Consider the following 114,021-nt stretch of genomic DNA (forward strand, 5'->3'; position numbering starts at 1 on the left):
TGCCGGTGGAGTTCGGCCTGGCGTATGCGTCGCTGTTCCACTGCGGCCCGAAGGCGCCGCACGGGCTGGAGTTCCCCGGCGATGAGGACGCCCCCGACTACCTGGATTTCTTCTACTTTGCAGCAACGGTCGCCGCGACCTCGCAGACCTCGGACGTCGTCGTCAGTGCGCGACCGATCCGGCGGCTGGTGCTGGTGCAGGCGATTCAAGCCTTCGTATTCAACACCGTGGTGCTGGCGCTGACGATCAACTTCCTCGCCGGCATGCTGGGGTGAGCGTCAGCTGAACATCTGCGGCTCGCCGCCGCGATGGTGGACGCGGGCGCCCTCGGTCGAGAGCTGCCCTTCAACGAACCAGCGCACGGCGGTGGGGTACATGCGGTGCTCCAGCTTGAGGATACGCGCCGCGAGGGAAGCCTCGTCATCGCCGTCCAGCACCGGCACGACGGCCTGCGCGACGATCGGCCCGTGGTCCAGTTCCGCCGTCACGAAGTGCACCGTGGCGCCCGCCACACGACAGCCTGCCTCGATCGCGCGCTGGTGCGTGTGCAGTCCCGTGAAGGCCGGCAACAGCGACGGATGGACGTTGAGCATGCGACCCGCATAGTGGCCGGTGAACGCCGGCGTCAGGATGCGCATGAACCCGGCCAGCACCACCAGATCGGGCGCGAAGCCGTCGACGACGCGCTGCAGTTCCGCGTCGAAGGCGGTGCGCGCGGCATCGCCCTTGCCGAAGGCCTTGTGGTCGACGACGGCGGTGGCGACGCCTTGCGCCCGCGCAAATTCAAGCCCTGCGGCGTCCGGCCGGTTGCTGATCACCGCGGCGATGCGGGCCGGCCATCCGCCGGCGGCGCAGGCCTGGACGATGGCCTCCATGTTGGAGCCTCGCCCGGAGATCAGGATCACGATGTTCTTCATGGGCCGGCAGTGTAGCCAAGGGCATGGCCATGACCGCCGTCGACCGGGCCGCGGCTCCCTACAATCGCCCTCCCGCCATCGCACGGCCGACCTCGTCCCGAGACCGCCGCGCGCCGGCGCGGCCACCGCCTCCAGCCCTCCGCCATGACCGACCATCCCACCCTCACCCCGCGCCAGCGCGTGCTGTCCGGCATGCGCCCGACCGGCGCGCTGCACCTCGGCCACTATCACGGCGCGCTGAAGAACTGGGTGCGGCTGCAGGAAGCCTACGACTGCTTCTTCTTCGTCGCCGACTGGCACGCGCTGACGACGCATTACCAGCACCGCGAGGGCCTGGAGCAGAGCGTCTACGACATGGTCGTCGACTGGCTGGCGGCCGGCATCGACCCGGAGCAGGCGACGCTGTTCATCCAGAGCCGCATGCCGGAGCACGCCGAGCTGTTCACGCTGCTGGCCATGAGCACGCCGTCGAGCTGGCTGGAGCGGATGCCGAGCTACAAGGACCTCGTCGCCGAAAACCGCGAGCTGGCGACCTACGGCTTCCTCGGCTACCCGCTGCTGCAGGCGGCCGACATCCTGATCTACAAGGCGGCCTTCGTGCCGGTCGGCGAGGACCAGGCGCCTCACGTCGAAGTGACGCGCGAGGTCGCGCGCCGCTTCAACCACCTCTACCGGCAGCCGTCGACGCCGCTGTTCCCGGAACCGCAGGCGCTGATGACCGAGACCTCGCGCTTGCCCGGCCTGGACGGCCGCAAGATGAGTAAGACCTACGGCAACGCCATCGGCATGCGCGATGCGCCGGAAGTGGTCGCCGACAAGGTGCGCAAGATGCAGACCGACCCGCAGCGTGTGCGCCGCGGCGATCCGGGCGAGCCGGAGCGCTGCCCGGTCTGGGCGCTGCACAAGGTCTACGCCGACAGCGACACGCGCGCCTGGGTCGAATCCGGCTGCCGCAGCGCGGGCATCGGCTGCCTGGACTGCAAGGAGCCGCTGATCGAGGCGATCCACGATGAACAGGCCCCGTGGCGCGCCCGCGCCGACGAGCTGCTCGCCGATCCGAAGAAGGTCCACTGGATCGTCGAGGTCGGCACCGAACGTGCCCGCGCGGTGGCCCGCAAGACCTTGCGCGAGGTGCGTGGCGCGATGGGCATCGACTACTGAGATGGACGAGATGGCAGGCATCCACATCACCGACATCGAATCCGCCATCAACTGGTGGCGCCAGCGCTCACCGGGCGACGGCGTGACGCTGGGCCCGGAGTTGCGCGCGCTGGCGGAGGTGTACGCGCTGATGGTCTTCCATCGCGAGACCGAGTGCGACGAGGACTCGATGCCGCCGCGCGCGCTCGAGGCCTGGATGCGCTGGTATGACACGACGCCGGACGCGCCCTGCATCGCGATCTGCTCGACCAGCCAGGGCGACGAACTCTGCAAGGGCTGCGGACGCAGCTTCGACGAGGTGCAGAACTGGCCGGTGCTCACGCCCGGAGAGAAACGCGCGACCTGGCGGCGCATCACGATCGAAGGCACGGCGTGGCGTTTCAACCGTTATTCGGAACGGGCGATCGAGCTGCGCAACGCCGCCGGCAACAGCGCCCAGGAGCCGGCCGACAAGGACTCCGCTTGAGCGCTGCGCTCCACGGCCGGCTCGCGAGCCTGCGGCAGATCCTGCCGCTCGCGTGGCCCGTGTTCATCGGGCAACTCGCGGTGCTGGCGTACTCGACGATCGACACCCTCCTCGTCGCCCGTCACTCCGCGATCGACCTCGCCGCGCTGGCGGTGGGCTCCGCGGTCTACACCTCGGTGTTCGTCGGCCTGATGGGCGTGGTGCTGGCGATCTCGCCGGTGGCCGGGCAGCTCTTCGGCGCCAGACGCATGGCCGAAGCCGGCGACAGCCTGCATCAGGCCGCGTGGCTGGCGCTGGCGCTCACGGTCGTCGGCGAACTGATCCTGTGGTTCCCGCAGCCCTTCCTCGCCATCTCCCAGGTCAGTCCCGAGATCGCCGCCAAGATCCGCGACTACCTGCGCATGCTGGGCATCGCGCTGCCGGCGGCCTTGCTGTTCACCGCCTACCGCGGCTTCAACACGGCGGTGTCACGACCGAAGGCGGTGATGGCGCTGCAGATCGGCGGCCTGCTCTTGAAATTCCCGGCCAGCGCGCTGCTGATCGGCGGATTCACGCTGGGGCCCTTGCACGTGCCGCCGCTGGGCGCCGTCGGCTGCGCGATCGCGACGGCGCTCGTCATGTGGAGCCAACTGCTGATCGCGCTGGCCGTGCTGCGGCGCGATCCGTTCTACGCCGCGTTCGGCTTCGCCCGCAGCGGCCTGCATCGCCCGCGCAAGGAGACCTTGCTGCGGCTGCTGAAGCTCGGCGTGCCGATGGGCGCGTCCGTGCTGATCGAGGTGACCGGCTTCACCTTCATGGCGATCTTCATCGCGCGGCTGGGCACGACGCCGGTGGCGGGACACCAGCTCTGCGCCAACCTCGTCGCCATGATGTTCATGCTGCCGCTGTCGCAGGCGAATGCCTGCAGCACGCTCGTGGCGCAGGCGATGGGCGCGCGCGACTACGCGGCGGCGCGCCGGCTGGGCTGGCATGGGTTGGAGATCGCGCTGGCGATCGCGTTCGTGCTCGGCGGCGTGGTCTTCTCGTTGCGCGAGCAAGTGCTCGGGCTCTACACGAGCAACGCCGCCGTCATCGCCGCCGCCCTGCCCCTGCTGGGCTGGCTGTGGCTCTTCCACGTGTCCGACGCCGGCCAGACCGTGGCCGCCTTCGTGCTGCGCGCCCATCACATCGCGACCGTGCCGATGCTGATCTACGCGTTCGCGATCTGGGGACTCGGCCTCGGTGGTGGGTACTGGCTGGCCTTCGGCGATCACGCCGTCGCGCTGCCCGCGATCATGCAGGGCGCGATGGGCTTCTGGAGCGCCGCGTCGGTGGGGCTCGCGGCGGCAGCGATCGGGCTCAGCATCCTGCTGGCCCTCGTGCATCGCCGCGAGATTGGCCGTTGAAGTACCGGGCGTGGAATGCCGGCCGCTGAATTTCAGCCCGCTGCGTTCAGCGGCAGAGTGATGACGAAGCAGCTGCCGCCGCCTTCGCGCGCGTCGCAGCGCACCGTGCCCTGGTGGGCCGTCGCGATCTGCTTCACGAGGCTCAGACCCAGCCCGACACCGCCCGACACCTCGGCATGGCCGGGCAGTCGGAAAAAGGCTTCGAAGATCCGCTCCCGCATCGGCTCCGGCACGCCGGGGCCGCGATCGCAGACCTGCAGTTCGATGCGGGTCTCCCCCGCGCGGCGCAGCTTCAACTCGACCACCGGACCGCCATAGCGGCGCGCGTTCTCGAGCAGGTTGCGCAGCGCCCGGCGCAGCAGACGTTCGTCGCCATCGAGCGTCAGCCGCTCGATGCCCTCCTCGATCTCCAGTTCGGCGTCTCCCTGCGCGGCCGCTTCGGCTGCGAGCGCCAGCAGATCGACCGGCTCCAGCCGCAAGGACTTGGCGCCGCCTTCGAGCCGGCTGGCCAGCAGCACTTCCTCGACGAGCGCGTCCAGCTCCACGATGTTGGTGTTGATCTCCTGCCCCAGCCGCGCGCGTTGCGCCGGCGACGCGTCGTCCAGCATCGAGAACGCCATCTTCAGCCGGGCCAGCGGCGAGCGCAGTTCGTGGCTCGCGTTGGCCAGCAGGCTCTTCTGCGATCTCAGCAGGGCCTCGATCTGCTCGGCGGCGCGGTTGAAACTGGTCGCCAGCGCGGCGACCTCGTCCTTGCCGTTGTCCTGCACGCGGAAGCTCAGGTCGCCGGAGCCGAACTGCTCGACACCGGACTTCAGGGATTCGAGCCGGCGCGTCAGCCGGCGCACCACCGGATAGGCCCCGACGGCCACCGCCACGAACAGCACCGCCAGCAGCACGGCCAGCGCTTCGCCGCTAGGTCTCGGGATCCAGCCCGGCAGCCAGGACCCGTTGGCCGCGTCCTCGCGACGTTGCTGCTCCAGGCGATCCAGCATGCGCTGGCGCATCTGCTCGACCTCGGGCCGCGGCTCGCGGCGAATGGGATCGCGCGCGTCACTCGGCGGCGCGCCGTCGCCGAAGGGATCGCGGCGCTCGCGCGGTATCCGATGCGGACCACTGGCGGCGCGGGCATCGGCTTCGAGCTTGTCCTGACCCATCGGTCCCGACGCGCCAGGCGGACGGGCCAGACGCAGGAACAGGAGATGCCGGCCGTCGTCCAGCGGCACGCGCTGTACGCGCGAACCGGGGAGGTCCTCGCGGCGCTCGAACAGCGGCGAGGCGCCGATGCGGCGTCCGCGCGAATCCTCCAGCGCCAGCGCCATGCGCAGGCGCTGACCCCAGTCCTCGACGGCATCGGCCTGCTCGTCCGTCGACGCCGTGACCGGCGGCAACGCGCGCTGCACCAGCACCGCGAGCGCCACCAGGCGCTCCGACGCGGCCTGCTCGAAGGTGCCGCGCTCCTGCTCGATGCGCCCCTGGAAGAGCCACGCCGAGCCGAGCGCAAACGCCAGCAACACCACCACGACGGTGATGTAGATGCGCAGGTACAGCGCCTTCACCGCGTCGCAGCCTTCATTCGAGGCCTTCGGCGTCCTGCTTGCGTGCGAACACGTACCCCGCGCCGCGCACCGTCAGCACGCGTCTCGGGTTCTTGGCGTCGTCCTCGATGACCGAGCGGATGCGCGAGATGTGCACGTCGATCGAACGGTCGAAGGCTTCGAGCGGATGGCCCTTCAACGCGTCCATGATCTGGTCGCGGGAGAGCACCCGGCCCGGGCTCTGCGCCAGGACGACCAGCAGGTCGAACTGGTGGCTCGTCAGGTCGCAGGCATTGCCGTCCAGGCGCACCTGGCGCGCGGCCAGATCGATCTCCAGGCGGCCGAAGCGCAGCACCTCGTCGCCCATGGCCTGCGGCTCGGTGCGGCGCAGCAGCGCCTTCACGCGGGCCTGCAGCTCACGGGGTTCGAAGGGCTTGGGCAGGTAGTCGTCCGCGCCCAGTTCCAGGCCGAGGATGCGATCCATCGGCTCGCCGCGCGCCGACAGCATCAGCACCGGCAGGCGGCGCCAGCGCTTGTCGCTGCGCAGCTGGCGGCAGAACTCGAGGCCGTCGCCGTCGGGCAGCATCAGGTCCAGGACCAGCAGTTCGAACTGGCCGGCCTCGAGCTCGGTGCGGCCCTGCGCCAGCGAACCGGCGAAGCTGACGTCGAAGCCGGCGCTGCTGAGGTAGTCGCCCAGCATGGCGGTGAGCCGGGCGTCGTCGTCGATCAGGAGCAGTCGTGGGTTCATCGGGCGTTGCGGTGCAGCCACCGACCGGGCCGGATCGGCCAGGCCGCGCGCCGCGGACTCATCGAAAGACTGAAGCATAGCCGGCCTCGTACGTTCAGCGGTCAGTGAAAGGCTTCGGGACAGGGTTGTCCTGATTGGCCGCGCGACGCTCCTTCGACCGTTCGGCACGGTCCTTCATGCGTTCCTTCATCTTGTCGCGCTGCTGGTTCTTCAGCTGGGCGATCTTGGCGCGCTGCTCGGGGGACAGGACCCGCGATGCGTCGATCATCGCCAGCGTGATGCGCTTGGACTCGACATCGTGCGCGGCGTGCATCTGCTGGCGCACCTGTTCGACGGCGTTGGCATCAACGGTGGGCGCGGTGAACAGCGCCTGCATGCGCTCGTGCAACTGGCGCTCGGTGTCGCGCTGGGGCTTCAGGTCCGTGCGCGCGGCTTCGAAGATCTGCTTGATCTGCGCCTGCTGCGCGTCGGTGACGCCGGCGTCCTTCAGCAGCTTGCCGTGCATCGGGCCCATGGCGCCAAAACCACCGGGACCGCCGGGGCCGCCGAAGTCCGGCCCACCGCGGCGCATGCCATGCGGCGGGGGCGGCGGTGCGTCGCCGGGGGCGGGCTGGGCGTGCGCCGCCAGGGCGGCCACGCTCATCGTCGCGGCCAGGGCCAGCATCTTGAGGGGGCGGGAGAAGCTCTTGACCATCTCGGAATCTCCAAATCGTTCTGGGGTGAGGAAATGGTCGGCGGCGCGCGTCAATTGGCCGTGGGCGGGCCGTAAAGATTCGTGAAATGAATCGGTGCCAATGAAAAACGCCCGCGGCGCCTCTTGAAATCGAGACATCGCGGGCGCCTGGCAAGACCTGCCCCAGAGGAGCGGTCCCGTGGGCTGGGAGCCGTGGGAATTAAGCGATCGGCTTGAAACGGACGCGCTTCGGGCGCGCGCCTTCTTCGCCGAGGCGGCGCTTCTTGTCAGCTTCGTACTCGTGGAAGTTGCCGTCGAAGAAGAACCACTGCGAGTCACCTTCGCAGGCCAGGATGTGCGTGCAGATGCGGTCCAGGAACCAGCGGTCATGGGAGATCACCATGGCCGAGCCGGCGAACTCCAGCAGCGCCTCTTCCAGCGCGCGCAGGGTTTCGACGTCCAGGTCGTTCGACGGTTCGTCGAGCATCAGCACGTTGCCGCCCTGGGCCAGGGTCTTGGCCAGGTGCAGACGGCCGCGCTCACCGCCGGACAGCTGACCGACCATCTTCTGCTGATCGTTGCCCTTGAAGTTGAAGCGGCCGATGTAGGCGCGCGACGGCATCACGAACTTGCCGACGATGATGTTGTCCAGACCGCCCGAGACGTCTTCCCACACGGTCTTGTTGGCGTCCAGGCTCTGGCGGCTCTGGTCGACGAAGGCCAGCTTGGCCGTCTTGCCGATCTTCACCGTGCCGCTGTCCGGCGTCTCGACGCCCTGGATCATGCGGAACAGCGTCGACTTGCCGGCGCCGTTCGGGCCGATGATGCCGACGATCGCACCGGGCGGGACCTTGAACGACAGGTTGTCGATCAGCACGCGGTCGCCGAAGGACTTGGTCACGCCTTCGAACTCGATGACTTCATTGCCCAGGCGCTCGGCCACGGGGATGAAGATCTCGTTGGTCTCGTTGCGCTTCTGGTATTCGACGTCGCTCAGTTCCTCGAAGCGGGCCAGACGCGCCTTGCTCTTGGCCTGGCGGCCCTTGGCGTTCGAGCGCACCCACTTCAGTTCTTCCTTCATCGCCTTGGCGCGGGCGTCCTCGGACTTCTGCTCCTGCTCCAGGCGGCGCTCCTTCTGGTCCAGCCAGTCGGAGTAGTTGCCCTTCCAGGGGATGCCGTGGCCGCGGTCCAGTTCCAGGATCCACTCGGCGGCGTTGTCCAGGAAGTAGCGATCATGGGTGATGGCCACCACGGTGCCGGGGAAGCGCGACAGGAACTGCTCCAGCCACTCGACAGATTCGGCGTCCAAGTGGTTGGTCGGTTCGTCCAGCAGCAGCATGTCGGGCTTGGACAGCAGCAGGCGGCACAGCGCGACGCGGCGCTTCTCGCCGCCGGACAGCACGCCGATGTTGGCGTCCCACGGCGGCAGGTTGAGCGCGTCGGCGGCCAGTTCCAGCTGCAGGTCGGTGTTCTCGGAGCCGGCCGCGGCGATGATCGCCTCCAGCTCGCCCTGCTCGGCGGCCAGCGCGTCGAAGTCGGCGCCGTCCTCGGCGTACGCGGCGTAGACCTCGTCCAGGCGCTTCTTGGCGGCCAGCACACCGCCAATGCCTTCCTCGACCGCTTCACGCACGGTCTGGTCCGGATTCAGGTGGGGCTCCTGCTCCAGGTAGCCGATCTTGATGCCGGGCATCGGGATGGCTTCACCCTCGATCTCCTTGTCGACGCCGGCCATGATCTTCAGCAGCGTGGACTTGCCCGAGCCGTTCAGGCCGAGCACGCCGATCTTGGCGCCGGGGAAGAAGGACAGCGAGACGTTCTTGAGGATGTGGCGCTTCGGAGGAACCGTCTTGTTGACGCGGTTCATCGAAAAGACGTATTGAGCCATGGCGATGGGTCTTCAGCGTTTCGTGGGTTGACCTGGGGCTCGGACCGCCCGTCGCAGCGGATGCGGCGACGGGTTTGACAGGGGGCCGGAGCCTGCATGGGCGGCGAGGCGCCCGGGCAATAGTCGTGCATTGTCGCAGCTTCCGCCGGTGCCCATAAACTCGACGGCCCTTCCCGCCCCTTCCGGTTTCTTCAGAGATGACCACCATGCTGTTCCGTTCCATCTCGCGCACCGTTTCGGTTCGTTCGCGCACAGTCGGCGCCTTGGCCGCGCTCCCGCTCACGATGGCCCTCATCGTGGGCAGCGCGCAGGCGCAGACGCTGCGCTGGGCCAGCCAGGGCGACATGCAGACGGCCGACCCGCATTCGCAGAACGAGATCGTCACCAACGCGATGAACGGCCAAGTCTATGAGCGCCTGGTGTCGCGCGACCGCGACCTCAACCTGGTGCCGGGTCTTGCCACCGAGTGGACGCAGCTCAAGCCGACGCTGTGGCGGCTGAAGCTGCGTCAGGGCGTGAAGTTCCAGGACGGCACGCCGTTCACGGCGGACGACGTCGTGTTCTCGATCAACCGGGCGAAGGATCCGTACTCGCAGATCAGCGTCTACGCGCAGGCGGTCGGCACGCCCAAGAAGATCGACGACTTCACGGTCGAGTTCCAGCTCGACAAGGTCAATCCGATCTTCCTGCAGCACCTGGACACGCTGTTCATCATGAGCCGCAAGTGGTGCGAGCAGCACAACGTCGCCAAGCCGCAGAACTTCAAGGACAAGCAGGAGACCTACGCCGCCACGCATTCGAACGGCACCGGTCCGTACGCGATGGTGGCCCGCGAGCCCGGCATCCGCACCACCTTCAAGCGCAACCCGACCTGGTGGGGCAAATTCGACGGCAACGTGCAGGACGCCGTCTACACGCCGATCGCCAATGACGCGACCCGGCTGGCCGCGCTGGTGTCGGGCGAGATCGATTTCGTGCTCGACCCGTCGCCGCGCGACATCCCCAAGCTGAAACAGACGGCGCAGGTCAAGGTCCAGGAAGGCCCCGAGAACCGCATCGTCTTCATCGGCATGGACCAGTCGCGCGACAAGCTGCTGTACGGGAAGGTGGCCGGCGACAAGAACCCGTTCAAGGACCTGCGGGTGCGCCAGGCGCTGTACCAGGCGATCGACATCAACACGATGCGCGCCAAGCTGATGAACGGCCTGAGCCTGCCCACCGGCGGACTGACGCCCTCGCCGCTGGGCGCTTTCAGCGACCCGCAGTTGGAGACGCGTCTGCCCTTCGACCTGGCCGCGGCGCGCAAGCTGATGGCCGACGCCGGCTACGCCAACGGCTTCGAGGTGACGCTGGACTGCACCAACAACCGCTACATCAACGACGAGCGCATCTGCCTGGCGCTGGCGTCGATGTGGGCGCAGCTCAAGGTGAAGGTCAGCGTCAACGCGCAGCCGCGCGTGCTGATGTTCCCCAAGCTGGAGAAGCTCGACACCAGCCTCTACCTGTACGGCTGGGGCGGCAGCATCACCGATGCGGAAGTCGCGATGACGCCGCTGATGCGCAACCGCGGCGAGAAGTCGGTCGGCCAGTACAACTTCGGCAACTGGCGCGACGACAAGTTCGACCAGCTCGCCGCCGCGTCCAGCGAGGAAGCCGATCCGAAGAAGCGCGAGGAGCTGATCAAGGCCGCGCTGCGCGAGTTCCGCGCGCAGACGCACCTGATCCCGCTGCACCGCCAGATGATCCCGTGGGCGACGCGCGCCAACGTGACGGTGATCCACCGCCCCGACAACTGGTTCGAACTGCGCTGGGCCTCCGTCGCCCCGAAGTAAGCCACTCGGAACTCCCTCTCCCGCTTGCTGTATGGACCGAGGACATGGGTGACAGGTGTGCCAGGACATGGGTAACAGGTCAGGTCCAGGTTAGTCAGCCTGGCACAGGTCAATCATGCGTACTTTTTGATGGCAGAAGAAGACATCGAAGCTGCCATCAAGATCCAGGTGAGGTCGTAGGGCTACAGGCTGGCCGATGAGGCCTCTGCCGACGCGGTAGGTGTTGCCTTTGAAGGCGATCCGTCCACCGTATCCGACCCGGCGCACGATGGCGCCATCGCCATATTCGACGGGCCGCAAAGAGCTTGGCATCGAGCGCGGGCTGGCCGCGTAGCGGCTGGCTGGCGTGTCCATGCCCAGCGCTTGATGCGGGCGCTTGGCGTTGTACAGATGCCGCCACTGGATGAAGTGGTGCTGGGCATCGTCCAGGTCCTTGAAGTGCCGACTGGCCAGCAACTCGGCTTTCAGGGTGCGATGGAATCGCTCGTCCTTGCCGTTGGTCTGAGGATGCATCGGTCGGCTGTGGCTCAACCGCACTCCCAAGCGAATCAGCCAGACGCCCAGCTCGGTGAGTGCTCCGCGCGTCGGCGAGCCCCAGGGCGGACCGTTGTCGGCGTTGATGCGCTCAGGCAGCCCATAGCGCTCAAAGGCGCGCTGCAGCACCGGCTGCACGGACTCTAGCCGCTCGTTACTCAGCGCTTGCAGCACGATGTTGAAGCGCGAGTGATCGTCCAGCACGGTCAGCGGATGGCAGCGCTCAGTGTCGGTGGCGAAGTGGCCCTTGAAGTCCATCTGCCACAGTGCATTGGGCGTCTCGTGCTCGAAGCGCTGCCATGCCGTCGCGGCCTGGCTTGCTGCCGGGTCGATCAGGCCGTTTCGGCGCAGCACCCAGTTGGCTGTGCTGGCTGCTACGTGCACACCATGATCGCGCGCCAGCACCTTCGCGATCTTGCGACCGCCCCAAGCAGAACATTCGGCCCGCACTGCAAGCACCTGCGCCTGCAGCTGTTCGGGCGTACGAGTCGGCGAGGTGTGTGGTCGCCGAGATCGATCCTCGAGATCGTCTCGGCTGAGCCACTTGTAGCCTGTCTTGCGGCTGATCCCGCTGCGTCGACATAGCTCGCTGATATTGGCGCCAGGCTGTCGGGCCAGTCGAACAAATTCCTCTCGTTGATCCTTCACGGTGTCTTGGCTCCAGGGCAACTTCGTCCTCCCGCTGACTAGGCGGGAAAAGTGTCACCCATGTCCTGGCACGCCTGTTACCTATGTCCTCGGTCCATACAGCKWGCGGGAGAGGGMCGGGGGTSAGGGCCAKCGGCCGTCTCAGTGCATCAGCGSRMTGGYGGATCGRWCAGRYASCSRAKGCYTGMGCACMGTGCGGATCARCGGCGWGCKCGGAWYGTCKTSCASCWKCKSCCKSASCCGYGRSAGCSACTGCRGGTSCRYCKWCYGCWGCCAGCGCSRTSASCCCKTCGCCGCRMGCYMGSWGCAGCAGSTCSWAGGCSTTGCAGCACGMTGTSCKTGSCGCTSACRRGMAMGCGSRTCWGCAKCKTGYRTTCGGTCGTCTCGACGACMTGSACSMCGCAGAACCCGSCCGKCCCAATGRGCGGAGCYKKYGCRTCATSGTGSTCGMGCTTGWMGCGGCMGWWCRTYAGCACCKGCMGCSTGMAGTCGMCCTCACRGGGCMKCAACMGYGCCTTGATGCGMKSCTGSARCTSSYGCGKSTCCMCGTYCTKGRMGRGSWYCKCGATSMRCCMYTGCAGCKSSAKSRCCAGCACGTCGTTCGAGCGTGCTGTCGTGCTGCAGCAGCACGATCACCGGCATCCGCGAGCGCTGTCTCAACCGGGTGAGCGCGCTCCAGCCCGCCTCGCGGGCATCGCTGGGATCGATGAGGGCGAGGTCCACCGGCAGCAGCGGCACGCGATCCAGCAGGGCGGCCTCGGCGCTGTCGGTGACGCGGAAGCCCCAGGCCCTCAACAGGCCGGCGAATCGCAGGCGCGCATGCGGGTCGGGGTCCAGCAGCAGCAGATGGGTGCCGGCGGCAGGATCGGGAAACAGGGCGCTCATGACGATGGGACAAGTGGACACATTGGCGCAAGACTATGCCGCTGCAATCGCGTCTGAACCCCGATCAGCACGGGCCTCACCGCCCTTTTTACCCACGGTTTACCGCACTGAAACACGGCTGCGGAGACCGACACGATTGCCTGAGCGAGGCCTGTCACCCAGCTTGCTGGAAGCTGTCCGGAACACCCCTTTGGGCGCCCTCCGACGCATCCGTTCGCTCAAGGCGATGGCCGGCTTCTCCTCGCCCGTCGTAGGACGCGCCGAACCAATCGCTCACAAGGGTGACAGACCCCGTCAGCTACAATGACCCCATCGCCGCGGCTCAGTCTTGCCGCGGCTTTATCTTTTGAGCTCACGCTCTCCCACGGCAGCCGAAGACTGGCGCCAGCTCTCACCGGGCCGGCGTGCTGCACACAAAGCCCGTTCGGGCACCAAAAAAGCAGCTTATGAGTTTTGACGCATTGGGGCTCTCCCAGCCCCTGCTCCGCGCGATCGCCGATGCCGGCTACTCGACCCCCACCCCCATCCAGAGCCAGGCGATCCCCGCCGTGCTGACCGGCGGCGACCTGCTGGCCGGCGCTCAGACCGGTACCGGCAAGACCGCCGGTTTCACCCTTCCCCTGCTGGAGCGCCTCTCGGCCGGCAAGCCCGTGCGTGACGCCAAGGGCCGTCCCGCGATCCGCGCGCTGGTGCTGACGCCGACCCGCGAACTCGCCGCCCAGGTCGAGGAAAGCGTGCGCACCTACGGCAAGTACCTGCCGCTGACCAGCATGGTGATGTTCGGCGGCGTCGGCATGAATCCGCAGATCAGCCAGCTGCGCAAGGGCGTGGACATCCTGGTGGCGACGCCGGGCCGTCTGCTGGACCACGCGCAGCAAGGCACGCTGGACCTGTCCAAGGTCGAGATCCTGGTGCTGGACGAAGCCGACCGCATGCTCGACATGGGCTTCATCCACGACATCAAGAAGGTGCTTGCGCTGCTGCCGGCCAAGAAGCAGAGCCTGCTGTTCTCCGCGACCTTCAGCGACGAGATCAAGGCGCTGGCCGACCGCCTGCTGGACAAGCCGGGCCTGATCGAGGTCGCGCGCCGCAACGCGACGGCCGACACGATCGCGCAGCGCATCCACCCGGTCGACCGCGACAAGAAGAAGGAACTGCTGGCCCATCTGATCACGAAGAACGACTGGCACCAGGTGCTGGTGTTCACGCGGATGAAGCACGGCGCGAACCGCCTGGCCGAGTACCTGGACAAGTCGGGCATCACCGCGATGGCGATCCACGGCAACAAGAGCCAGGGCGCGCGCACCAAGGCGCTGGCCGAGTTCAAGAGCGGCGACCTGAAGGTTCTGGTCGCGACCGACATCGCCGCGCGCGGCATCGACATCGACCAGCTGCCGCACGTCATCAACTACGAGCTGCCCAACGTCGCTGAAGACTACGTGCACCGCATCGGCCGTACCGGCCGCGCGGGCGCGCAGGGCGAGGCGCTGTCGCTGGTGTGCGTTGACGAGGAAGGTTTCCTGCGCGAGATCCAGAAGCTGATCAAGCGCGAGATCCCGCGCGAGGTCGTGCCAGGCTTCGAACCGGATCCGAACGCCAAGGCCGAACCCATCGTGCTGGGCCGGATGGTCCTGAACGGCGGCCTGGGCAAGTCCTCGGGCTCGCCGCGTCCGGCGGGCGGCGGTGGCGGTGGTGGCCGTCGCGGTGGGGGTGGCGGTGGCGGCGGTGGCGGTGGCCGTTCGCAAGGCCAGGGCGGTCGTCCGCAGGGCGGCGGCCAGGGCCAGGGTCAAGGTCGTCCGGCGCAGGGTGCGCAAGGCGGCGGCCAGAGAGCCGGCGGTCAACCGCAAGGTCAGCGCCAAGGACAAGGCCAGGGCGGACAAGGTCAAGGCCAGCGTCAGGCGCAAGGCCAGGGCCAAGGCGGGCAACGCCAGGGTCAAGGCCAAGGTCAGGGCCAAGGCAGCCGTCACGGCAGCCAGGGCAACCGTCCGGCAGGCGCGGCGCTGACGCGTCCGAAGTCGAACTCCTGATCCCGGACTTCCCGTGATGCAACGGCGCCCTCAGTGGCGCCGTTGTCGTTTCCGCGCTTCCCGCCTCTGCGCGGGCCGCATTCGGCATACTCGCAGCCACGCCCAGCCCCATGAAGACCGCGCCCATCATTCCGGCCCGCGTCGATTTCTCCGGCGCCGTCCCGAGCGCGCCCGATTTCGGCGACCTCTACCACGCTCCGTTCGGCGCGTTCGCGCAGGCTCGGCAGGTGTTCCTCGACGGCAATGGCCTGCCGGGCCGATGGGCGGGGCGGCGGCGCTTCGTCCTCCTCGAAACGGGCTTCGGACTGGGCAACAACTTCCTCGCCACCTGGGCCGCCTGGCGCGACGATCCGGCACGTTGCGAGCGGCTGGTCTTCCTCAGCATCGAGAAGCATCCGCTGACGCGGGCCAACCTGGAGCGCGCGCAGGCGAGCTCGCCGGAGCCGGCGCTGGCCCAGCAACTGGTCGAGGCCTGGCCGGCGCTCACGCCGAACCTGCACACGCTGGACTTCGACGGCGGGCGCGTCAGACTGATGTTGGCGTTCGGCGACGCGCGCGATTGGATGCCGGAGCTGGTGGCCTCGGTGGATGCCTTCTTCCTCGATGGCTTTGCGCCGGCGAAGAATCCGGACCTGTGGGACGACACCGTCCTGAAGCAGGTTGGCCGACTGGCCGCACCCGGCGCCACGGCGGCCACCTGGAGCGTCGCCCGCAGCGTGCGCGACGGATTGACCGCGGCGGGATTCGAGGTCGAGAAGCGACCCGGCTCCGGCGGCAAATGGCAGACGACGGTGGCGCGTTTTGCGCCCCGGCACCGGCCGCCGGTGCCGCCGGGCCGCCTGCCCATCGCGCCGGAGGCCAGGGACGTCCTGGTCATCGGCGCCGGCTTGGCGGGCGCGGCCTGCGCGCGGGTGCTGACGCGAGAGGGTCTGCGCGTCACGGTGCTCGAAGGCGGCGCGACGACCGCAGCCCAGGCCTCCGGAAATCCGGGGGGACTCTTCCACGGCACGCTCCACGCGGAAGACGGTCCGCACGCCCGCTTCAGTCGCGCCGCGGCGCTCGCGACCGAGCGCGAGCTACGCCGCGTCACGCCCGCCCTGCCCTGGCTGCAATGGGGCCTGCTGCGCGTCGAGCGGGATCCCGAGGGTCTTGCATCGATGCGAACGCTGCTGTCACGCAGCGGGCTGCCCGCCGACTACGTCCAGGCCCTGAGCGCCGAGGAGGCGAGCGCCAAGGCGGGTCTGACCTTGACTCAACCCGCCTGGTTCTTCGCGGGCGGCGGCGCCGTCTCGCCGCCGGCGCTCATCGCCGCATGGCTCGCCGGAGCGGCGCAAGCCGAGGGCTTCCAACTGCGTCTGAACGCGCCCGTCGCGGCCCTGAAACGCGATGCGACGAGCGGCCGGTGGTCTGCCATGAACCCGGCTGGCGAAGTCCTCGCCACGGCCGACGCAGTGGTGCTGTGCGGCGGCATCGACAGCGGCGCCCTGGCTTCCGGATGGACAGCCGGGCCTGCGTGGCCCTGGGGTTCGCAGCGCGGGCAACTGAGCGGCATGCCGCAAGACCTGACACCGCCGAGGCTGGCGATGCCTGTGGCAGGGCTGGGTTATGCGCTCAGCCTCCCCGACGGCGCGCTGTGCTTTGGCGCGAGCACCGATGCCGGCGACATGGACCCCGCCTTGCGGGCGTCGGACCATGCCCAGAACGTCGACCGGCTGCGATCGCTGCTGCCGTCGGAGACGATCCCGGAGGACATGCCGCTGGCTGGTCGCGTCGGCTGGCGCAGCCTGGTGCCGGACCGTCTCCCGATCGTGGGCGCACTGCCGGCCGAGAGGCCCGAGCGTCGCGCCGAGCAGGCCCGCTTCTGGCCTCGTCAGCCGGGGCTGATGGTGGTGGGCGCCCTCGCCTCGCGCGGGATCACCTGGGCGACACTGTGCGCCGAGCTCGTCGCCGCGCAGCTCACCGGCGCGCCCTGGCCGGTGGAGACGAGCCTCGCGGAAGCCCTCGACCCAGCCCGCTTCGCCGCCAAGGCGCACCGGGCCACGACGTAGCGCGCCTAGTCGCGCTGCGCGTCTTGCGCCTTGTCGGTCACGATCGCCAATGCCAGGGCATCCCGACCACGCGCGGAGAGTTGGAACATCGGCGCCATGGCCGTCACGACGGCCGCCACCGCGACGATCGACGTCAGCGCGATACCGACACCCCACTTCAGCGTGTTGGTGAACGCCTGATGCATTTCGGAACGGAGGCTGCCGATCTCCGCGCGCACCGTACCGATCTCGTGCTTGAGCTCTCCGCGGATGGCACCCACCTCCTGCTGCAACTGCTCCCGCGTCGCCAAGGTCGGCAACACGACATCCAGCCGCGTCTTCAACATCTGCACCTGCAGCGCCAGGTCGGCGTTTGCGCCCATCGCGCTGGCGCGCTGCCCGTCTTCATTGAACTGCATGAACTTCTCCATCGCAACGACGGGCCCTCGCCCATCCAAGGCATTGACTCTGCCACTGCGAGAGAGATCAGGAATTCAACTTTCGGGGGATCCGATGGGGGATTCGACCTCCCCTTGCGCGGCGTCAACACTCCCCCATTTTCCTGAGGGTCAGGTCTTGACGGCGTCCACCGGCTTTCCGTCGGCGCTGGTGCGCACGACGTAGCTCGTCACCTCGCGAGACACGAGCATCGGGATGATGGTGCCGAAGCCCAGGCGCTGGAAGTGCTCGGAGGCGCGGTGCTCGTCCAGGCCGCTCGCGTCGGTGTACTGCTCGAGGATCACGTAACGGTCCGCATCCTGCGGCGAGCGGTAGAACGCGTACGCCAGGTTCTTGGCCTCGCGCCGCGTGGCCTCGGTCAACTCGACCAGCAACGCCCCGACCTGGTCGCCCAGCCCCGGTTTGACGTGGTACTGCGCGATCACCTGCAGGAAGCTGCCGCCGGCGGACGTCGGGGCGGTCTGGGAGCTCGTGTCGGACATGGCGGACGCCGGCGGATGGCCGGCAGGTCGTGACGGATGGCGCATTGTCCGGCCACCTCCGACGAACCATTTAAGTTTGATCACGTACGCGTCGATAAGGTGCGAAGACGCCGTCAAGGCCGCCGCGCGCCCGCGAGGGTGCAGGTCAACGATTCCAAACGAACTCAAACGGATCCAGACGGATCCAACATTCCGGGAGACACATTCATGATTCATCTCGTGGCGGGCCGATCGATCGGCCAACGGCTCGGCGTGGTGCTGGGCCTGGTGCTGCTGATCGCCTTCGTGGGCTCGGGCCTGAGCTACCTGGCCCTGGGCCGCGTGGCCGCAGAGACCGACGTGATGCTCAACCAGGACCTGGCGGCCGAGCGCGTCGCTTCCGACTGGTACCGCAACATCACCAACGGCGTGAACCGCACCAGCGCGATCGCGGTCAGCGCGGATCCCAGCCTGGCGCAATTCTTCGCCACGACCTCGGCCGAATCGACCAAGCAATCGGGCGAACTGCAGAAGCAGCTCGACGGTTTCATGGTCACGCCCGAAGAGCGCAAGATGTTCGAGACCCTCAGCGAAGCCCGCAAGGGTTACCTGAGCACGCGCGACGCGGTGGCCGCGGCCAAGAAGGCTGGCGACGCGGACAAGTCGCGCGAGGTCTTCGACCGCGAATTCCAGCCCGCCGCCGCCAAGTTCCAGGAAGCGATCCAGGCCATCGTGCAGCACAAGCGCACGCTGCTGGACGACGCCGCCAAGCAGCTGGACACGACCAACGGCCGGGCGCGTTCAGCGCTGCTGGTGTTCTCGCTGGTCGCGCTGGGACTGGGCGTGTGGTTCGCCGTGTCGCTGACGCGCTCGATCACCGGCCCGCTGCGCGGCGCCGCCGAAGTCGCCGACGCCATCGCGCACTTCGACCTGACGCAACGCGTGCCGCAGGGCGGCCGTGACGAGACCGGGCAGTTGCTGGGCTCGCTGGGCGGCATGCAGTCGCAACTGCTGAAGCTGATCGGCGACGTGCGCGGCTCGGCAGAGAGCATCGGCACCGCCAGCGCGGAGATCGCCACCGGCAACCACGACCTGAGCGCGCGCACCGAGCAGACGGCCTCCAACCTGCAGGAAGTCGCCGCGTCGATGACGCAGCTGACGGGCACGGTGCGTCAGACGGCGGATTCGGCGATGACGGCCAACCAGTTGTCGAGTTCGGCCGCCGAGACGGCGCAGCGCGGCGGTTCCGTGATGGGCCAGGTGGTCAGCACGATGGGCCAGATCAGCGACAGCTCACGCCGCATCGCCGACATCATCGGCACCATCGACGGCATCGCGTTCCAGACCAACATCCTGGCGCTGAACGCCGCCGTCGAAGCGGCGCGCGCCGGCGAACAGGGCCGCGGCTTCGCGGTGGTCGCGAGCGAGGTGCGTTCGCTGGCACAACGCAGCGCGGAAGCGGCCAAGGAGATCAAGACGCTGATCGGCGCAAGCGTCGAGCGCGTCGAGTCGGGCTCGCGTCTGGTCGAGGACGCCGGCGGCGCGATGACCGAGATCGTGGCCAGTGTGCAGCGCGTGGCCGACATCATCGGCGAGATCAGCGCCGCCTCGCGCGAGCAGAGCGACGGCATCAACCAGGTCAACGCCGCCATCGGCCAGCTGGACCAGATGACGCAGCAGAACGCGGCGCTGGTCGAGGAATCGGCCGCCGCGGCCGAGAGCCTCAAGGAGCAGTCGCAACGGCTGGCGACCGCGATCTCGGTGTTCCGGCTGCGCTGAACGCTCGCGGAGCAGACAGTGAATCGGGGCCCTGAGGGGCCCCGATGTCATTGATCGCCTACGTCTGGCATGCATTCGCCGCTACCAGTCAGCGCGCGAGCGACGGGCAGGTATTTCTCCAGGATCGCCACCATCGTTGATGCTTCGGCCTTCGACAGTGGAGGCAGGGGCGATCGGTAGGACGTGTCGTTGCGGCGCTCGTGCGCTCGAAGAACAGCACTCATCTCCGGGCTGGAAAGCTGGAGGTCAGCGCTGACGCGCCCGATCGCCATCGCCCGGCCCGCCTCCTTGGTCCTTACTTCGTAGTGTTCGAGCACCGCCTGCACCACCTGGTGGTAGCCCTCGTAGGCGTTCGTGAAGATCTGCATGGGATGCGTTTTCACCGGTGCGCCCGCCAACAGCGCCTTCGCCAGCACCAGAAACGCTTCTGCATTCCTCAGAAAGCCGTCTACTGCGCCGGGCGTCGGACTCACCTGCTCAAGAGCCCGCCTTTGAATCAGATTCTCGTACTCCGCTGGTCGTTGCATAAGTCACCACCTGCAGCCTCGGGCCGCTGACGATCTGGCGAATGACGGGGTCGCTCTCGACCAGATCTCGCCATTCGACCGGGTCGTAGAGGACAAACTGCAATGGACGTTGGAGGCGCGACTGCAACTTGTCTGCTGCCTCGATCAGTTCCAGATGCGTGACGTCGCCGATCACCATCACGTCGATGTCGCTCTTGCCCGTGTCGAGTTCCTTCGCCACCGAACCGAAGACGAACGCCTCATCGATCCGGTCCGCGAATGGCGCCAGGGCCTCCTCGATGGGCCGGGCCAGACCGAAGGTCTTGAGTGCGATGCTGCTGAGCTCGGGAAACAGGAAGAACTCGGTATTGGCGCGGATGCTTCGCTGCCGGCCCTGTCGAGGTCCTTCGACCAGTACGCCTGCCACGAGCAAGCGTTCGATCTGCAGTTGCGTACTGCCTCGCCCGCTACCAGCCTCCCGCAGCAATTCAGCGAGCGTGAAGACCCGATCAGGGGCGGTCAGCGTGATCGCCAACACGCGTTGCATGGTCGGGGTGAAAAGGAAATCAGCGGCGCTCATGGCCTTCCCGCGAGGCGGTGAAAAGCCGGATGCTATCAAAATCCACAAATTATGGATTCATATCCATAATTTGTGGACTTACCCAACGCTCCCGCGTCAGGGTGGATCTTGTTCAGAATGTCATCGTCTTCACGCCCTGCGCCGTGCCAAGCAGGCACACGCCGGCCTTGTTGCGGGCGAAGACGCCGACCGTGACCACGCCGGGCCACTGGGTGACCTCGGCCTCGAACGCGGTCGGATCGGTGATCTTCAGACCCTTGACGTCCAGGATCTGGCAGCTGTTGTCCGTCACGCAGTCCTTGCGCAGCACCGGCTCCGCGCCCATCGCCCGGAAGCGGCGCGCGATCTGCGCGGCGGCCATCGGGATGACCTCGACAGGCAGCGGGAACCCGCCCAGGACATCGACCAGCTTGCTCTCGTCGGCGATGCAGACGAAGGTCCCGGCCAGGTCGGCGACGATCTTCTCGCGCGTCAGCGCGGCGCCGCCGCCCTTGATCATGTGCCCCTGGCGATCGATCTCGTCGGCGCCGTCGATGTAGACCTGCAGCGACTCGACCTCCGACGCGTCCAGCACTGGGATGCCCAGCGCCATCATCCGCTCCGTGCTGCGCACCGAGCTCGACACCGCGCCTGAAATGCGGATGGCGCTCGCGGCCAGCGCGTCGATGAACTTGTCCACCGTCGACCCCGTGCCCACGCCCACCACCGTGTCCGGCGTCACGTACTGCAATGCGGCCTGGCCGACCAGGGTCTTCAATTCGTCTTGGGTCATGGCGGGGGAGCGAGCCAGCGCTCGTCGTTGATGGCGGGAGAGGAAAGGCGGGATTATCTCCGCTGCCCTGCACGCTCACGTTGGCGGTCCACGGTCAGACGACCCCGATCCAGCGTCCGCAGATGATGACAACGACCCAGACCACCAATGACAGCAGGCACTGCCAGCGTCCGAGCCGGTCCTGCGCCCGGACCCCGCCGCGCCAGTGGAACCACGCCGCGTTCAGGCCCGCCAGTGCGATCAACGCGATCTTGATGCGCATCGCCGGATTGACCCAGAGCTCCTGCGGCTGGATCGCGAACATGGCCACGCCCGACACCGCGCACAACGCGAAGCCCGCCAGCGCCGTGGGAATCGCCAGTCGCGCCAGCGAGGTCGGATCGATGTCGCGCCGCGCGCCCAGCGTTCTGAGTTCGAAGACCAGCAGCCCGCCGAACAGCGCGCCGAGTCCGATCAGGTGCACGACAGAAAACACTGGATAAGCCCACGGATGGGCCACCAGCGTCGTCATCGTGCGCCACATGCAATATCAGGCCGCGCGACGCTCGCGCCGTTGACGCACCGCCGCGGCGAGCGAGCGCATCAGCGGTTCGGTCTGGCTCCAGCCCAGGCAGGCATCGGTGATCGACACGCCCGGCAGCAGATCGGCCTTGGTCTGGCCGGCCAGCAGGTCCTGGCGACCGGGCTGCAGATGGGACTCGACCATCACGCCGGTGATGCGCTCGTCGCCGCCGGCGATCTGCGCGCCGACGTCGTGGCCGACGTCGATCTGGCGTTCGAATTTCTTCGACGAATTCGCATGCGAGAAGTCGATCATCAGCTGCTCGCGCAGCCCTGCCGCCTTCAGCACCTCGGCCGCGGACTGCACCGACGCCGCGTCGTAGTTCGGCGCCTTGCCGCCGCGCAGGATCAGGTGGCAATCATCGTTGCCGCGGGTCTCGAAGATCGCGGCCAGGCCCATCTTCGTCATGCCCATGAAGGCGTGGCTCGCGCGCGCCGCCAGCACCGCGTCGGCGGCGATCTTCACCGAGCCGTCGGTGCCGTTCTTGAAGCCCACCGGGCAGGACAGGCCCGACGCCAGCTGGCGGTGGCTCTGGCTCTCGGTGGTGCGTGCGCCGATGGCGCCCCAGGCGATCAGGTCGGAGATGTACTGCGGCGACAGCAGGTCCAGGAACTCGGTGCCCGCGGGCAGGCCCAGCGCCGTCACGTCCAGCAGCAGCTGGCGCGCCAGCCGCAGGCCTTCGTTCATGTGGAAGCTGCCGTCCAGGTGCGGGTCGTTGATGTAGCCCTTCCAGCCCACCGTCGTGCGCGGCTTCTCGAAGTAGACGCGCATCACGATCAGCAGGTCCTGCTCGAGCTCGCCGCGCAGGTCCTTCAGCAGCCGGGCGTAGTCCATCGCCTGGCCGTGGTCGTGGATGGAGCACGGCCCGACGATGCACAGCAGCCGGTCGTCGCGGCCGTGCAGCACGTCGCTGATCTCGCGGCGCGCGGTCTCGACCACGTTCAGCGAGGCCTCCGGCAGCGGCAGTTCGTCGAGCAGCAGCGCCGGCGAGATCAACGGGCGGACCGCGTCGATGCGGGTGTCGTCGGTGCGGGTGTCGTCGCGGGTGGCGTCGGCGGAGCCGATCTCGCGATCGTGCTGCGGGTGGTCGAGATTCTTCATGGCGGCGGCGGTACGCCCTCTCGGGCGCAGAAACGCGAAATTGAACCGCCGATTATCCGCCCGACCGAGACATCGAGGCGAGTCCCACCGAGGTCGCCGACACGACGAAGCCCGCCAGGGCCAGCGCGCCGAAGTGCTCGCCGAGCAGACCCATGCCCATCAGCGCCGACACGCCGGGGATCAGGTAGAAGAGCTTGGCCACCGCGCCGGCCTGGCCGCGCCGGATCATCACGAACATCAGGCTGAAGGCGCCGATCGAGTTCACGAGCCCGAGCCACAGCGTCGATCCGATGAGTTCCAGGCTCCAGTCCGGCATGCCGGGCTCGCGCCAGAGCGCCAGCGCCAGCACGGCAATCGCGGAGACCGTCATCTGGATGCCGCTGCCGGTACGCAGGTCCATGCCGGCGCAGAAGCGCTTCTGGTACAGCGTGCCGGCGACCAGGCCGGTCAAGCCGAGCAGCCCCGCGCCGTAGGCCATCCACGCGCCGCCGCCCAGCGGCCGGTCGACGATCACCAGCGCCACGCCCGCCGCGCCGCCGAGCATGCCCAGCCAATGCGCGGTGCTCATGCGTTCGGCCAGCCACAGGTGGGCGCCCATCGCGGTGGCCAGCGGCATCATTCCGATCAGCAGCGCGGCCACGCCGGTGGGCAGTCCCCACGCGATCGCGCAGTAGACGCCGGAGAAATGCAGCACCTGCATCAGCAGACCGACGACGCCGAGGTGGATCCAGGCCCGCGCGGTCTTCGGCCACGGCGCGCGCGTCGCCACCGACACGGCCAGCAATACCACCGCCGCGAGCCCGAAGCGCAGCGCCAGCAGCGTGAACGGCCCCGCGTGCGGCAGCGCCAGCTTGCCGGCGACGTAGCCTGTGCTCCACAGCAGGATGAAGAGCGCAGGAAGGCTCAGCGCGACGAAGGCGCCGAGCCGGTCCGGCCGCGCGGCGCCGGGGGTGGCAGTGAGCAGGATCGAGGTCGTCATGACGGACTCCCAGGTGGACAACGATGGGATGAACTCTAGAAATGGAAGCCCTTGGACACAATCCGCTTCCGATTCGTTTTAGAGTTTCCAGATCGAGAACAATCAAAGGACCGCCATGGGACGCCTGGAAGACCTGCAAGCCTTCGCCCGCGTCGTGGACGCGCGCAGCTTCTCGGGCGCGGCCAAGCTGCTGGGGGCGACCAAGTCCGCCGTCAGCAAGCAGGTGTCGCGGCTGGAACAGCAGCTCGGCACGCGGCTGCTGCACCGCACCACCCGCAGCATCAGCCCCACGGCGGAGGGCCGCAGCGTCTACGAGCGCGCCCAGCGCCTGATCGAGGAAGCGCAGGCGCTCGACGCGGAACTGGCCGGCCAGCGCGAGCAGCCGCGTGGCGTGCTGCGGCTGAGCACCTCGACCGCCTTCGGCAATCTGCAGTTCACCGCGCTCATGGCGGAGTTCTGCGCGAGGCATCCGCAGTTGCAGGTCGTGCTCGGTTTGAACGACCGCTACGTCGACCTGGCCGAGGAAGGCTTCGACGTCGTGATGCGGCTGACGGGACGCCCGAGTCCCGGCCTCGTCGCGCGCAAGCTGGCGGACATCCGCTTCGTGCTGTGCGCCTCGCCCGACTACCTCGGGCGGCACGGCACGCCGACGGCCGTCGCGGATCTGGCCGGCCACCGCTGCCTGCGCTTCGGCTACCTGCATGCGCCGGAGCGCTGGCGCTTCCAGCATTCCGTCGAAGGCGAGGCGGAGGTCGAGATCTCCGGCGCCCTGCGCTTCGAGAGCGGCCTCACGGCCAACAGCAGCGAGTCGCTGCGCGTCGCGGCGCTGGCGGGCATGGGCCTGGCGGTGCTGCCGACCTACGCGATCGGACGCGACCTGCGCGAGGGCCGCCTCACCGCCCTGCTCCCGGGCTGGACGCCGCTGGGCGGACCGGCCGAGGCCGACGTGCTCTACGCGGTCTACCTGCCCAGCCGCTTCCCGAGTCCGAAGGTCCGGGCGCTGATCGATTTCTGTGTCGAACGGTTCGGCGACATCCCGCCCTGGGACCGTCCCGAACCCGCTTGACATCGGACTGAGCCCCGCATCGAACGGGTCCCGGAGAGGTCCCAGAGGGATGCCGGCAGAACGCCTCTTCCGGGCCCTGGCTCGTTCGGGCCACGGAGAGTCCCCCATCATCGTTCGCACGACAGGAGTAGGCGCGACGCGGGCCGCTCCAGGCGCGATGAGACAATCCGCCCCCATCATGGCTCTCATCCCCTACGGCTTCGCCCGTCCCTTCCTGTTCGGGCTGGATCCCGAACATGCGCACGAACTGACCCTGGGCAGCATCGCCCGTCTGCAGAACACGCCCGCCCAATGCGCCTGGGCACAGACGCGGGTGTCCGATCCGGTGACCGTCGCCGGACTGCGCTTCCCCAACCGCATCGGCCTGGCCGCCGGCCTCGACAAGAACGGCCGTTGCATCGACGGCCTCGGCGCGATGGGCTTCGGCTTCATCGAGGTCGGCACCGTCACGCCCAAGGCGCAGCCCGGCAACGACAAGCCGCGCATGTTCCGGCTGCCCGCGAAACAGGCGCTGATCAACCGCCTGGGCTTCAACAACGAAGGCCTGGACGCGTTCATCACCAACGTGAAGCGCTCGCACAGCTTCCGCCACCGCGGCGGGCTGCTCGGCCTGAACATCGGCAAGAACGCCGCGACGCCGATCGAGCGCGCCGTCGACGACTACCTGATCGGTCTGGAAGGCGTGTTCCCGCACGCCGACTACATCACCGTCAACATCTCCAGCCCCAACACCAAGAACCTGCGCCAGCTGCAGAGCGACGAGGCGCTCGATGCGCTGCTCGGGCCGCTGCAGGCGCGCCGCCTGGCGCTGCAGGACGCGAGCGGACGGCAGGTCCCGCTGTTCGTGAAGATCGCGCCCGACCTCGACGAGGAACAGGTCGCCGTCATCGCCGCGAGCCTGAAGCGCCACGGCATCGACGGCGTCATCGCGACGAACACGACGATCTCCCGCGAGGCCGTGCAAGGCCTGCCGCACGCGAATGAGACCGGCGGCCTGTCCGGCGCGCCGGTCTTCGAGGCCAGCAACCGCGTGATCCGCCTGCTGCGCTCGGCGCTGGGGAACGGCTATCCGATCATCGGCGTGGGCGGCGTGCTCGGCGGCGAGGACGCCCGCGCCAAGCTGCAGGCCGGCGCGGACCTGGTCCAGCTTTACACCGGGCTGATCTACAAGGGTCCGGCGCTGGTGCCCGAGTGCGCGAAGGCGATGGCACGGCTCTGAGCCTGCAGTGAGGCAGCCTCCGCTGCCGCGTTGGCACCACCCTGCCCGTTTTTCGACCGAACAAAGCGCTCCTCAGTGAGCGCTTTTTCGTTGGCGTCTCCAGCAAAGACCTGCTGGTGCGCTTTAGAACTTCGTTCGGTTGAGTCAGTGACAAGACGATAATGCCTCGCATTCCCATTTGTCGGACGCCAGCCCGCCCATGATCGATACCGCGACCCACCCCAACCGGGGCAAGAGCCCAGCGCTGCCCTTCCCGCTGCTGTCGCGCATCGGCGCGGCGATCCTCGGTGGCTATGCGTTCTGCTGGGGCTTCATCGCATTCGCGCACAGCGGGCTGTACGCGCTGGGCATGTCCTTCCACGACGCCGAGCATCTGAGCGCGATCCTCGGCCTGCTGCTCTTCCTGACGGTGTTCCTCTGGACCTTCGCGGCGCGCCGCGTGGGCGTGTGCTGGGCGGTGCTGCTGGCCAGCGGCGGCGTCATGACCGGAGCGGCCGCGCTGATCCAGCGCGCGCTGCTCGCCTGACGCGAAGGGGTTGGACCATGTTCCAGAATTTCCGGCTCTCGATGGCCTGGCTGCACACCTGGTTCGGCCTGGTGCTGGGCTTCGTGCTGATGGTGGTGTTCTTCTTCGGCGCGCTATCGGTCTTCGACCGCGAGATCGACCGCTGGGCGATCCCGTCCTCGCGCTTCGAGCCGCAGCCGATGCCGTCCTTCGACCAGATCCTGAAGCCGGCCTTCGAGAAGATGCAACCGCCCAAGGAGTCCGTCGCGCTGCTGGAAGGCCGCGTCAACGGGCCGCTGCCGGAACGCTTCGACGTCGTGAGCAGCTGGGGCGCGTACACGACGCACCGCGATCCGGTGGTGTCGGTGTTCGCCGGCTTCAAGGTCCCCAACGCGAAGGACCCGGACGAGACCGTCTTCGCCGTCCACGCGCTCGATCCGCGCAACGGCGCGGTGCTGCCGCAGGGGCAGTTGCGCATCGGCAGCGAGTTCTTCTATCCGCTGCACTACAGCCTGCACCTCACGTGGAAGGACCTGGGCTACTGGATCGTCGGCTTCTCGGCGCTGATGATGCTCGCCGCGCTGGTCAGCGGCGTGGTGATGCACCGCAAGATCTTCCGCGAGTTCTTCACCTTCCGCCGCAGCAAGAGCGTGCAGCGCAGCGCGCTGGACCTGCACAACCTGACCGGCGTGGTGGCCCTGCCCTTCCACTTCTTCTTCGCGTTCACGGGGCTGGTGATCTTCGCGGGCATCTACTTCCCGGTCGCGCACACGCAGCTGCATGACCTGCACGACCTGTCCGAACGCGTCGAGGCACAGCAGACGGGCCTGCCCCATGAGCGCGCGGGTGTCGCCGCGCCGCTCGCCTCCGTGGACGCGATGGTGGCCGAGGCGCGGCGTCGCTGGGCGGCCAAGGGCATGGCGGGCGACGTGGGCTTCGTCAACCTGCAGCACGTCGGCGATGCCAACGCCTATGTGAGCGTGTATCGCGCCGGCACCGACCGCGTCGCGCTGACCGGCGAGGGCATCCACTTCAAGGCGAGCACCGGCGAGCTGCTGCGCGAGGATCCCCCGCGCACCGCCGTCGACAGCGTCACCGAGTTCCTCACCGGGCTGCACCTGCAGCATTTCCGGCACTGGCTGCTGCGCTGGCTCTACGTGCTGGGCGGGCTGCTGGGCTGCGTGTGCATCGCGACGGGCTTCCTGTTCTTCGTCGAGAAGCGCAAGCAGCAGCACGCGAAGGCCGGCGGCCAAGGCAGCCGCATCGTCGACGCGCTGGCGGTGACGACCGTCACCGGCATGCTGGTCGCGACGATGGCGATGCTGATCGCCAACCGGCTGCTGCCGGAGTCGCTCGCCGACAAGGGCGAGTGGGAACGCAACGTCTTCTGGAGCGCCTGGGCGCTGGCGATGGTGCATGCCTTCGTGCGCGGTGGCGCGGTGGCGCAGGCGCGCATGAATCCGGCCTGGCGCGAGCAATGCTGGGCGATCGCCGGGGGCGCGATCGCAGCCGTGGTCGCCAACGCGGTGACGACGGGAGATCACCTCGGAAGGACGCTCTCGACCGGCTACTGGCCGGTGGCGGGCGTGGACCTCAGCCTGATCGCGACGGCGGCGATCGCGCTCTTCGCAGCGACCAGGCTCGCGCATCGGGCCAAGCGTTCAAGTTCCGCGGAGAACACCTCGCCGTCCGCGCTCAAGACCGTGGGAGCCCGTCATGGCTGAGCCCGTTGTTCTGCTGGGCGCCGCCGCCGTGAACGCCGTGCTGGGCTTCGGCTGGCTGGCGTTGGCCATGGATACCCACTGGGAGCAGGTCCATGGCGAAGAGGCGCCGAAGGCGGCCACCGCGCGGAACCTGCGCGCTGCCGGCGCGCTGGCGCTGGTGCTCTCGCTCGGCCTGTGCCTGAAGGCGGACCACCCGTCGATGGCTGTGCTGGTATGGCTGATGTTGCTGGCAGGCGCGGCAGCGGCCATCGCGGCCACGCTGTCGTGGCGCCCGCGATGGCTGAAGGGGCTGTGGCCGCGTTAAGCGCCTGAAACTCAGCGCCTGAAACTCAGCGCCTGAATTCAGCGCCTGAAAGCGAAACGGCCGCGTGAGCGGCCGTGCAGGCTGAGGCCGCATCGCGCGGCCGGGTCGCCAATCAGTCTTGGCGGCGACGACGCGCCACGAAACCGACGGCAGCGATGCCGGCCAGCATCAGCGCGTAGGTCGCGGGTTCGGGGACGGCAGCCGCCGCGGCGACGTTGACCGTCGTCGAGAAGACCGCGCCGCCGAAGCCGGCACCGCTGAGCGTGCCGCTGGCGAGCAGCTGATACGTGCCGGCGGCCAGGTTGGCGAAATGGAAGCCCGTGGCGCTCGCGTCCAGGTCCGTCACGCCGTTCAGGCCCGCGAAGCTGAAGTTCACCGACTGCAGCGGCACGGTGAAGCCGTTGCCGAAGCTGATGGTGGTCGCCGCCAGCACCGAGCCGGTGACGTCCGAGGCCTGCGTCAGGGTGAAGGATCCGAGGACCACGTCCGAGAAGCTGCTGCCGCTCGGGGTCACGGTCGGCGAGACGAACACCGGATCCAGGGTCGCGGCGCCAGCGGCGCCCGCGATCAGCGCGGCGCCCAGCGCCAGCACGAGAGACTTAAATTTCATGGCTGCCCATCCCGTCAGTCGAGTTGATTTCGTGACGGAGTTTGCACTGCAGCATGAGTTCGTGTCCTGGACAAACCGGCGACTTTTGTTGCAGTGCGTCACAGGGACGTCACCATCGCAAGGGACAGGGGTCGGGTTTTGTCCCCTGCCCTGTCCCACCCATGCCCGCATCGGGCACGCCAGCCGCACGCCGCGCAGATCGACGTTTCCAGCGGAACGACCGACGTCGCGACGGTCACACAGGGCCTCCCGTTTTCACCCGGCTTCCTGAATGTTCTCGTCCCTTGGTTCGCTCGCCAATTCGCTTTCCGGTCCGTTCTCCAACATGGGCAGGCTGTTGTCATCCCATCCTTCCCGACAGGTCCGCGAACTGCCCGACGGCACCGACACCGTGCGGGTCGACTTGCCCGGCAACACGCAACTGCTGTTCGTCCGCGATGCCGCCGTCATGGCCACCCTGGCCGAGCGGCGGGGCCTTGACCGAGGCAACGGCGTCAATCTCCTCCGCTCGGTCTTCGGTACGGGAACGCTGTTCCTGATGCCCCATGACACCGCTCATCATCGTCGTGCCGGCGAGTTCAACCGGCTGTTCAGCCAACGGCAGACCGACGCTTCGACGCCCGACATCGCGGCTCGCGCCTGCCGGGCGGTGGAGACGGTCGGGGCGGCCGTCGCAGCGGCCCCGGAGACCCCCGTGGACATGCAGGACGTGATCCTGCGTTATCTTTTCGATGTCGGTGCCTGGGCCATCACGGGAGTCGATGTCGATCTCGGCGCCGAGGTGGCCGTGTTCAGGCGCGGCGTGGATGCGCTGCATCGGGAGGCGACGGCCATGCTCAAGACCGCGCTCGCCGCCAACGCGCCGTGGACGGCCGACTACATGGCCCGGGAGGCGCGCGACGCCGCCCGCGAATTCCAGGAGGCCGGCCGGCGGATGCTGATCGCCGGCGCCGAACGGCATGGGCTGGCGGACACCCTGGCCTTGCGCGCGCTCAAGCGATACGGGATCGACCCGGCCAGCGTGGACGCATCGACCCGCTTCCCGCCCGGAATCCTGGTCGAGGTGTCGATGAACCTCGCCGCCTCGCTCTTCACCACGGGCAATCTGATCGAACGCACGCTCGACCATTTCGAGCGGCACCCCGACGAGTTGCGCGCTTTGCGCCTGAGCATCCGGGAGGATTTTCCGGCGGGCGTCAGGGACCTTCCGCAACTGCGCAACTGCCCGACGTTGCGGGCGCTGCTCCCGGTCATGCTGGCCCAGAGCCCGGTGGGCATCGTCTCCCGCGACGTCGTCGAGCCGACGGAGTTCGTCGACGGTGACGGCATCCATCACCAGTTGCGTCAGGGGGACGCGGTGATCTTCGACGTCGAAGGGATGCAGGCGCGCCAGGCGCTCAAACTGGACCAGGCCTTGTCCGAGGAGGGGCGTCCCACGCTCGATGTCCTCAACCAGCGCCACGACGATGTCATGCAAGTCTTCTTCCACGGTCCGAACCAGTGCCCGGGACGTTTCCTCGCCGTGGCCGACTCCGCCCTGTTCCTGATCGAGATGCTGTCGTCGTTCGACCTCCATTCCCTCGACCGGCAGCGGCCGCTGGAACGCGGCATCGTCAACCGGCTGGGCGGCAGTCCGCTGATGCGGCTGAGCCCGGTCCGACCCGCGCGGGCGGAGGCCTCGCCGGTGCCAGCGACACCGACGAGGACTTTGCCGCCTTCCGTCGGGCGCGCGATCAGCCCGCCGTGACGCGCATCGGCTTGGTCATCACGTCGCAGGCCTTGCCCTTCTTCGCGCGCTTGCCGGCGTAGGCCGCGAGCGCCGCGTTGCGCAGCGGCTCCTCCTTGGCCTTGCCGCCGCGGACCGTGCCGCTGACCATCAGCACACTCGTGAACGCGGCGATGCTGACCAGCGCGTCCTTCGCGTCCAGGTCGATCAGCGTCAGGCCGCGACCGCCCTTGGGCTGGTGCTTGAGCTCCTCGATTGCGAAGGTCAGCAGTCGGCCGGTCATCGTCAGGCAGGCGACCTGCACGGCGGCCGCGTCTCCCTTGGCAGCGGCGGCCGGCACGACCGACGGCGGCAGCGGACGTTCCTCGCCTTCCAGGCTCAGGAAGCTCTTGCCCGCCTTCTGGCGGCCCACCAGGTCGCCGACCTCGGCCACGAGACCGAAGCCGCCGGTGCCGGCCAGCAGCAGCTTCTGCGTCGCCGCGGCGGCGTAGTAGTGCGCGATCTGGGTGCCCGACTCCAGCTCGATCAGCGTGGTGATCGGCTGCCCGTCGCCGCGCCCGCCCGGCAGCGCCGAGACCGGCACCGAGTACGCCCGGCCGTTGGTGCCCAGCACCACCAGCGGATCGACGCTGCGGCACGGGAACACGCCGTACAGCGAGTCGCCCGACTTGAACGCCAGCGCCGCCGGATCCACCTCGTGGCCCTTGAGCGCGCGCACCCAGCCCTTCAGGCTGACGACCACCGTCACCGGCTCGTCGACGATGCGCACCTCGGCGACCGCGCGCTTGTCTTCCTTGATCTCGGTGCGACGGTCGTCGCCGTACTGCTTGGCGTCGGCTTCGATCTCCTTGACCACCGTGCGGCGCAGCACCGACGGGTTGGACAGGATCTCCTCGAGCTTGCCGGCTTCCTCGCGCAAGGTCTTCAGTTCCTGCTCGATCTTGATGAACTCCAGCCGCGCCAGCTGACGCAGCCGGATCTCGAGGATGTCCTCGGCCTGGCGCTCGCTGAGCTTGAAGCGCTCGATCAGCGCGGGCTTCGGTTCATCCGAATGGCGGATGAGCGCGATGACCTCGTCGATGTGCAGCAGGATCTCGTGGCGGCCTTCCAGGATGTGGATGCGGTCGCTGACCTTGTCCAGGCGATGCTGCGTCCGCCGCGTCACCGTGTTCAGGCGGAAGCCCACCCACTCAGTCAGGATCTTGCGCAGCGTCTTCTGCGTCGGGCGGCCGTCGTCGCCGACCATGGTCATGTTCAGCGGCGCCGTCGTCTCCAGGCTCGTCTGCGCCAGCAGCGTGTTGATGAAGTCCTGCTGGTCGACGGTGCGGCTCTTGGGCTCGAAGACCAGGCGCACCGGCGCGTCCTTGTTGGACTCGTCGCGGGCCTTGTCCAGCACCGCCAGCATCGCGCCCTTGAGCTGCAGCTGCTCCGGCGTCACCGTCTTCTTGCCGGTCTTGACCTTGGGGTTGGTGAGTTCCTCGATCTCCTCGAGCACCTTGGCCGTGCTGACGCCCTGCGGCAGTTCGGTCACGACCAGTTGCCACTGGCCGCGGGCGAGGTCCTCGATCTTCCAGCGCGCGCGCACCTTCAGGCTGCCGCGACCGGTGCTGTAGGCCGCGCGGATCTCGTCCGCGGAGCTGATCAACTGGCCGCCGCCCGGATAGTCGGGACCCTTGATCGCGCTGAAGAGTTCGTCGTCGCTCGCGTCGGGGCGCTTGAGCAGCAGCACCGCCGCCTCGGCGACCTCGCGCAGGTTGTGGCTGGGGATCTCGGTCGCCATGCCGACCGCGATGCCGGAGGCGCCGTTCAGCAGCACGAAGGGCAGCCGCGCCGGCAGCTCGCGCGGCTCGCTCTCGGAGCCGTCGTAGTTGGGCTGGAAGTCGACCGTGCCCTGGTCCAGTTCGTCCAGCAGCAGGCGCGAGTAGGCCGACAGCCGCGCTTCCGTGTAGCGCATCGCGGCGGCGTTGTCGCCGTCGCGGCTACCGAAGTTGCCCTGGCCGTCGACCAGCGGGTAACGCTGGCTGAAGTCCTGCGCCATGCGCACCATCGCGTCGTACGCGGCCTGGTCGCCGTGCGGGTGGTATTTGCCGAGCACCTCGCCGACCACGCGCGCGCTCTTGACCGCCTTGGCGCCGGTCGTGCCGGTGAAGCCCAGGCCGAGCCGCTCCATCGTGAACAGGATGCGGCGCTGCACCGGCTTCTGGCCGTCGCTGTAGGACGGCAGCGCGCGGCCCTTCACCACCGACAGCGCGTACTCCAGGTAGGCCTGCTGCGCGTACTGCGCCAGCGTCAGCGCGTCGCCGGACGGGGACTGTCCGCCCGGACCGCCGGCGCCGGCGCCATTCGGGTTCTCGAAATCAAAGGTCTCTTGGGTCATCTCTCTCATGCCGGCCTGCGCCGGTCGTTCGAATCTTCTTGCGAATGTCTTGAGGACTGTCCTGGCCGCGATCGCTCATTCGAGCGGCGCCGCGACCATCGTCAACTGCCTGGCCCGACTGCCGAGGCTGCGCTGCAGCAGCGCCCAGTAGAGCTCCATCACCAGATGCACATGAGCCTGCGTCTCGTCGATGTCGGGCATGTGTCCGCCGGCTCGCCGCACCGCGCCCTCGCCGGCGTTCCAGGCCGCCAGCGCCGCGTCCAGACGCCCGAAGCGCCGGGTCAGGTCCGCCAGCATCCGCGCGCCGATCAGCACGTTGGTGCGCGGGTCCTGCAGGTAGCCGGGCCGCCGCTGCTCCTCCGGCGTCGCGTAGCGCTGCGCCGTCGCCGCGGTGATCTGCATCAGGCCGGCCGCGCCGCGCGGCGAGATCGCGTCCGGCTTGAAGCCGGACTCGACCGCGATGATCGCCTTCAGCAGTTCCGCGTCGATGCCGGTCGCCGCCGCCGCCTCGCGCAGATAGGGCTGCACGGCCTTGACCTCGGGAGCGATGTCCAGCCAGGTCAGCATGCGCTGGCCGTGGTCGGTCTTGCCCGGCACGCGCCGGATGCCGCTCAGCGGCGACATCACCGGCTGGAAGCGGCTGTCCACCTGCGACGGCGCGAAATGCGCGATGCCGTCGGCGTCCACATAGCCCCAGAGCTCCGCATGCGCCGGCGACAGCTTGGCCGCGAAGGCCACGGCGATGCTCAGCGCCAGCCGCTTGCGCAGCCGGCGTCCGCCGGAGCTGGGGCGGCCGTGGCTCATGCCACCTCCAGGCCTTGCGCGGCGCGCGCTTCGTACTCGCGCTTGAGCAGCGACATCACGATCAGGTCGTCGAAGCCCGCGCTCTCGCCGAGGTCCATGTCCTTGCCGTCCTGACCGCCGTCGGCCGCGGCCAGCACCTCGGCCCGCACGCATTCGCGCAGCCGGCCTTCCTCGACGTAGCCCTCGCTGCGGTACAGCGCCTGCGCCCGCGTGTTGCGGCCCTTCACGTCCAGCCAGAAGCGGTGAGCCCCCAACTGCGTGAACGCCATCTTCTTGAGCAGCCGCACGCACACCCGACCGACGCCCTGCCCCTTCGGGCCGAGCACGATGCGTTTGAGCTCCACCGACCGGTTGGGATTGCGGCAGCCCTGCAGGATCACGAAACCGGCGCGCTCGGCGTCCAGCTCCACGATGAAATGCCGTGCGTCCGGGAACCGGACGGCGCCTTCATGCTGCGTGCGCTCCCACGGCGTGATGAAGGGCCGGTTGCCCGCGTCCTGCTCCACGCCCACGACGAAGTCCAGGTCGGACAGCATCGTGGGTCGGAGCGTGACGCGGTGGTCGAGCATGGCGTGGTCCGGGGCTCAGGCGGCTCAGACGTCGACTTCGATGGAGTCGCCGTGCAACTCCATCAGCTCGCGACGCGCCGCGGCTTCACCCTTGCCCATCAGCTTGTTGATGGCGCCCTCGGTGTCGCCGAAGTCCAGCTCGCCGTACTGCACCTGCAGCAGGCGGCGGGTCTCGGGATTCAGCGTCGTGTCCCAGAGCTGCTCGGCGTTCATCTCGCCCAGGCCCTTGAAGCGGCTGATGCTCCAGCTGCCTTCCCGCGCGCCTTCCTTGCGCAGCTTGTCGAGGATGGCGGTCTGCTCGCCCTCGTCCAGCGCGTAGAGCTTGGCCGCGGGCTTCTTGCCGCGCGCCGGCGCGTCCACGCGGAACAGCGGCGGCCGCGCCACGTACACGTGGCCGGTGGCGATCAGCTTGGGGAAGTGGCGGAAGAACAGCGTCAGCAGCAGCACCTGGATGTGGGCGCCGTCGACGTCCGCGTCCGAGAGGATGCAGATCTTCCCGTAGCGCAGGCCGGACAGGTCCGGCTCGTCGTTCTTGCCGTGCGGGTCGACGCCGATGGCCACCGAGATGTCGTGGATCTCGTTGTTGGCGAACAGCCGGTCGCGCTCGACCTCCCAGGCGTTGAGCACCTTGCCGCGCAGCGGCAGGATGGCCTGCGTCTCCTTGTCGCGGCCCAGCTTGGCGGAACCGCCGGCGGAGTCGCCCTCGACCAGGAAGAGCTCGTTGTGCAGCAGGTCGGTGCTTTCGCAGTCGGTCAGCTTGCCGGGCAGCACGGCCACGCCGGAGCTCTTGCGCTTCTCGACCTTCTGCGCCGCGCGCTGGCGCGTCTGCGCCTGCTTGATGACGAGGTCGGCCAGCTTCTTCCCGTGCTCGACGTGCTGGTTGAGCCACAGCTCCAGCGCCGGCTTCACGAAGGCCGATACCAGCCGCAGCGCGTCGCGCGAGTTCAGCCGCTCCTTGGTCTGGCCCTGGAACTGCGGGTCCAGCACCTTGGCCGACAGCACGAAGCTGGCGCGCGAGAACACGTCTTCCGCCATCAGCTTCACGCCCTTGGGCGCGAGCGCGTGCATCTCGATGAAGCCCTTGATCGCGCCGAACAGGCCGTCCTTCAACCCGGACTCGTGCGTGCCGCCGGCCACCGTCGGGATCAGGTTCACATAGCTTTCGCGCATGACCTGACCCTCTTCGGTGAAGGCCACGCACCAGCTGGCGCCCTCGCCCTCGGCGAAGTTCTCGCTTTCGGAGGCGGTCGCGAACTGCTCGCCCTCGAACAGCGGGATCAGCGGATCCGCCGGCAGCGCCTGCATCAGGTAGTCGCGCAGGCCGCCCTTGTAGGTCCAGGTCTGCGTCTCGCCGGTCTTCTCCTGCGTCAGCGTCACCGTGACGCCGGGCATCAGCACGGCCTTGGAACGCAGCAGGTGCACCAGTTCGCCCTTGGGCAGGTCGGCGCTTTCGAAATACTTGCCGTCGGGCCAGACGCGCACCGTCGTGCCCTGCTTGCGGTCGCCCGTCTTCGGCTCGGCCTTGCGCGTGGCCACCGGCTCGATGACGTCGCCGCCGGAGAAGGCCAGCGTCGCCACATGCCCCTCGCGGTAGACCGTCACCTGCAGCCGCTTGGCCAGGGCGTTGGTCACCGACACGCCCACGCCGTGCAGGCCGCCGGAGAAGCTGTAGGCGCCGCCCGAGCCCTTGTCGAACTTGCCGCCGGCGTGCAGCCGGGTGAAGACGATCTCCACGACCGGGACGCCTTCTTCAGGATGCAGGCCGTAGGGAATGCCGCGGCCGTCGTCCTCGATGGTGATCGAGCCGTCGGTGTGCTGGGTGACGGCGATGCGCTTGCCGTGACCGGCCAGCGCCTCGTCGGCCGCGTTGTCGATCACCTCCTGGATGACGTGCAGGGGGTTGTCGGTGCGGGTGTACATGCCCGGGCGCTGCTTGACGGGCTCGAGTCCCTTGAGGACGCGGATCGAGCCTTCGCCGTAGCTGCCAGGAGCGCTGCCGGTGGAAGTGACTGCTTTGGTTGCCATGGGGCGGGATTCTATGCAGCGTCGGCGACGCTTCCGGACGCTGGCCGGCACGGGTCGTTCCCATGGGGGTTTCCACCCCCTGGAGGCGGTCCTCGCGCGCATGCCGCACGGCGCACGCGCCGCGGCACGTCCGGTTACCGATCGAGCCCCAAAGGCATGGGAGCGCTGTCGTAGCATCCGCCGCTTGTCCGCACGCTCCCGAACGACCGGCCCGATGTCGCTCCTGCCCCGCTCCCCCCGCCCGCTGCTGGCGCCCCTCGTCCTGGCCCTCGCTTCCCTCCTGGGAGGGGCACCGGCGCAGGCCGACGCCTACAAGGCCAGCCCGGAGATGGCGATGGAGTTGCGCCACGCCCGCTGGTTCGACGGCGAGAAGCTCCAGAGCGGCACGCTCTACGTCGAGGACGGACGCTTCGTCGAGAAGCGCCCCCGCAAGGTCAACCGGCTGCTGGAACTGCGCGGCCAGACGCTGGTGGCGCCGCTCGCGGACGCCCACAACCACAACCTGCAGAGCGCCTGGGGCCTGGACAAGTTCGGTCAGGATTACCTGCGCGACGGCGTGTTCTACGCGGCGATGCTGTGCGCCGATCCGGCCGCGATCGAGCCGATCCGCGCGCGCATCTCGCAGCCGGAGGCGCCGGACGTGCTGTTCGCCACCGCCTGCATCACCTCGTCCGACGGCCAGCCGCTGGCGATGCTGCAGTCGGGCACGCCGCCGATGGCCCTGGACCAGATCGTCGACAAGGCGGTGCTGGTCATGGACACGCCCGAGCAGGTCGGCCAGAAATGGCCGCTGATCGCGGCCCGCCACACCGACCTGGTGAAGGTCATCATGAGCTACCACGACCGCCCGGAGCTGCGCCACGTGCCCGAGCAGCGCGGCCGGCTGGGCGTGACGCCCGAGGTCGTGGCGGAAGTGGTCCGCCGCGCGCATGCCGAGGACCGCCGCGTCGTGGTCCACATCGAGAGTGCGGCCGACTTCGCCGCCGCCGTGCGCGCCGGGGCCGACTTCATCGCCGAGCTGCCGGGCTACTTCCCGCAGCACGGCGAGGCGCCCGAGACCCACCTGATCCCGACCGACGTCGCCGCGCTGGCCGCCGAGAAGAAGATCGGCATCGTCACCGCCACGGTGGCGACGCGACTGTTCCAGCCCGAGCCGGAACTGCTCGCGCGCATCGAGGCCGTGCAGAAGCAGAACCTGGAACGGCTCAAGGCCGCCGGCGCACGGCTGCTGGTCGGCTCCGACCTCTTCACCGGCAACGCGCTGAACGAGTTGCACCACCTCGACCAGTTGGGCGTCCTCGACAAGTCCGCCCTGCTGCGCCTGGCCACGGTGGAGACGCCGAAAGCCCTGTTCCCGCAACGCAAGCTCGGCTGCTTCCAGCCCGGTTGCGAGGCCAGCTTCCTGGTGCTGATCGGCAATCCGCTCGAGGACCTGGACACTCTGGACAAGCCGATCCTGCGCATCAAGCAGGGCCGCGTGCTGACGCAGCTGGAGGACGTCGCCGCAACCGCGGGAGAAGAGAACAACGCCTTGAACTCCGCCGCCGGCGCCGAGAAGAAGGCCTCCGGCAAGAAGTCCAACGCCAAGTCCACCAGCAAGTCCACCGCCAAGAAGAAGTCATCGGGGAAACCCGCATCCAAGAGCGGCGCTCGCTGAGAGGCCCGGCCAGCCGGTACATTGATCGGATGAGCGCGCTCCCGATCCCCCCGTCCTCTCCCCGCACGCTGTCCATGCGACAGGTGCTGATCTGCGGTGCCGCGATCGTCACGCTGTCGATGGGCATCCGCCATGGCTTCGGCCTGTGGCTGACGCCGGTCACGATGGACCGGGGCTGGACCCGCGAAGCCTTCTCGCTCGCGCTGGCCGTGCAGAACATCGCCTGGGGCGCGGCCGGCCCGTTCGCCGGCATGCTGGCGGATCGCTTCGGCGCGCTGCGCGTGCTGATCGCCGGCGCGCTCCTCTACGCCGCGGGGCTGGCGCTGATGGCCGTGTCGACCTCGACGGCCGGTTTCCTCGGCAGCGCCGGGGTGCTGATCGGGCTGGCCCAGTCGGGCACCACCTACGCCGTCATCTACGGCGTGATCAGCCGCAACGTGTCCGCGGAGAAACGCTCCTGGGCGATGGGGGTGGCCGCGGCGGCGGGCTCGTTCGGGCAGTTCCTCATGGTGCCGGTCGAGAACTGGCTGATCGGCTACAACGGCTGGCAGAACGCGCTGTTCGTGCTGGCCATCGCCGCCTGCCTGATCATCCCGCTGGCCTTCGGCCTGCGCGAGCCGGCACGCGACGCCGCCCACGGCGCCCACCACCAGAGCATCGGCCAGGCGCTGCGCGAGGCCTTCGGCTACCGCAGCTTCCAGCTGCTGATGCTGGGCTACTTCGTCTGCGGCTTCCAGGTCGTGTTCATCGGCGTCCACATGCCGAGCTACCTGAAGGATCACGGCCTGACCCCGCAGGTCGCCACCAACGCGCTGGCGCTGATCGGCCTGTTCAACGTCTTCGGCACCTACGCCGCGGGCACGCTGGGCCAGAAGCTGCCCAAGCGCTATCTGCTGTCGGGCATCTACCTGCTGCGCTCGATCGCGATCATGATCTTCCTGAACGTGCCGCTGACGCCCGCCAGCGTCTACGTCTTCGCCGCGGTGATGGGCGTGCTCTGGCTGTCCACCGTGCCGCCGACCAACGCGATCGTGGCGCAGATCTTCGGCGTGCAGCACATGTCGATGCTGGGCGGCTTCGTGTTCTTCAGCCACCAGATCGGCAGCTTCCTGGGCGTGTGGCTGGGGGGCAAGCTCTATGACGCGACGGGGTCCTACGACGTGGTCTGGTACCTGGCCGTCGCGCTGGGCATCGTGGCCATGCTGGCCAACCTGCCGGTGCGGGAGACGGCGATCGCGCGTCGCGCGGTGCCGGCCGCGGCATGAGACCGCGCGGGCTCAGGCGGATCGTGGCGTGGCTCGTCGCCGCCGGCGTGCTGGCGGCGGTCTTCATGGCCTACATGCAGCCCTCGCTGATGCAGCAGCTGGGCGACGCGATCTGGGCATGCTTCTGATCTGGTTCTGGGTTCCGATCTGACGACGAGTACAACGAGCGCCACGAGCGCACTGACAACGGAGACAACATGGTCGTGATCATCACCGGCGCCTCCGACGGCATCGGCGCCGAACTGGCGCGTCAATGGGCGCGGCGCGAAGGCGCCAAGCTCTCGCTCGTGCTGGCGGCGCGCAGCGTCGACAAGCTCGAGAAGGTGGCCGCGGAATGCGAGTCGCTCGGCGCCCACACCCGCGTGCAGCGCTGCGACGTCGAGTCGCAGGAGGACTGCCAGGAACTCGTGCGCACGACGCTGGGCGCGTTCGGCGCGATCGACGTGCTGGTCAACAACGCCGGCATGTCCGCGCACGCGCTCTTCGACCAGGTCAAGGACCTGGCCTGGTACCAGCGCCTGATGCTGATCAACCTGTGGGGCTCGGCCTGGTGCACCCAGGCCGCGCTGCCGGCGCTCAAGGCCAGCAAGGGGCGCATCGTCGCGGTCTCCAGCCTGGCCGGCCTGCTCGGCATCCCGGGCCGGACCGCCTACAGCGCCAGCAAGTTCGCGATGACCGGTTTCTTCGAGGCGCTGCGCACCGAGGTCGCCGCCAGCGGCGTCAGCGTGACCATCGCGTATCCCGGCGTCGTCGACACGCAGATCCGCTACCGAGGCTTCAACGCGCAGGGGAATGCGTCGGGGCTGAGCAGCCTGGACGAACGCGGCGCGATGCCGGTGCATGAGTGCGCCAGACTGATCCTGGACGGCACCCTGGCGCGCGAGCGCGACATCGTCATGACCGCCAAGGGCAAGCTGGGCCGCTGGCTCAAGCTCCTGGCGCCGGCCATGGTCGACCGCATGGCGATGAAGGCCCTCAAGAAGGAACAACGGCCCGCATGAGCATGTCCACTTTCCCCGGCAGCGCTGCCCCCGGCACCTCCTCCCACGGCGCCCTGTTCCCCAGCGACTGGGTGCTGCGCTGGGCGCAGGCCTGGCGTGATCGCGACGGCATCACGGCGCTGGACCTGGCCTGCGGCTCGGGCCGCCATCTGAAGCTGCTGGCGGGCGAAGGCGTGGCCGTCACCGGCGTCGACCGGGACGCGGCGGCACTGGCGACGCTCGCCGGGCTCTCCGACCGGGTCGAGCTGATCGAGGCCGACATCGAGCAGGGCCCGTGGCCGCTGGCGGATCGCGCCTTCGACGTCGTGCTCGTCACCCACTACCTGTGGCGACCGCTGCTGCCGCGCGTCGTCGAGGCCGTCGCGCCCGGCGGCTGGCTGATTTACGAGACCTTTACCGATGGACAATAGACGATCGGCCGGCCGGCCAATCCGGACTTCCTGCTGAAGCCTGGCGAGCTGCTGGCCGCCGTCGACGGCCTGCGCGTGATCGCGTACGAGGACGGCTTCATCGAGGCGGAGCCCCCCATCGCCGGGGGCGGCGTGGTCAACGGCCGGTACGTCCAGCGCGTTGCTGCGGTTCGCGAGAACCGGCCCGCCGAGGCCGCGCCGCCTGGGGTCTACCCCAGATACCGGCTGCGCTGAGCGCACAGGCCCGGAAGCGCCCCGGCGCTTCAGTAGAATCCGCCGATCCAGAGGAATCCTCAATGAACGCAATTGTTGGCAGCATCGTCGCGCTGGTCACGCCGATGCATGAAGACGGCCGCATCGACTTCGATGGGCTGCGCAGCCTGATCGACTGGCACATCGACCAGGGCACGGACGTCATCGGCGTCGTCGGCACGACCGGCGAGTCCCCGACGGTCACGATGGAAGAGAACCGCGAGGTCATCCGCGTCACGGTCGAGCACGTCAAGGGCCGCAAGCCGGTCCTGGCCGGCACCGGCGCCAACGCCACCGCCGAGGCCATCGAACTGAGCCGCTTCGCCAAGCAGGTCGGCGCCGATGCCACGCTGTCGGTCGTCCCCTACTACAACCGTCCGTCGCAGGAAGGCATCTACCAGCACTTCAAGGCGATCGCGGAAGCGGTCGACATTCCGATGATGCTGTACAACGTCCCCGGCCGCACGGTCGCGGACATGTCGGTGGAAACGACGCTGCGCTGCGCCTCGCTGCCCGGCGTGTTCGGCATCAAGGACGCGACCGGCAACATCGAGCGCGCGGCCTGGCTGATCAAGCATGCGCCCCAGGGCTTCAGCATCTATTCCGGCGACGACGCCACCGCCATCGCCATGATGTTCATGGGCGGCCGCGGCTCCGTCAGCGTCACCGCCAACGTCGCCCCCAAGGCCATGCACGAGATGTGCGTGGCCGCGATCGAAGGCCGCGTGCGCGAAGCCACCGCGCTGCACTTCCAGCTGCTGCCGCTGCACAAGCAGCTGTTCTGCGAGCCCAGCCCGGCCCCGGCCAAGTGGGCCCTGAACAGGCTGGGCCGCTGCCCCAACAACCTGCGCCTGCCGCTGACGCCGCTGACGCCTGCCGGCCAGGACCTGGTCCAGGGCGCCCTGCGTGACGCCGGCCTGCTCTAATCACCCCCGGCCGGCGCGCGCCGGCCGCACCCTTTTCCTTCAGCGGCCGCGGGCCGCAGCGACCTACCTCGGAGATCTCCAGCGTGACTCGTTCCCTTTCTGAATCCGGCGCGCCCACTCCGGTGCGCGTGGCCTGCCTGATGGCGCTGGCCTCGCTGACGGCGTGCAGCACGTTCGAGAGCATCACCAGCAGCGACAAGGTCGACTACCGCACCCAGGCCAAGCAGACCACCGGCCTGGACGTGCCGCCGGACCTGACGCAGCTGCCCAAGGAGAACCGCCCCACCGGCCCGATCAGCGCCGCGCAGATGGCCGCTCAGCCGAACGCCCAGCGCCAGGCCGTCGCCACCGCGGGCGCACCGGTCGCGCTGGACAAGGCCGGCACCGTCGAATTCCATCGCCTGGGCAACGCCCGCTGGCTGCACAGCACGCTCCCGCCGGAGCAGCTCTGGCCGCAGATCAAGGGCTTCTGGCAGGACCGCGGCTTCACGATCGAGTCCGAGGACCAGAACGTCGGCCTGATGGAAACCAACTGGGCCGAGAACAAGGCCAAGCTGCCGCAGGACTTCATCCGCAAGACGCTGGGCTCGCTGCTGGACTCGCTGTACTCCACCGGTGAGCGCGACCGCTATCGCACCCGCCTGGAGCGCAACGACCAGGGCGGCACCGACATCTACGTCACGCACCGCGGCCTGATCGAGGTCTACACGAACTCGCAGCGTGACGAGACCGGCTGGCAGCCCCGCCCGTCCGATCCGGAGCTGGAAGCCGAGATGACCTCGCGCCTGATGCTCAAGCTCGGCGGCAAGGACGAAGACGCCAAGACGATGGTCGCCAACGCGCAGCAGCCGGCGCCGTCGTTCGCCGAAGCGCCGCGTGGCAACGCGCCGCGCTCGCTGGCGGACGTGCCGGACCAGTTGAAGATCAACGAGGACTTCGACCGCGCCTGGCGCCGTGTCGGCCAGTCGCTGGACCGTCATGGCTTCACGATCGAGGACCGGGACCGCAAGCAGGGCCTGTTCTTCCTGCGCTACGCCGATCCCAACCAGGCCGGCAAGGAAGAGCCCAACTTCTTCCAACGCCTGTTCGGCGCGACCAGCGCGTCGACCGCCGTGCGCTATCGCGTGTCGGTCAAGACCGAGGGCACGACCTCGACGGTCGCCATCCTGGACGACAAGGGTCAGCAGCAGACCAACGAAATGGCCAAGCGCATCCTGCAATTGCTGATGGAAGACGTGCGCTGATCTCTCTCGATGGCGGACCACCGTACGCCATCAGTTTGCGCAAAACAAAACGCCACCTCCGGGTGGCGTTTTTCATGGGTGTGTACAGGGGTCGCACAGCGGGCCGCATTCGTCGCGAGCGTCGGTTCACATTCGCTCGGGAGGCGCTCGGCAAACTCCACTCTAATACCAGCGCGGACAAAAGAAAAAGCCGCAAGGGCGAACCCTTGCGGCTTTCTCTGGACGAGTGATCGTCTTAGTTGCTGGCGGCCGAAGCGGGCGCAGCAGCGTCGGAAGCGGCAGCCGAAGCTTCCACGGCCGGGGCCGAGGCTTCAACGGCGGGAGCCGAAGCTTCCGGAGCCGGCGTCGCCACGGGAGCGACAACTTCTTCCTTCTTGCCGCAAGCGGTCAGGGCAACAACGGCCAGCAGGGAGGCCAACAGGATCGACTTTTTCATACTTGTCCTCAAGTAACTTTTAGACGAACAATCAATTACCGGTAATTAATGAAGTCGTACCAGATGACAAGTACAACTTCAGCAGACCAAGACGTGAGAAACCTCGAGCGCTTCCCTCGCCTAGCCAATGATTATAGACGCCAGTTTGTAATCTCCTTACAAGCCTAGGGTGCTGCTGGCGAACGAGTCGACAGACCGTTGCTCAATTGCGTCAAACCACTCCCCAGCCATGGCCTCTTCGCGGGCGTCATGCAGCGACAGTGAGGCCCTGGCCGGCGTCCACAGCTTCAATGTCAGCAATCCGGGTGCCAGCAGGAGGCCCCTGGGAGCGGGGGTGCTGCGCTCGGCGAGGTCGGCCGGGTCAAAGCTGCGCGCCTGGACCACATGGTCGTGGGTCTGGCGCCACTGGACGAAACGCGGATGGACGCGGCGCAGTGTCTCGTAGTGGTGGGTCGCCAGCAGACGCAGCTTGCGGTGCGGGAGCGCCCATCGATGCAGCGCATCCAGCAGGCCGGACTCAGACAACGGCCAGTTGGCGAAGTCCGGATCCAGCCAGCACAGCTCGCGTCCCCCCTGCTCCGCCGCCCGCTGCAGCGCTTGCCGCAGCATTTGCCGGACCTCCGCCGCAGACTCGACAAGGCCAGGTTGGAGATCAACTGGGGGCATGGGTTCCGGCGTCATGTCGAGGCTCCTGGTGACGATGGCGGGGGTTCGCCTGGTCAGGCGGGCAGCACCCAGCCGTCTTCCGTCCACTGATCCAGCAAATCGCGTGCGCCGTCGCTCAGCTTTGCGACCTCGCCGGCGGACAGCGCGCGGCGATCCGCCATCCGGCGCATCAGCGTCGCGTCGCGTCCGCCGGCGCGGAAGGATTGTCCATTGATGAAGACATGCGCCGCGTCATACATCATGCGGCTGCGGGCGCTCAAGCGCGCGCCCTGCCCCGGCGGCAGCGCGGCGCCGGGCTCGAAGAAGACCCGGGGCTTCGGTTCCGTCAGCGCCTCGCCCAGCGCGCGTTCCAGCGCCAGCGGTTGCGACGCGGCTCTCAACACCGCTTCGCGGGCGAAGGTCGTGAGCGCCTCGGGAATGCGACCCGGCTCGCCGGTGGCGGTCTGACGCGGATCGACATACATCCGGTCGCCGCGCGGCGCCTCCTCGTCGTCGGTCAGGCGCACCAGCAGCTCATTGGCCAGTTCGCTGCGCCACGGCGAGCGGAAGCCCACGGAGGCCGTCATGCAGTCGCCGCCGACCGCCACTCCGTCGTGCGCCCAGCCCGGCGGCAGGTACAGCATGTCGCCGGGTTCGAGCACGAACTCCTGCTCCGGCTCGAAGTCCGCCAGCACCTTCAGCGGCACGTCCTCGCGCAGCGCGCCGGTGGTCGAGACGCCCAGTCGGCCGATGCGCCAATGGCGCCGGCCGCTGACCTGGATCAGGAAGACGTCGTAGGAATCGAAATGCGGGCCGACGCCGCCGCCCTCGCTGGCATACGACAGCATCAGGTCGTCCAGACGCGCCTCCGGCACGAAGCGGAAGCGGCTGAGCAGTGCCTGCGCGGGCTCGACGTGCAGGTCCAGCCCTTGCACCAGCAGCGTCCATTGCGGCTTGCTCCAGGCGGGCAGCTTGGCGATCGGGCCCTGGCGCATCGTCCAGCGGCCGCCGTCCTGCTGCGACACGAGGCGCGATTCCACCTCGTCGCTGGCCGCCAGACGGGCCAGCCCGGCGCGATCGACAGGCGGCACCACGCCGGGCAGCGCCTGGCGCACCAGCAGGGGCTGCTTCTGCCAATGCCGCTTCATGAACTGGGCGGGGCTGAGGCCGCCGAGCAGCGGCAGCTTCGCGGCGATGTCGATGCCGGACGCGCTCTTCGCGGCCGGGGCGCGCCTCGACAGGGTGGTCGGCGTCGACGGGGCCGGGGATGTCGGGGGGGACTTGGACGTGGAGGTCATGGGCGCGCATTGTCTGAGAGAATTGCACGATGCAAATCACTGCCCCCTGCGTCGTCTCCCTGACCTGGAGACTCGAGGACGCCCAAGGCCAAGCCGTCGAGGTGCTGGACCCGCCGATGGAGTTCTTTTACGGCGGCCAGGACCTGTTCACCAAGGTTGAAGAAGCGCTGGCCGACAAGGTCGCCGGCGACGAGGTCAGCGTGGCGCTCGAGCCCGAGGACGCGTTCGGCGACTACGACAGCGCCCTGGTCTGTTTCGAGCCGCGTGAGGTCTTCCCCGAGAACGTCGATGCCGGCATGCAGTTCGAAGGACTGCCCGAAGGCGCGTCCACGCCCGACATGCCGGCGGACCGCATCTACACGGTGACCGAGGTCTATCCGGAGCACATCGTCCTGGACGGCAATCATCCCTTGGCCGGTGTCGGCTTGCGCATCCACGTGACGGTGCACGACGTGCGCGAAGCCACTGAGGAAGAGCTCGAAGCCGGTTCGCTGGGCGATTCGGGCTTCAGCGTCGCCACCGGCCTCACCACCGGCCCGGGGCCGGACGAGCCGATCCACTGACCCGCCCCGGCGGTCGATCCCGACGAAGCCCCGCGACGCGGGGCTTCTTCGTTTCCGCCCTGGTCTTCGTCTTCGTTTCTGGCGCGTCAGCCCTTGCCTGAGGGGTCGGTCGGCGACCAGGGCGCTGGCGCGGCGGGCTCTCGTGAGCACAGGCGCCGGTAGAGATCGAAGACCTTCGCCTCCAACTCCGCCGGCGTGCAGCAGACGCGCGCCCCGATCAATCGCGCCCGATAGTTGTGGATCTGCTCCCGGACCGCGTGGGACCAACTCTGGGTGCTCGGCGTCAGGTCGAAGGTGCTGCTTCGCAGCACGTGCAACCAGCCGATCAACACCGGCTCCGGCAGGCCCGCCAGGGTCTCGGTGAGGGTCGCCGGCGGTCGTGCCCGGCCGGCATGCAGGCGATGGAGCATCAGCAGCCGGATCACCAGCGCGGGGTCCGAGGCCGCGGTCATGGCCAGCGCCTCATGCGGCGCACCGTGGCGCAGCAGGCGGAACAGGCGTCCCAGCACGTCCAGATCGCAGCTCGGCAGCGACCGCGGCGACTCTTCCTGGGGCGGCATCAACAAGTCGCCCTGGAAGTAGCGGACGCCCAGCGCCTTGAGGCGCAGGTAGTCCCCGGACTCGGTCATCCGGTCGGCGATCAGCGTCGCCCCGGCCTGGCGCGCCAGTTCCTGGACCGAGGCCCAGGCGCTCACCGGCGCGAGCGACACGTCCAGCTTCACGAACGAGACCATCGGCAGCCAGACGGCACGCGGATCATCCGGCGACACCACGCCCGCCAGCGCAAAGCGGTAGCCGCGCGCATGCAATTGCGCGATGCGGCGGGTCAGCGATTCCTGGACGGGGACGCCCAGCGGCAGCTGGATGGCGCCGATCGCGCCGCACAGGACATCGGCGATCGGACTGAGCAGGGTCGCCGCGTCCATGCCGATGAACAGGCAGCCCGGGCGGCGATGCGCCACGCCACCGTCCAGCAAGGCCTGACTCAGCAGGAGGCTGGTCGCATAGGCGCTGGGCGGCGGTGCACGGCGCACGCCGGCGTTCCAGCGGAAGCACAACTCCTGTCCCATCGGCTCGACGGAGCCGTCGATGATGGATTGACGTGCAAAACGCGAGCAGGCGGGTTCAGGGGGAATCAGCAGCCGGGTCACCGTAACGCCGCTGCGGGAGGGTCGGGAAGATTGCATGCGAATGGAAATCGTCGACAGACCCGGATGCCCGGGCGGGACATCAGTATTTCCAGGAACGGCTCAACGCACGATGGCTCAGCTCAGTGGTAATGCAGCGGTTTCCGACTGGGAACAGTCGTCGACCGACTCGTTTACTGGATCCCGGGCCACCAAAGCCGTCAACGGCAGGGTCAATGAGGTGCGCGCGCCCTGCGGCGTGCGTTCGAAATGGAAGGCCGCGCCTATGCGTTCGGCGCGACGTCGCAGGCCCTGCAGGCCGGTTCCTCCGGTCAGCGGCGACTCGTCAAAGGCCGTGTCGGCGCGCGCGTCGCGCTGCGCCGCCCCGGACTGGCCGTTGTCCTCGATCAGGACCTCCAGCTGTTCGCCCTGCGGCACCGTCATGCGGATGGAGAGCCGGCTCGCCTGGGCGTACTTGATGGTGTTGGCGACCGACTCCTCGACGATGCGCATCACCTGCTTGGAGAGATCGGCCAGCAGCACGATTTCAGGGCCTTCGGAAATGTCGTACTCGATCTGGAAATCGGCCCGGGTGAGCGATTCGTCGAGGTTGCTGCAGTAGGTGAAAAGGATGTCGTGGATCGTCCGCTGCTCGTGCACCTCCGTCACCGAGATGATCTCGCGCAGGTCCTTCAACGCGTCCATCAACCCGCGCTCGAGGCGGTCATGGTCGATGTCGCGGTCGCGCACGCTGAACAGCGTCGTGACCAGCTTGGAGCCGATGCCATCGTGCAGGTCCCGGTAGATCCGGTCCCGCTCGGCCTGGGCGGCGGACTCGGTTTCCATCTCGCGCTGGCGGTTGTAGCTGATCAGCAGCTCCCGTTCGCGCTGCTGCAGCGTGTCCGTGAGGATGCGGTTGTTGTCGCGCACGCGCTTCACGTTCGCCTGGAACTTCGTCAGCAGGATCTGCGCCACGACGAACAGCAGCAGCGGCACGCTCAGGTGGCTCAGGAAGATCGGCGTGACCAGCAGGTGCGAGAGCGACCAGCCCGCGTCAGGCATCGGGAAGGACACCAGCTCCCGCACCGCGTTGTGGTCGCGCAGCGCGAAGACCTGCGCCAGCACGGACTGGAACAGCAGCGACATCGCCGTGCGCGAGCGCGTCCGCGCCACGTGCAACGCCAGGCGCGAACAGGCGTAGAGATGGAACACCAGCAGCACCGGCAACCAGTAGGCATCGAGCCACTCGCGCCCGCGCGCGTCCAGCAGCGGGTAGGTGACCGCGGCAAACGCCGCCACGCTGAACAGGGCCAGGCTGCCGCCCCGCCCCAGGGGCTCGTCGACGAAGGCGAAGATGAACAGCGTGAGCACCACCACGACGCCGCCGATGCAGGCGTACTGCGCCCAGAGCCACAGCGGCAGCAGCGCGGCCGGGACGTACGGCAGCAGCACCAGCGAGAACAGCACCGACCACAGCACCGTCGTCGCGCCCGCATGCAGGAACACGGCCCCCTCGCGGCGGTTCGCCAGCCAGGCGCCCAGCATGAACATCCCCGCCAGCAGGCAGAAGACGTTGGACGCATTGGCCAGCGAGGTCCCGACGAACAGGGTCAGTTCGCTGATGTAGGAGATGGTGTCGAGATCCCCGATGTAGATCGGCGCGATGTGGACCTGTCGATCCCAGGTCGTGAGCTCGATCGTCAGCACATTGCCTTCGGGCCGCACGAGGCTGCGCGCCAAGGGCACCTGCAAGGGGCGGTACCACTTGTAGCGCGCGTCGACGGTCGATTTCGGCAGCCCGGCGACCCAGACACCGTTCAGGTAGACGTCCATGCCGTCCAGGGCCTGGCTGATCAGCAGGCTGGTGCCGGGGATCCGCGACTCTCCCCGGAAGGGCGCCCCCATCCGGGGCTCGCAGCACGGCGCCGGGCGGGAGAGGTAGCGGTCCAGATCGATCCGGAATCTCACCCGCTTCAATCCGACCGCCAGACTGACGTCATGGAAGTACGGGAGCACGACACGCCCCTCATGGGCAAGGACCGCCCCTTCCAGCCGGGGGAACTCCGGGCCTGCATCGCGCGCCGCGGAGCTCGCTTCGACGATCTCCAGGTCCTGGGCCCCTTCGACGCGGTAGACCCGCGTCGCCAGACTGCTGGTCGCCACGACCAGCAGGGCCAGGATGAAGAAGGTCAGCCAGAAGAACACCGTCTTCAGCGAGCTCCGCCTCGGACTACTCATCGATGAGCCCGTGCAGGCGCGCGGCGTTGGCCGCCATGGCCCGCGACTTCACACCCAGCTTGCGATAGACGCTGCGCAGGTGCTGGTTGACGGTGTGATGCGAGATGCTCAGCCGGCGCCCGATCTCGACGATGGGCAAGCCATCGACGAGATGCCGCAGGACCTCCCATTCCCGCTCGCCCAGCCCCAGGTCACGCAGCACCTTCTGCCGGTCGACGTGCGGCCGCACGTTGTTCTCGAGCATGGTGATCCGCTCGACGACCAGCTGCGCGACCGCCGGGCTCAGCGGTGCCTGCCCGTTGTGCGCGCTGACGAGCTTGTCCACCATCGACGGCTGGATCTCCTCCTTGAGCAGGTAGCCGCTGGCGCCTGCCCGCAGGCTGCGCATCACATGCTTGCTGTCGCCGAAGGTGCTGACGACGACGCTGCGCGACTCGGGACACTTGTCCTGGATCAGCCGGATCAGCTCGACCCCGTCGACATCCGGCAGTCCCAGGTCGACGATGTACAGATCCGCGCGGTTGGCGAGGATCGCCGCCACCGCTTCTCCGCGATTCTTGGCGATACCCACCACCTCGCAAAAGCTACTGTTCGAAATCACGTCCACCAACCTCTTCATGACGGTGGGGTCGTCCTCGATGATCACGACGGCGATACTCATTCACTGGCTCCTTCTCACTCGTTATCCCATTGCCCAGAGGCGGGCACAGTTTCGCGAGCGAGCAGAAACGAGCAATCACCGAAGCAAGTAAACCCGAAAACGCCAGACTACTGAATTCAGTGGTGGTCCAGGACCCGGGGTGGCGGCTGGTCCCATTTCCCTTCGACGGGCCGCTCGACCCGATGCCATCGGCTTTTGATCCAGTCTTCCGCGCTGCCGCCCAGGCAGACGATCAGCAGCATCAGTCCGCCGATCGCCAGCAGATAACCAATGACAGTAAGTTCAAATAAGGGATGCCCGGGGGTGGTCGACTCGGCCCGATCAGCCAACAGGCACGCCGCGCCGGCGAGCGTGAGGCCGATAGAGATCGCATACATATTTCTCATGACACAAATCCATTTGCAAACTATTGGCGGCAGTGTCACCGACTGCGATCAGTTTGCTAATCACTCATGAATGCATTTATCGACTCAAACAGGTCAGTTCCCGGAGATTCGAATGGCGAATTAACTGATCGGCCAACGAATTCACATCATTGGCCAAGATAACGAGATGAACAGGAGTTGGCTCTGACCCATTCACGGAGCGCCGTCGCCGGATATCGGAGCCATGATCGACAGCCGTCGACTCAGTCGCGGAAAACCGCTGCGCAGCGGTCTGCCCGGCCGGCGTTTTCGTCAGGAAAAACAGAACGGGCGCCCGAAGGCGCCCGTCGCGAAGGGGGATCCCGAGTCGGGATCAGCGCAGGAAGCGCCCTCGAGGATCGATGATGGCGATGTCCGCGTAGTTCGTGCCCGTGTGATCGGTGGGCGAGTAACCCACCTCCATGCCGCCGAGGTCGTAGCGGGTCATGCTGTTCAGGACCTTCTGGATGGCGGCGCGGCTGGGATCCTTGCCGGCGCGCTTGAGCGCCTCGACCAGGACCTTGGCGGAGGCGAAGCCCTCCATCATGGCCGGCGTGACCTGACCGCTGGATTCGGCGGGATGCGCCTTCACCAGATCGCCCAGCTCGCGGACCATCGGCACGTTGGTCGAACGCTCGCTCGGGAAGACCTGCGAGACGATGATGCCGGCGGCGTTCTGGCCCAGCAGCTGGACGAACCCGTTGGAGGCGTTGTTGGACAGCGTCGCGCCCAGGATGCGCGAACCGGCCGCGCGCAACGCGTTGATCGTGTCGGCCGTGATCTGCTGCGACGCGACCATCAGCACGACCTGCGGGTCCGCGGCGATGAGCTGCTTGACCACGCCGGCGATGTCGGGCTTCTCGCGTTCATAGGTGAAGTGCGCCACCGGCTTCATCTTCCGGTCGTTGAAGCCCGCCATCGCGCCGGCGATGCCGTCGGCGCCGAAGGTGTCGTTCACCTGGACCAGGGCGATGCGCGTGTTGCCCATCTCCAGCAGCAGCTGGACGGCGCGCTCGGCCTCGCGCTGGTAGGTCGAGCGCACATTGAAGACGAAGGGATGGACCGGCTTGTGCAGCAGCATCGCGCCGGTGGACGGCGCGATCAGCGGCACCTGGGCCTTGTCGAGCAACGGCATCACGGCTTGCGTGTGCGGCGTGCCGCGCGTCAGGAACAGCGCCACGGCGCCCTTGTCGATCAGGGTCTGCGCGTTGGCGGCGGCACGCTTGGGATCGAAGCCGTCGTCCAGCGACTGCAGGTCGATCTTCTGGCCGTTGACGCCGCCGGTGGCGTTGACCTTGTCGATGTAGAGCCTGGCGCCCAGCGTCAGTTCCTTGACGCTGGCCGCGACCTGGCCGGTGAAGCCGGCCGTCTGGCCGATCAGGATGTCCGCGCGGGCGGCGGCGCTGAGGCCGAAAGCCACCAGGGCGGTGGCGATGGAAGCGGCGAACCGGCTCAGGGGCCGGCTGCGTGTTGACTTGCTCATGGTGGTCTGTCCCGCCGGCTCGCGGTGGCGGCCAGCTGTGTCTCCAGCACGCCGGCGGTCAGATCGCCGCCGGCCCCTCGGCGCCGGCACCCCCATGTTCAGGGGGGATCAGCGCCCCGCGCGCATCTTAGCCACGATGTCCTCTACTCGCCCAAGCAAGGCTTGCGTGTCGAAGGTCAGAACGTTGCGCTTGGACAGCACCTGACGGCCGCCCACCCAGACATCCGTGACATGTTCACGCCCGGCGACATAAACGAGCTGCGCGTCGGCGTGATACACGGGCTGGCACTCGATCGAGTCCAGCGCGACGGCGACCACGTCGGCCAGCTTGCCCACCTCCAGCGTGCCCAGGTCGTTCGCGCGGCCCATGGCCTTGGCGGCGCGCACGGTGGCCATCTCCAGCGCGGTGCGCGCGGTGACGGTCAGCGGATCGCCGGTCACGCCCTTGGCGAGCAGCGCCGCGGCGCGGATCTCGCTGAACATGTCCTGGCGGTTGTTGGAGGCCGCGCCGTCGGTGCCGAGGATGGTGTTGACGCCGGCCGCCTCCAGGGCCTTCACCGGCGCGACGCCCGAGGCCAGCTTCAGGTTGGAGCTCGGGTTGTGGACCAGGTGAACGCCCTGCTTCGCGACGAGGTCGATCTCGTCCGGGGTGAGGTGGACCATGTGGACGGCGATCATCTTCGCGTTCAGCAGGCCCAGCTTGTTCAGGCGCGCCAGCGGACGCTCGCCGTACTGCTTCACGCTGCCGTCGATCTCGTCCTGCGTCTCGTGGATGTGGCAGTGCATCTGCAGGTCGTACTTCTCGGCCAGCTCGCGCAGCTGGATGAAGGTCTCGTCCGAGACCGTGTACGGCGCATGCGGCGCGCTGGTCCAGTCCAGCAGCTTCTCGCCCTTGAACTGCTCGTAGGCGGCCAGGCCCTTGTCGATGTAGTCCTGGGCGTTGGCGGCGTAGCCGGTAGGGAAATCGATGACGTTGATCGACACCCCGGCGCGGATGCCGCTGTCCACCGCCGCGCGGGCCATCGCGGTCGGGAAGAAGTACATGTCGTTCAGGTAGGTCACGCCGCCGCGCAGCGCCTCGGCCGCGGACAGCAGCGAGCCCTGGTAGGTCCAGTCCTCGCTCACCCACTGGCGCTCCAGCGGCCAGATGTGGTTGTTGAGCCAGTCCATCAGCGCGAGGTCGTCCGCGACGCCGCGCAGCAGCGACATCGCCGAGTGCGTGTGCGCGTTGATCAGGCCGGGGATCAGCACGTGGTTCGGGAGCTCGACGCGCTCGGCGTCGGCGTCGGCGTAGCGCTTGAGGGCTTCCTCGCGCGGCAGGACGGCGGCGATGCGTTCGCCCTCGATGGCCAGCGCGTGCTGCTCGAGCACCGGGCTGTCCGGGGTCATGGTGATCAGCCAGCGGGGCAGCAGCAGCTTCACGGCTTGGGTCGTCATGGGAGGTTCTCCTTGCTCACGCCGTCTGGCGCGACGTGCATTGTCTTGATTCTTGAAAGCGTCACCCCATCGTCGCCTCATGGCGACGATGCGGATTCAGAAGATCTCGTCGAACAGCGCCAGCACGCGCGCCGCGTCGACCTCGACGCAGACCTGCTGCGCCGGGTGGCCGCTCCACGGCGTGCCGGTGCCGTGCTCGTTGCGCCAGTCCTGGATGGTCTGCCCGGTGGCGATGCCCTCCAGTGCCACGCGCACCGGGCCCGCACGCAGCATGAAGGCGTCCGGCACCAGCAGGATCGCCGCCGCGCTCGCATCGTGCGCGTAGATGCCGCCGATGCCGTCGCGCGCATCGTAGAACTGCTGGTAATGGCGTGTCGCCTGCCAGAGCAGGTCACCCGCGCCGGCGCCGCGGCCGCGCAGCTTCGCCAGATCGGCCTCGCGCATGATCGCTTCCTGCGTCACGTCCAGGCCGACGATGGTCACCGGCCAGACGGCGGTGAAGACCTGGTCCGCGGCTTCGGGGTCGGCCATGATGTTGGCCTCGGCCACCGGCGACACGTTGCCCCCATGGCCCTTCAGGCCGAAGGCGCCGCCCATCACGACGACGCGCTTGACCTTGCCGGCGATCGTCGGATCGTGCGCGAGCGCAAGCGCCAGATTCGTGAACGGTCCGACTGCGACCAGGGTGATCTCGCCGGGTCGCTCATTCACGAGATCGCAGATCAGTTGATGCGCGGGCCGCGGATCGAGCGGCCGCGTGGGCGCCGGCAGGCGGTCGGCGACGCCGCCGAGGCCGTCGTCGCCGTGCACGTGCGCGGCGTCCTTGCGTCGGCGCTCATGGCGCAGCGGCCCTTCGGCGCCAGCGGCGACGGGTACCTCATTGCGGTAGAGCGCCGTCAACCCCCGCGCGTTGCGCGTGGTCGTGGCCACCGGTCCGTTGCCGAAGGCCGTCGTGACGGCCACCAGCTCGAAACGCGGATGGCAGGCCAGCAGCGCGAGCGCGAGCGCGTCGTCGATGCCGGGGTCGGTGTCGAAGAGGACCGGGATGCGGTCCGGAGCAGGAATCTTGCTGTCCATGGGAGTACTGCGCTCCAGGGTCAGGAGTTGCCGTCTTGGGAGTGTGCCCCGTTCGCGACGAATGCGGTGAGCGTGGCGAGCTCGGGCAATTCCGGCAGCTCGGAACGGTGCGGCATCGCCTGCTGCACGCCGGTCCGGCTGACCGCGAGCGCGGCGGCCAGTTGTCCCAGCGCGGCCGCGCGGGCCGGCACCAGGCCTTCGGCCAGACCGACGGCGAGCCCGCCCACCAGCGTGTCGCCGGCACCGACCGTGTCCACCGCGTCGACGCGGGCGGCGCGCAAATGCAGGCCGTCGGGATGCTCGTCGCTGAGCAGCCACGCGCCGGTGCCGCCCAGCGTCACGAGGACGTGACGCGGCCCCAGCGTCCGCAGATGCGCGGCCGTCGCACGCGCTATCGTGATCCCGTCGGCGTCGCCGGCCAGCGCCACGTCGCGGGCCAGTTGCAGCGCTTCGGTCTCGTTGACGATCAGCCAGTCGCTCAATGCCAGCAGCGCCGCCGGCAGGTCCTGCGCGGGCGCGGCGTTCAGCACCGTGATCACGCCGGCCTCGCGGGCGATCTCGAAGGCGCGCTGGATCGCCGGCACCGGCACCTCCAGTTGCGCCACGACGACCTTGGCCTGGCGCAGCAGCGCCCCGCCCTGCTCCACGTCGACCGTGTCGAGATCCGCATTGCTGCCGGGCACGACGACGATGGCGTTCTCGCCGCCCTCGCTCGCGACCATGATCACCGCCACGCCGGGCCAGGCGGCGTCGTCACGGCGGATCGCCTGGACCTGCACGCGTTCGGCTTCCAGCGCCTTCAGCAGGTCGTGACCGTGCTGGCGCATGCCGACGCGGCCGATCAGCGCGACCTCGGCGCCCAGCCGCGACGCGGCCACCGCCTGGTTGCCGCCCTTGCCGCCGGGCGTGCCGGCGAAGGCCTCGCCGATCAGGGTCTCGCCCGGCGCGGGCAGACGCGCGGCGTGGGCCACGAGGTCCATGTTGACGCTGCCCACCACCACGACGGTGGCGGCAGCCTTTGCTGAAGTCATGAAAGCTCCGGAGACGACGGCGCCGCGGTGCTCTCGCGCAGCACGACCTGCGGCACGAGTTGCAGGTCCTTGAAGGGCGCCTGGGGATTCTCGATGCGCTCGATCAGCGCGCGGCCGGCCTCCCGGCCGAGGTCGCGGATCGAGCAGCCCACGCTGGTCAGCGCGGGATAGACATAGCTGCCGAGCTCGATGGCATCGAAGCCCACGACCGATAGCTGACGCGGCACGTTGAGTCCGAGTTCGGCCGCGGCGCGCAGCGCGCCCATGCCCATCAGGTCGTTGCAGGTGAAGACGGCGGTGAGCTCGGGCTGGCGCGTCATCAGCGCCTTCACGGCGTCGTAGCCGCCCGCGGTGCTGAAGTCGCTCTCCGCCAGCCACTCCGCGCGCGCCTCCAGGCCGCGCTGTTGCAGCGCGTTGCGCCAGCCGGCGACGCGCTCGGTCGTCACTTCGAATTCAGCGGGGCCGCTCACGCAGCCGATGCGGCGATGGCCCAGCTCCAGCAGATGGCGGACCACCTCGAAGGCGCCGAGCTGGTTGTTCACGCTCACGCGGTCCGCGCGCGCGCCGGGCACCAGTCGGTCCACGGTCACCACCGGCACGCTCGCATGGCGGAAGGTGCTGGCCAGCGTCTCGGCATCGCCGGCCGAGCTCAGCAGCAGCCCGTCGATGCGCTTCTCCAGCAGCGTGCGCAGATACGCCTGCTGATGCTTGGGATCGTTGTCCGAGTTGCAGAGGAACACCGAGTAGCCCGCCTGCCGGCACCACTCCTCGGCGCCGACGACCAGTTCCGCGAAGAACGGGTTGCGCACGTTGGGCACCAGCACGCCGACGATCTTGGTCTCGCTGCGGCGCAGCGACCGGGCCACCGCGCTGGGCAGGTAACCGATCTCGTCGACCGCCGCCAGCACGCGCGCCCGCGCCTCGGCGCTCACCGGTCGCGTGTTGTTCAGCACATGCGACACCGTGGTGAAGGACACCCCCGCCAGCGCGGCCACATCCTTGATGGTGCTCATCGGTCGATCCGGTCCTCTGCTCGTGCCAAACTGGCTGATTCACTCAATTGCAAACGTTTGCAGAGCATACCCCAAGGGCGATGCGCTCCTGGTCGGGGCGAACCCCGCGCATCAAATATTCAAATGCCGGTTCAGATGCAAAAAAGCCCCTGGCCGAGGCACAGGGGCTTGGTGCGGCGAGCCGGCGTCCCGGCTCCAGCGTCCGCCGATCAGCGTTCCGCGATCGGCGTGACGTTGCGCTGCGTGGCGCCGACGAACAGCTGACGCGGACGGCCGATCTTGTACTCGGGGTCGCCGATCATCTCGTTCAGCTGGGCGATCCAGCCGACCGTGCGGGCCAGGGCGAAGATCGCCGTGAACAGCGGCACCGGGATGCCGATGGCGCGCTGCACGATGCCGGAGTAGAAGTCGACGTTCGGGTACAGCTTGCGGGCGACGAAGTACTCGTCTTCCAGCGCGATCTTCTCCAGCTCCATCGCCAGCTTGAACAGCGGGTCGTCGTGCAGGCCCAGTTCGTTCAGGACTTCATGGCAGGTCTCGCGCATCAGCTTGGCGCGCGGGTCGTAGTTCTTGTAGACCCGGTGGCCGAAGCCCATCAGCTTGACGTTGCTGTTCTTGTCCTTGACCTGCTTGATGAACTCGCCGATCTTGGCCACGCCACCCATCTGCTGGATGTCGTTGAGCATGTTCAGGCAGGCCTCGTTGGCGCCGCCGTGCGCGGGGCCCCACAGGCAGGCCACGCCCGCTGCGATCGCCGCGAACGGGTTGGTGCCCGACGAGCCGCACAGACGCACGGTCGAGGTCGACGCGTTCTGCTCGTGGTCCGCATGCAGCGTGAAGATGCGGTCCATCGCGCGGACCAGCACGTCGTTGGGCTTGTACTCCTCGCACGGCGTGGCGAACATCATGCGCATGAAGTTGCCGGCGTACGAGAGGTCGTTCTTCGGATAGATGTAGGGCTGGCCGATCGTGTACTTGTAGGCCATCGCCACCAGCGTCGGCATCTTCGCGATCAGGCGGATCGCGGCGATCTCGCGGTGCTCGGGGTTATTGATGTCGGTGCTGTCGTGATAGAAGGCCGACAGCGCGCCCACCAGACCCGTCATCACGGCCATCGGATGCGCGTCGCGACGGAAGCCGCGCAGGAAGAACTGCATCTGCTCGTTGACCATCGTATGGTTGGTCACGCGGTTGACGAACTCTTCCTTCTGCGACGGGCTGGGCAGCTCGCCGTAGAGCAGCAGGTAGCAGGTCTCGAGGTAGTCGCAGTTGGTCGCCAGCTGTTCGATCGGGTAGCCGCGGTACAGCAGCTCGCCCTTGTCGCCGTCGATGTAGGTGATCGTGGAGTTGCACGACGCCGTCGACAGGAAGCCCGGGTCGTAGGTGAACTTGCCGGTCTGGGCGTAAAGCTTGCGGATGTCGATCACATCCGGACCGATGGTGCCCTTGTACAGGGGCAGATCCATTTGCGGGCTGCCATCGGAGAACGACAGGGTGGCTTTGACGTCAGACGGGGTCATGGGCATTCCTTATGACTTCGGGGGTTCTGGTTACTGAGGGGTCCGCAGCATCGCGAGCACGGCATGAACGTCGGGCCGGTCCAGCTCGTCGGCCGGTTCCTTGCGGGCCAGCATCAGATCGAGCAGGTCGTTGTCCGACAGGTCCATCAGCTGACGCAGGCCTTCCGCGTGGAATTCGGTCAACGCGCCTTCGTGCCGCCGGAAGAACCGCTCGATGAAAAGATCATTCTCCAACAGCCCGCGGCGGCAACGCCATTTGAGCTTGGAGAGATCCCTCTCATCGATGAGGGTGTTGATGTCGGCAGCGTTCATGCGTGTGCGTAGATCGGCGCGAGCGGGCTCAGACGGTGCGACGCACCATCAATTCCTTGATCTTGCCGATCGCCTTCGTCGGGTTGAGACCCTTGGGGCAGACGTCGACACAGTTCATGATGGTGTGGCAGCGGAACAGGCGGTACGGGTCCTCGAGGTTGTCGAGGCGCTCCGCGGTGGCCTGGTCGCGGCTGTCGGCGATGAAGCGGTAGGCCTGCAGCAGACCGGCGGGGCCGACGAACTTGTCGGGGTTCCACCAGAAGCTGGGGCAGCTGGTCGAGCAGCTCGCGCACAGGATGCACTCATACAGGCCGTTGAGCTCGTCGCGCTCTTCCGGGGACTGCAGGCGCTCCTTCTCGGGCGGCGCTTCCTCGTTCACCAGGAACGGACGGATCGAGTTGTACTGCTTGAAGAACTGCGTCATGTCCACGATCAGGTCGCGGACGACGGGCAGGCCCGGCAGCGGCTTGAGGATGATGACGTCCGGCAGCGAGCGCAGGTTGGTCAGGCAGGCCAGACCGTTCTTGCCGTTGATGTTCATCGCGTCGGAGCCGCACACGCCTTCGCGGCACGAGCGGCGGAACGACAGCGACGGATCCACCGCCTTGAGCTTGAGCAGGGCGTCCAGCAGCATGCGTTCGTTGCCGGCGAGCTCCAGCTCGATGGTCTGCATGTACGGCTTGGCGTCCTTGTCCGGGTCGTAGCGGTAGATCTTGAAGGTGCGCTTGATCATGTTTGAGTGCTCCTGCGGCCGGTCAGAAGGTACGGACCTTCGGGGGGACGCTATCGACGGTCAGCGGTTGCAGATTCACCGGCTTGTAGGTCAGGCTGTTGGACTTGGAGTGCCACAGGGTGTGCTTCATCCACTCCTTGTCGTTGCGGCCCAGCGGGAATTCCGCATCGTCCGCACCGCGCTCGAAGTCGTTGACCGTGTGGGCGCCGCGGCATTCCTTGCGCGCGGCGGCGGACACGATCGTGGCCTGCGCGGCCTCGATCAGGTTGTCCACCTCCAGGGCCTCGACACGCGCGGTGTTGAAGACCTTGGACTTGTCCTGCAGCGTGATGTTCTTGACCCGCTCGCGGATCGCGGCGATGGCGGTGACGCCTTCGTCGAGCAGCTTGCTGGTGCGGAACACGCCGGCATGCGACTGCATCGCGGCGCGCATGTCGTCGGCCACGCCTTGCGCGTACTCGCCGCCGGTGTTGGACTCCAGGCGATTCAGGCGCGACAGCGTCTGGTCGGCGGCGTCCTTGGGCAGCGGCTTGTGCGACTTGCCCCCGTTCTTGACGGCATCGACGATGTGGTTGCCCGCGGCGCGACCGAAGACCAGCAGGTCCAGCAGCGAGTTGGTACCGAGGCGGTTGGCGCCGTGCACCGACACGCAGGAGCATTCGCCCACCGCGTACAGGCCGTTGACGACGTCCTTGTAGTTGTCGCCCTTGGGGGCGACGACCTGGCCGTGGACGTTGGTCGGGATGCCGCCCATCTGGTAGTGGATGGTCGGCACGACGGGGATGGGTTCCTTCGTGATGTCGACGTTGGCGAAGTTGTGGCCGATCTCCAGCACCGACGGCAGTCGCTTGGCGATGGTGTCGCCGCCCAGGTGGGTCATGTCCAGGACGACGTAGTCCTTGTTGGGACCGCAGCCGCGACCTTCCTTGATCTCCTGGTCCATGCAGCGCGAGACGAAGTCGCGCGGTGCCAGGTCTTTCAGCGTCGGGGCGTAGCGCTCCATGAAGCGCTCGCCGTTGGCGTTGCGCAGGATCGCGCCCTCGCCGCGGCAGCCTTCGGTCAGCAGCACGCCCGCGCCGGCCACGCCGGTCGGGTGGAACTGCCAGAACTCCATGTCCTGCAGCGGGATGTCGGCGCGCGCCGCCATGCCCAGGCCGTCGCCGGTGTTGATGAAGGCGTTGGTCGACGCGGCGAAGATGCGGCCGGCACCGCCGGTGGCCAGCAGCACGGTCTTCGCTTCGAGGATGTGGACCTCGCCCGTCTCCATCTCCAGCGCGGTCACGCCGACGCAGTCGCCGTCGGCGTCGCGGATCAGGTCCAGCGCCATCCACTCGACGAAGAAGTTGGTGCGGGCCTTGACGTTCTGCTGGTACAGCGTGTGCAGCAGCGCGTGGCCGGTGCGGTCGGCCGCGGCGCAGGCGCGCTGGACCGGCTTCTCGCCGTAGTTGGCGGTGTGGCCGCCGAACGGACGCTGATAGATCGTGCCGTCCGGGTTGCGGTCGAACGGCATGCCGAAGTGTTCGAGCTCGTAGACGACCTTGGGCGCTTCACGGCACATGAACTCGATGGCGTCCTGGTCACCCAGCCAGTCCGAGCCCTTCACGGTGTCGTAGAAGTGGTAATGCCAGTTGTCCTCGGACATGTTCCCCAGGCTGGCGCCGATGCCGCCTTGAGCGGCCACGGTGTGCGAGCGGGTGGGGAAAACCTTGGACAGGACGGCCACGTTCAGGCCGGCCAGCGACAGTTGCAGCGACGCGCGCATGCCGGAGCCGCCGGCACCGACGATCACCACATCGAATTTGCGCTTGGGCAGCGAGGTTCCGATTTGCATTTCTTACAGCCTCCAGAGCACTTGGATCGCCCAACCCGCGCAACCCGTCAACCACACCAGCGTGAACGTGTGCAGGAACAGCCGCACGCCCACCGGTTTCACGTAATCCATCCAGATGTCGCGCACGCCGACCCAGGCGTGATACGCCAGGGACACGATCAGCGCGAAGGTCAGGAACTTCATCCATTGCTTGCTGAAGATGCCGGCCCACAGGTCGTAGCCGATCGCCTGGCTGGTGAACAGCACTTGCGCGAGCAGCACGATGGTGAACAGCGCCATGAGCAGCGCGGTGGCGCGCTGGATCATCCAGTCGCGCAGACCGTAGTGCGCACCGGTGACGATGCGCTTGGTTCCGTAGGTTGTCATTGTTGATTTGCCTCTTGGGTCAATCGTCGGAATTCAGTCCGACCGCACGGCCCGCGCCGCCCGGTCGCGGCGTGATCAGTACAGGCCGAACAGCTTGGCGCCGAGTGCCAGCGTCAGCACGACGCTCAAGGCCAGCGTCACGACGGCGCTGATGTGGCCCTGCGCCTTGCTCACGCTGTGCGTCGCGTCCATCCACAGGTGGCGCACGCCGGCGATGAAGTGGTGCAGGTAGCCCCAGATCAGGCCCAGCGTCACGAGCTTGATGAACCAGCCCGGCAGGAAGCCGATGCCGGACACGAAGGCCGCGGTGAAGGTCTCGTACGAGATCTCCGACGTGAGGCTGGTGTCGAACATCCAGATCACGAACGGGAGCAGGAAGAACATCAGCAGGCCGCTGATGCGATGCAGGATGGAGACGATGCCGGCCGGGGGCAGGCGGTACGCCACGATCTGCGTGACATGGATGTTGGTGTAGACCGGTCGATTCTTCTTGGTGGCTTGGGTGGCGTCCGTCATGTCCGACCTTGTAATCAATGTGAAACCCGAAGATTTTATGGCAACGCAACACCCCTCAAGGGTGTCCTGGGCGCATCTCGTCTTCTGGCGTTGCCATGAAAACGTCAGCGCCGCTACGCGAAAGCATCAGTTCAGGCTGTTGCGATAAAAGTGGTGGGAAGTGTTGTAGAGACCGCGGCGCAACTCCACCGGCTTGTCGCCGTAGGTGAAGGAGAGCCGCTCCACGCTCAGCAGCGGACTGCCGGGCGCTACCTGCAGCAGCGCGGCGGCGTCTTCCTCCGCCGCGACCGCACGGATCTTTTCCTGCGCCCGGATCATGGGCACGTTGAATTCGGTTTCGAGCAGGCTGTAGAACGGGCCGCGATGCTCGAGCAGCCGCTCGGTCGTCAGTCCCTTGAACAGCGCGCCGGGCAGCCAGATGTCGTCCAGCACGACCGGATGGCCGCCGCTGTGCAGCAGGCGGCGGATCTCGATCATGGGATCGCCGGCGCGCAGCTGCATCAGCTTGGCGATGAAGGCCGGCGCGCGCTGGCGCTTGCAGTCGAGCAGCTGGCGGCCGAGCGACGAGGCCTCCTCGGCATCCGGCGTCAGCCGCAGGAAGCGGTATTGCTGCTGCTGTTCCGCATGGGTGGCGACGAAGGTGCCCTTCCCCTGCTTGCGGACCAGCAGGTTGTCGGCGGCAAGTTCATCGACGGCCTTGCGCACGGTGCCCTGGCTCACTCCGAAGCGGGCCGCCAGGTCCATCTCGCTGGGGATGGTCTCCCCCGCCTTCCACTCGCCGGCCTGCAGCCCCTTCAGGATCAGTCCCTTGATCTGGCGATACAGCGGGCTGAACGAGGGCGCGGCTTCCGCGCGCGCCAGCTCATTGAGCGGCGTGACGGGGTGGACCGGGGCGGGGGGCGACATGGGGCGCGATTCGAGCACAAACCCGGAGAGAGCGTCCACCCTGAGGAGGGAGTCCGAGCGGATTAGTCTTATATAAGACAGAAGAGTGTCAGTTCCACGCAATGCTTGTGCGCTACTTTTGGGGGCATCTCCCCACTCCGGTGGGCGAAGAAGACCCTTTCGCGATCCGTGCCGGGGCCGCGCTGTCCTACACTTGCCGCCGCTGGCGCGGACTGCGCCTCACGCATCATTCACTCGCACTTCTCGGAGACCCTGATGAGCAAGAAACCCGTTCGCGTCGCCGTCACCGGCGCCGCCGGCCAGATCGGCTATGCCCTGCTGTTCCGCATCGCTTCCGGCGAGATGCTGGGCAAGGACCAGCCCGTCATCCTGCAGCTGCTGGAGATCCCCGACGAGAAGGCCCAGAACGCGCTCAAGGGCGTGATCATGGAGCTGGAAGACTGCGCCTTCCCGCTGCTGGCCGGCATCGAGGCCCACAGCGACCCGATGACCGCCTTCAAGGACACCGACTACGCGCTGCTGGTCGGCTCGCGTCCGCGCGGCCCGGGCATGGAACGCGCCGAACTGCTGTCGATCAACGGCGCCATCTTCACCACGCAGGGCAAGGCCCTGAACGCCGTGGCCTCGCGCAACGTCAAGGTGCTGGTGGTCGGCAACCCGGCCAACACCAACGCCTACATCGCGATGAAGTCGGCCCCGGACCTGCCGGCCAAGAACTTCACCGCCATGCTGCGTCTGGACCACAACCGCGCCGCCTCGCAGATCGCCGCCAAGACCGGCAAGCCGGTCGCCGGCATCGAGAAGCTGGCCGTGTGGGGCAACCACTCGCCGACGATGTACGCGGACTACCGCTTCGCCACCATCGACGGCCAGTCGGTCAAGGCGCTCATCAACGATGAAGAGTGGAACCGTACGACCTTCCTGCCGACCGTCGGCAAGCGCGGCGCCGCGATCATCGCCGCCCGCGGCCTGTCGTCGGCCGCCTCGGCCGCCAACGCCGCCATCGACCACATGCGCGACTGGGCCCTGGGCACCAACGGCAAGTGGGTCACGATGGGCATCCCGTCGGACGGCTCCTACGGCATCCCGAAGGAAGTCATGTTCGGCTACCCGGTGACGGTCGAGAACGGCGAGTACAAGATCGTCCAAGGCCTGGAGATCGACGAGTTCTCGCAAGCCGCGATCAAGAAGACGCTGGACGAACTGCTCGAAGAGCAGAACGGCGTCAAGCACTTGCTCTGAACCACCCCTACCGCCTTCGGCGGCCCCTCAAGGGGCGGCTCCGAGGCCTGGCAAAGCCAGATCCTCGTGCCCTGCTTGAACAGGACCAGGCTTCGCCGGTCCGTCGCTGAAGGCAGTATCGTTGGGCCGACCTTCGCAAGAAGGCCGGCCCTTCTTCTTTCCAGATCCCTCATCACGCTGCCTCGCATGACCACCCTCCTCACTCCCGCCCAGGCCCTGTTCGAAGAAGGTCAGGCGCCTGTCGTGCTGCCGGTCGTCGATCACTACTGCGGCGTCGAGGCGCGCATGGTCAAGAGCCTCGAGCTGCAGGTGCGGATGGGGCCAGTCTTTGACATCACGCTCGATTGCGAGGACGGCGCGCCCGTCGGCGGCGAGGCCGAGCACATGCTGCTGGTGCTGCATCTGCTGAACGGCTCGCTGAACGCACATGGCCGCGTGGGCGTGCGGGTGCATCCGTTCAAGCACCCGGCCTTCGAGGCCGACGTCGAGGCGGTGATCGCCGGCGGCGGCGAGAAGCTTGCCTTCCTGATGATCCCGAAGCCCGAAGGCATCGAGGACCTGAGCCGCGCGATCGCATTCATCGACGACAGCCTGAAGCGCCACGCGATCAGGAAGCCGCTGCCGCTGCACACGCTGATCGAAACCCACGGCGCGCTGCGCGACGTGATGGCGATCGCGGCACATCCGCGCATCGAATCGCTCTCGTTCGGCCTGATGGACTTCGTGTCAGCGCATCGCGGTGCGATCCCGCGCTCGGCGCTGACGGTCGAGGGCCAGTTCACGCACCCGCTGGTGCAGCGCGCGAAACTGGCGATCTCCGCCGCGGCACACAGCTACGCGAAAACCCCGTCGCACTGCGTCGTCACCGAATTCAAGAGCGAGCGCGCGATCCAGCACGCTGCCGAGCGCGCCGCACGCGAGTTCGGCTACACGCGGATGTGGAGCATCCACCCGAACCAGATCCAGCCGATCATCGATGCCTTCGCGCCCAGCGTCGCCGAGATCGACGAAGCCATCGACATCCTGCAGGCCGCACAGGCCGCGCAATGGGCGCCGATCCAACATCGGGACATGCTCCACGACCGCGCGAGTTACCGCCTGTTCTGGCATCTTCTGCAGCGCGCCCACGGCACCGGACAGACCCTGCCGACAGAGGTGGAGCAGGCGTGGTTTGCGCCGTATCCATCGCCCCTGTGACCGCGCCGCGACCCAGGAAAGCCCCGTGAAGACCCTAGCAACGTTCAACCGTTTGACACATTAAATCCCCGCTTCAGGGGACGCAGGCGCGGTCACAATCCCGCATCGCCGAGCCCCGGCACTTCGTTTTTCCGGTCGATGCTTCGGCCGGCGATTCAAGTTTCACAGGTCCAACTTCCACGCCCTCCCCATGCGACTGACCGCCCTCCTCCTGTCCGGCGCCGCTGCCGCCGCGCTGACGCTGACCACCGGCATCGCCGCCGCCCAGCCCGCTGCCAGCAACAGCACCGCCAAGCCTGCCGCTCCGGCCAAGCCCGCCGCCGCCAAGCCCGCGCCGGCGAAGACCGCCGCCAAGAAGCCGGCCGCCAAGACGCCCGTCCCGCCGCCTCCGCTGCCGGAAGCGAACGAGGAGCAGCTGGCCGCCGCCAAGCGCGCCTACCTCGGCCTGTACGAGTGCGAGTTCAAGCAGTCGATCACCATCGAGCCGAACGCCAAGGACCTGGGCTACATCAACGTGGCCTTCAAGAAGGACACCTTCGTGATGAAGCCTGTGCTGTCGACCACCGGCGCGCTGCGCCTGGAAGACGTCACCGGCCGCACGCTGATGGTCCAGATCGCCAACAAGTCGATGCTGCTGGACGTGAAGGCCGGCCAGCGCCTGGTCGACGAATGCGTCCACCCGGAACAGCGCGCCGCCATCGAAGCCGCGCGCGCCTCGTCGGCGCCCGCCGGCGGCGGCCTGGGCATCACGCCGAGCGCCCAGTAAAGCAACACCCTCGCCGATCAAAGCCGCCCTCGAGGCGGCTTTTTCTTGGCCGCCGCCCGCGGACTTGCCCCGTTGTTATCCCTACCGCGACGGTCGGGCTTCGTGAGGCGGCGCTGGCTTTCGAAACCCGAAAGTACGTACAATTCATGCATACTTTCTGGCTCATACCTACGGTGCGCTTGCGTACCGACGGTCATGAAAACGCCGGAGCCGTCGTCTAATCTCCCAGCACTGCCAGGAGCCCGCATGGAAGCCACCGTCGCCGAACGAGGTCAGATCACGCTGCCCAAGGCCGTCCGCGACGCGCTGGGCCTGACCAAGGGCACGACGCTCAAGGTCGAGCTCGACGGCGCGCGCATCATCCTGCGCAAGAACGTGGACGACGCCATCTCCCGCGCCCGCGGCCGCTTCAAGCTGCCCGAAGGCACCGCCACCGACGACGTGATGCGCGACCTCCGCGGCCGCGCCCCGGATGAGGCGACCGGGGAAGCCGCCGACGACGGCAAGGACGCCTGATCCGATGATCGCCGTCGACAGCTCCGTCCTCATCGACCTCCTGGGCGACGCGCCCGGCGCGGACGCGGCCGAAGCCGCCCTGCGCCTGGCGCTCTCCAGCGGTCCGGTGGTGCTGTGCGACGTCGTGCTGTCCGAGGTGACCGCCGGCCTGGGCCACGGCTCCGAGGTGATGGACGCGCTGGAGGAGATGGGCCTGAGCTTCCTGGCCATCGACCAGCGCGCGGCGATCCGCGCGGGCGAGATGCAACGCAAGTTCAAGCAACGGTTCGCGGACAAGGGCGGCGCGGCGAAGACCGACGCCGCCGCCTCGTCGCGCGCCATGCCCGACTTCCTGGTGGGTGCGCACGCGATGCTGCAGTGCGACGGCCTGATCACCCGCGACCAGGGATTCTTCCGAGACTATTTCAAGGGCCTCAAGGTCATCGTGCCCAGCGCGCCGTGACCGAGGACAGACCCGCCTTCCCCGACGTTTTCCGACCCAAGCAAAGACCACAGAGACTGGAGTTCGCATGCTGCAAGCCTACCGCCAACACGAAGCCGAACGCGCCGCGCTCGGCATCCCGCCGCTGCCACTGGACGCCAAGCAGGTGGCCGAGCTGATCGAACTGATCAAGACCCCGCCCGCCGGTGAAGGCGCCTTCCTGCTGGACCTGCTGACCCACCGCGTGCCCCCGGGCGTGGACGACGCCGCCAAGGTCAAGGCCAGCTTCCTGGCCGCCGTCGCGCACGGCGACCTGAAGGTGGAGCTGATCTCCAAGGCCAAGGCCACCGAGCTGCTGGGCACCATGGTCGGCGGCTACAACGTGCATCCGCTGATCGAGCTGCTGGACGACGCCGAAGTCGCCGGCGTCGCCGCCGCGGGTCTGAAGAAGACCCTGCTGATGTTCGACTACTTCAACGACGTCGCGAGCAAGGCCAAGGCGGGCAACGCCAAGGCCCAGGAAGTGATGAAGAGCTGGGCCGACGCCGAGTGGTTCACCTCGCGCCCTGAAGTCGAAAAGAAGATCACCGTCACCGTCTTCAAGGTCCCCGGCGAAACCAACACCGACGACCTGTCGCCGGCGCCGGACGCCTGGAGCCGCCCGGACATCCCGCTGCACTACCTGGCGATGCTGAAGAACACGCGCCCTGACGCGGCCTTCAAGCCCGAGGAAGACGGCAAGCGCGGCCCGATGCAGTTCCTCGAGGAACTGAAGAAGAAGGGCCACGTCGTGGCCTACGTCGGCGACGTCGTCGGCACGGGCTCGTCGCGCAAGTCGGCGACCAACTCCGTCATCTGGGCCACGGGCCAGGACATCCCCTTCGTCCCGAACAAGCGCTTCGGCGGCGTGACGCTGGGCGGCAAGATCGCGCCCATCTTCTTCAACACGCAGGAAGACTCGGGCTCGCTGCCGATCGAAGTGGAAGTGGGCGGCCTGGAGATGGGCGACGTCATCGACGTGCTGCCCTACGACGGCAAGCTGGTGAAGAACGGCCAGACCGTCGCCGAGTTCAAGCTCAAGAGCGACGTGCTGTTCGACGAAGTCCGCGCCGGCGGCCGGATCAACCTGATCATCGGCCGCTCGCTGACCGCCAAGGCGCGTGAGTTCCTGGGCCTGCCGGCCTCGACGCTGTTCCGCCTGCCGCAGGCGCCGGCTGAAACGAAGGCCGGCTTCACGCTGGCGCAGAAGATGGTCGGCCGCGCGGTCGGTCTGCCTGAGGGACAGGGCGTGCGCCCGGGCACCTACTGCGAACCCAAGATGACGACCGTCGGTTCGCAGGACACGACCGGCCCGATGACCCGCGACGAGCTGAAGGACCTGGCCTGCCTGGGCTTCTCGGCCGACCTGGTGATGCAGTCCTTCTGCCACACCGCCGCGTATCCGAAGCCGGTGGACGTGAAGACGCACCGCGAGCTGCCCGCCTTCATCTCCAACCGCGGCGGCGTGTCCCTGCGTCCGGGCGACGGCGTGATCCACAGCTGGCTGAACCGCCTGCTGCTGCCCGACACCGTCGGCACCGGCGGCGACTCGCACACGCGGTTCCCGATCGGCATCTCGTTCCCGGCGGGTTCGGGCCTGGTCGCCTTCGGCGCGGCCACCGGCGTGATGCCGCTGGACATGCCGGAATCGGTGCTGGTGCGCTTCAAGGGTGAGATGCAGCCGGGCGTGACGCTGCGCGACCTGGTGCATGCGATCCCGCTGTATGCGCTCAAGGCCGGTCTGCTGACGGTGGCCAAGGCCGGCAAGAAGAACATCTTCTCGGGCCGCATCCTGGAGATCGAAGGTCTGCCCGACCTGAAGGTCGAACAGGCGTTCGAGCTGTCCGACGCCTCGGCCGAGCGCTCCGCGGCCGGCTGCACGATCAAGCTGAATCCGGCGCCGATCAAGGAGTACCTGAGCTCCAACGTCGTCCTGATGAAGAACATGATCGCCGACGGCTACGCCGACGCGAAGACGCTGCAGCGCCGCATCGAGAAGGTCGAAGCCTGGCTGGCCAAGCCCGACCTGCTGGAAGCGGACAAGGACGCCGAATACGCGGCCGTGATCGAGATCGACCTGGCCGACATCACCGAGCCGATCGTCTGCTGCCCGAACGACCCGGACGACGCCAAGGTGCTGTCCGAAGTCGCCGGCACGAAGATCGACGAGGCCTTCATCGGCTCGTGCATGACCAACATCGGTCACTTCCGCGCGGCGGCCAAGCTGCTGGGCGGCCAGCGCGACATCCCGGTCAAGCTGTGGGTCGCGCCGCCGACCAAGATGGACCAGAGCGAGCTGATCAAGGAAGGCCATTACGCCGCCTTCGGAACGGCCGGTGCGCGCACCGAGATGCCGGGCTGCTCGCTGTGCATGGGCAACCAGGCGCAGGTCCGCGAGGGCGCGACGGTGATCTCCACCTCCACGCGCAACTTCCCCAACCGTCTGGGCAAGAACACCAACGTGTTCCTGGGCTCGGCGGAACTGGCCGCGATCGCCTCGCGTCTGGGCCGCCTGCCGACCAAGGAGGAGTACCTCAAGGACATGGGCGTCATCGACGCCGACAAGGCCAGCGTCTACCGCTACATGAACTTCGACCAGATCGAGGAATACGCGGAAACGGCCAAGACGGTCGCGTGATGCGACGAGCGACCTGACGGTCGCTCCATCTCGAGACCGGCGGGGGAGTTTGAGTCCCCTGCCCCTCGCCAAAGAACAAGGGCCCGGAGGTGCGAACCCCCGGGCCCTTTGCATTGCGCTCGTATCGGGAGGCCTCAGCCGCCGATGACGCCGCACGCGACGCGCGCTCCGCCACCGCCCAGCGGCGCGGGATGGTCGGAGTGGTTGTCACCGCCCATGTGGACCATCAGCGCGTGGCCCTTCACTTCGTCGATCTTCTTCAGACGCGGCGACAGCACCGGGTTCGTCGACTGGCCGTCGTGCGCGACGTACAGCGGCGGCAGATCGCCGAGGTGCCCGTCGCCCCACGGCTCGCCGTGATGCTTGCTGCCGAGCGGGTCGAAGTGTCCGCCGGCGGCGCCGGCCGGCGTCACCGTGCCGTTGGCCGTGGACGGCGCGCACGACGGGTTCTCATGCACGTGGAAGCCGTGAACGCCGTGGGGCAGTCCGGTCAACTGCGGATAGAACGCCAGGCCGTAGGGCGTCTCGACGATGCGCACCGTGCCGGCAGAGGCGCCGGGGCCGTCGGGCTGGGCCATGGACAGATTGACGGTCAGCTCGGCGGCGTGGGCGGCCGACACGGCGGCACCGGACACGAGCAGGCCCAGGCACAACGACTTCACGAGGTTCATTCAAAGCTCCTTGCGGGGGAACGGGAGAGAGGAAAAGAGGAAGCGCGGATCGGAGGCTTACCAGCCGCCCTTGGCCACGTACTTGTTGCCGTTGGCCTGGTAGCGCGCGATGGCCTCCTTGAGGTCGGTGTGCTGCTCGCAGGACGACTTGCATTCAGTGGCCAGCGACGCCAGACGGGCCTGCGCCTTCGGCAGGTCGCCCTTCATCAGGTAGAGCTCGCCCGAGTACTCCAGCGCGTTGCGGTGATGCGGGTCGATGCGCAGCGCCTCGTCGTAGTAGCGCTCCGACGCGGCCAGATCCGGATTGCCGGCCTTGCGCGACACGTAGCCCATCAGGTTGTTCCAGTCCGCGCTGCGGCGGTCGTCGACGCGCTTGAGTTCGTCGCGAGCGGCTTCCCACTGACGTGCTTCGATCAGTTGACGCGCGGTGGCCAGGCGGTTCACCGCGGGCGCGGGAGCGGCCGATTGCGGCGGCGCCATGTCGGCGGCCTGCGCGGATGGGAGGGAACCGGCCAGCGCCCAGACGGCGGCCACCAGGGACAGCAGCTTCATAGTCTTCATGTGTTGCTCCTCGAGCGTGATGCAGGACATCCTGCTTCTTGACTTACGGGACTGTGATGACGGCGGACGCACCCGATATCGAAAAATCGCTGTAACGATTCGTGGAGCGCGCGAGACCTGACCCCGCCCTCACGCGCTCACCGGAACATCACCGGGGCCTCACCACACCTTGACGCAGGCGCCTTCGAGCACGAACGCCGATGGCGTCGCCGGTGCCGGACCATCGCTCGCCTCCAGGCTGATCGCCACGCGACCCACGCTGAAGAAGAGCTTCTCGGATTCAGCAGGCAACGCGATCTGCGTCTGGCCCGATGGCGAGACCGTGCCGACCACGAACGGCGCACCGTCCTTCGGAACGGCCCACAGCGTGGCGCGACGACCTTCAGGCACGGCGATGGGACGCAACACCTTCACGGTGAGCAGCTTGCCGTGGCGCTTGGAACTCACGACGACGGACGGCGGCGAGTCCTGCGCGCTCAGCACGCCGACGTAGCTCGCGGGCAGCGCTTCCGACGCGGGCTCCAGGCCCACGGTGGTCGGCACCGTCTTGACGAGGACCACCGCGAGCAGCAGCCCGGCGAGGACACCGCCGGCCGCGCGACCGGTGAGCCAGCCCAGCACGGCGCTGAGGCCGCCGCTCGGCCTGGGCTGTTTGCTGGTCTGCTTGCTGGCCTGTTTCGATTCTTGAGCTCGCGGGAACAGGCGCTGCTCGATGCCCTGCCACGTCGTGACGGGCGGCTGGATGAGCACCGGCGTGCGTTCCATCACCGCGATGCGTTGCTCCCACTGCGCGACCGCGAGCGCGATCGGCCGGGAGTCACGCATCAGCGTGACGAAGCGACGCCGCGCGGGTCCTTGCAGCGTGCCCAGCACGTACTCGCGCGAGAGGTGTTCCAGCAGCTCGGGACGGTTGTAGTTCATGGCGTGGCCACTCCGCCGGCTTCGAGGCAGGCCTTGAGGCGATCGAGCCCCCGCCGCACCCACGCCTTGATCGTGCCGAGCGGCGCATGCAGCGCCTCGGCGATCTCGGTGTGGACCATGCCGCGGTAGTAGGCCAGCGCCAACGCCTGACGCTGCTGCGCGGACAGCGCCTGCATGCAGGCGCCGATGCGGGCGTCGGCCAGGTTCTGCTCGAGCAGCTGCAGCGGCTCGCCGGCCGCGTCCGCCGGCACGGCGAGCGCGTCCTCGTCGAGCTCGACCGAGTGCTCGTCCTCGTTCCGGCGCGAGCGCAGCTGGTCGATGGCCTTGTTGCGGACGACGTTGATCATCCAGGTCATCGGCGTGCCGGCCTCGGGCCGATAGCCCTGCGCGTGGTGCCAGATGCTCACGTAAGCCTCCTGGAGGTTCTCCTCCGCGCGCTGTTCGTTCCTCAACATACGCAAGGAGACGGAGAACAGATGCGCGCTCGTCAGCCGATAGAGGAGCTCGAAGGCCGCGCGGTCGCGCAGCGCCACGCGGGCCATCAGGTGGGGGAGGTCTTGATTCGCTGGCATCACCGGGGGACTCACTGCGAGGACCCGGGATGATCCGTCAAGACGGCGCTCACCGCGACGGGGCGACACCCCAAAAGAGGTAGTCGGCGCTGTAGCCGATGCGGACGGTGCGGCCCGTGGCCGCGGCGACGCACTCCGAGGCCGGCGGAGCGACACCGCCCACGGTGTTGATGCGCTGCACCGCGTCGACGGGATCGAGACCGCCGACGCCGCTGCGCGACTTCACCGACAGCAGCAGCCAGGGAATGGCGCCCGCCGTGGGCGCCGGGGAAGAGGCCTTGACCTGGCCGACGATGCGGGAGCCGTCCTCCAGGCGCCAGAACGGGCCGGCGCCGTGGTCGCCGACCTTGGCGCCGCTGGCGTTGAACAAGGTCGCCTCGGGCCCGCGGAACTGCCACTCCCAAGCGCTGTTCGCACCCTGCGCGCATTCGTAGATCTGGACGCCAGTGGCGTGGACCTGCAGGAGCAGGCGCGAGCCGTCCGCGGGGCGCAACGTCGCAGGGACCTCAGGGATCTTGATGGCGATGGCGTTCCCGGCCGCGGTCGGCTCATCCGGCAGACGGGACAGCTCGTCCGCGGACGGTCGGGAAGCCTGCGCGCTCGCGCAGGTCGCGATGGCGACGGCGAGCAGGGGAAAAACGGTAGCGGCGATTCGCATCATGGAAATCTCCTTGTCGGATGGCAGAAGGCGCGGCTTGAGTGCCGCACATCATCCACTTACGGCGACAGGTCCAGGACGGATGCACCTGAATCGCAAGAATCGGAGTTTCCGGATTCCCCCTCCCCGACACAGTCATGCCAAGCATGAATCGAACCGACACGCGTCACCGGACAGGGGGATGAAGACATCATGGATACGGACATTGCGGACCTTGCCGGTCCTGCGGGACAGGCACCGGAGCGGACCATCGGCGCCGCATCGGTCCTCACGCGCGGACTGCTGGAGTCGGGGAGGCTCGACGCCCTCGCCGCGGCGGACGATCCCCAGACGCGTCTCGTCACCGAGCACGAGCGCCTGGCGTCGCTGCGGGAAACGCTCGCGGTCCGGCCGCACGGCGACGTCTGGATCTTCGGCTACGGCTCGCTGGTGTGGAACCCCGCGATGGCCGCCGTGGAGCGGCGCGTCGCCCGGGTGGACGGCTGGCATCGCGCCTTCTGCCTGTCGACCACGGCGCTGCGCGCGACGGCGGACCGGCCCGGCGTGATGCTTTCGCTGGACCGCGGCGGTTCCTGCCACGGCGCGGCCTATCGGCTCGCGGATGACGTCGTCGAACGGGAGCTGCGCCTGCTGTGGCGCCGGGAGATGGTGATCGCCGGCTACGTGCCGCGATGGGTACAGCCCGTCGACGCCCATGGCGTCCCCATCGGAAACGCCATTGCCTTCACCACCGATGCCTCACATCCCCACTATGCGGGCGGACTCGGCGAGGACTGCATCGCCCACCGCCTGTCCACCGCGGCCGGTTGCCTGGGAAGCGCCGCCGATTACCTGCATCGCACCTGCGAAGGCCTGCAGGGGGCGGGGATCGCGGACCCGGTCTTGAGAAGGCTCAGTGGCCTGGTCCACGGCATCCTGGAAGATGCGTGAGGGCCTCGACGGGTCATTACCTCATCGAGCAGCAGTTCGAGCGCGATCCGATCGCCGCTCCGTACGCGGCTGATCGCATAGTCTCAAAGCCCGCGCACCATCTCCACGTGCGCGATCCCCGCCTCCTCGAACACCGGCCCGCGCCGCTGGAACCCAGCACGCGTGTAGAACCCTTCAGCGCTGAGCTGCGCGTGCAGCAGCACCTCGCGGTAGCCCTGCTCGCGGCCGGCCTGCATCAGCGCGTCCAGCACCTGGCGGCCGACGCGGCTGCCGCGCATCGGCGACAGCACCGCCATCCGCCCGATCTTGGCCACGCCCGGGACATGCTCCAGCAGCCGGCCCGTCGCCAGCGGCCGGCCCAGCCGGTTGTAGGCCACCGCGTGCGTGCAGCTCTCGTCGGCGGCGTCCCACTCCATCTCGGCGGGGATCTTCTGTTCCTCGACGAACACGGCCTGCCGGATGCGATGCGCGTCCTCGCCCACCGTCGCCCAGTTGCCCACCCGCGCCTCGGTCATCGCCTCGCCGCGCTCGAAGCCCAGCAGCAGGTCGCGCAGCGCCTGCGGCACCGCCTTGGGCACGCGCACCGCCGGGTCTGCAAAAACGTAGACGAGCTCGCCATGCACCAGGCATTCGTCGCCGCGGAACACCGCGCAGCTCACCGTCATCGAGGTCGTGCCCACGCGCTCCGTGCGCACGCCGATGTCGAGCAGCTCGTCGTAATGCGCCGAGCCCAGGTACTCGATCGTCGACTTGCGGACGAAGAGATCGCCCTCCAGCGCCTGCATCGTGGGCGCGTAGGGCAGCGCCAGCGCGCGCCAGTAGCCGCCGACCGCCGTGTCGAAGTAGGTCAGGTAGTGCCCGTTGAAGACGATCTGCTGCGCGTCGATCTCGGCCCAGCGCACGCGCAGGCGCTCGAAGAAGCGGAAGCGGTCGCGGCTCATGCCGGCGTCGGTGGCGGTGGTGCTCATGCGGAAGCCCCGGTCGGGGTCGAAGAAGTCGTCGTCTCGGGAACGGCAGCGGGAACAGGAACGGGAACGGGCGCCGGCAGGCCGAAGGCCGTCCTCAGCGCGTCCGCGCAGGCATCCAGCGCCTGATCGGCTTCCGGAATGCTACGACCCATCTTGATGAAGTCGTGTGTCACGCCGCGGTACAGCTCCAGCCGCACCTCGTTGCCCTGGGCGCGCAGCAGGTCGGCGTAGGCGATGCCCTCGTCGATCAGCGGATCGGCCTCGGCCAGGATGAAGGTGGCGGGCGCCAGGTCCTCGTGATCGTCGGCCTGCAGCGGCGCGAAGCGCCAGTCGTCACGCTGCTCCGTCGGGATGTACTGGTTGAAGAACCACGCGATCGTGTCCGCGTCCAGCAGATGGCCCTTGGCGAAGCGGCGGTGCGAATCCGTGTCCGCATGCGCGGTCGCGCCCGGCGTGATCAGCAGCTGCATCACCAGCGACAGCCCCAGGCGGTCGCGGATATCGCGCGCATGCAATGCCGTCACCGCGGCCAGCGTGCCGCCGGCGCTGTCGCCGCCCACGGCGATGCGCTCACGGTCCAGGCCGAGGTCCGGAGCCGCGGTCGCCAGCCACGCCAGCGCGGCCCAGCAGTCGTCGACGGCGGCAGGGAACGGATGATCGGGGGCCAGACGGTAATCGACCGCGATCACCGCCGCGCCGGTGCGCAGCGCCAGCTGGCGGCACAGGCTGTCGTGGGTCTCGAGGCTGCCGATGACGAAGCCGCCGCCGTGGAAGTACAGCAGCACCGGCAGGCCGCGCGCGTCCCGCGCGGTCGCCTCCTCGCGGGTGACCGGCGCGTACAGGCGCGCGGCGATGTCGCCGGCGGGGCCGGGGATGGCCAGGTTCTCGATGCGCGGCAGCGGCGCCCGCGGCAGGTCCAGGATCTCGGCCCCCATGAGGTACGCGATGCGGGCCTGCCGGGGCGTGAGGCTGTGGAACGAGGGGCGGTTGGCGCGGTGGATGCGCTCCAGCACCGCGGCCATCCGCGGTGTCAACAAGGTGCTACTCAACGGGAACTCCAGGGCGTAGGCTCGGCTGTTTGCCAAGCCGCAATCGCGGGATTTTCCCAGACAACGCGGGTCGCCGCCGAAGCGATCCGCCATCACCAGGAAGAGGACGTCGTCCATGGCCCTGATCCAGTACCTCACCCACATCCACCTGGAGGCCGGCGCGCGCCGGCTGATCGGCGCGGAATGCGTGCGCGCCGGCATCGCCAAGCCGCTGATCGTCACCGACAAGGGCGTGCGCGCGGCCGGCGTGCTGGACCTGGTCCTCGAGGCCTGGGCCGGATCGCCGATCGCCGCGTCCGCCCTGCCCGTCTACGACGGCACGCCGCCCAATCCGACCGAGGCGGCCGTGCGCGAGGCCGTGGAAGTCTTCCACGCCCACGGTTGTGACGGGCTGATCGCGATCGGCGGCGGCTCCAGCATCGATCTGGCCAAGGGCGTTGCGATCGCCGCCAGGCACGAGGGCCCGTTGACGCGCTACGCCACCATCCTCGGCGGCGCCGGCAACATCACGCCCCAGGTCGTGCCGCTGATCGCGGTGCCGACGACGGCGGGCACCGGCTCCGAGGTCGCGCGCGGCGCGATCATCATCGTGGACGACGGTCGCAAGCTCGGTTTCCACAACTGGGAGCTGATGCCCAAGTCGGCCGTCTGCGATCCGGAGCTGACGCGCAAGCTGCCCGCCACGCTGACGGCCGCGACCGGGATGGACGCGATCGCGCACTGCATGGAGACCTTCATGTCCTCGGCCTTCAACCCGCCGGCCGACGGCATCGCGCTCGAAGGCCTGCGCCGCGGCTGGCGCCAGATCGAACGCGCCACCACGCACCCCGACGACATCGACGCCCGGCTGGACATGATGGCCGCGAGCACGATGGGCGCGCTCGCCTTCCAGAAGGGACTGGGCTGCGTGCACTCGCTGAGCCATGCGCTCGGCGGGCTGATGCCGAAGTTGCACCACGGCACCTTGAACGCGGTGTTCCTGCCGGCGGTGATCCGCTTCAACGGGATGCACGACTCGATGCGGCGCGACGACAAGATCGCCCGCATGGGCCATGCGATGAACCTGCAGGAAGGCACGCCGGCCGACGAACTCGCCGGCGCCGTCAAGGCGATGAACCAGCGGCTGGGATTGCCGGCGAGCCTCGGCGCGATGGGCGTGACGGTCGACCTCTACGACCAGATCATCGAGCGCGCGCTGCACGACCACACCCACAAGACCAATCCGCGCGAGGCCTCGGCGGGCGACTACCGGAAGATGCTGGACGAGTCCCTGTGATCTACCAACTAGTAGACCACCGGTAGAATCGAGGACCATTCATCCGATGCAGGCCCCATGACCGCTGAGCTCTCCCCCAAAGCCGCCGAGATCGTCGCGCACACGCGATTGCTGCTGGTTTCGGGCGGCTACAACAGCTTCAGCTACGCCGACCTGGCCGAGCGCGTCAGCATCACCAAGGCCAGCATCCACCACCACTTCCCGAGCAAGGCGGTGCTGGTCCAGCGCGTGGTCTCGCTCTACCGCCAAGAAGCGAGGAACGGCCTCGCCGGCATGGTGCAGAAGATCAACAACCCGGTGGCGGAGCTCAACGCCTACGCGGACTACTGGGCCGGATGCATCCGCAGCGGCGAGCACCCGTTCTGCATCTGCGCGATGCTCGCCACGGAGCTGCCCACAATCCCCGAGGAGGTGGCGATCGAAGTGCGGGGCCATTTCCACGACCTGGGCGCGTGGCTCGCGTCCGTGCTCAAGCGCGGCGCGGCGGCCGGGCAGTTCCACCTGCCCGGCACGCCGGCGAACTCGGCGCGCGCCTTCATGGCGGTTGTGCACGGCGCCATGCTGGTGGCGCGCGCGCTGGACGACCCGAAATCCTTCGCCACCATCGTGCAGCCAGCGATCGTCAAGCTGACCCAGCCAGCCTGACTGCCACGGCCGCTGGCCCTCACCCCAACCCTCTCCCGCAAGCGGGAGAGGGAGTAAGCAGGGCGCCGGTCGGGCTCCCTCTCCCGCTTGCGGGAGAGGGCGGGGGTGAGGGCCAGCGGCGGTGGAAGTGCAGATGCCCTCAGCGGTCTTCCGGAGCCTTGCCTGTGGTCTTCACCGCGCGCAGGAAGTCGAAGTCCACGCCCTGATCGGCCTGCGTGACCGTTTGCAGGAACAGCTTGCGATAGCCGCGCTCCGCCGTCGGCTCGACGACCGGGTTTTCGGCGGCGCGCTTCGCCAGTTCCTCGTCGGAGACGAGCAGCGCGATCTCCCGGTTCTTCACGCTCAGGCGGATGCGATCGCCATTGCGCACGTGCGCGAGCGGCCCGCCCACCGCCGATTCCGGCGTCACGTGCAGCACGATGGTCCCGAAGGCCGTGCCGCTCATGCGGCCGTCGGACACCCGCACGATGTCCTTCACGCCGGCCCGCGCGAGCTTGCGCGGGATCGGGATGTAGCCCGCCTCGGGCATGCCGGGCGCGCCTTTCGGTCCGATGTTCTTCAGCACCAGGATGTCGTCGGCGGTGACATCCAGGTCGTCGCTGTCGATGCGCGCAGCCAGGTCCGCGCTGTTCTCGAAGACGACCGCCCTGCCCTCATGCTCCATGAGCTTGGGATCGGCCGCGGACTGCTTGATGATCGCGCCGCCCGGCGCGAGATTCCCGCGCAGCACCGCCAGCCCGCCCTGCGGATAGATCGGCCGGTCGAACGAACGCACCACGTCCTGCTTGAAGCCTTCGCCCGCGCGTTCGATCTCCTCGCCCAGCGTCCGCCCCGTGACCGTCAGCGCCTCCAGGCGCAGCAGCGGCTTGAGCTCGCGCAGCAGGGTCGCCATGCCGCCCGCATGATGGAAGTCCTCCATGTAATGCTGGCCCGAGGGCTTGAGGTCGAGCAGCACCGGCGTCTCCCGCCCCAGGCGATCGAGACCGGCGAGGTCGATGTCGATGCCCATGCGTCCCGCGATCGCGGTCAGATGCACGATGCCGTTGGTCGAGCCGCCGATGGCGAGCAGCACGCGCAGCGCGTTCTCGAACGCGGCCGGCGTCAGGATCTTGTCGATCGTGAGCCCCTTGCGCGCGAGCTCGACGGCCTGCGCGCCGGTCTGCTCGGCCACGCGGATGCGATCCGCCGTGACGGCCGGCGGCGATGCGCCACCCGGCACCGTCATGCCGAGCGCCTCCGCCACGCAGGCCATCGTGCTGGCCGTGCCCATCACCGAGCAGGTCCCCACGCTGGCGACGAGCTGGTTGTTGACGTCGGCGATCTCCTGGTCGTCGATCTCGTCCGCGCGGTACTTGCCCCAGTAGCGGCGGCAATCGGTGCAGGCGCCGACGCGCTCGCTCCGATGGCTGCCGGTCAGCATCGACCCGGTGATCAGCTGGATCGCCGGGATGCCCGCCGACGCCGCGCCCATCAGCTGCGCCGGCACCGTCTTGTCGCAGCCGCCGATCAGCACGACGGCGTCCATCGGCTGCGCGCGCACCAGTTCCTCGGTGTCCATGGACATGAGGTTGCGCAGGTACATGCTCGTGGGGGCCGAGAAGCTCTCGTGCACCGAGATCGTCGGGAAGTCCATCGGCAGGCCGCCGGCGAGCATGATCCCGCGCTTCACCGCCTCCAGCAGCTGCGGCATGTTCCCGTGGCACGGGTTGTAGCTGCTGCCGGTGTTGGTGATGCCGATGACCGGCCGGTCCAGCGCATCGTCCGTGTAGCCCGCGCCCTTGATGAAGGCCTTGCGCAGGAACAGGGAGAAGCCCTGGTCGCCGTAGTGGGTGAGGCCCTTCTTCAGGCCCTTGGGTTGATCGCTCACAGCTGCCTCACTCGTCTGCCTTGATGTTGGCCGCGGCGATCACCTTGGCCCATTTCGTCACTTCGCCCTTGAGGCGCTCCTGCGCGGCGGCCGGCGTCAGCGGCGCCTGCGCCACCACGCCCTGCTGCGCCAACTGTGCCAGCACCTCGGGCTTGCGCAGCGCCTTGTAGATCTCGGCGTTGAGGCGCGACACGACGTCGGCGGGCGTGCCCGCGGGCACCAGCACGCCGAAGGTCGAGGTCACCTCGAGGTTGGGGAACCCGGCCTCGGCCGTCGTCGGCACGTCGGGCAGATTCGGATCACGCGTGGCGGCGGCCACGGCAAGCGGCGTCAGCTTGCCGCCCTTGATGAACTGCAGCACCGCCGGCACGGTCTCGGCCATGAACTGGAGCTGTCCCGCGATGAGGTCGGTGACGGCCGGACCGCTGCCGCGGTACGGGATGTTCTCGGTGGCCAGCTTGCCCTGGAGCTTGAGCATCTCCGAGGCCATGCGCTGCGGCGCGCCCGCCCCGGACGAGCCGAAGGAGACCTTGCCCGGATTGGCCTGGATGTAGGCGACGAGCTCCTTGAGCGACTTCGCCGGCACGGCGGTGTTGGCCACGAAGACCAGCGGCACGCTGCCGACGACGGCGGCGGTCTGGAAGTCCTTGACCAGGTCGTAGCGGACCTTGCCCTTCTCCAGCGTCGCGATGGTGGAGTGCGAGGTCATCGCTCCCATCAGGATGGTGTAGCCGTCGGGCGAGGCCTTGGCGACGACCTGCGCGCCGAGGTTGCCGCCCGCGCCGGCGCGGTTCTCGACGATCACCTGCTTGCCGAGCCCCATCGTGAGCTCCGCCGCGAGGATGCGGCCGATGATGTCGGTGGCGCCGCCGGGCGAGAACGGGACGATCATCGTGATGACCTTGTCGGGCCAGGCCGCGGCAACGGCGGGGCCGCTGAGCGCCAGCGAGGACGCCGCGACGCCCGCGGCGGCGGCAAGGACCTGGCGGCGATCGACGCCGGATTTCGGATGCGATGAGTTGGGCATGCTGTCTCCTGGCCGGATGGCTGGCGTTGTGGATGGTGTTGTTATGGGTCGCCATGTTTCGTCAAACGCGACCTGAGAACAATTTGCTTCCCATTGCTTCAGAGCAAAAAATTCCTTATGTTCCGGAGCGCCGGTCCAAGCCGGTCCAGGCTGGTTCGGACCGGCGAGAGGAAGGACGACGGGATGGATCTGCGCTACGTTCAGAGCTTCGTGACGACGGTGGAGTGCGGCTCCATCGCGGAGGCCGCGCGGCGGCTCGACATGACCGCGCCGGCGGTGGCAGCGCGCCTGAAGACGCTGGAGGACGACCTCGGCACGCCGCTGATCCGGCGCTCGGGGCGTTCGGTGAAGCCGACGGCGGCGGGGCTGAACATCTTCGATCGCGCCCGCAACATGCTCCGCGAAGAGCGCGATCTGCGCGCGCTCGCCAACGAGAAGGTGCAGTTGGGCGAACTGCGGCTGGGCGCGTTCGTCTCGGCGCTGACGACGGTGCTGCCGCCGGTGCTGCGGCGCCTCTACGCGAGCCACCCTGACCTTTCGGTATCGGTGGTCTCGAACGCGTCGACGGAGCTGGTGCGGATGGTCGCGGCCGGCGATCTCGATGCGGCGGTCGTCGTCGAGCCTCAGTTCACGATCCCCAAGACCTGCGAGTGGCGCGAGCTGATGACCGAGCCGCTCGTCGTGGTCGCGCCCAAGGAACTGGCCCGACGCGACGCGCACGACCTGCTCCGCACGGAGCCCTTCATCCAGTACGACCGCTCGGTACTCGGCGGGCAACTGGCGGACCGCTACCTGCGCCAGCAAGGCCTGACCCCACGTCGGCGGCTGGAGATCAACGGCCTGATGTCCATCGCCGCGATGGTGGATCAGGGACTGGGGATCTCGCTGCTGCCGGACTGGTCCGCGCTGTGGTCGAGCGGTCTCTCGATCCAGAAGGTGCCGCTGCCCGGCACCGCACCGGTCCGCAAGAGCGGCTTCGTCTGGAGCGCCCAAAGCCCGCGCGCGCCGCTGGCGCGGATGTTCCTTGAGCAGGCGGAGGCGTTGTTCGCGCCGAAGGTGAAGCGGAAGCGGTGATGAATCAGCCATGCCGTCCCGGCATAACAGCTAGCGCCCTCCCGGCATTGGTGTGGATCGCGGCACCGACCAGAATGCGCGCGGGCGGATCCTCGCGATCCGGTCCGCAGCGCGCCGTCTCCGGCGCCGATTCCCTCACAAGGTTCCCATGAAGAGACAAGCATTCCTCTGGGCCGGCGCCGCGTTGGCGTTCGCCGCCCCGCTCGCGTTCGCGCAATCCCTCCCCGCCGGCCCGCTCAAGATCGTCGTCGGCTACTCGGCCGGCGGCGCCGTGGACGTGGTCGCGCGCGCCGTCGCGGTGCGGCTGCAGACCGAGCTCAAGCAGCCGGTCATCGTCGACAACAAGCCCGGCGGCGGCAGCAACATCGCCGCCCGTACCGTCGCGTCCTCGCCGGCCGACGGCGCCACGCTGCTGATGGCCGCCAACGCCGTCGCGGCCAACATGGCCCTCTACCAGCCGCCGCCCTACGACGTCGAGAAAGACCTGGCCCCCGTCGCGCTGATCGGCCGCGTGCCGGTCATCATCGCGGTCAACCCCGAGTCGCCCTACAAGACGCTCGCCCAGCTGATCGAGGCCGCCAAGGCCAAGCCGGAATCCGTCGGCTACGCGACGCCGGGCAACGGCTCCACGCCGCATCTGGCCGTCGAGCTGTTCGCCAGCGCCGCCAAGATCAACCTCATGCACGTGCCCTACAAGGGCGGCGCCCAGGCGCTCACCGACGTCATCGGCGGCCAGGTGCCGGTCGTGGCGCTCAACGCGCTCGAGATCCTGCCGCACTGGAAGAGCGGCAAGCTGCGCCCGCTCGCCGTGCTGAGCGCCAAACGCTCCGCGCTGTTCCCCGACGTGCCGACCATCGCCGAGTCCGGCTTCCCGGGCTTCGAGGCCTCCGTCTGGTACGGCCTGATGGCGCCGGCCGGCACGCCCAAGCCGGTGCTCGCCGCGCTGAGCGCCGCCGCCGTCAAGGCCGCCAACTCGTCCGAGGTCAAGGAACGCCTGGCCCAGGCCGGCGGCGAGAGCACGCCCGGCGACGCCGCGGCCTTCGCCAAGCACCTGCATGCCGAGCGCGAGCGCTACACGAAGCTGATCACCGCCGCGAAGATCAAGCCGGACTGAGGAACGGGCGAGGCGCGCGCGCTTCCCCGGACAACGGGCGATCTGCGCGTCCGCCGCGCCGCCCGGCCGGGTAATCACGCTCGCGATGCGCAGGGAATCGACGTCTCATCGATCCACAAGATCAGGAGACACCATGTCCACTCCCCGCTCCACACGCCTCGCCACGTCGGACCTCTTCCACCGCGCCGCGTCCCGGCGCACGATCGTCGCCGCCGCAGCTGCCACCGCAATGCTTGGCGTCTTCGCCGCCCTCCCCGCGATGGCGCAGGACTTCCCCTCCAAGCCCATCCGCTTCATCGTGCCCTACGCGGCGGGCGGGACGACCGACCTGGTCGCCCGCACGGTCGGCGCGCACATGTCGCAGACGCTGGGCCAGACCGTCGTCATCGAGAACCGCGGCGGCGCCGGCGGCAACCTCGGCATGGACGCCGTCGCCAAGGCCGCGCCCGACGGCTACACGGTCGGGATGGGCGCCATCTCCACCAACGCGCTGAACCCGCACATCTACAAGAAGATGTCCTTCGATCCGCGCAAGGACTTCAGCGCGATCGGGCTGCTCGGGAACTCGACCATCGTGCTGGAGGTCTCGCCGTCGCTGCCGGTCAAGACCGTCGCGGAGCTGCGCGCCCATGTCGCGAAGAATCCCGGCACGCCTTTCGGCACGGCGGGCGCGGGGACCTCGATGCATCTGGCCGGCGTGCTGTTCGGCCAGCTCAGCCACACCGAGTGGGTGCACGTGCCCTACAAGGGCAGCGCGCCGCTGATCACCGACCTCATCGGCGGTCAGATCCAGGTCGCCTTCGATAACCTGCCCGCCTCACTCCCGCACATCCAGGCCGGCAAGCTGCGCGCGCTGGCGGTGGCCGGCTCGCAGCGCAACCCCGCGCTGCCGGACGTGCCGACGCTGGCCGAGGCCGGCCTGCCCGGTTATGCGATCGAACCGTGGTTCGGCGTGTACGGTCCCGCCGGATTGCCCGCGCCGGTCGTGCGCCGGCTGGAGCAGGCGCTGAAGGCCGCGCTGGCCGATCCCGGCGTGAAGGACAAGCTCGTCGCCGCCGGCTTCTCGCCGAAGTCCTCGACCGCCGCGGAGCTCGCGACGCTGTCCTCGCAGGAGTACGAGCGCCTGGGCAAGGTGGCGCGCAGCGCCAGCATGACGGCGGACTGAGCGCCCGCCCCGCTTCGCGTCAGCGCGCGGGCCGCTTCACCACGGCACCGGCCCTGCAGGAGGCCGTGTCGAACTGCGTCGTGCCCGGCGCGCCACGGCCGCCGGTGGCGCCGTCCGCCGGCGTCCACTCGTTCACCAGCGGCAGGCTGCCGCCGAAGTCCGCGGCGTTCATCGCGGTGAAGCGCGTCTGCCACTGCGAGCCGTGCGGCGTGCTGAAGAGCTGCAGCTTCGTCAGCCCGCCGCGGCCCGTCGGCAGGTTCACCGCGAAGGTCGCGAAGTTGTCGCCGCTGGTCGCGTCCTTCGCGCCTCGCTTGTAGCCGCTGGCATCGTTGGGCCGGTTGAAGTCGCGATAGCCGATCGGCAGCAGATGCCGCAGCACGGTGCCGTCCGCGTAGGTCGCGACGAGCGTGTAGTCGCAGCCGTTGCCGACGCAGTAATAGCCGCTCCAGCCGCCCGGCTTGTCGCTCAGGATGCGGTCCACGTCGGCCTGCACGGTCGGGTCCATGCGCTGCGGCAGGTTGCCGGTCCAGGCCGGCGTCACCACCATCGTGCTGGCCGTCGGCGCCAGGTTGAAGTGGGACACGGTGCCGATCACCGTCTGGACCTGCTGGTCGAGCTGGAGCACGTCGACACCCGCCCGCGCGCGGTCGTCGTTCGAGACTTTCTCGAACGCGCCCGTCGTGCGGTTCCAGCGCTTGTAGCCGCCGTCGAAGCTCGCGTCCGGGAACAGCTTGTCCAGGAAGCCCTGCTGCATGATCGCCGCCTGGTAGTCGGAGAAGGCGTTCCAGCGGTAGGTCTGCGCGTTGCGGTCGTCGTCGCCGCCGGACATCGGCGTGCGCTGGTAACAGACGCCGTTGACGGTGCGCGCGCCGCAATCCTGTCCGCTGAACTCCCGCGTCGTCAGCAGTTGCTGCTTCACGCTGTCGAAGCTCCAGACCGAGCCGCTCTTCGTCCCCATCGGATACGGATCGTCGCCAGCATCCGCCGCCGCGTCCGCATGCGGCAGTCCGTAGGCATGGCCCATCTCGTGGTTGAAGATCGCCGAGTAGATTGTGTCGGGGCGGTAGTCGCCGCCCGACACGGCCACGCCGCCGCCGCCCAGTCCGCCGCCGGTCGAGGCCGCCACCTGCTTGCCGCCGTTGATCGTCTGCACGAAGCCGTAGAAGCCCGCCGCGAACGAGCCGTCGCGGTTGCCCGTCCAGCCGCGCATGTCGCCGAGGATGCGCAGCATCCGGGCGTTGGTGTCGCCGTCGATCGCGCGGTAGTCGGCCCATGAGGAGACCGTCATCGCCGGATAGCAGAACTTGTCGTCGTTGCGGCCGGGCACCGCGAGCTGGTCGATCGTCACCGCGCCCGCGACGCGCGTGTCGAGCTTCGCGACGGGCAGCTTCTCGCGGTACTCGACGTCGATGGCGTAGCCCGCGGTCGCCGCGGCGCCGAGCTTGAAATCCGCCACCACGGACTGCGCCACGCGCGCGCCGAAGAGATACATCGGCACGGTGTGATGCTTGAGCGTCGTCGCCGGCGTGACCGTCAGCGCGATGGTGCGCGGCGACGAGAAGTCGACGTTGCCGACCTCCAGCTTCGCGCCGATCTGCACCCATTCACGGGGCAGCAGCGCGCTGTACTTGACCGTCGAATAGGCGACGCCGCCGCCGTCCGCCGCGGGCAGCTTGGCCGGCACGTTCATCGTCAGCGGGCCGAGCGTGCGACCGTCGGCGAGCCTGGCGCGCACGACCAGCGTGTTCACGCCGCTGGCCGGCTCGAGCATCAGCAGCGCCGCGCGATCGGCCACCAGCTGCAGCTTGCGGCTCGTGTTGTTCTTGACCTCGTTGGGCGACTGCAGCGTGCGGCCGCCCGCCGGGATCACATGCGTCTGCGCCAGCTCGACGCCGCGCAGTTCGGGCGTCGGAGCTGGTGCAGGTGCTGCAGGGGTCGGTGCCGGCGCGGGAGCCGGTGCTGGCGCTGGAGACGGTGCGGGCGCCGGGCCAGGTGCGGGAGCCGGTGACGGCGCAGGGGCCGGGCCAGGCGCGGGACCCGGTGCAGGCGCAGGCGCAGGGGACGGTGCGGGCGCGGGGGACGGCGAAGGCCCCGCCGCCGGAGGCGATGCGGGATAGTTCGGCGGTGCAGGGGCCGGTCCAGGGACGGGCGCGGGAGCCGGCGCGGGGCCAGGCGTTGCGCTGCCGCCGCCATCGCCCGGCGTGGTCCCTTGCGTGGGCGTCGGCGTCGTCGCGGTGTCCTTGTCGCCACCACCGCCGCAAGCCGCCATGGCGGCCGCGGCGATCAAGGCGACGACGGAAGGAAAGACGTTCGGGCGAGGACGGTTCATCACGGGCGAGGAGCAATTCGGATCGGGCCGCGATGATCGTGGATCAGGCTTGAAAGCGCATTCATGCCTGACCAACTCTTACACCTGATTCAGCCCCGCCACAGGTCGCGGTGTGGTCGCGGTGTGGTCGCGGTGTGGTCGCGGTGTGGTCGCGGGGTCAGGTGTTGCGCCCACCGGCGCGGGGTCGATGGCGCTCAGCGCGCGGGGCGCTTCACGACGGCGCCGACCTTGCACGACGCGGTGTCGAACTGCGTGGTGCCGGGCGCGCCCTTGCCGCCGCTGGTGCCGTCCGCCGGCGTCCACTCGTTCACCAGCGGCAAGGTGCCGCCGAAGTCCGCGGCGTTCATCGGGGTGAAGCGCGTCTGCCACAGCGAGCCGTGCGGCGTGCTGAAGAGCTGCAGCTTCACCAGCCCGCCGCGGCCCGTCGGCAGGTTCACCGCGTAGGTGGCGAAGTTGTCCGCGCTGGTCGCGTCCTTCGCGCCGCGCTTGTAGCCGGTCGCGTCGTTGGGCTTGTTCCAGTCGCGATAGCCGATCGGCAACAGGTGACGCAGCACCGTGCCGTCCGCGTAGGTCGCCACCAGCGTGTAGTCGCAGCCGCTGGTCACGCAGTAGTAGCCGCTCCAGCCGCCGGGCTTGTCGCTCAGGAGGCGGTCGACGTCGGCCTGCACCGTCGGGTCGATGCGCTGCGGCAGGTTGCCCGTCCACGCGGGCGTCACCACCATCGTGCTGGCCGTCGGCGCGACGTTGAAGTGCGACACCGTGCCGATCACCGTCTGGACCTGCTGGTCCAGCTGCAGCACGTCGGTGCCCGCCCGGGCGCGGTCGTCGTTGGAGACCTTCTCGAAGGCGCCCGTCGTGCGGTTCCAGCGCTTGTAGCCGCCGTCGACAGTCGAGTCCGGGAAGAGCTTGTCCAGGAAGCCCTGCTGCAGGATCGCGGCCTGGTAGTCCGAGAACGCGTTCCAGCGGTAGCTCGCCGCGTTGCGGTCGTCGTCGCCGCCCGACATCGGCGTGCGCTGGTAGCAGACGCCGTCGACGGTGCGGGTGTCGCAGGACTGGCCGCTGAACTCGCGCGTCGTCAGCAACTGCTGCTTCACGCTGTCGAAGCCCCAGGCCGAGCCGCTCTTGGTGCCCAGCTTGTACGGGTCGTCGCCGGCCTCGGCCGCGGCGTCCGCATGCGGCAGCCCGTAGGCATGCCCCATCTCGTGATTGAAGATCGCCGAGTAGATCGTGTCCGGCCGGTAGTCGCCACCCGACACGGCCACGCCGTTGCCGCCCACGCCGCCGCCGGTCGAGGCCGCGACCTGCTTGCCGCCGGTCACCGTCTGGACGAAGCCGTAGAAGCCCGCCGCGAAGGACTGGTCCCGGTTGCCCGTCCAGCCGCGCATGTCGCGCAGGAGGCGCAGCATCCGGGCGTTCGTGTCGCCGTCGATGGCGCGGTAATCGGCCCACGACGACACCGTCATCGCGGGATGGCAGAACTTGTCGTCGTTGCGGCCGGGCACGGCCAGCTGGTCGATCGTCACCGCGCCCGCGAGGCGCGTGTCGAGCTTCGCGACCGGCAGCTTCTCGCGGTACTCGACGTCGATCGGGTAACCGGCCGTCGAGAACGCGCTGAGGTTGAAGTCCGGCACGACCGACTGCGCGGCGCGCGCGCCGAACAGGTAGATCGGCACCGTGTGGTGCTTGAGCGTCGTGGCCGGCGTGACGGTCAGCCCGATCGTCCGCGGCGACGAGAAGTCGGTCTGTCCGACTTCCAGCGTCACGCCGATCTGCACCCACTCCTTGGGCAGCAGCGCGCTGTACTTGACCGATGAATACGCGACGCCGCCGCCGTCCGAGGTCGGCAGCCGGGCCGGCGCGTTCATCGTCAGCGGGCCGAGCGTGCGGCCGTCGGCGAGCTTGGCGCGGACCAGCAGCGTGCCCACCGCGCCGCCCGTCGTGGACGGCTGCAACATCAGCAGCGCCGCGCGGTCGGCCACCAGCTGGAGTTTGCGGTTCTTGTTGAGCTTGGCCTCGTTGGGCGACTGCAAGGTGCGGCCGCCGGGCGGGATCACATGGGTCTGGGCGAGTTCCACACCCAGCAGTTCCGGCGTGGGCGTCGGTGCGGGCTGGACCGCGGGCGCCGCGACCGGCGCGGGTGCGGGCGCTGGGGTCGGCGCCGGCGCCGGGGCGGGCGACGGCGACGAGGCGGCAGAAGAAGGTCCCGGCAGGTAGAGCGCCATGGCGCGCACCGGCGCGGGCGCTGGTTCCACCGGCTGCGTCGAGACGCTGGAAACGGCGAAGCGCATCGGCACGGACGGGCTCGATCGCGCCGTCACGGTCGCCGGGGCAGGCGCCGGCGGGATCACCGGCGGCGGCACCGGCACCGCGCCGGTCAAGGCGAATTTCGGCTTCTTGGCGGCCGGTGCGGGAGATTGCGTTGGTCGCACGGGCCCCATGCGGGCATCGCCGTCGGTGTTGCCGGTGGCGCCCTGCGCGGTCGGGATCACGGCGCGTTCAGGCTCGCTGCTGCCCCCCGCCTTGTAGGCGGCGAACGACGCTGCGGCGATGAACGCGGCAACGGAAACGACCGCTTTGGGGAAGGGAACCGTCATGAGTGCGACATACGAATCTGCAAAAAGGCGGCGAATGATCAACGATCCTTCCTGGTTCTTTGCCTCCCCTTGACCAACTCTTACGCCTGATGCAGCCCGCTACAGGTCACTCGGGAGAGGTAGTCACGGGGCGCCGGATGCCATCGGCGGTCATCGGAGGTCACGCGGTCGTCAGGCTTGGCCGCTACGCTCCGGGGTCATGACTTGCCTCTGGACTCCTTCGCGCCGCGGCCTGCTGCAGGCCGCCCTCGCCGCCGGCTGCGCACCGGCCCTGCTCCGCCACGCCGACGCCGCCGTTGCGGCCGGCGCGCCGCTATTCGCCCTGGGCGTCGCCTCCGGCAGTCCGCGCGCGGAGCGTGTCGTGCTGTGGACGCGATTGATAGGCGACCGGCTGCCGGCCGAAGTGCCGGTGCAATGGGAACTGGCGGAAGACGAGGCCTTCAAGACCATCGTCGCGCGCGGCACCGAGCGCGCCGAGCCGGGCACCGCCCACAGCGTGCATGCCGAGCCTGCGGGCCTGCGTCCGGACCGCTGGTACTGGTATCGCTTCCGCGCGCTCGGTCAGCAGAGCCCGGTGGGTCGCACGCGCACCGCGCCGGCCGCCGGCATCGCACCGGCCTCGCTGCGTTTCGCCATCGCGTCCTGCCAGCGCTACGACCACGGCGAGTACGCCGCCTGGGGCGACATGGCGTCGCAGGAGCTGGACCTGGTGCTCTTCCTCGGCGACTACATCTACGAATCCGCCACCGCGGTCGACAGCAAGGCGCTGCGCCGGCACCTCGGCGGGCAGTGCCGCACGCTGGACGACTACCGCCAGCGCTATGCCCAGTACAAGGGCGATCCGCAGCTCCAGGCGATGCATGCCAAGGCGCCGTGGATCCTCACCTGGGACGACCACGAGACGCAGAACGACTGGGCGGGCGACGTGTCGCAAGACCTGGAACCCGACTTCCACCAGCGCCGCATCGCCGCCGCGCAGGCGTACTGGGAGCACCAGCCTTTCCCGAAGCACATGCGTCCGCGCGGCGCCGAGATGACGCTGAACCAGCGCTACGACTGGGGCAGCCTGGCGCGGCTCGTCACGATCGACGACCGCTCGTGGCGCGATCCGCAGGTGTGCCCGAAGCCGGGGCGCGGCGGGTCCAACACGGTGGATCTGAAGGACTGCCCGGCGATGCGCAATCCGCAGCGCACGCTGCTGGGCGCACCGCAGGAGCAATGGCTGCGCGACAGCTGGGATGCCACGCGGCCGTGGAACCTGCTGGCGCAGCAGACCTTGATGGCGCGCTTCAATTCGCAGGATCCGGCGAAGGGGCCGGGGCGTTACTGGACGGACGGATGGGACGGCTACCCGTTCGCGCGCGAGCGGCTGCTGCGGGATCTGGAGGCGCGGCAGGTGCCGAACGCGGTGGTGCTCGGCGGCGACGTGCATGCGAACTACGTGGCCGATCTGAAGCTCGATTGGGATGATCCGAAGGCGCCGGTGCTGGCCAGCGAGTTCTGCGGGACGTCCATCTCCAGCAACGGATCGGAGCAATCGCGACTGGACAAGGCGATGCCCTTCAATCCGCACATCAAGTACGGTCGCAGTGATCAGCGCGGCTATATGCGCTTCGAGCTGCGCGCCGAGCGTCTGGAGGCCGAGCTTCGCAGCGTGCAGACGCCGTGGGACGCGAAGAGCGCGATGTTCACCGCAGCGCGATTCGCGGTGGAAGCGGGACGGCCGGGGGCGCAATCGGTCTGAAGCGCGACGGCAGGCACGGCACCAATGCCGGTGGACTGCCGAGGCCGCTGGCCCTCACCCCTGCCCTCTCCCGCAAGCGGGAGAGGGAGTAAGAAAGGCGCTGCAGTTGCAGGTCAGCTCGGTGCATTCTCACTCCCTCTCCCGCTTGCGGGAGAGGGCGGGGGTGAGGGCCAGCAGCCGTGTCAGGACAACCCCATCTCCTGGATCGCCCGCACCAGCGCGGAGAACTCGACCGGCTTGCGGAAGTGGGCCCGGAAGCCGGCCTCGAGGGCCTGGCGCCGGTCGGTCTCGCGGGCGAAGGCCGTCAACGCGATCGCGGGGACCTCGCCGCCCTGCCCGGCCGGCAGCGCGCGGACATGCGCCAGCAGCTCGAAGCCGGTCATCTCCGGCATGCCGAGGTCGGAGATCAGCAGATTCACGTCCGAGCCCGGCAGGAGACCGAGCGCCTCCGCTCCGCTGGCCGCCGCCACGACCTGCGCGCCTTGCAGGCCGAGCGCACGCACCACCATCTCGCGCACCGACTCGTCGTCGTCGACGACCAGGATGCGCGCGCCCTTGAGCGAGACGCGCTCGGTCGCGCCGGCGCCCGCGCCGACCCCCTCGTCCGGCGCGGCGCCGTTGAGGTCGCGAGGTCCGATCACCGGCAGCGACACCGTGAAGCGCGCGCCGTGCCCTTCGCCGGCGCTGTCGGCCCGCACCGTGCCGCCATGGAGCTCGACGAGGTTCCTCACGATCGACAGGCCCAGCCCCAGGCCGCCGTGCCGTCGCGTCATCGAGCCGTCGGCCTGCCGGAAGCGCTCGAACACGTCAGGCAGGAAGGCCGGCGAGATGCCGATGCCGGTGTCCTCGACGACGAGGTCCATGGCCGTCGGCCCGCCGCGCAGCAGCACGCGCACCTCGCCGCCGCGCGGGGTGAACTTGATCGCGTTGGCGATGAGATTGGCCACGACCTGCTGCAGCCGCGCGGCATCGCCCATCACCGTCGCGCCGGGATCGGCGGACACCTCGACGCCCAGGCGCACGCCGGCGCGCTCCGCCGACGGCGCCAGCAGTTCCACCGCGGCCAGCGTGAAGCTCGCGGCGGCCACCGGCGCCACCTCCAGGCTCAGCTTGCCGGTCGTGATGCGGCTCATGTCGAGCAGGTCCTCGATCAGCTGCGCCTGCGCCTTGGCGCTGCGCTCGATCACGTCGATGCCCTTCTTCAGGTCGGGCGGCTCGTCGCCGAACTTGCGCCGCAGGATGTGGACCCAGCCCGTGATCGCGCTCAGCGGCGTGCGCAGCTCGTGCGACAGCGTCGCGAGGAACTCGTCCTTCACCAGCCCGGCCTGCTCGGCGGCCAGGCGCGCGGTGCGCTCGCTCTCCAGCAGCCGCGTGCGCTCGACCATCGCCTCGCGCGAGGCCGCGTACAGCCGCGCGTTGTCGATCGCGACGGCGGCCTGGCTCGCGATGCCCTCGGCGAGCCGCTCGCTGCGCTCGGTGAAGACGGCGACCTCCTCGTGGCCGAAGAACAGCCCGCCCAGCACCTCGCCCGAACGGCTGATCACCGGCACCGCCAGGTAGCTGCGCACCGGCAGGTGGCCGGGCGGCTTGCCGTGATGCGGCGCCCATTGCCCGTAGCGCGGATCGGTCATCACGTCGTCGACGCGGATCGAGGGCTCGCCGCGGAAGGTCGGACCGAACAGCGAGGTCGGCCGCGGATGGCCGAGCTTGTCGAAGTCCTTGCGGTCCGCGCCGGACAGCGCGTACAGCAGGTAGGCCTCGCCCTGCTCGTCGACGCCGTTGTAGAAGAACGCGCCGAAACGCGCGCCGGTGAGCTCGGTCGCCGCGTCGGTCACGCGCTGCACCAGCGCGCCGATGTCGAGCTCCGCCGCCAGCGCCGCGCCGGTGCGGTTCAGCGTCTCCAGCGTGCGGGCCTCCTCGCGCAGCGCCGCCTCGGCGCGGGTGCGCTCCAGCGCCTCCCAGCAGCGCGCGACGACGATCTTCACCAGCGCGATCTCCTCGTCGGTCCAGTGGCGCGGCTCGCGCTGGTGCACCGCCATCGCGGCCACGAAACGCCCGTCCTTGTGCAGCGGCACGCAGATCACCGACTGGATGCTGGTGCGCGCGTAGGCCGAGCGGTCGTCGCCGGCGGTGACCGGATCGCGGTCCACGTCGTGGTTGACGAAGGCCGACTCGGCGCGCATCAGCCGCAGCACCTCCTGCCCGAAGTCGCCGAAGCGGTAGGTGCCGACGATGCTGGCCACGCCGTCGTTGTAGTCGCCGATGACGTCGAAGGTGTCCTCGTCGGCGCGCACGGTCGCATAGGCGCAGCGGTTGGCGCCGAGGTGGCGTCCCAGCCGCTCCGCGGTCACGCGCATCACGTCGGCCGGATCGGTCAGCCCGCGCGTGTCCTGCGCCAGTCCGTCCAGGAAGGCCAGCCGCCTCGACAGCAGCACCTTCTCGGTCGTCTCGGCGAAGGTCACCAGCACGCCGGCGGCCCGACCGCCGTCATCGCGCACGGCGCTGTACGAGAAGTTGAAGTAGACGTCCTCGGGATAGCCGAAGCGGTCGATGGTCAGCTTGAAGTCGTCGAAGCCGACCGGCGCGCCGGCCAGGACCTGCCGCCACATCGGGCCGATCGTGGGCCAGATCTCGGCCCAGGTGTCCGGGGCGTGGCCGCCGAGCGCGGCCTCGGCCTTGGCGCCCAGCATGGGCCGGTAGGCGTCGTTGAAGAGCTGGACGAAGTCCCCGCCCCAGGCGAGGTACATCGGCAGCTGGCACTCCAGCAGGGTCGCGACCACGGCCTTGAGCGAGGCGGGCCAGCGCTCGATGGGACCCAGCGAGGTGGTCTCCCATGAGAAGGCCCGCACGCGGTCGGCCATGTCGCCGCGAATGTGGGCCATCGCGGGGATGGCGGATGAATCGTCCATGGCACTCCAACGGTCAACCGCCGACGCGGGCGCGCAGCTGCCCGGACCGGTTGCAACGCGGGAGTGTAGGCCGCGGCGTGCCCTCGCGACGCCGGGATGATCCCGTGGAGGGTGGGCGTCCAGCCGCGGACGTTCAGTCGCGGACGTTCGGCGTCTTGAACCCGCCGCCGGCCTGCGCGGCGCGGGCCCGGGCCTCGTCGAACTCCCAGTGCCAGGGCTCCTTGCTCACCGTGCGCACGAAGCCGAACGAGGTCGCGCGCCGCTTGAGCCACTCGTAGGTGGGGTTGCCGTCGCCGCCGGCGACCGAGAGGTCGAACGCGATGCCGTTCTGGTGCTTGGAGAAGCCCGGCTTCGCCGCCGTGTTGAACCCCGGCAGTCCGCGCACGAAGCCGTCGTGCAGGAGCTTCTGCTCCGGGTAGGACCGGAAGCCGCTGTTGAGCGTGATCCTGACGCCGTCGTCCTTGGCCGCGGCCACCAGCGCGGCGAACGGCGCGATGGTCTTCATCGCCAGGCGTTCGATCTCAAGCGCCGAATCCACGATCGCAACCAGGTCGAGCTGCTCGAGGAACTGTCCGTTGTCCCAGGCGGCGTTCGGGCCGAAGCGCGTCGCGCCGGGCTCGGGCGGCACGAGGCCGATCGTCTCGTTCATGAAGGTGCCGGCGAGGTTGCGCGTCGACGTCCAGCCGAGCGTCTGCGCGCCGTCCGCCGTCGCCGCGCGGCCGAAGACCAGGCGCTTCTTGCTGCCGGCCTCCTCCAGCCTGACCTCGACGATCTTCACCGACGTGCCCTTCGCGATGGTCTTGAAGCCGCCGCCCGGCGCGGCGACGAAGGCCATCAGATCGTCGTCGCGGCGGATGCGCGCATCCGGGTCGTCGACGACGAAGGTCCTGTCTCGGAAGCTTTCTTCGAGGCTCACGGCACGCTCCAGGAGTGGAGCCGTCAGCGTAAGCCGGGCCCTCCGACCGGCGCGTCATCAAAAGGGATGATGCGCGCCCGATCACGCGCCCGATCGCGCGCCCGATCGCGCGATCAGGCCGCCCGACAGCGTGATCGCCACGGCGACCACCAGCGCCAGCTCGTCGCCGTCGAAGAAGTCCTTGTCGAAGGCCTCGGAGTCCAGGATGCCGACGACGCGCCGCCCGGCGTCGAACAGCGGCAGGCAGGCCTCGGCGTTCACCTTCGGATCGCAGGTGTAGTAGCCGCCGCCCTCGGCCACGAAGGCCGCCACGTCGTTGATCAGGCGCGCGCGGCCGCTCAGGCCCACGGCGCTGTTGTTGCTGCCCGCGGCGAAGGCCTCGGTCAACGGGAACTCCGCCCGGCTCTCGGCGCCGAAGTAGGCCAGCTTCACCAGCACGGACTCCTCAGCCGACTTGCGCCGCGCCTGGTACACGCCGAACCAGTGGCTGCGGCTGCGCTCGCGGTAGTAGCGCGTGACGATCGTCGCTTCGGCCAGCAGGCGCTGGTTGTCCGCGGTCTGCCCGCCCAGGATGCCGGCGAGTTCGTAAGGCTGCTCCGCCAACTGCCCGAACAGCGAGCAGGCGCCGCCCTCGCCGAGTTCGGGCACACGGAAGCGCCAGCTCACCGGCGTGGCGTCAAGCGCTTCCGGCGTCAGCAGGGCCTGCAGCGCCGCCTGATGCTGGCGCACAGCTTGCGCGAACGAAGGGGAAGCGGCGGCCTCGGCGAGGTCGCCGCGCAGGCCGGTCCAGTCAAGGTACAGGTCGAGATTCATGGGGGTCGTCAGGCCGTCGTCTGCAGATCGAGTTCCCAAGTTTCGCCGACAAGGTCCAACCCGAATCCCTGGAAGGGCTCTGTGCCCGTCAGCCGGTAGCCCGCCTTGCGGTAGATGTGCTTGGCCGCATCGAGCTGGCTGTTGGTCCACAGCCGCACGCGCCGGTAGCCGGCCTCGCGTGCGAAGCGGTGACACTCGGCCACGAGCCGGTCGCCCAGACCGAGTCCGCGCGCGGCCGGCTCCACCAGCAGCAGCCGCAGTTGCGCCGCGCCGTCGATGGGCTCGTTCGTCGCCTCGTCGCGCGCCTGCACCAGCGCGACGCTGCCGATGTTCATGCCGTCCCGCTCCGCGATCCAGCAGGCCTCGCGCCGCGCGTCGAAGCGCTCGATGAACTCCGCGGCGATACGCGCCACGAGCGCCTCGAAGCGCACGTCGAACTGGTACTCGCGCGCATACAGCGCGCCATGCCGCGACACGATCCATCCCATGTCGCCGGGCCGGTGCGGCCGCAGGATGAAGCCCTGCTTCGCCGGCTTGTCGTCGGGCGATTCGAGCAGCCCCTGCACGCGACGGAAGGCCTGCAGCAGCTCGGTCTGCTGCGCTTCGCCGAGCTGGTCCAGCAACGCGCCGACCTGCTCCTGCGAGCGCTTCTCCAGCGGCTTGAACGCCTTGCGTCCGGCAGGGCTCAGCTGCAGCAGCGACTGGCGCGCATCGACCGCGCTGCGCGTCGCACGCACGAGGTCGCGCTCCTTCAGGTCGCGCAGCAGGCGGCTCAGATAACCGCCGTCGAGGTCGAGCAGCCGCCCCAGATCGGTGGCGGTCATGCCCTCCCCGCTCTCCAGATGGGCAAGCTCGAAAAGCACGCGTCCCTCGGTCAGGCTGAACGGGGAATCGAGCAGCCCCTCGTTGAGCACGCCGATGCGGTGGGTATAGAAACGGTTGAAGCGACGGACGGCTTCGATGCGGTCAGGATCGGACATGGCGGGATGCTCCGCCATTTACTTGCTTTTGGCAAGCAAATGCTTGCCATGGCTCATCCGGGCCTCGTCGGGGCCTTGCTTGACCGTGACAGTTCCACGACGCCATGGCGGCGCCGCCACACTCAATGCTTGATCGTGCGATTCCCGTACGCCGGACGCGAGGGCCGGATCGTCGGCGCGTTGCTCCCCGCCGCGAAATTGCCCGGTCTTGCCGCCAGCAATACCGCCAGCAGGTCGGTCACGTTCAGCGGCTTGTAGAGCAGGCGGTTGAACCCCGCCGCGCCCGCCGACTCGTCGGTGATCTCCGGACCGCCGCCGGTCAGGCACACGTACATGGTGTGACGGCCGGCCTCGGCGTCGATGAGCTTGGCCTCGGACACGACCTCCAGGCCGTTCATGTCCGGCATGTCGAAATCGACGAACACCAGCTCCGGCTTGAACAGCTTGAGCAGGCGCAGGCCCACCCGGCCGCTGTAGGCCACCGAGGTCGCGCAACCGTAGCAGCGGAACAGCTCGCTGAGGCTGCGCGCGCCTTCCGGATCGTCGTCGATCACGAGGACCCTCAACGCGTGCGGCGAGGCCTGCGCGGCGTGGGGTGGCGCGTGAGGCGATGTATCGGACATCGAAGTCTTCTCCCTGAATGCAACACGACGAAACAGCGGTCCGCGCAGCACAAAGCGCGTCCGGCATCCGCCGTCCGTCCATGCGAGGAGAACGGCAAACTGCGTGCCCGCCTCCGCCCTCCTAAACCCAGGGCCCGCCAGCGTTGTCGCACGGCTAAAGTCGATCGGTTGAGCCGCGATCAGACGGCCGTCGGGAGTCCGCAATGAGCGTCTTGGAAGAAGCAGTGGCCGTCGTCCCGGCCGAACACCTGAATGCGATGCTGATGGCGCTCCACGCGTTGCGCCGCGGCGACCCGGACGTGCGGCTGCCCTTCCACTGGACCGGCGTCCCCGGCAAGCTGGCCGACGCGTTCAACGAGGTGGTCGAGCAGAACGCCTCGATGGCGGCGGAACTCTCCCGGCTGCGCCAGGTCGTCGGCCGCGAAGGCCGGCTCAAGCAGCGCGCCACGCTGCCCGAGCTGCGCGGCTTCTGGGGCCAGCAGATCGACTGCATCAACGCGCTCATCGACGACCTCGTCCACCCCACCAGCGAAGCCGCGCGCGTGATCGGCGCCGTCGCCGAGGGCGACCTCACCAAGTCCATGGCGCTGGAGGTCGACAGCCGCCCGCTGCAGGGCGAGTTCCTCCATACCGCCAAGACCATCAACCGGATGGTGGAGCAGCTCGGCGACTTCTCCGCCGAAGTGACCCGCGTCGCGCGCGAGGTGGGCACCGAAGGCAAGCTCGGCGGCCAGGCCGAGGTCAAGGGCGTGGCCGGCACCTGGAAGGACCTGACCGACTCCGTCAACTCCATGGCCGGCAACCTGACCGACCAGGTCCGCAACATCGCCGACGTGACCACCGCCGTCGCGCAGGGCGACCTGTCCAAGAAGATCGAGGTCGACGTCAAGGGCGAGTTCCTGACGCTGAAGAACACCATCAACACGATGGTCGACCAGCTGCGGTCGTTCGCGTCGGAAGTGACCCGCGTCGCGCGCGAGGTCGGCACCGAAGGCTCGCTCGGCGGCCAGGCGCGCGTGGAAGGCGTGTCCGGCACGTGGAAGGACCTGACCGACTCCGTCAACTCGATGGCCGGCAACCTGACCTCGCAGGTGCGCAACATCGCCGACGTGACCAAGGCCGTGGCCGCGGGGGACCTCTCCAAGAAGATCACCGTCGACGTGAAGGGCGAGATCCTGGAGCTCAAGAACACCGTCAACACGATGGTGGACCAGTTGCGCTCCTTCGCCGCGGAAGTGACCCGCGTGGCGCGCGAGGTCGGCACCGAAGGCAAGCTCGGCGGCCAGGCCGACGTGCAGGGCGTGGCCGGCACGTGGAAGGACCTGACCGAGTCGGTGAACTTCATGGCCGGCAACCTGACCTCGCAGGTGCGCAACATCGCCGAGGTGACCACCGCCGTGGCCGCGGGCGACCTGTCCAAGAAGATCACCGTCGACGTGAAGGGCGAGATCCTGGAGCTCAAGAACACCGTCAACACGATGGTGGACCAGCTGCGCTCCTTCGCCGCGGAAGTGACCCGCGTCGCGCGCGAGGTGGGCACCGAAGGCAAGCTCGGCGGCCAGGCGGACGTGCAGGGCGTGGCCGGCACGTGGAAGGACCTGACCGACTCCGTCAACTCGATGGCGTCCAACCTGACCTCGCAGGTGCGCAACATCGCCGACGTGACCAAGGCTGTGGCCGCGGGCGACCTCTCCAAGAAGATCACCGTCGACGTGCTCGGCGAGATCCTGGAACTCAAGACCACCATCAACACGATGGTGGACCAGCTCTCCTCGTTCGCGGCGGAAGTGACCCGCGTCGCGCGCGAGGTGGGCACCGAGGGCCGCCTGGGCGGCCAGGCCACGGTGCGCGGCGTGTCGGGCACCTGGAAGGACCTGACCGACAACGTGAACTTCATGGCCGGCAACCTGACCGGCCAGGTGCGCGGCATCGCGAAGGTCGTGACCGCGGTGGCCAACGGCGACCTCGCGCAGAAGCTGACCGTGGAGGCCAAGGGCGAGATCGCCGCGCTGGCCGACACCATCAACTCGATGACGGACACGCTCGCGATCTTCGCGGACCAGGTGACCACCGTCGCGCGCGAAGTGGGCGTGGAAGGCAAGCTAGGCGGACAGGCCAAGGTGCCGGGCGCGTCCGGCACCTGGAAGGGCCTGACGGAGAACGTGAACGAGCTCGCCGCCAACCTGACCACGCAGGTGCGCGCGATCGCGGAGGTCGCCACCGCCGTGACGCAGGGCGACCTGACGCGCTCGATCACCGTCGAGACGCAGGGCGAGGTCGCGTCCCTCAAGGACACGATCAACGAGATGATCCGCAACCTGAAGGACACGACGCAGAAGAACACCGAGCAGGACTGGCTCAAGACCAACCTGGCCAAGTTCACGCGGATGCTGCAGGGCCAGAAGGACCTGGTGACCGTCGGGCAGCTGATCCTGAGCGAGCTCGCGCCCGTCGTCGGCGTGCAGCAGGCGGAGTTCTTCGTGCTCAACATGCGCGGCGAGATGCCCCGCCTCAAGCTGATCGCCAGCTACGCCTCCGGCGGCCTGGCCACGCACGGCAAGGAACTGGCGCTGGGCCAGGGGCTGGTCGGCCAGTGCGCGCTGGACCAGGAGAAGATCCTGCTGACCAACGTGCCGGGCACGGCCTTCCGCATCGCGTCCGGCCTCAGCGAGACCGCCGCGATGGAAGTGCTGGTGCTGCCCGTGGTCTTCGAAGGCCGCGTGCGCGGCGTGCTGGAGCTGGCCTCGCTGGAACGCTTCAGCTCCACCCACCAGGCCTTCCTCGACCAGCTGACCGAATCCATCGGCATCGTGATCAACACCATCGAGGCCAGCACGCGGACGGAAGACCTGCTGATCCAGTCGCAGTCTCTGGCCGAAGAGCTGCAGCGCCGGCAGCAGGAACTGCAGCAGACCAACGGCGAGCTGCAGGAGAAGGCGCAGCTGCTGGCCCACCAGAACCAGGAAGTCGAGCGCAAGAACACCGAGGTCGAGCAGGCCCGGCAGGCGCTGGAGGAAAAGGCCGAGCAGCTGGCGCTGACCTCGAAGTACAAGTCCGAGTTCCTCGCCAACATGTCGCACGAGCTGCGCACGCCGCTGAACTCGCTGCTCATCCTCTCGGACCAGCTCTGCAAGAACAGCGACGGCAACCTGACGCTCAAGCAGGTCGAGTTCTCCAAGACCATCCATGCGTCCGGCAACGACCTGCTGATGCTGATCAACGACATCCTGGACCTGTCCAAGATCGAGTCGGGCACGGTGGCCGTGGACGTCAGCGAGCTGCGGCTGGACGAGCTGCAGCGCTCGGTGGAACGCAGCTTCCGCCACTTCGCGGACTCCAAGCACGTCGGCTTCGCCGTGGAGATGGACCAGCCGCTGCCCAAGTCGCTGGTCACAGACGTCAAGCGGCTGCAGCAGATCATCAAGAACCTGCTGTCCAACGCCTTCAAGTTCACGCACCAGGGCCAGGTCACCTTCAGCGTCACGGCGGCCGCGGGCGGCTGGGCCGCGGACAACGAGCTGCTCAACCACGCGACCCAGGTGATCGCGTTCTCGGTGGCGGACACCGGCATCGGCATCTCCGCCGACAAGCAGCAGATCATCTTCGAGGCCTTCCAGCAGGCCGACGGCTCGACCTCGCGCAAGTACGGCGGCACGGGCCTGGGCCTGGCCATCAGCCGCGAACTCGCGCGGCTGCTGGGCGGCGAGATCCGGCTCGTCAGCGCGCCGGGCCGCGGCTCGACCTTCACGCTCTACCTGCCGCAGCACTACACGCCGGCGCGCAATGCGCGGCCGCGTCTGGCGCCGGCCTCGCCGGCCAAGCCCGGCGCACCGGCGGCCGCACCAGGCGAGGAACGCGACGACCTGCCGACCCACTCCCCGGCCGCGATCTCCGCCGCCGAACTGGCTGAAGCCGCCGTGCAGCGCGCCGCCGCGCGCCGGGCACCGTCCGCGCAGGGCCGCCCGGTGGAAGGCCGGAACGATCGCGGCGACGATCGCGGCGATGGCGGCGACGATCGTGGCAATGGCGGCGGCCATGGCGGCAGCGACAGCGGCATGACCCCGCTGGATGCGCACCGCGTCCAGATGGACACGCCGCCCGACAGCATCGTCTTCGCCAACGTCGCCAAGGACGATCGCGAGGACATCGGCAGCGGCGACCGCGTGCTGCTGATCGTCGAGAACGACCTCGCCTTCGCCGGCGTGCTGCTCGAGGCGGCGCGCCAGGCCGGCATGAAGGGCCTGGTGGCGACGACGGGCGCGGGCGCGCTCGCGATGGCGCAGGAGTTCCGTCCCAGCCTCATCACGCTGGACATCTTCCTGCCCGACATGCAGGGATGGCGCGTGCTGGACCGGCTGAAGTCCGACCCCGACATGCGGCACCTGCCGGTGTGCGTGGTCTCGACCGACGACGCGCGCGAACGCGCGCTGCAGGCCGGCGCGCTGGGCTTCCTGCCCAAGCCGCTGCAGTCGCGCGACGACGTCGACGTCGCGCTGCGTGATCTGCAGCGCTACCTGGACCGCCCGCGACGACGCCTGGCCGTGGCCATGCCCGCGGGCCCGGAGCGCCTCGCGCTGCTGGCGCCGCTGGGCGACGACATCGAGACGGTGTTCGTCGAGACCGCGACGCAGGCGCGCGAGGTGCTGCCCGGCGTCGACGCGCTGCTGGTGGACGCGGTCGCGAGCGCCTTCGGTCCGCAGGACGTGCTGGACGCGCTCGAGCAGCGGCCCGGCACGCTGCCGCTGCCGGTGGTGGCGCTGAACGCCAGCGCCGCCTCAGGAACGGCGGGTACGGCGGGTACGGCGGGCATGGCGGGTGCGGCCGAGGTGGCGTCCGACGACCTCGCCGCGGCGCGCCGCTGGACGCGCCCGCACGGCCTGCCGGTGCGCACGGCCAGCGGGACCGATGCCGCGCTCGCGGCCGTGGCGCTGGCCCTGCATCGCGCGCCGGCCGACATGGGCGACGGCGAGCGTCAGGCCTTGCTCGACGCGCAGGAGGTCAGCTGTCCGCTGGTCGGCAAGAAGGCGTTGATCGTCGACGACGACATGCGCAACATCTTCGCGCTGGCCACGGTGCTGGACTCGCACGGCATGGTCATCGTCTCGGCCGACAACGGCCGCGAGGCGATCCGCATCGTGCAGGAGGACCCCTCCATCGACATCGTGCTGATGGACATCATGATGCCGGAGATGGACGGCCTGGAGACCATGCAGCAGATCCGCCGCCTGCCGCGCGGACGCGAGCTGCCCATGGTCGCCGTCACCGCCAAGGCGATGAAGGGCGACCGCCAGAAGTGCATCGAGGCCGGCGCCTGGGACTACCTGTCCAAGCCCGTCGACCCCGCCAACATGCTGACCGTGCTGCGAGGCTGGCTATGCCGCTGAGCGCCCTCTTCGACGGCTACGCGACGCCGGACGCGGCGGAGCGCGCCAGCATCCTGATCGTGGACGACCTGCCGGAGAAGCTGCTCGTCTTCGAGACCATCCTGGCCGACCTCGACCAGCACCTGGTCATCGCGCGCTCGGGCAGCGAGGCGCTGCGCGAGGTGCTGCGCCAGCAGTTCGCCGTGATCCTGATGGACGTCAACATGCCGGGCATCGACGGCCTGGAGACGGCCCGGCTGATCCGAGGCTACCGGCGCTCGGCGCACACGCCCATCATCTTCGTCACCGCGTATGCGGACGAGCTGCAGACGGCGCAGGGCTACTCGCTGGGCGCGGTCGACTACATCCTCTCGCCGGTGATCCCCGACGTGCTGCGCAGCAAGGTGCGGGTCTTCGTCGACCTGTTCATCATGCAGCAGCGGCTGCGCCAGCAGGCGCTGGAGCGCATCGCGATCGCGCGCGCCGAGGCCGCGCAGCGCGCCGCCGAGGAGAACACGCGGCGCTCCATCTTCCTGGCGCAGGCGGGTCGCGAACTGGCGGACTCGCTGGACGCGGACGTCGCGATGCGACGCCTGCTCGCGCTGCTGGTGCCCAACTTCGCGCCGCGCGCGCTGCTGTGGCTGCGCGACGCGGGCCACGGCCACGAGCGCGTGCTGCGCGGCGACGCTCCGACCGCGGCCGGCGAGCCCGGCCTGTTCGTCGAAGGCCGCGAGCAGATGCTGTCCGAGGTGCTCTACAACGCCACGCGCGACGCGATCGAGCAGATGATGCCGGCCCTGCTGCCCGGCCCCTCGGCCGCGACGGCAGCGATACCGGCGATACCGGCGATGACGACCTTCGCCCCCACCCTGCCGCCCGGCACCTCCGACGACGAGCCCCCGCCGCGCGCGCCGCTGCGCCGCGACACCGCCAGCGGCGTCGTGCTCCCGCTGGTGGCCGGCGAGCGCGTGCTCGGCGGCCTGCTGCTGGCCGACCCGCATCAGCCCCCCGACTGGCCGACGCTGGAGGAACTGGCGGGCCGCGCCGCGATCGCCTTCGAGAACGCGCGGCTGTACGGCGCGCTGCAGGCCGAGATCGTCGAACGCCGACAGGCCGAGGCCGGACTGCTCGAAGCGAGCCGGCGCAAGGACGAGTTCCTCGCGATGCTGTCGCACGAGCTGCGCAATCCGCTGGCGCCGATCCGCAATGCGATCGAGGTCATGCGGACGCTGTCCGATGCGTCCGGTCGCGGCGGAGACGTCGAGAGCAACAGCAACAGCAAGAGCAACGACGACATGCGCGATCGCGACCGCCGCCTCGGCGAGGCGGTCGCGGTGACGGACCGCCAGGCCCGGCACCTGACGCGGCTGGTCGACGAGCTCCTCGACGTGGCGCGCATCAGCCAGGGCAAGATCGTGCTGAAGAACGAGACCGTCGATCTGCGCGACATCGTGCGCCACGGGTTGGAGCCGGTGCAGTCGCTGATCGCGGCGCAGGGGCAGCAGTTGCGCCTGCAACTGCCCGATCGCCCGGCGCGCGTGCGCGGCGACGCGGCACGGCTGATCCAGGTCGTGACCAACCTGCTGCACAACGCGTGCAAGTACACCGGCACCGAAGGCTGCATCGAGCTGGCGCTGGTGCAGGAGGACACGGATCACACGGGCCACACGGGTCAAATGGGTCACTCGAGCCATGCCGGCCACGAAGGCGCCTTCGTGCTGACCGTGCGCGACAACGGACGCGGCATCGATGCTTCGTTGCTGCCCCACGTGTTCGACCTGTTCGAACAGGGACCGCGCGGACTCGATCGCAACCAGGGCGGCCTGGGCGTCGGCCTGACGCTGGTGCAGCGTCTCGTGCAGCTCCATCACGGGCAGGTGGTGGCCCGCAGCGAAGGTCCCGGCCACGGCTCGGAGTTCACGGTGCGCCTGCCCGCCGCCCTGGACGAGACGCAGGAGGCACCCGTCGAGGCACCAGTCGCGCCCGTCGTTCCCGTGGAGCGCGTCGCGGCCGCTGACAGTCGCGAGGACGTCCGTGAGGACGAAGGTCCCTGCCGCGTGATGGTCGTCGACGACAACCGCGACGCGGCGGACTCGATGGCGGTGTTCCTCGAACTTGCGGGCTTCGAGACCACGGTGCAGCTCGACGGTCCCAGCGCGCTGGACGCCGCGACGTCGTGGGCGCCGCAGGTCGTGCTGCTCGACATCGGCCTGCCCGGCCTGGACGGGTACGAAGTCGCCCGCCGCCTGCGCACCCTGCCCGGCGGGACGGACTGGCTGCTGATCGCGCTCACCGGCTACGGCCAGCAGGACGATCGCCGCCGTGCGCATGAAGCCGGCTTCGATGTGCACCTGGTCAAGCCCGCCGATCCGGATGCGGTGGTCGAACTGATCCAGGAGTGGCGGCAGCGCGATCGCAGCGCAAGACCCGCGGAAACAGCGACGCGCTGAACGCGAGCGCCCGCACCACGACGCGCTGAACAAGACGGGGTGCCGAGGCACTACGTCCCGCCCAGCCGCGATCACGCGCCAGGCCTGACCCTCCCGATCAATGAACGGAGGACTGCCGCCCCGGCGCATCCGTGCGCGGCGCAGCCTCCTGTTGGAAGACGCGCCATGCCTGCCCTCTCCCCGTCCGGCGTTCCCAGCGCCGCCTCCCTGCCGCCGGAAGATCCGGCGAGCGTCACCCTGGGGCGCTGCTTCCCCTCTTCGCGACCCAAGGTCATCGACGACTTCTCGGGGTCGGGCCTCCTGTCGCTGCTGCGGATGATGGCGAGGCTGCGCAACCTGGACGGCCCGGACGACGTGGCCGGGGCCTTTCCGGCCGGCTTCTCGCAGGCCCAGCAGCCCTACATCGAGATCGGCCTGCTGGCGCTGCTCTTCCCTCTGGTGGCGATCTCCGCGAAGGGTGCCGTGCAGTCCGCGCAGGCGGGCTACGCGAAGGCCTACCCCGACAGCGTGCGACAGACGCTGGACCAGCAGCAGTGGCTCATCGAGGCGCTCAGGCACGACGACGGCCAAGCCGACGAACCCGGGGGCCGCCCCGACGACGAACTCGCGCGGCTGGAGACGCTGCACCGGCTCGGCGTCCTCCGTTTCGAGGAGCGCCAGCAGCATCGCGCCCGGGGCTTCCTTCCTCTGCTCAAGCACAACGTCGTCAGCAAGTGGCATCGCCGTCCCGGCAGCGCCAGGTTGGCCGAGGACTTCAACCGCGAGGCGGCAGACGTCATCGCCGCCCGCTTCGAGTGCAACCGGCGCCTCGAAGCGCCCGACGCGTCCTACCAGCACCACCTGGCGCGCAAGCTCGGCGACGAACAGGGGCAGGCCAAGCGGGGCCGCACCGCAGCGCTGTTCACCGGCATCGGCATGCCGGGCATGGCGAGCGGCATGGTCGTCTCCGCCGGCGCCTGTGCCGCGACCGCGGGAGGCGCGGCCGCGCAGGCATCGGGTCATGGGGCCGGTCAGGTCGCGGCCCATGCGGTGGAGCGCGCGCTCGACGCCGCGACGGCCGGGATCATGATGGGCGCGCAGGCGGCGCAGGGCGTGGCCGGTGTCCTCAACGACCGTCTCCACCTCGCGCAGCACCGCCAGATCCGCCGGGACCGCGCGGCCCTGCAGGCGATCGCCGCGGACCTCCCCCCGCGCACCCGCGAGCTCCATGCGCAGGACACCCGCTTCCGGCTTTCGGACAGCACGCGGAGCCAGGTCTGCGATGCCATGCTCACCGCCGGTCAGGGCCTGATGCTGGGATCCAGTGTCTCGAGCCTCGCCTGCCCGCCGGTCGCGCTGCCGCTCGCGGTGCCGGGCGCCCTGCTCACGATAGGCGCAAGCATCTGCACCAGCGTCAATGAGACCCATCGCCAGCGCTACCTCGGCGAACGCACCGTCGAGCCGGTCAAGGCGCAGATGCGTCTGGGCAACCTGGGCCAGCGCCTGCGCGAGGCCCCGCTCGACCGCGTGCTGCGGGAGGTGGCCGGGCAGTTCGACGGCCACCAGGATCAGCTCGTCCGCACGCGCCTGTGGCGCGACATCCTGGCCGTGCTGAAGGACGAAGACCTCGACGCCGGCGGACCGCCCCGCGCCCCGCACGTGCGCTACCGCCGGCTGCTCGACCGCAACGGGGGACGGCGGCGGGCGTCGCCCCTGCTGCCCGCGGGGGTCGAGCGGCTGCACCAGTGGCGCAGGACGCACTATCCGGAGGACTGGTTCGAGGGACCGGTCCGCGAGCTCCACGAACGCCTGTCGGCCGAGCTGCTGCAGCATCCCGCGAGCGCGCTCATCCAACGACTCCCGGTGTTCCAGCGGGACGTGCTCTTCGCGACGGCCACCGACCTGGCCCGTCGACGCGATCCCGGCACGCAGGCGCTGTTCCGCGATGCCGACGGGCGGCGACTGAAGACGCTGCGGGCGGACGAGCGCTTTTTCGCGCACCTCGACGCGCACCCCGCGGCCAAGGCCGTCTACCTGAAGCATCACAACGAGACCCTGGCGCGTTACCTCACGCCGGTCGACCGCTTCGGGCGCGCCGACACCCGCGATGCGCTGACCGACCTGGCCCACCTGCTGGTGGCCCGCCGCGCGCGCACCGATCCGCCGCCGTCGGCCGCATGACCCGACCCCGCCGCCGACATGACGCGGCATGATGAAAAAGGGGCTGCCTCGCGGCAGCCCCTTCGGCTTCATGGCCCCGCGGTGGCGGGGCCTGCGGCGCGGCGGATCAGCCGTGCTTCGCGTCGAAGAACTGTTCGTCCTCCGTCGAGCCCTTCAGCGCCGCGGTCGACGCCTGCGCTTCGATCGTGGTGGTGACCGCGTCGAAGTAACCCGTGCCCACTTCGCGCTGGTGCTTCACGGCGGTGAAGCCCTTCTCGGCGGCGGCGAATTCAGCTTCCTGCAGTTCCACGAACGCGCTCATGTTGTTGCGCGCATAACCGTAGGCCAGGTTGAACATCGAGTAGTTCAGGCTGTGGAAACCGGCCAGCGTGATGAACTGGAACTTGTAGCCCATCGCGCCCAGCTCGCGCTGGAACTTGGCGATGGTGGCGTCGTCCAGGTTCTTCTTCCAGTTGAAGCTCGGCGAGCAGTTGTAGGCCAGCAGCTTGCCCGGGAACTTCGCGTGGATGGCTTCGGCGAAAGCCTTGGCGAAAGCCAGGTCCGGCTTGCCCGTCTCGCACCAGATCATGTCGGCGTACGGCGCGTAGGCCAAGCCGCGGCTGATGGCCTGTTCCAGGCCGTTGCGGGTGCGGTAGAAGCCTTCGACGGTGCGCTCGCCGGTGCAGAAGGGCTTGTCGTTGTCGTCGATGTCGCTGGTGACCAGATCGCCGGCTTCGGCGTCGGTGCGGGCCAGCAGCACGGTGGGCACGCCCATCGTGTCGGCGGCCAGACGCGCCGCGACCAGCTTGGCCACCGCTTCACGCGAGGGCACCAGCACCTTGCCGCCCATGTGGCCGCACTTCTTCGCGGCCGCCAGCTGGTCCTCGAAGTGCACGCCCGAGGCGCCGGCCTCGATCATGGACTTCATCAGTTCGAAGGCGTTCAGCACACCGCCGAAACCGGCTTCCGCGTCCGCCACGATGGGGGCGAAGTAGTCGATGTCGCTCTTGCCTTCGCTCCACTGGATCTCGTCGGCGCGCTTGAAGGTGGCGTTGATCTTCTTGACCACCTTCGGCACCGAGTCCACCGAGTACAGCGACTGGTCGGGGTACATCTCGCCGTTGCTGTTGGCGTCGCCGGCGACCTGCCAGCCCGACAGGTAGATCGCCTTCAGGCCGGCCTTGACCTGCTGCATGGCCTGGTTGCCGGTGAGCGCGCCCAGCGAGTTGATGAAGGGCTCGGTGTTCACGAGGTTCCACAGCTTCTCGGCGCCGCGCTTGGCCAGCGTGTGCTCGATGTTGATGGAGCCGCGCAGGCGGACCACGTCGGCCGCCGTGTAGCCGCGCTGGATGCCCTTCCACCGGGGGTTTTCCGCCCAGTCTTTTTCGAGGGCGGCGATCTGCTGTTCGCGGGTCAAGGTCGTCATGGTGAGCTCCTGATGGTTCGAGTGAAGTTGCTAAACCGATGACTCAAATCTAGTCGTCCCGCCTTCCGGCGTGTCGCCCGATGTCTTATATAAGACTGATTTTTTAATTCTTTAAAATCAACAACTTGCAAAACGAAAACCGTATCGTGAGAGTAGGTCTTCCATGATGAGAAATCTTGCGGCACTGCAGCACGCCGGTTTTTTGCATGCCGGCAAAGTCTTTTCATGATCCGGAATTCGCATCCCCGGCGGTCGAGGCGGATTCAAGACGGATTGAGGAGGCCATCCCTCATTTGCAGCAGTCGTCGATGGATAGGCGGCAGCTTCAAGCCTGACCCCGACCGCCCCCCATCCGCACTAGGGGATTCGTGCCGCGACCTGATTTCAGGCCGCCGCGCGTCGGGACAACCGGTTGTGCTTCGCGGCACCGTGGCGACCTCCCGATCGCGCGGCGGCTTCTTCAAGGAGAAGATGATGATTGGTGCAATTGGTGCGTTGGCTCCGCAACTGCTGGGTGCTATCACGGGTGGCAACGGCGCGGGTTCGTCCGGCGGTGGCCTGCTGAGCAACGTCCTCGGCGCAGTCGCCGGTCCCATGATGGGCAACGTGGTGAACGGCCTGGGCGTGGGCAAGCTGTTCTGAGCCCCAGCCTGATGGCAAAAAGGGCGTCCCTCGGGACGCCCTTTTCCGTTGTCGAGCCGGCGGGCTCAGTCGAGTTTGAGCTTCTGCTGCTCGACGACCTTCTTGTAGACCGCGTACTCGGCCTTGATCTGCTCGGAGAACTGCTCCGGCGTATTGCCGATCACGATGGAGCCGGTCTCCTCGATGCGCTTCCTGACCTCGGGCATCTCGACGGTCTTGCGGGCGGCCTCGTTGATCTTGGCGACGACTTCCTTGGGCAGGTTCTTCGGGCCGAGGATGCCGTAATAGGCCATGCGGTTCACGGGCTCCAGGCCGAGCTCCTTGAAGGTCGGCACGTTGGGCAGCACGGCCAGGCGCTGCGGCGCCGCCACGGCGATCGCGATCAGGCGGCCGTCCTTGATGAAGGGCAGCGCGGACGGCAGGTTGTCGAAGATCATCGGCACCTGGCCGGCGACGGTGTCGTTCAGCGCGGGGCCCGCGCCGCGGTACGGGATGTGCGTGACGAAGACGCCGGTCAGGCTCTTGTACAGCTCCATCTGCAGGTGGCCGATGCCGCCCGTGCCCGACGTCGAGTAGCTGTACTTGCCCGGGCTCTTCTTGAGTTCGGCGACGAAGGCCTTGTAGTCCTTGGCCGGGAAGGACGGATGCACCGCGATCACGTTGGGCGTGGCCGCGAGGTTGATTATGGGCGTGAAGTCCGTCAGCGGGTTGTACGGCGTCTTGGGATTGATCGCTGGATTCGTGGCCGTGGTGGACACGGTGGCCACGCCCAGCGAGTAGCCGTCCGGCGCGGACTTGGCCGTGTCGTTGGCGCCGATGATGCCGCCGCCGCCGGCCTTGTTCTCGACGATCATGGTCTGGCCGAGCGGACCGTTGATGTGCTGCGCGACGACGCGGGCCACGATGTCGGTCGTGCCGCCCGGCGCGAACGGCACCACCAGCTTCACCGGCTTGGTCGGATAGGACTGGGCCAGCGCGACGGCGCAGGACAGCGACAGCGTGCTCAGCAGCAGGCCGTGTTGGAGGATCGAGCGACGGTTCATTGGGCTCCTCGTCTTGTGAACAATGGATAACGTGATCGGAACAGCTTAAGTATGTCGCCGACGGGCCCGGCCTAGCGGAACTACGTAGAGACCGCGTCGCAGGGGCGGGAAACCCCCGGCACGGCCTGAGGCGGCGTTCGGGAGTTCCGATGTCGATCAGCGGCCGTGGTCCGGGAGGCCTCCCCGCGTCGCCCATTCAACGGCCCGGCGCGCCAGCGCCGCGGTCGCATCGATCACCGGCAGTCCGGCCGACGGCTCATCGAGCACCAGCGGGATCTCGGTGCATCCGAGCACGAGCGCGCGCGCGCCCCGTGCCCGCAGGCGCAACGCGGCCGCGGCCAGTCGCGGCGCCGCTGCCGCGAGCTGTCCCGCCTTGACCTCCGCGATGGCCGGCTCGATCAGCTCGATCATCTCGGCCGCCGTGGGCAGCAGCCATTGCACGGCCCTGCCCTGCGGCGGCCTGCGGTTCAGGTAGAGGCCGGAGGCCAGCGTCGCGTCGGTCGACAGCAGCCCCACCTTGCCGCCTTCGGGCACGAGGGCCAGCGCCTCCGCGATCGCCGCATCGACGAGATGGATCATCGGCAGTCCCAGCGCCTGCTCGAGGTCGTCGAACCACAGGTGCGCGGTGTTGCACGGCACGACCACCACGCCCGCGCCCGCCGCGGCGAGGCGCCGACCGCTGACGATCATCGCGGCCAGCGGCGACTCGCCCTCGCCGCGGAAGGCCGCCGTGCGGTCGGGCACCTGCGGGATGCTGCTCACCACGACGGGGATGTGCTCCTGGTCCGTGGCGGCCGGCGTGGCGTCCAGCAGCTTGCGCATGAAGTCGACGGTCGCCAGCGGCCCCATACCGCCGAGGATGCCGACGATGCCTGGTGCGGCGGGCAAGGCTGCGCCCGCGCCGCGCGCGGCGCGCGGTGTGGTGTGCGTCATCTCGGGACCGTCCGGGGATCAGCGCGCGGGCTTGTCCGACAGCGCCTGCAGGTTCTCCTGCAGCTCGCGGCTCATGGTCGCGCCCAGCGTGATGCCCTTGGGCGGGATCGGCGACTGGAACCACTTCTTGTAGAGCGCCTCGAACTCCCCGCTCTTCATCAGCCCCGTCAGCGTGGCGTCGACCAGCTTCTTGAACGCGACGTCGTCCTTGCGGACCATGATCGCGTAGGGCTCGACCTGCACCGGATCGCCGACCACCGCGAGCTCGGCCGGATTGAGCGCGCCGGCGCGCAGCCCGTACAGCAGGATGTCGTCCATCGCGAAGGCGTCCGCCCGGCCCGACTGCACCAGCAGCGCGGCGTCGGCGTGGTCCTTGGCGCTGATCAGCTCGAAGCCCAGGTTCTGCTCCTGGTTCATCCGCCGCATCACCTGGTAGTTGGTCGTGCCGGTGGTCGACACGACCTTGCGCCCCTTGAGGTCGGCGAAGGTCTTGATCGGCGAGCTGGACTTCACCAGCAGCCGCGTGCCCGTGTAAAAGTAGTTGATCGCGAAGTCCACCTGTTTGGCGCGGTCGCTGTTGTTGGTGGTGGAACCGCACTCGATGTCGATGGTGCCGTTGTCCAGCAGCGGGATGCGGTTCTGCGAGGTCACGGACTGCGTGGCCACCTTCAGGTCGGCGCGGCCGGTGGCCTTCTTCACCTGCTCCACGACCTTGCCGCAGATCTCCCAGCCGAAGCCGGTCGGCTGCCCGTCCGCGCCGAGGTAGGAGAACGGGATCGAGGAATCCCGGTACGCGACGGTGATGACGCCGGCGGCCTTCACCTTCTCGAGCGTGCCCGCGGGCTGCGCCGCGGCGGGCCCCGCGGTCAGGGCACAGACGGCGATCGACGCCATCGAGGCGAAGGACACGGCGACGGCACGGGGAGCGGGCATCTTCATGGCGGTTTCCTTTGTCGGGAGAGGTGGAGTTTGCATGGGCTCGACGATAGTGACCATCGGTGCCGGCGTGCATCGGCATCGCGCCGCTTCGTATAAGCTGGGCTTATGTTCGTCGCCTGCCCGCATCCATGCGCCTGAAGCACATCGAGGTCTTCCACGCGGTCATGCTGACCGGCTCCGTGAGCGCGGCCTCGAAGCTGCTGCATGTCACCCAGCCGGCGGTGACCCAGTCGCTGCAGCTGGCCGAGCTGCAGTTGGGGTACGCGCTGTTCACGCGGCAACGGCGGCGCCTGATGCCGACGCGCGAGGCGCAGGCGCTCTACCCCGAGGTGCAGGCGCTGATGTCCCAGCTCGAATCGGTGCGGCGCATGGCCACGGCGCTGGGCACCGGCGAGGGTCAGGGCTTCCGCATCCTGATCGTGCCCTCGCTGGCGGTGAAGGCCCTGCCCGAAGCCTTGAAGGCCTTCCGGCGACGCTATCGCGACCTGCCGATCAGCGTGCGGACGCTGCACTCCAACGACATCGCGCGGGCGATGCTGCTGCAGGAGGGCGACGTGGGCATCGTGTACGGGCGTCCGTCCCACGCGGCGCTGTCGGACGAACTCGTCGCCACGGGGCGGCTGGTGTGCGCGTCGCCTCGGGGCAAGGCGGCGGCGGACCGTCGCACGACGGTGGCGCTCCAGGACCTGCTGCGCGAACCCTTCATCCGCATCGACGAGCGCGATCCGCTGGGCGCCGTGCTCGCCGACCAGTGGGCGCGGCTGGCGCTGTCGCCGCGCGCCGGCATCACGGTGCAGACGCACCACATCGCGATGGTGATGGCCGAGCAGGGATTCGGGCCCGCCATCATCGATTCGTTCACCGCGCAGGCCAGCGGCGGCGACCTGCACATCCGCACGCTGCTGCCGGAAGTGCCGGTCGAGGTGCGCGCCGTCCAGCCGCAGGGGCTGCGTTCGCCGCAGCCGGTCGCGGACTTCATCGCGGCGTTCAGGAAGGCGATCGAGGACTGAGTCCGCCGGATGCCCGCACGGCGGAGGCTTCAAGGCGCCTTGCGAGCAGCGTGGCGGGCAGCAGCATCAGGAAGTAGACGACCGCGATCAGCGTGTAGATCTCCATCGGGCGATAGGTTTCATGCGCGATGACCTGGCCCTGGTAAAGCAGGTCCGGGATGGCCAGGACCGACAGCAGCGAGGTGTTCTTGAACTGCAGGATGGACTGGCTGACCAGCGGCGGCACCATGCGCCGGAAGGCTTGCGGCAGGACGATGCTGCGCAACACCTGACCCCGGGTCATCCCCAGCGCCAGGCCGGCCTCCTGCTGACCCACGGCGATGGACTGGACACCGGCGCGGACGATCTCGGCGTAGAAGGCGCCGCCATAGAGCGTCAGGCAGAGGACGGCCGCCGTTCCGGGCGCCAGCTCGATGCCCAGGATGACGGGCAGCGCGTAGTAGAACCACACGAGCTGGACCAGCACCGGTGTGCAGCGGAACACCTCGACGTAGGCGCGCAACGCGCCCGCCAGCAGGCGATGGGAGGAGAGCTGTCCGAGGCCGGCAAGCACGCCCAGCGGCAGGCCGGTGAGGATGACGACCACCGTGTACAGGAGCGTCGTGAGCACGCCCCCGGCGACGAGGCCCCGGTATTGCCACAGGGAAG

97 protein-coding genes and 2 pseudogenes (2 of these 99 only partly in view) are annotated in these 114,021 nt (G+C 68.7%); 39 read left to right on the forward strand and 60 right to left on the reverse strand.

Annotated elements, in window-relative coordinates; all coding sequences use genetic code 11:
* Window positions 1–275, forward strand: partial view of a DUF1345 domain-containing protein gene (locus tag ABE85_RS10340; protein WP_067273579.1) — the final stretch only. Its footprint begins 376 nt before the window's first position; 275 of the gene's 651 nt are visible here — the last part of the coding sequence; its start codon lies beyond the left edge, outside the window; it ends in the stop codon at window positions 273–275.
* A gap of 3 nt (window positions 276–278) precedes the next feature.
* Here the strand turns inward: ABE85_RS10340 and purN are convergent, their stop codons facing one another.
* The gene (gene purN / locus ABE85_RS10345) at window positions 279–917 is read right to left on the reverse strand and encodes a phosphoribosylglycinamide formyltransferase (protein WP_067273582.1); all 639 of its coding nucleotides are present in this window, start codon (window positions 915–917) and stop codon (window positions 279–281) included.
* Between the two features lie 144 nt (window positions 918–1,061).
* On the opposite strand from purN, the gene trpS reads away from it, so the two are divergent.
* From trpS to ABE85_RS10360, 3 genes are read left to right on the forward strand one after another with little or no spacing between them, the layout of a single operon-like run.
* Window positions 1,062–2,078, forward strand: a complete 1,017-nt coding sequence (gene trpS / locus ABE85_RS10350) for a tryptophan--tRNA ligase (protein ID WP_067273586.1) — start codon at window positions 1,062–1,064, stop codon at window positions 2,076–2,078.
* Window positions 2,079–2,088: 10 nt separating this feature from the next.
* A complete protein-coding gene (locus tag ABE85_RS10355) occupies window positions 2,089–2,544 on the forward strand; it encodes a DUF3717 domain-containing protein (RefSeq protein ID WP_067282370.1) in 456 nt (151 codons plus the stop codon).
* Window positions 2,541–3,929, forward strand: coding sequence for an MATE family efflux transporter (locus ABE85_RS10360; RefSeq protein WP_067273589.1), 1,389 nt, complete (start codon window positions 2,541–2,543; stop codon window positions 3,927–3,929). Before ABE85_RS10355 ends, ABE85_RS10360 begins: the two co-directional genes overlap by 4 nt.
* 32 nt (window positions 3,930–3,961) lie before the next feature.
* Here ABE85_RS10360 and ABE85_RS10365 read toward each other — a convergent pair whose 3' ends face one another.
* The 4 genes from ABE85_RS10365 to ettA form a co-directional block, all read right to left on the reverse strand.
* Window positions 3,962–5,485, reverse strand: coding sequence for an ATP-binding protein (locus ABE85_RS10365; protein ID WP_067273592.1), 1,524 nt, complete (start codon window positions 5,483–5,485; stop codon window positions 3,962–3,964).
* A gap of 13 nt (window positions 5,486–5,498) precedes the next feature.
* Entirely contained in the window at window positions 5,499–6,212 is a 714-nt protein-coding gene (locus ABE85_RS10370; RefSeq protein WP_067282373.1) for a response regulator, read from the reverse strand.
* Window positions 6,213–6,306: 94 nt separating this feature from the next.
* Entirely contained in the window at window positions 6,307–7,044 is a 738-nt protein-coding gene (locus ABE85_RS10375; RefSeq protein WP_082938512.1) for a Spy/CpxP family protein refolding chaperone, read from the reverse strand.
* A 61-nt stretch (window positions 7,045–7,105) separates the two neighbouring features.
* A complete protein-coding gene (gene ettA / locus ABE85_RS10380) occupies window positions 7,106–8,770 on the reverse strand; it encodes an energy-dependent translational throttle protein EttA (protein ID WP_067273599.1) in 1,665 nt (554 codons plus the stop codon).
* Between the two features lie 206 nt (window positions 8,771–8,976).
* Between ettA and ABE85_RS10385 the strand changes: the two genes are divergently transcribed.
* Complete coding sequence (locus ABE85_RS10385; protein WP_082939013.1) at window positions 8,977–10,602, forward strand: ABC transporter substrate-binding protein; 1,626 nt, start codon at window positions 8,977–8,979, stop codon at window positions 10,600–10,602.
* A 90-nt stretch (window positions 10,603–10,692) separates the two neighbouring features.
* Here the strand turns inward: ABE85_RS10385 and ABE85_RS10390 are convergent, their stop codons facing one another.
* Both ABE85_RS10390 and ABE85_RS10400 read right to left on the reverse strand, forming a co-directional pair.
* Window positions 10,693–11,805: an IS481 family transposase gene (locus ABE85_RS10390; protein WP_067270535.1), complete on the reverse strand. Its 1,113-nt coding sequence runs from the start codon at window positions 11,803–11,805 to the stop codon at window positions 10,693–10,695.
* Window positions 11,806–12,279: 474 nt separating this feature from the next.
* Window positions 12,280–12,669 (reverse strand): annotated as a pseudogene (locus tag ABE85_RS10400) (hypothetical protein).
* A gap of 446 nt (window positions 12,670–13,115) precedes the next feature.
* Here ABE85_RS10400 and ABE85_RS10405 point away from each other — a divergent pair.
* Window positions 13,116–14,696 (forward strand): DEAD/DEAH box helicase, encoded by a 1,581-nt coding sequence (locus ABE85_RS10405; protein ID WP_082938513.1) that lies wholly within the window; start codon window positions 13,116–13,118, stop codon window positions 14,694–14,696.
* Between the two features lie 110 nt (window positions 14,697–14,806).
* The gene (gene mnmC, locus ABE85_RS10410) at window positions 14,807–16,744 is read left to right on the forward strand and encodes an FAD-dependent 5-carboxymethylaminomethyl-2-thiouridine(34) oxidoreductase MnmC (protein WP_067273602.1); all 1,938 of its coding nucleotides are present in this window, start codon (window positions 14,807–14,809) and stop codon (window positions 16,742–16,744) included.
* 5 nt (window positions 16,745–16,749) lie between these two features.
* Here mnmC and ABE85_RS10415 read toward each other — a convergent pair whose 3' ends face one another.
* Together ABE85_RS10415 and ABE85_RS10420 are read right to left on the reverse strand one after the other, a co-directional pair.
* Window positions 16,750–17,142, reverse strand: coding sequence for a hypothetical protein (locus tag ABE85_RS10415; RefSeq protein WP_157522197.1), 393 nt, complete (start codon window positions 17,140–17,142; stop codon window positions 16,750–16,752).
* Window positions 17,143–17,292: 150 nt separating this feature from the next.
* The gene (locus ABE85_RS10420; RefSeq protein ID WP_067282378.1) at window positions 17,293–17,664 is read right to left on the reverse strand and encodes a putative quinol monooxygenase; all 372 of its coding nucleotides are present in this window, start codon (window positions 17,662–17,664) and stop codon (window positions 17,293–17,295) included.
* Between the two features lie 207 nt (window positions 17,665–17,871).
* Here ABE85_RS10420 and ABE85_RS10425 point away from each other — a divergent pair, with 207 nt between their 5' ends.
* Window positions 17,872–19,422 carry a methyl-accepting chemotaxis protein gene (locus ABE85_RS10425; RefSeq protein ID WP_067273609.1) on the forward strand — a complete coding sequence of 517 codons (1,551 nt, stop codon included), beginning with the start codon at window positions 17,872–17,874 and terminating at the stop codon, window positions 19,420–19,422.
* Window positions 19,423–19,469: 47 nt separating this feature from the next.
* Here the strand turns inward: ABE85_RS10425 and ABE85_RS10430 are convergent, their stop codons facing one another.
* The 6 genes from ABE85_RS10430 to ABE85_RS10455 form a co-directional block, all read right to left on the reverse strand.
* Window positions 19,470–19,949, reverse strand: coding sequence for a hypothetical protein (locus ABE85_RS10430; RefSeq protein WP_067273613.1), 480 nt, complete (start codon window positions 19,947–19,949; stop codon window positions 19,470–19,472).
* Complete coding sequence (locus ABE85_RS10435) at window positions 19,900–20,508, reverse strand: nucleotidyltransferase domain-containing protein (RefSeq protein WP_067273616.1); 609 nt, start codon at window positions 20,506–20,508, stop codon at window positions 19,900–19,902. Before ABE85_RS10435 ends, ABE85_RS10430 begins: the two co-directional genes overlap by 50 nt.
* Before the next feature lie 112 nt (window positions 20,509–20,620).
* Complete coding sequence (gene rpiA / locus ABE85_RS10440) at window positions 20,621–21,280, reverse strand: ribose-5-phosphate isomerase RpiA (RefSeq protein WP_067273619.1); 660 nt, start codon at window positions 21,278–21,280, stop codon at window positions 20,621–20,623.
* A 94-nt stretch (window positions 21,281–21,374) separates the two neighbouring features.
* Window positions 21,375–21,803, reverse strand: a complete 429-nt coding sequence (locus tag ABE85_RS10445; protein ID WP_231993275.1) for a hypothetical protein — start codon at window positions 21,801–21,803, stop codon at window positions 21,375–21,377.
* A 6-nt stretch (window positions 21,804–21,809) separates the two neighbouring features.
* Window positions 21,810–22,943 carry a 3-deoxy-7-phosphoheptulonate synthase gene (locus tag ABE85_RS10450; RefSeq protein WP_067273623.1) on the reverse strand — a complete coding sequence of 378 codons (1,134 nt, stop codon included), beginning with the start codon at window positions 22,941–22,943 and terminating at the stop codon, window positions 21,810–21,812.
* Window positions 22,944–22,995: 52 nt separating this feature from the next.
* The gene (locus ABE85_RS10455; RefSeq protein ID WP_082938514.1) at window positions 22,996–23,922 is read right to left on the reverse strand and encodes a DMT family transporter; all 927 of its coding nucleotides are present in this window, start codon (window positions 23,920–23,922) and stop codon (window positions 22,996–22,998) included.
* A 115-nt stretch (window positions 23,923–24,037) separates the two neighbouring features.
* Between ABE85_RS10455 and ABE85_RS10460 the strand changes: the two genes are divergently transcribed.
* The 5 genes from ABE85_RS10460 (at window position 24,038) to ABE85_RS10480 (ending at window position 28,740) form a co-directional block, all read left to right on the forward strand.
* On the forward strand, window positions 24,038–24,988 hold the full coding sequence (locus ABE85_RS10460; RefSeq protein WP_067273626.1) for a LysR family transcriptional regulator: 951 nt from the start codon (window positions 24,038–24,040) through the stop codon (window positions 24,986–24,988).
* 178 nt (window positions 24,989–25,166) lie between these two features.
* Window positions 25,167–26,207: a quinone-dependent dihydroorotate dehydrogenase gene (locus tag ABE85_RS10465; protein ID WP_067273629.1), complete on the forward strand. Its 1,041-nt coding sequence runs from the start codon at window positions 25,167–25,169 to the stop codon at window positions 26,205–26,207.
* A 199-nt stretch (window positions 26,208–26,406) separates the two neighbouring features.
* Window positions 26,407–26,733: a hypothetical protein gene (locus ABE85_RS10470; RefSeq protein WP_067282399.1), complete on the forward strand. Its 327-nt coding sequence runs from the start codon at window positions 26,407–26,409 to the stop codon at window positions 26,731–26,733.
* A gap of 17 nt (window positions 26,734–26,750) precedes the next feature.
* Window positions 26,751–28,436 (forward strand): PepSY domain-containing protein, encoded by a 1,686-nt coding sequence (locus ABE85_RS10475; RefSeq protein ID WP_067273631.1) that lies wholly within the window; start codon window positions 26,751–26,753, stop codon window positions 28,434–28,436.
* Window positions 28,429–28,740, forward strand: coding sequence for a DUF3325 domain-containing protein (locus ABE85_RS10480; protein WP_067273634.1), 312 nt, complete (start codon window positions 28,429–28,431; stop codon window positions 28,738–28,740). Before ABE85_RS10475 ends, ABE85_RS10480 begins: the two co-directional genes overlap by 8 nt.
* A 112-nt stretch (window positions 28,741–28,852) precedes the next feature.
* On the opposite strand, the gene ABE85_RS10485 is transcribed toward ABE85_RS10480, so the two are convergent.
* The gene (locus ABE85_RS10485; protein WP_082938515.1) at window positions 28,853–29,521 is read right to left on the reverse strand and encodes an FxDxF family PEP-CTERM protein; all 669 of its coding nucleotides are present in this window, start codon (window positions 29,519–29,521) and stop codon (window positions 28,853–28,855) included.
* Between the two features lie 100 nt (window positions 29,522–29,621).
* Between ABE85_RS10485 and ABE85_RS10490 the strand changes: the two genes are divergently transcribed.
* Window positions 29,622–31,097 (forward strand): hypothetical protein, encoded by a 1,476-nt coding sequence (locus tag ABE85_RS10490; RefSeq protein ID WP_157522203.1) that lies wholly within the window; start codon window positions 29,622–29,624, stop codon window positions 31,095–31,097.
* Here ABE85_RS10490 and parC read toward each other — a convergent pair.
* The 4 genes from parC to ABE85_RS10510 form a co-directional block, all read right to left on the reverse strand.
* Window positions 31,084–33,462 carry a DNA topoisomerase IV subunit A gene (gene parC, locus ABE85_RS10495; protein WP_409072579.1) on the reverse strand — a complete coding sequence of 793 codons (2,379 nt, stop codon included), beginning with the start codon at window positions 33,460–33,462 and terminating at the stop codon, window positions 31,084–31,086. The genes ABE85_RS10490 and parC overlap by 14 nt on opposite strands.
* A gap of 66 nt (window positions 33,463–33,528) precedes the next feature.
* Window positions 33,529–34,257 (reverse strand): lytic transglycosylase domain-containing protein, encoded by a 729-nt coding sequence (locus ABE85_RS10500; protein WP_067273644.1) that lies wholly within the window; start codon window positions 34,255–34,257, stop codon window positions 33,529–33,531.
* Window positions 34,254–34,826: a GNAT family N-acetyltransferase gene (locus ABE85_RS10505; protein WP_067273648.1), complete on the reverse strand. Its 573-nt coding sequence runs from the start codon at window positions 34,824–34,826 to the stop codon at window positions 34,254–34,256. The genes ABE85_RS10500 and ABE85_RS10505 overlap by 4 nt, the downstream gene beginning before the upstream one ends.
* Window positions 34,827–34,850: 24 nt before the next feature.
* The gene (locus tag ABE85_RS10510) at window positions 34,851–36,851 is read right to left on the reverse strand and encodes a DNA topoisomerase IV subunit B (RefSeq protein ID WP_067273651.1); all 2,001 of its coding nucleotides are present in this window, start codon (window positions 36,849–36,851) and stop codon (window positions 34,851–34,853) included.
* Between the two features lie 214 nt (window positions 36,852–37,065).
* Here ABE85_RS10510 and ABE85_RS10515 point away from each other — a divergent pair, with 214 nt between their 5' ends.
* The 6 genes and pseudogenes from ABE85_RS10515 to bamC all read left to right on the forward strand — a co-directional run bounded on the left by ABE85_RS10515 (window position 37,066) and on the right by bamC (window position 43,606).
* Window positions 37,066–38,508: an amidohydrolase family protein gene (locus tag ABE85_RS10515; protein ID WP_067273655.1), complete on the forward strand. Its 1,443-nt coding sequence runs from the start codon at window positions 37,066–37,068 to the stop codon at window positions 38,506–38,508.
* Window positions 38,509–38,537: 29 nt separating this feature from the next.
* Window positions 38,538–39,773 carry an MFS transporter gene (locus ABE85_RS10520; protein ID WP_231993276.1) on the forward strand — a complete coding sequence of 412 codons (1,236 nt, stop codon included), beginning with the start codon at window positions 38,538–38,540 and terminating at the stop codon, window positions 39,771–39,773.
* Between the two features lie 197 nt (window positions 39,774–39,970).
* Complete coding sequence (locus ABE85_RS10525; RefSeq protein ID WP_067273664.1) at window positions 39,971–40,774, forward strand: SDR family oxidoreductase; 804 nt, start codon at window positions 39,971–39,973, stop codon at window positions 40,772–40,774.
* Between the two features lie 2 nt (window positions 40,775–40,776).
* A pseudogene (locus ABE85_RS10530) lies at window positions 40,777–41,418 on the forward strand (class I SAM-dependent methyltransferase).
* Between the two features lie 62 nt (window positions 41,419–41,480).
* The gene (gene dapA, locus ABE85_RS10535) at window positions 41,481–42,362 is read left to right on the forward strand and encodes a 4-hydroxy-tetrahydrodipicolinate synthase (protein ID WP_067273667.1); all 882 of its coding nucleotides are present in this window, start codon (window positions 41,481–41,483) and stop codon (window positions 42,360–42,362) included.
* A gap of 83 nt (window positions 42,363–42,445) precedes the next feature.
* Window positions 42,446–43,606: an outer membrane protein assembly factor BamC gene (gene bamC / locus ABE85_RS10540; protein WP_231993277.1), complete on the forward strand. Its 1,161-nt coding sequence runs from the start codon at window positions 42,446–42,448 to the stop codon at window positions 43,604–43,606.
* Window positions 43,607–43,841: 235 nt separating this feature from the next.
* Here bamC and ABE85_RS26925 read toward each other — a convergent pair whose 3' ends face one another.
* From ABE85_RS26925 to ABE85_RS10550, 3 genes are all read right to left on the reverse strand, one after another.
* Window positions 43,842–44,042 (reverse strand): hypothetical protein, encoded by a 201-nt coding sequence (locus tag ABE85_RS26925; protein WP_082938518.1) that lies wholly within the window; start codon window positions 44,040–44,042, stop codon window positions 43,842–43,844.
* Between the two features lie 156 nt (window positions 44,043–44,198).
* Entirely contained in the window at window positions 44,199–44,723 is a 525-nt protein-coding gene (locus ABE85_RS10545) for a hypothetical protein (protein ID WP_067273674.1), read from the reverse strand.
* A 38-nt stretch (window positions 44,724–44,761) separates the two neighbouring features.
* Window positions 44,762–45,889, reverse strand: coding sequence for a JmjC domain-containing protein (locus ABE85_RS10550; RefSeq protein WP_409072585.1), 1,128 nt, complete (start codon window positions 45,887–45,889; stop codon window positions 44,762–44,764).
* A gap of 125 nt (window positions 45,890–46,014) precedes the next feature.
* On the opposite strand from ABE85_RS10550, the gene ABE85_RS10555 reads away from it, so the two are divergent.
* Window positions 46,015–46,548, forward strand: a complete 534-nt coding sequence (locus ABE85_RS10555; protein ID WP_067273676.1) for a peptidylprolyl isomerase — start codon at window positions 46,015–46,017, stop codon at window positions 46,546–46,548.
* Between the two features lie 86 nt (window positions 46,549–46,634).
* Here ABE85_RS10555 and ABE85_RS10560 read toward each other — a convergent pair whose 3' ends face one another.
* From ABE85_RS10560 to ABE85_RS10635, 16 genes are all read right to left on the reverse strand, one after another.
* Window positions 46,635–47,735: an EAL domain-containing protein gene (locus tag ABE85_RS10560; RefSeq protein WP_082938520.1), complete on the reverse strand. Its 1,101-nt coding sequence runs from the start codon at window positions 47,733–47,735 to the stop codon at window positions 46,635–46,637.
* 78 nt (window positions 47,736–47,813) lie between these two features.
* Window positions 47,814–49,913 (reverse strand): sensor histidine kinase, encoded by a 2,100-nt coding sequence (locus ABE85_RS10565; protein WP_157522206.1) that lies wholly within the window; start codon window positions 49,911–49,913, stop codon window positions 47,814–47,816.
* A complete protein-coding gene (locus ABE85_RS10570) occupies window positions 49,906–50,559 on the reverse strand; it encodes a response regulator transcription factor (protein ID WP_197507289.1) in 654 nt (217 codons plus the stop codon). The genes ABE85_RS10565 and ABE85_RS10570 overlap by 8 nt, the downstream gene beginning before the upstream one ends.
* Window positions 50,560–50,690: 131 nt before the next feature.
* Window positions 50,691–50,960, reverse strand: coding sequence for a hypothetical protein (locus tag ABE85_RS10575; protein WP_067273689.1), 270 nt, complete (start codon window positions 50,958–50,960; stop codon window positions 50,691–50,693).
* Between the two features lie 352 nt (window positions 50,961–51,312).
* Window positions 51,313–52,461, reverse strand: a complete 1,149-nt coding sequence (locus ABE85_RS10580) for an ABC transporter substrate-binding protein (RefSeq protein WP_067273692.1) — start codon at window positions 52,459–52,461, stop codon at window positions 51,313–51,315.
* Between the two features lie 108 nt (window positions 52,462–52,569).
* Entirely contained in the window at window positions 52,570–53,898 is a 1,329-nt protein-coding gene (locus tag ABE85_RS10585) for a TRZ/ATZ family hydrolase (RefSeq protein ID WP_067273696.1), read from the reverse strand.
* 96 nt (window positions 53,899–53,994) lie between these two features.
* Complete coding sequence (locus tag ABE85_RS10590) at window positions 53,995–54,975, reverse strand: nucleoside hydrolase (protein ID WP_067273701.1); 981 nt, start codon at window positions 54,973–54,975, stop codon at window positions 53,995–53,997.
* 20 nt (window positions 54,976–54,995) lie between these two features.
* Window positions 54,996–56,006 (reverse strand): ribokinase, encoded by a 1,011-nt coding sequence (locus tag ABE85_RS10595; protein WP_067273702.1) that lies wholly within the window; start codon window positions 56,004–56,006, stop codon window positions 54,996–54,998.
* Window positions 56,003–57,019 (reverse strand): LacI family DNA-binding transcriptional regulator, encoded by a 1,017-nt coding sequence (locus tag ABE85_RS10600; RefSeq protein WP_067273705.1) that lies wholly within the window; start codon window positions 57,017–57,019, stop codon window positions 56,003–56,005. Before ABE85_RS10600 ends, ABE85_RS10595 begins: the two co-directional genes overlap by 4 nt.
* A 209-nt stretch (window positions 57,020–57,228) precedes the next feature.
* Window positions 57,229–58,539 (reverse strand): citrate synthase, encoded by a 1,311-nt coding sequence (gltA, locus tag ABE85_RS10605; protein ID WP_067273707.1) that lies wholly within the window; start codon window positions 58,537–58,539, stop codon window positions 57,229–57,231.
* A gap of 30 nt (window positions 58,540–58,569) precedes the next feature.
* Window positions 58,570–58,851 carry a succinate dehydrogenase assembly factor 2 gene (locus ABE85_RS10610; RefSeq protein ID WP_197507291.1) on the reverse strand — a complete coding sequence of 94 codons (282 nt, stop codon included), beginning with the start codon at window positions 58,849–58,851 and terminating at the stop codon, window positions 58,570–58,572.
* Window positions 58,852–58,879: 28 nt separating this feature from the next.
* Window positions 58,880–59,584, reverse strand: coding sequence for a succinate dehydrogenase iron-sulfur subunit (locus ABE85_RS10615; RefSeq protein ID WP_067273709.1), 705 nt, complete (start codon window positions 59,582–59,584; stop codon window positions 58,880–58,882).
* Between the two features lie 22 nt (window positions 59,585–59,606).
* The gene (gene sdhA / locus ABE85_RS10620; protein WP_067273713.1) at window positions 59,607–61,415 is read right to left on the reverse strand and encodes a succinate dehydrogenase flavoprotein subunit; all 1,809 of its coding nucleotides are present in this window, start codon (window positions 61,413–61,415) and stop codon (window positions 59,607–59,609) included.
* Between the two features lie 3 nt (window positions 61,416–61,418).
* Window positions 61,419–61,781: a succinate dehydrogenase, hydrophobic membrane anchor protein gene (sdhD, locus tag ABE85_RS10625; protein ID WP_067273716.1), complete on the reverse strand. Its 363-nt coding sequence runs from the start codon at window positions 61,779–61,781 to the stop codon at window positions 61,419–61,421.
* Window positions 61,782–61,856: 75 nt separating this feature from the next.
* Entirely contained in the window at window positions 61,857–62,297 is a 441-nt protein-coding gene (sdhC, locus tag ABE85_RS10630) for a succinate dehydrogenase, cytochrome b556 subunit (protein WP_067273719.1), read from the reverse strand.
* Between the two features lie 126 nt (window positions 62,298–62,423).
* The gene (locus tag ABE85_RS10635) at window positions 62,424–63,203 is read right to left on the reverse strand and encodes a GntR family transcriptional regulator (RefSeq protein ID WP_067273722.1); all 780 of its coding nucleotides are present in this window, start codon (window positions 63,201–63,203) and stop codon (window positions 62,424–62,426) included.
* Window positions 63,204–63,458: 255 nt separating this feature from the next.
* Here ABE85_RS10635 and ABE85_RS10640 point away from each other — a divergent pair, with 255 nt between their 5' ends.
* From ABE85_RS10640 to acnB, 6 genes are all read left to right on the forward strand, one after another.
* Window positions 63,459–64,445 carry a malate dehydrogenase gene (locus ABE85_RS10640; RefSeq protein WP_067273725.1) on the forward strand — a complete coding sequence of 329 codons (987 nt, stop codon included), beginning with the start codon at window positions 63,459–63,461 and terminating at the stop codon, window positions 64,443–64,445.
* Between the two features lie 186 nt (window positions 64,446–64,631).
* Window positions 64,632–65,642 (forward strand): CoA ester lyase, encoded by a 1,011-nt coding sequence (locus tag ABE85_RS10645; RefSeq protein ID WP_067273728.1) that lies wholly within the window; start codon window positions 64,632–64,634, stop codon window positions 65,640–65,642.
* 190 nt (window positions 65,643–65,832) lie between these two features.
* On the forward strand, window positions 65,833–66,408 hold the full coding sequence (locus ABE85_RS10650; RefSeq protein ID WP_067273731.1) for a hypothetical protein: 576 nt from the start codon (window positions 65,833–65,835) through the stop codon (window positions 66,406–66,408).
* Between the two features lie 246 nt (window positions 66,409–66,654).
* Window positions 66,655–66,924, forward strand: coding sequence for an AbrB/MazE/SpoVT family DNA-binding domain-containing protein (locus ABE85_RS10655; RefSeq protein ID WP_067273735.1), 270 nt, complete (start codon window positions 66,655–66,657; stop codon window positions 66,922–66,924).
* Between the two features lie 4 nt (window positions 66,925–66,928).
* Window positions 66,929–67,366, forward strand: a complete 438-nt coding sequence (locus ABE85_RS10660; protein ID WP_067273739.1) for a type II toxin-antitoxin system VapC family toxin — start codon at window positions 66,929–66,931, stop codon at window positions 67,364–67,366.
* A 67-nt stretch (window positions 67,367–67,433) separates the two neighbouring features.
* Complete coding sequence (gene acnB / locus ABE85_RS10665; RefSeq protein WP_067273742.1) at window positions 67,434–70,022, forward strand: bifunctional aconitate hydratase 2/2-methylisocitrate dehydratase; 2,589 nt, start codon at window positions 67,434–67,436, stop codon at window positions 70,020–70,022.
* Window positions 70,023–70,156: 134 nt separating this feature from the next.
* Here the strand turns inward: acnB and sodC are convergent, their stop codons facing one another.
* The 5 genes from sodC to ABE85_RS10690 all read right to left on the reverse strand — a co-directional run bounded on the left by sodC (window position 70,157) and on the right by ABE85_RS10690 (window position 73,408).
* Window positions 70,157–70,693: a superoxide dismutase family protein gene (gene sodC / locus ABE85_RS10670; RefSeq protein WP_067273747.1), complete on the reverse strand. Its 537-nt coding sequence runs from the start codon at window positions 70,691–70,693 to the stop codon at window positions 70,157–70,159.
* Window positions 70,694–70,750: 57 nt separating this feature from the next.
* Window positions 70,751–71,254, reverse strand: coding sequence for a lipopolysaccharide assembly protein LapB (locus ABE85_RS10675; RefSeq protein WP_067282407.1), 504 nt, complete (start codon window positions 71,252–71,254; stop codon window positions 70,751–70,753).
* A gap of 159 nt (window positions 71,255–71,413) precedes the next feature.
* Window positions 71,414–72,175 carry an anti-sigma factor domain-containing protein gene (locus ABE85_RS10680; protein ID WP_067273751.1) on the reverse strand — a complete coding sequence of 254 codons (762 nt, stop codon included), beginning with the start codon at window positions 72,173–72,175 and terminating at the stop codon, window positions 71,414–71,416.
* Entirely contained in the window at window positions 72,172–72,747 is a 576-nt protein-coding gene (locus ABE85_RS10685; RefSeq protein ID WP_067273754.1) for a sigma-70 family RNA polymerase sigma factor, read from the reverse strand. Before ABE85_RS10685 ends, ABE85_RS10680 begins: the two co-directional genes overlap by 4 nt.
* A gap of 49 nt (window positions 72,748–72,796) precedes the next feature.
* On the reverse strand, window positions 72,797–73,408 hold the full coding sequence (locus ABE85_RS10690; protein WP_082938521.1) for a DUF3455 domain-containing protein: 612 nt from the start codon (window positions 73,406–73,408) through the stop codon (window positions 72,797–72,799).
* Between the two features lie 189 nt (window positions 73,409–73,597).
* Between ABE85_RS10690 and ABE85_RS10695 the strand changes: the two genes are divergently transcribed.
* Complete coding sequence (locus tag ABE85_RS10695) at window positions 73,598–74,335, forward strand: gamma-glutamylcyclotransferase (RefSeq protein ID WP_082938522.1); 738 nt, start codon at window positions 73,598–73,600, stop codon at window positions 74,333–74,335.
* Window positions 74,336–74,418: 83 nt separating this feature from the next.
* On the opposite strand, the gene ABE85_RS10700 is transcribed toward ABE85_RS10695, so the two are convergent.
* Together ABE85_RS10700 and ABE85_RS10705 are read right to left on the reverse strand one after the other, a co-directional pair.
* Window positions 74,419–75,303 carry a YbgC/FadM family acyl-CoA thioesterase gene (locus ABE85_RS10700; RefSeq protein ID WP_409072580.1) on the reverse strand — a complete coding sequence of 295 codons (885 nt, stop codon included), beginning with the start codon at window positions 75,301–75,303 and terminating at the stop codon, window positions 74,419–74,421.
* Window positions 75,300–76,325, reverse strand: coding sequence for an alpha/beta hydrolase (locus tag ABE85_RS10705; protein ID WP_067273758.1), 1,026 nt, complete (start codon window positions 76,323–76,325; stop codon window positions 75,300–75,302). Before ABE85_RS10705 ends, ABE85_RS10700 begins: the two co-directional genes overlap by 4 nt.
* A gap of 142 nt (window positions 76,326–76,467) precedes the next feature.
* Between ABE85_RS10705 and ABE85_RS10710 the strand changes: the two genes are divergently transcribed.
* Together ABE85_RS10710 and ABE85_RS10715 are read left to right on the forward strand one after the other, a co-directional pair.
* Window positions 76,468–77,628: an iron-containing alcohol dehydrogenase gene (locus tag ABE85_RS10710; protein WP_067273761.1), complete on the forward strand. Its 1,161-nt coding sequence runs from the start codon at window positions 76,468–76,470 to the stop codon at window positions 77,626–77,628.
* A 57-nt stretch (window positions 77,629–77,685) separates the two neighbouring features.
* Complete coding sequence (locus ABE85_RS10715; RefSeq protein ID WP_067273769.1) at window positions 77,686–78,273, forward strand: TetR/AcrR family transcriptional regulator; 588 nt, start codon at window positions 77,686–77,688, stop codon at window positions 78,271–78,273.
* Between the two features lie 139 nt (window positions 78,274–78,412).
* Here ABE85_RS10715 and ABE85_RS10720 read toward each other — a convergent pair whose 3' ends face one another.
* Both ABE85_RS10720 and ABE85_RS10725 read right to left on the reverse strand, forming a co-directional pair.
* Window positions 78,413–80,140, reverse strand: a complete 1,728-nt coding sequence (locus tag ABE85_RS10720; protein ID WP_067273773.1) for an IlvD/Edd family dehydratase — start codon at window positions 80,138–80,140, stop codon at window positions 78,413–78,415.
* Between the two features lie 7 nt (window positions 80,141–80,147).
* Window positions 80,148–81,167, reverse strand: coding sequence for a tripartite tricarboxylate transporter substrate binding protein (locus ABE85_RS10725; RefSeq protein ID WP_067273776.1), 1,020 nt, complete (start codon window positions 81,165–81,167; stop codon window positions 80,148–80,150).
* 183 nt (window positions 81,168–81,350) lie between these two features.
* On the opposite strand from ABE85_RS10725, the gene ABE85_RS10730 reads away from it, so the two are divergent.
* The 3 genes from ABE85_RS10730 to ABE85_RS10740 all read left to right on the forward strand — a co-directional run bounded on the left by ABE85_RS10730 (window position 81,351) and on the right by ABE85_RS10740 (window position 84,520).
* Window positions 81,351–82,241 (forward strand): LysR family transcriptional regulator, encoded by an 891-nt coding sequence (locus tag ABE85_RS10730; RefSeq protein ID WP_067273780.1) that lies wholly within the window; start codon window positions 81,351–81,353, stop codon window positions 82,239–82,241.
* 148 nt (window positions 82,242–82,389) lie between these two features.
* Window positions 82,390–83,355, forward strand: coding sequence for a tripartite tricarboxylate transporter substrate-binding protein (locus tag ABE85_RS10735; protein ID WP_067273783.1), 966 nt, complete (start codon window positions 82,390–82,392; stop codon window positions 83,353–83,355).
* 229 nt (window positions 83,356–83,584) lie between these two features.
* The gene (locus tag ABE85_RS10740; protein ID WP_231993299.1) at window positions 83,585–84,520 is read left to right on the forward strand and encodes a tripartite tricarboxylate transporter substrate binding protein; all 936 of its coding nucleotides are present in this window, start codon (window positions 83,585–83,587) and stop codon (window positions 84,518–84,520) included.
* A gap of 19 nt (window positions 84,521–84,539) precedes the next feature.
* On the opposite strand, the gene ABE85_RS10745 is transcribed toward ABE85_RS10740, so the two are convergent.
* Together ABE85_RS10745 and ABE85_RS10750 are read right to left on the reverse strand one after the other, a co-directional pair.
* Window positions 84,540–86,390 (reverse strand): M66 family metalloprotease, encoded by a 1,851-nt coding sequence (locus ABE85_RS10745; protein ID WP_067273790.1) that lies wholly within the window; start codon window positions 86,388–86,390, stop codon window positions 84,540–84,542.
* A 653-nt stretch (window positions 86,391–87,043) separates the two neighbouring features.
* Window positions 87,044–89,443, reverse strand: coding sequence for a M66 family metalloprotease (locus ABE85_RS10750; RefSeq protein WP_067273793.1), 2,400 nt, complete (start codon window positions 89,441–89,443; stop codon window positions 87,044–87,046).
* Between the two features lie 199 nt (window positions 89,444–89,642).
* On the opposite strand from ABE85_RS10750, the gene ABE85_RS10755 reads away from it, so the two are divergent.
* The gene (locus ABE85_RS10755; RefSeq protein ID WP_067273796.1) at window positions 89,643–91,187 is read left to right on the forward strand and encodes an alkaline phosphatase; all 1,545 of its coding nucleotides are present in this window, start codon (window positions 89,643–89,645) and stop codon (window positions 91,185–91,187) included.
* Between the two features lie 182 nt (window positions 91,188–91,369).
* Here ABE85_RS10755 and ABE85_RS10760 read toward each other — a convergent pair whose 3' ends face one another.
* The 5 genes from ABE85_RS10760 to ABE85_RS10780 form a co-directional block, all read right to left on the reverse strand.
* Window positions 91,370–94,096, reverse strand: coding sequence for a GAF domain-containing protein (locus tag ABE85_RS10760; protein WP_067273800.1), 2,727 nt, complete (start codon window positions 94,094–94,096; stop codon window positions 91,370–91,372).
* 133 nt (window positions 94,097–94,229) lie between these two features.
* The gene (locus ABE85_RS10765) at window positions 94,230–95,012 is read right to left on the reverse strand and encodes a M15 family metallopeptidase (RefSeq protein ID WP_067273804.1); all 783 of its coding nucleotides are present in this window, start codon (window positions 95,010–95,012) and stop codon (window positions 94,230–94,232) included.
* Window positions 95,013–95,093: 81 nt separating this feature from the next.
* On the reverse strand, window positions 95,094–95,825 hold the full coding sequence (locus ABE85_RS10770; RefSeq protein ID WP_197507293.1) for a GAF domain-containing protein: 732 nt from the start codon (window positions 95,823–95,825) through the stop codon (window positions 95,094–95,096).
* 8 nt (window positions 95,826–95,833) lie between these two features.
* On the reverse strand, window positions 95,834–96,805 hold the full coding sequence (locus tag ABE85_RS10775; RefSeq protein ID WP_067282418.1) for a helix-turn-helix domain-containing GNAT family N-acetyltransferase: 972 nt from the start codon (window positions 96,803–96,805) through the stop codon (window positions 95,834–95,836).
* Between the two features lie 122 nt (window positions 96,806–96,927).
* Entirely contained in the window at window positions 96,928–97,428 is a 501-nt protein-coding gene (locus ABE85_RS10780; protein ID WP_082938525.1) for a response regulator, read from the reverse strand.
* 203 nt (window positions 97,429–97,631) lie between these two features.
* Between ABE85_RS10780 and ABE85_RS10785 the strand changes: the two genes are divergently transcribed.
* From ABE85_RS10785 to ABE85_RS10795, 3 genes are all read left to right on the forward strand, one after another.
* Window positions 97,632–102,812: a HAMP domain-containing protein gene (locus ABE85_RS10785; protein ID WP_082938526.1), complete on the forward strand. Its 5,181-nt coding sequence runs from the start codon at window positions 97,632–97,634 to the stop codon at window positions 102,810–102,812.
* Window positions 102,803–105,241 (forward strand): response regulator, encoded by a 2,439-nt coding sequence (locus tag ABE85_RS10790; RefSeq protein WP_067273810.1) that lies wholly within the window; start codon window positions 102,803–102,805, stop codon window positions 105,239–105,241. Before ABE85_RS10785 ends, ABE85_RS10790 begins: the two co-directional genes overlap by 10 nt.
* A 165-nt stretch (window positions 105,242–105,406) precedes the next feature.
* Window positions 105,407–107,401, forward strand: a complete 1,995-nt coding sequence (locus tag ABE85_RS10795) for a hypothetical protein (RefSeq protein ID WP_067273814.1) — start codon at window positions 105,407–105,409, stop codon at window positions 107,399–107,401.
* A 106-nt stretch (window positions 107,402–107,507) separates the two neighbouring features.
* On the opposite strand, the gene aceA is transcribed toward ABE85_RS10795, so the two are convergent.
* Window positions 107,508–108,806 carry an isocitrate lyase gene (gene aceA / locus ABE85_RS10800; protein ID WP_409072581.1) on the reverse strand — a complete coding sequence of 433 codons (1,299 nt, stop codon included), beginning with the start codon at window positions 108,804–108,806 and terminating at the stop codon, window positions 107,508–107,510.
* A gap of 414 nt (window positions 108,807–109,220) precedes the next feature.
* Here aceA and ABE85_RS10805 point away from each other — a divergent pair, with 414 nt between their 5' ends.
* Entirely contained in the window at window positions 109,221–109,448 is a 228-nt protein-coding gene (locus ABE85_RS10805; protein WP_067273818.1) for a hypothetical protein, read from the forward strand.
* A 65-nt stretch (window positions 109,449–109,513) separates the two neighbouring features.
* Here ABE85_RS10805 and ABE85_RS10810 read toward each other — a convergent pair whose 3' ends face one another.
* The 3 genes from ABE85_RS10810 to ABE85_RS10820 form a co-directional block, all read right to left on the reverse strand.
* The gene (locus ABE85_RS10810; protein ID WP_067273822.1) at window positions 109,514–110,491 is read right to left on the reverse strand and encodes a tripartite tricarboxylate transporter substrate binding protein BugE; all 978 of its coding nucleotides are present in this window, start codon (window positions 110,489–110,491) and stop codon (window positions 109,514–109,516) included.
* A gap of 156 nt (window positions 110,492–110,647) precedes the next feature.
* Window positions 110,648–111,424: an aspartate/glutamate racemase family protein gene (locus ABE85_RS10815; RefSeq protein ID WP_067273826.1), complete on the reverse strand. Its 777-nt coding sequence runs from the start codon at window positions 111,422–111,424 to the stop codon at window positions 110,648–110,650.
* Window positions 111,425–111,442: 18 nt separating this feature from the next.
* Window positions 111,443–112,363, reverse strand: a complete 921-nt coding sequence (locus ABE85_RS10820) for an amino acid ABC transporter substrate-binding protein (RefSeq protein ID WP_409072582.1) — start codon at window positions 112,361–112,363, stop codon at window positions 111,443–111,445.
* Between the two features lie 128 nt (window positions 112,364–112,491).
* Here ABE85_RS10820 and ABE85_RS10825 point away from each other — a divergent pair, with 128 nt between their 5' ends.
* Window positions 112,492–113,373 carry a LysR family transcriptional regulator gene (locus ABE85_RS10825; protein ID WP_067273830.1) on the forward strand — a complete coding sequence of 294 codons (882 nt, stop codon included), beginning with the start codon at window positions 112,492–112,494 and terminating at the stop codon, window positions 113,371–113,373.
* Here ABE85_RS10825 and ABE85_RS10830 read toward each other — a convergent pair.
* Window positions 113,351–114,021: the 3' portion of an amino acid ABC transporter permease gene (locus ABE85_RS10830; RefSeq protein WP_067273832.1), read on the reverse strand. Its footprint extends 19 nt past the window's final position; 671 of the gene's 690 nt are visible here — the last part of the coding sequence; its start codon lies off the right edge, out of view — the gene reads right to left on this strand; its stop codon occupies window positions 113,351–113,353. The two genes, ABE85_RS10825 and ABE85_RS10830, sit on opposite strands and share 23 nt — an antisense overlap.

Origin of the sequence: Mitsuaria sp. 7, from assembly GCF_001653795.1 — a bacterium.
Taxonomy (GTDB): domain Bacteria; phylum Pseudomonadota; class Gammaproteobacteria; order Burkholderiales; family Burkholderiaceae_C; genus Roseateles.

Bases quoted from the DNA above. Each gene is read 5' to 3' on its own strand.
- purN (WP_067273582.1), bottom strand. From the start codon at position 917: ATGAAGAACATCGTGATCCTGATCTCCGGGCGAGGCTCCAACATGGAG.
- trpS (WP_067273586.1), top strand. From the start codon at position 1,062: ATGACCGACCATCCCACCCTCACCCCGCGCCAGCGCGTGCTGTCCGGC.
- ABE85_RS10355 (WP_067282370.1), top strand. From the start codon at position 2,089: ATGGCAGGCATCCACATCACCGACATCGAATCCGCCATCAACTGGTGG.
- ABE85_RS10370 (WP_067282373.1), bottom strand. From the start codon at position 6,212: ATGAACCCACGACTGCTCCTGATCGACGACGACGCCCGGCTCACCGCC.
- ABE85_RS10375 (WP_082938512.1), bottom strand. From the start codon at position 7,044: ATGTCTCGATTTCAAGAGGCGCCGCGGGCGTTTTTCATTGGCACCGAT.
- ettA (WP_067273599.1), bottom strand. From the start codon at position 8,770: ATGGCTCAATACGTCTTTTCGATGAACCGCGTCAACAAGACGGTTCCT.
- ABE85_RS10385 (WP_082939013.1), top strand. From the start codon at position 8,977: ATGCTGTTCCGTTCCATCTCGCGCACCGTTTCGGTTCGTTCGCGCACA.
- ABE85_RS10405 (WP_082938513.1), top strand. From the start codon at position 13,116: ATGAGTTTTGACGCATTGGGGCTCTCCCAGCCCCTGCTCCGCGCGATC.
- mnmC (WP_067273602.1), top strand. From the start codon at position 14,807: ATGAAGACCGCGCCCATCATTCCGGCCCGCGTCGATTTCTCCGGCGCC.
- ABE85_RS10415 (WP_157522197.1), bottom strand. From the start codon at position 17,142: ATGCAGTTCAATGAAGACGGGCAGCGCGCCAGCGCGATGGGCGCAAAC.
- ABE85_RS10420 (WP_067282378.1), bottom strand. From the start codon at position 17,664: ATGTCCGACACGAGCTCCCAGACCGCCCCGACGTCCGCCGGCGGCAGC.
- ABE85_RS10425 (WP_067273609.1), top strand. From the start codon at position 17,872: ATGATTCATCTCGTGGCGGGCCGATCGATCGGCCAACGGCTCGGCGTG.
- ABE85_RS10430 (WP_067273613.1), bottom strand. From the start codon at position 19,949: ATGCAACGACCAGCGGAGTACGAGAATCTGATTCAAAGGCGGGCTCTT.
- ABE85_RS10435 (WP_067273616.1), bottom strand. From the start codon at position 20,508: ATGAGCGCCGCTGATTTCCTTTTCACCCCGACCATGCAACGCGTGTTG.
- rpiA (WP_067273619.1), bottom strand. From the start codon at position 21,280: ATGACCCAAGACGAATTGAAGACCCTGGTCGGCCAGGCCGCATTGCAG.
- ABE85_RS10445 (WP_231993275.1), bottom strand. From the start codon at position 21,803: ATGTGGCGCACGATGACGACGCTGGTGGCCCATCCGTGGGCTTATCCA.
- ABE85_RS10450 (WP_067273623.1), bottom strand. From the start codon at position 22,943: ATGAAGAATCTCGACCACCCGCAGCACGATCGCGAGATCGGCTCCGCC.
- ABE85_RS10455 (WP_082938514.1), bottom strand. From the start codon at position 23,922: ATGACGACCTCGATCCTGCTCACTGCCACCCCCGGCGCCGCGCGGCCG.
- ABE85_RS10460 (WP_067273626.1), top strand. From the start codon at position 24,038: ATGGGACGCCTGGAAGACCTGCAAGCCTTCGCCCGCGTCGTGGACGCG.
- ABE85_RS10465 (WP_067273629.1), top strand. From the start codon at position 25,167: ATGGCTCTCATCCCCTACGGCTTCGCCCGTCCCTTCCTGTTCGGGCTG.
- ABE85_RS10470 (WP_067282399.1), top strand. From the start codon at position 26,407: ATGATCGATACCGCGACCCACCCCAACCGGGGCAAGAGCCCAGCGCTG.
- ABE85_RS10475 (WP_067273631.1), top strand. From the start codon at position 26,751: ATGTTCCAGAATTTCCGGCTCTCGATGGCCTGGCTGCACACCTGGTTC.
- ABE85_RS10480 (WP_067273634.1), top strand. From the start codon at position 28,429: ATGGCTGAGCCCGTTGTTCTGCTGGGCGCCGCCGCCGTGAACGCCGTG.
- ABE85_RS10485 (WP_082938515.1), bottom strand. From the start codon at position 29,521: ATGCGGGCATGGGTGGGACAGGGCAGGGGACAAAACCCGACCCCTGTC.
- ABE85_RS10490 (WP_157522203.1), top strand. From the start codon at position 29,622: ATGTTCTCGTCCCTTGGTTCGCTCGCCAATTCGCTTTCCGGTCCGTTC.
- parC (WP_409072579.1), bottom strand. From the start codon at position 33,462: ATGAGAGAGATGACCCAAGAGACCTTTGATTTCGAGAACCCGAATGGC.
- ABE85_RS10500 (WP_067273644.1), bottom strand. From the start codon at position 34,257: ATGAGCCACGGCCGCCCCAGCTCCGGCGGACGCCGGCTGCGCAAGCGG.
- ABE85_RS10505 (WP_067273648.1), bottom strand. From the start codon at position 34,826: ATGCTCGACCACCGCGTCACGCTCCGACCCACGATGCTGTCCGACCTG.
- ABE85_RS10510 (WP_067273651.1), bottom strand. From the start codon at position 36,851: ATGGCAACCAAAGCAGTCACTTCCACCGGCAGCGCTCCTGGCAGCTAC.
- ABE85_RS10515 (WP_067273655.1), top strand. From the start codon at position 37,066: ATGTCGCTCCTGCCCCGCTCCCCCCGCCCGCTGCTGGCGCCCCTCGTC.
- ABE85_RS10520 (WP_231993276.1), top strand. From the start codon at position 38,538: ATGAGCGCGCTCCCGATCCCCCCGTCCTCTCCCCGCACGCTGTCCATG.
- ABE85_RS10525 (WP_067273664.1), top strand. From the start codon at position 39,971: ATGGTCGTGATCATCACCGGCGCCTCCGACGGCATCGGCGCCGAACTG.
- dapA (WP_067273667.1), top strand. From the start codon at position 41,481: ATGAACGCAATTGTTGGCAGCATCGTCGCGCTGGTCACGCCGATGCAT.
- ABE85_RS26925 (WP_082938518.1), bottom strand. From the start codon at position 44,042: ATGAAAAAGTCGATCCTGTTGGCCTCCCTGCTGGCCGTTGTTGCCCTG.
- ABE85_RS10545 (WP_067273674.1), bottom strand. From the start codon at position 44,723: ATGACGCCGGAACCCATGCCCCCAGTTGATCTCCAACCTGGCCTTGTC.
- ABE85_RS10555 (WP_067273676.1), top strand. From the start codon at position 46,015: ATGCAAATCACTGCCCCCTGCGTCGTCTCCCTGACCTGGAGACTCGAG.
- ABE85_RS10560 (WP_082938520.1), bottom strand. From the start codon at position 47,735: ATGCAATCTTCCCGACCCTCCCGCAGCGGCGTTACGGTGACCCGGCTG.
- ABE85_RS10565 (WP_157522206.1), bottom strand. From the start codon at position 49,913: ATGAGTAGTCCGAGGCGGAGCTCGCTGAAGACGGTGTTCTTCTGGCTG.
- ABE85_RS10575 (WP_067273689.1), bottom strand. From the start codon at position 50,960: ATGAGAAATATGTATGCGATCTCTATCGGCCTCACGCTCGCCGGCGCG.
- ABE85_RS10580 (WP_067273692.1), bottom strand. From the start codon at position 52,461: ATGAGCAAGTCAACACGCAGCCGGCCCCTGAGCCGGTTCGCCGCTTCC.
- ABE85_RS10585 (WP_067273696.1), bottom strand. From the start codon at position 53,898: ATGACGACCCAAGCCGTGAAGCTGCTGCTGCCCCGCTGGCTGATCACC.
- ABE85_RS10590 (WP_067273701.1), bottom strand. From the start codon at position 54,975: ATGGACAGCAAGATTCCTGCTCCGGACCGCATCCCGGTCCTCTTCGAC.
- ABE85_RS10595 (WP_067273702.1), bottom strand. From the start codon at position 56,006: ATGACTTCAGCAAAGGCTGCCGCCACCGTCGTGGTGGTGGGCAGCGTC.
- ABE85_RS10600 (WP_067273705.1), bottom strand. From the start codon at position 57,019: ATGAGCACCATCAAGGATGTGGCCGCGCTGGCGGGGGTGTCCTTCACC.
- gltA (WP_067273707.1), bottom strand. From the start codon at position 58,539: ATGACCCCGTCTGACGTCAAAGCCACCCTGTCGTTCTCCGATGGCAGC.
- ABE85_RS10610 (WP_197507291.1), bottom strand. From the start codon at position 58,851: ATGAACGCTGCCGACATCAACACCCTCATCGATGAGAGGGATCTCTCC.
- ABE85_RS10615 (WP_067273709.1), bottom strand. From the start codon at position 59,584: ATGATCAAGCGCACCTTCAAGATCTACCGCTACGACCCGGACAAGGAC.
- sdhA (WP_067273713.1), bottom strand. From the start codon at position 61,415: ATGCAAATCGGAACCTCGCTGCCCAAGCGCAAATTCGATGTGGTGATC.
- sdhD (WP_067273716.1), bottom strand. From the start codon at position 61,781: ATGACAACCTACGGAACCAAGCGCATCGTCACCGGTGCGCACTACGGT.
- sdhC (WP_067273719.1), bottom strand. From the start codon at position 62,297: ATGACGGACGCCACCCAAGCCACCAAGAAGAATCGACCGGTCTACACC.
- ABE85_RS10635 (WP_067273722.1), bottom strand. From the start codon at position 63,203: ATGTCGCCCCCCGCCCCGGTCCACCCCGTCACGCCGCTCAATGAGCTG.
- ABE85_RS10640 (WP_067273725.1), top strand. From the start codon at position 63,459: ATGAGCAAGAAACCCGTTCGCGTCGCCGTCACCGGCGCCGCCGGCCAG.
- ABE85_RS10645 (WP_067273728.1), top strand. From the start codon at position 64,632: ATGACCACCCTCCTCACTCCCGCCCAGGCCCTGTTCGAAGAAGGTCAG.
- ABE85_RS10650 (WP_067273731.1), top strand. From the start codon at position 65,833: ATGCGACTGACCGCCCTCCTCCTGTCCGGCGCCGCTGCCGCCGCGCTG.
- ABE85_RS10655 (WP_067273735.1), top strand. From the start codon at position 66,655: ATGGAAGCCACCGTCGCCGAACGAGGTCAGATCACGCTGCCCAAGGCC.
- ABE85_RS10660 (WP_067273739.1), top strand. From the start codon at position 66,929: ATGATCGCCGTCGACAGCTCCGTCCTCATCGACCTCCTGGGCGACGCG.
- acnB (WP_067273742.1), top strand. From the start codon at position 67,434: ATGCTGCAAGCCTACCGCCAACACGAAGCCGAACGCGCCGCGCTCGGC.
- sodC (WP_067273747.1), bottom strand. From the start codon at position 70,693: ATGAACCTCGTGAAGTCGTTGTGCCTGGGCCTGCTCGTGTCCGGTGCC.
- ABE85_RS10675 (WP_067282407.1), bottom strand. From the start codon at position 71,254: ATGAAGACTATGAAGCTGCTGTCCCTGGTGGCCGCCGTCTGGGCGCTG.
- ABE85_RS10680 (WP_067273751.1), bottom strand. From the start codon at position 72,175: ATGAACTACAACCGTCCCGAGCTGCTGGAACACCTCTCGCGCGAGTAC.
- ABE85_RS10685 (WP_067273754.1), bottom strand. From the start codon at position 72,747: ATGCCAGCGAATCAAGACCTCCCCCACCTGATGGCCCGCGTGGCGCTG.
- ABE85_RS10690 (WP_082938521.1), bottom strand. From the start codon at position 73,408: ATGATGCGAATCGCCGCTACCGTTTTTCCCCTGCTCGCCGTCGCCATC.
- ABE85_RS10695 (WP_082938522.1), top strand. From the start codon at position 73,598: ATGGATACGGACATTGCGGACCTTGCCGGTCCTGCGGGACAGGCACCG.
- ABE85_RS10700 (WP_409072580.1), bottom strand. From the start codon at position 75,303: ATGAGCACCACCGCCACCGACGCCGGCATGAGCCGCGACCGCTTCCGC.
- ABE85_RS10705 (WP_067273758.1), bottom strand. From the start codon at position 76,325: ATGGCCGCGGTGCTGGAGCGCATCCACCGCGCCAACCGCCCCTCGTTC.
- ABE85_RS10710 (WP_067273761.1), top strand. From the start codon at position 76,468: ATGGCCCTGATCCAGTACCTCACCCACATCCACCTGGAGGCCGGCGCG.
- ABE85_RS10715 (WP_067273769.1), top strand. From the start codon at position 77,686: ATGACCGCTGAGCTCTCCCCCAAAGCCGCCGAGATCGTCGCGCACACG.
- ABE85_RS10725 (WP_067273776.1), bottom strand. From the start codon at position 81,167: ATGCCCAACTCATCGCATCCGAAATCCGGCGTCGATCGCCGCCAGGTC.
- ABE85_RS10730 (WP_067273780.1), top strand. From the start codon at position 81,351: ATGGATCTGCGCTACGTTCAGAGCTTCGTGACGACGGTGGAGTGCGGC.
- ABE85_RS10735 (WP_067273783.1), top strand. From the start codon at position 82,390: ATGAAGAGACAAGCATTCCTCTGGGCCGGCGCCGCGTTGGCGTTCGCC.
- ABE85_RS10740 (WP_231993299.1), top strand. From the start codon at position 83,585: ATGCTTGGCGTCTTCGCCGCCCTCCCCGCGATGGCGCAGGACTTCCCC.
- ABE85_RS10750 (WP_067273793.1), bottom strand. From the start codon at position 89,443: ATGACGGTTCCCTTCCCCAAAGCGGTCGTTTCCGTTGCCGCGTTCATC.
- ABE85_RS10755 (WP_067273796.1), top strand. From the start codon at position 89,643: ATGACTTGCCTCTGGACTCCTTCGCGCCGCGGCCTGCTGCAGGCCGCC.
- ABE85_RS10760 (WP_067273800.1), bottom strand. From the start codon at position 94,096: ATGGACGATTCATCCGCCATCCCCGCGATGGCCCACATTCGCGGCGAC.
- ABE85_RS10770 (WP_197507293.1), bottom strand. From the start codon at position 95,825: ATGAATCTCGACCTGTACCTTGACTGGACCGGCCTGCGCGGCGACCTC.
- ABE85_RS10775 (WP_067282418.1), bottom strand. From the start codon at position 96,805: ATGTCCGATCCTGACCGCATCGAAGCCGTCCGTCGCTTCAACCGTTTC.
- ABE85_RS10780 (WP_082938525.1), bottom strand. From the start codon at position 97,428: ATGTCCGATACATCGCCTCACGCGCCACCCCACGCCGCGCAGGCCTCG.
- ABE85_RS10785 (WP_082938526.1), top strand. From the start codon at position 97,632: ATGAGCGTCTTGGAAGAAGCAGTGGCCGTCGTCCCGGCCGAACACCTG.
- ABE85_RS10790 (WP_067273810.1), top strand. From the start codon at position 102,803: ATGCCGCTGAGCGCCCTCTTCGACGGCTACGCGACGCCGGACGCGGCG.
- ABE85_RS10795 (WP_067273814.1), top strand. From the start codon at position 105,407: ATGCCTGCCCTCTCCCCGTCCGGCGTTCCCAGCGCCGCCTCCCTGCCG.
- aceA (WP_409072581.1), bottom strand. From the start codon at position 108,806: ATGACGACCTTGACCCGCGAACAGCAGATCGCCGCCCTCGAAAAAGAC.
- ABE85_RS10810 (WP_067273822.1), bottom strand. From the start codon at position 110,491: ATGAACCGTCGCTCGATCCTCCAACACGGCCTGCTGCTGAGCACGCTG.
- ABE85_RS10815 (WP_067273826.1), bottom strand. From the start codon at position 111,424: ATGACGCACACCACACCGCGCGCCGCGCGCGGCGCGGGCGCAGCCTTG.
- ABE85_RS10820 (WP_409072582.1), bottom strand. From the start codon at position 112,363: ATGAAGATGCCCGCTCCCCGTGCCGTCGCCGTGTCCTTCGCCTCGATG.
- ABE85_RS10825 (WP_067273830.1), top strand. From the start codon at position 112,492: ATGCGCCTGAAGCACATCGAGGTCTTCCACGCGGTCATGCTGACCGGC.